Here is a 112,674-nt window from a genome sequence, read left to right as displayed (position 1 = left end):
CGCAGATGACGATCGTGATCCACCACGCCAGGTGACCGAGAACCGAGAGCCCGATCACGGACGAACCGATCAGGGCCTTGTCCGCGATCGGGTCCGCGAGCTTGCCGAAGTCGGTGACCAGGCCGTATTTGCGGGCCAATTGCCCGTCGAAACGATCGGTGATCGCGGCGATGCCGAACAGTGCCGCCGCGGCGATCCGCCAACGGGTCTGGTGGCCGCCGCCCGCGAACAGCGCGAGCACGAACAGCGGCACCAGCGCGATCCGGATCATGGTGAGCACGTTCGCGATATTCATCAACGGAACCACGGGCTCGACGTGTGCGGGCACGTAACCGGGATGAAGCGGCCCGCAATCGGCCCAACGGCGATCTATCTCGTCAGGTTGCACGCTCATCCCTCCGCCCGCTCCATCCGATCGCGCTGCCCGGCGCGAAGCGGTGAGCGAAGCGATCGGATGTGCGGCACACCCTCAGCCTATCGGTAACCGGGCCGACTACTGTGCACCCATGACCTCTCGGGGACCATTAGGTGGTTCGACCAGCGACGCGCATCCGGGCGCGGCACCCGCCACGCACAATTCCGTACCGGTCGTGCGCCGCGCTCGAACCTCCGACGTGCCCGAGATCAAGCGCCTCGTCGATGTCTACGCTGGTCGAATCCTGCTGGAAAAGAACCTGGTCACTTTGTACGAGGCGGTGCAGGAATTCTGGGTCACCGAGCTCGACGGCCGGGTGGTCGGCTGCGGCGCGCTGCACGTGCTGTGGGCGGACCTCGGTGAGATGCGCACCGTCGCGGTGCATCCCGACGTCAAGGGGCACGGTGTCGGCAGGCTCATCGTGCAGCGGCTGGTCACCGTGGCCAGGGAGCTGGAGTTGGGCCGGCTGTTCGTGCTGACCTTCGAGGTCGACTTCTTCGCAAGGCACGGCTTCGTCGAGATAGAGGGCACGCCGGTGACCGCCGAGGTGTACGCGGAAATGTGCCGGTCCTACGACACCGGTGTCGCCGAGTTCCTCGATCTGAGCTACGTGAAACCCAACACTCTCGGCAATACTCGAATGCTGCTGAATCTCTGACGAATCTCTGACAGGAAGCGATCCACCGTGCCGATCTTCGCCGTTCACTACACCTACTCCGAGGCCACCGTCCCCGGCCGTGACACCCACCGCCCGGAGCACCGGGACTGGCTGTCGAGCCAACTCGAAGCGGGCGCCCTGCTCAGCAGCGGCCCGTACCCGGACGGTTCGGGCGCGCTGCTGCTGTTTCTGGCCCCCGACGAGACCGCACTGAAGAGTCGGCTCGTCGAGGATCCGTTCGCGCGGGAGAACCTGATCGACGCCGTCCGCGCCGTCGAGTGGCTGCCGGTGCTCGGCGCATTCGCGTCCTGACCGGACACGCGAACCGGCGGCTATTCGCTCGCGCGACTGTCGACTAGCCGGTTCGCCGCGCCGCGGGTCTTGATCAGACCGGCGACCGTCGCCACGATCAGGATGCCCAGGATTACCCGAGCGACATCGGCGTGGAGATCTCCGGGACGCGCACCTGCTCGCCGTCGTCTCGAGTGCGGTTACATGGATGTTCCTCGCCGATCGGCGAGGAACATCATGGCAACAAGCATGCCTGCTTTGTCCGTTCCGTTCGGCTTGCGGGGTGGTTGCTGTCGACAATTTCACATGCGGTCATAACGCCCCCCGTGCAAGAGTCGCCAGCGTGACCGACGACTACCGCATCCTCAACAAGGCGAACTGGGACGAGCTCAGCTGCACCCTGCAGGCACGCAAACTCTGACGCGGCTAGCGGGATCCACCGCACGGCGCGTTCGCGGGCACACCGGCATCGTTGGCACCGAGGATGTTGTCCGCGATGAAGGTCCGCACCTCGCCACCGACGCGAGTGAAAATGGCTGCGTGGTCCGGGCGGGCGCTGCCACCGGCCCAGGAATACACGCCGACCAGGGTTGCTTTGTCGTTGCCGTCGCGGATGACCAGCGGACCGCCTTCGTCGCCGGGGCCGGGAGACTTGCCGCCGGCGTCGATGCCCGTGGCGATCATGTTGTCGGTCACCGCGGCGGCGCCGTACTGGCCGCGCCCCTTGGCCCGCGCCACGATCGGCAGATCGATGGCCATCAGCTGCGACGGTGTCGGTCCGGCTTCGTAGGTGGCGCCCCAACCCGACACTTGTGCGGTGGCGCCCTCGGCCGGGTCGTTGCCCTGCTCCGGGAGGCAGACCGGCCGTGCATTCGGTCCGAAGGTGATGTTCGAGGCGGTGTGCAGTACGGCGATGTCGCTGTCGCGCGTGGTGTCGTCGTACCGGGGATGCAGGACGATCTTCTCGACGCCGACCACGGTGCCGCCGAAACCCTGTGTGAGCGAGCCGTACCGGACCGCCAGCTGTCCGGGCGCCATCCCGCGCACGCACATCGCGCTGGTAATCACGGTGCGGCCGTTGTAGATCGACCCGCCGCAGGCGTGCGCGTCGTCCTTCTGCACACTGACCGTCCACGGAAACTGATCGGCGCCCGCCACATAGCCACCGATGACGGCCGACGCGGGGATGGGCAACCCGACGGCAAGCACGCTTGCCCCGAGGGCCGCGAGCGCCGGACGAACGGACATCTTTGTCATAGCGCCTCTTCCCAACGACTGTGCTGACGAGGTGAAGTGCGGAACTGCCGAAGACCAAGGTAGCGGGGTGGATGCGAGGGCAGTCGAATCTCGCTGGTGTGTCGCAAGATCGGCCCTACATACCGACCGACCATTCTGTTCCCGGCACCCAAAAGCCCACCGGATAAATAGGTTTCCAGCCCGGCCTCCAGGTGTTAGCGTCGAACACAACGTAGACGGGACCCACCGAAAGGCGTAGGCAGATGACCGGCCAGACCCAGCAGCAGCGGCAGCGCTTGCTCGACGGTGCCTGGCTCGGCAATGCCCGCCTATCGATGCAACTCGGCCGTTGGTCGATGCGCGTCCGGAGCGGCCCCTGAGGTCTCGATTCGAGCAAACCTGCAAGGGGTCACTCCGCGGCACACGCCAAGGAGAGACCCCTTTTTCGTGCTTGCGGATGTAGCTCAACCGGTAGAGCGACGATCTCCAAAGTCGTGGGCTGGGGGTTCGACTCCCTCCATCCGTGCACCTGTGTAGCTCAGTGGACTAGAGCGGCGCCGTCCGAAAGCGCTGGTCGGTGGTTCGATTCCACCCACGGGTACGAAAACCGATCCCTCGTAGCCCAATTGGAAGAGGCACCGTACTCAGGATGCGGTCAGTGCGAGTTCGAATCTCGCCGAGGGAACAAGTCCGCGCGCCCGCGCGGGTACGCGCTCGTAGCTCAATGGGATGGAGCACCGGAATACGAATCCGGCGGCTGGAGGTTCGAATCCTCTCGAGCGCACCGATGGAGTGTGGTGTAACGGCAGCACAGCGGGCTCTGAATCCGTCGGTCCAGGTTCGAATCCTGGCACTCCAGCCACCGTTTCGATGGAGTGTGGTGTAGCGGCAGCATCACGGATTTTGGTTCCGTTGGCTCAGGTTCGAATCCTGGCACTCCAGCTACGGCTCATGCAGGTTTGCCGCGGGGTTCTCATAAGGCCTGCCGCGCGTGGTTCGACTCCACGATGAGCTACTCGTCGTCCGATCCGCCGGGCTCCTCGTCACCGCCGCCGCGGATCGACCACAAGAGACCCTCGAGCTCGTCGGGCTTGATGAGCACGTCGCGGGCCTTGGAGCCTTCGCTGGGGCCGACGACACCGCGGGTTTCCATGAGGTCCATCAGGCGACCGGCCTTGGCGAAGCCGACGCGCAGTTTGCGCTGCAGCATCGAGGTCGAGCCGAATTGTGAAGTGACGACCAGTTCTACGGCTTGCAGCAGCACGTCGAGGTCGCCGCCGATGTCGGGGTCGACGTCCTTCTTTTCGCCCGCCTTGGCGGCGGTGACGCCATCCTGATAATCAGGTTCGGCCTGGTTCTTGGCGAATTCGACGATGGCATGGATTTCCTCGTCGCTGATGAACGCGCCCTGCAGGCGGGTCGGCTTGCCCGCGCCCATGGGCAGGAACAGGCCGTCGCCCATGCCGATCAGCTTCTCCGCGCCCGGCTGGTCGAGGATGACGCGGGAGTCGGTCAGCGAGGAGGTGGCGAAGGCCAGGCGGGAGGGCACATTGGTCTTGATCAAGCCGGTGACCACGTCCACCGAGGGCCGCTGCGTGGCCAGCACCAGGTGAATGCCTGCGGCACGGGCCTTTTGGGTGATTCGGACGATGGCGTCCTCGACGTCGCGCGGTGCGGTCATCATCAGGTCGGCGAGCTCGTCGACGATGGCGAGGATGTACGGGTAGGGCCGGTAGACCCGTTCGCTGCCCAGCGGCGCGGTGATCGCGCCTGACTTGACCTTCTTGTTGAAGTCGTCGATGTGGCGAACCTTGTTGACCTGCATGTCCTGATACCGCTGCTCCATCTCCTCCACCAGCCAGGCCAGCGCGGCCGCGGCCTTCTTCGGCTGGGTGATAATGGGCGTGATCAGGTGCGGAATGCCCTCGTAGGGCGTGAGTTCCACCATTTTCGGGTCGATCAGGATCATCCGGACCTCGTCCGGCGTGGCCCGTCCGAGCAGCGACACCAGCATCGAGTTCACGAAACTCGACTTACCCGAGCCGGTGGAGCCCGCCACCAGCAGATGCGGCATCTTCGCAAGGTTGGCCGCGAGGAAGTCGCCCTCGATGTTCTTGCCGAGTCCAATCACCAACGGATGGTGGTCGTTTCGGGTCGACGGCGCCCTGAGCACATCGGCAAGGCGCACCAACTCGCGGTCGGCGTTGGGCACCTCGATGCCGACGGCGGATTTGCCGGGGATCGGAGCGAGCAGCCGAACGTTCTCCGTCGCAACGGCATACGCGATATTCCGGGTCAGCGCAGTGATCTTCTCGACCTTGACGCCGGGGCCGAGCTCCACCTCGTACCGGGTGACCGTCGGGCCGCGCACGAAACCGGTGACCGCCGCATCGATCTTGAACTGCACCAGCACCTCGGTGATCGCGTCGATCATCGATTCGTTGGCGGCACTGCGCTTCTTGGGCGGATCGCCGTCGGTCAGCAGCGTCAGCGGCGGCAGCACATAGTCGCCCTCGATCTCCCGATCGGCGATCAGCTCCATCTGCTGCGGCGGTGGCGGGGGTGGGGTCTGGTCGGCCACCTTGACCGGACGCTTCTTCGGCTTCGGCTTTTCCTCGGGCAGCGGTTCGGCCGCAATGGGTTTGGCGTCGCGCAGCGGCGGCTCGCCGATGACCTCGGTGACCGCGTCGGGATCGCCGAACTCGTCGGGCGGGTAGTTCTCCGCGGGGCTGCGGCCGCGCCGTTTCGACCCGGCGGAGCGGTGCAGCGGGAACCCGTCGGCGTCATAGTTGGCCGGACCGTATTCGCCGTATTCGCTGTCGTAGTCACCATATTCGTCGCCGCCGGTGTCGGTGCCGAAGTACTGCCGCAACCGGTTCGGCACCTCGCGGACGGTGGTGCCGGTGAGCAGCAGCACACCGAAGACGATGGCCAGCAGCAGAATCGGCGCCGCCAGCCAGGCGGTGAGCCCATTGGCGAGCGGTCCGCCCACCACGAAACCGACGAAACCCGCGGCGCGCGAACGCCCGTGCGCGTCGGTAGGCGCCCCGGCCGCGATGTGCCACAGACCGAGGATCGGCAGGCCGACGAGCACTCCGCCGAGCACCAGCCGCGGCCGGATCTCGGGGCGTGCCTCGGTGCGCATCAACACGATGGCGATCCCGGTGGCCACGAACGGCAACCCGGCCGCCGCGGACCCGGCGACCGCCCGGATGGCTTCCTCCACCCAGTGCCCCACCGGTCCGCCCGCCGACAGCCAGACCGCGGCCGCGATGACCGCACTGAGCGCGATGAGGGCGAGGGCGATGCCGTCGCGACGGTGACCGTGTTCGATTTCGCCCGCCCGGCTGATGGTTCGGGTGGTGGCGCCGAGGCCGCGCGCGAGCATGGTCCAGCCGCTGCTGATGCCCCGGCTGATCACCGCAAGCGGCGCGGTATTCGACTTCCGGCGGGCCGAGCGGCGTACCGGAGCGGAGCGGCCGCGTGGCGTCGCGGCGCCGCGCGGGATCGCGCCACCACGCGGCGTGGCCGAACGAGACCGTGCCGTGGTGGCCCTCCCCCGGGCCGATCCCGCCCGCGCACGATTGGTCGTGGAGCTGCGGGACTTACCTGCCATGGACTCAGGCTAGCCGCAAACGCACCATCCGGACCATCCGCAACACTGGTATCGCTCGTCTCAACCGTGCCGAATCATGCGGAAGCCCAGGTCGCGCATGCCGCCGTAGATGCGCATTTTCGACCGCGCCACGCCGACGTTCCAGCACTACACCGAGCGATCGAGGCTCAAAACCGCCCGCACCGCGTCGGGTTCGCCCGCGGTTTCCATGCGCACTTCATCCCGCCCGAACGCGTGCAGCAGCAACTCCGACGGCTTGCCGGTCAACGTCACCTCGGCGCCGGGTTTCGTGTGCACCACTGCCCGGTCGCCGTCCGGCGTCGCGAGGACAACGGTGACCGGCGCCTTCCGGTAGGCCATCCGGCCCATCTTCCGCAGCAGCGACCACAGCCGAGCCTCGTCGGCGGCCGACAGCTCACGCGGCTCCCAGCCGGGCCTGCCGCGGCGCACATCCTCATGGTGCACAAACATTTCCGGCATATTGGCCACGGCATCGACCGGGCGCAGAGGCGACCACCACGGCGGTCCGGTGCGCACCCGCTCCAGCAGCTCAGGGAACGGCTTGCGGGCCGCTTTGGCCTGCACCCGTTCGAGATATCCGGCGAACGGCTTCAGCATGATGCCCGGCGCGGCGTCGGGGCGTCGCTCCCGAACCACCAAGTGCGCCACGAGCTCCCGCACCGTCCACGCTCCGCAGAGGGTCGGCGCGTCCGGCCCGACGGCGGACATTGTCTCGACCAGCGCCCGGCGCTCCCGTTGTGCCATGCTCACGTGCTCGAAGATAGTCGATCGGTCGCCAACTCGACCGTCTTGCGCCGCGGGTGTCGGTTGGGCCCGCGATAGCTTGTCGTGCAAGGACTTTCGCGGCAGCGGTGCGAAGACAGCGAAGAAACCGTGAGTTGCGCCGCCGCGCGCTCTGGGCCACACTATCCCCCGCACGCCCGGTGCGGGGAGCCGCGATTTCCCCCGGCATCGCCCGGTACCGAACGCATCTGGACCGCCGAGCCCCGAATTCTCGGGTAGCGCTGGCGACTTCAGCTCTGTAGCTTGTCACTCGGTTCATCGGGTCGTGGACCAGTGAATAATGAAGGGGATTTTCACCTGTGAAGAAGTTCATCACCGGTGCCGCCATCATGGCGGCGACGGTTGGATCTGTGCTGGCCACCTCGGCGCCCGCACAAGCCCAATACGGGTACTACGGCGCCATCGCCGTAGCGCGCAACGGGGACTACGCGATCTCCAACAACTACGGCAGCTACTCCTCCGCGGAGAGCAACGCCCTGTCCGCCTGCGGCTCCGGCTGCGAGGTGCTGATCTCGTGGACCAACGGCTGCGGCGTGCTGGCCAGCTCGTCAAGGCAGTGGAGCGGTGCCGCTCGCGCTAGCTACTCCGCGGCCCGCTCGGCCGCGTTGAGCCGCCTGCCCGGCGGCTACGTCGTGGACTGGCGCTGCACCCGCGGTTACTCGCTGTAACTCCGAGACCAACCACTGTCGCAGTCCGCGACACTCGATTCAGGGGAATTTCAGTGACACACCGATCAATTCGAGCGGCGGTCGCGGTAGCGCTCGCAACCGCAGCATTCGGTCTCGCCGCTTGCAGCTCCAACAACAACTCGTCATCGAGCGGCAGCGCGTCGACCACACAGGCCGCGGGCAAGTTCGAGGCAGGCAAGAACTCCGACAGCGCGATCGATGGCTCGGCGCCGGCCAGCACCACGCCGCCGAACCTGCCGAAGCCGGCCGTCCAGTTGCTCAACGACCGGATCACCAAGGCATTCGATCCGAGCGTCGACAATATGGAAAAGATCAGCTGGGTGCAGGACGCCGAGCGCGATCCCGAACTGGTGAACAAGCTCGTCGATGCCGCCAAGGCGCAGAACGTCAAGGTGGAGATCACCGGCGTGCAGGAGCCCAAGGACGGCAAGCTGAAGGCCGATGCCAAGGTCACCATCAATGGTGAGCCGGTGCAGAACGCGTTTGTCGAGTTCGTCGCCGAGGGTGACCAGTGGAAGGTCTCGCACCAATTCACCTGCAACATTGTGAAGTCGGCAAAGCTGGATTCGGCTGCCTGCCAAGCGAAGTGAGTTAGACCGAGCAATAAAGAAACCGCCGGATGATGGTGACATCATCCGGCGGTTTTCTGGTTGCTAGACCCCGATGACGGTAGGCACGATCATCGGGCGGCGACGGTAGACGTCGGCCACCCAACGTCCGACGACGCGGCGCACACTCTGGGCGATGCGGTGGATGTCGGTGACGCCCTCGCCCGCCAACCGCAGCAGTTCGGCCTCGACGAGTTCCGCGGCGTCGGTGAGCGCGGTCGGATCGTCGGAGAAGCCGCGACCACTCACCTCGGGGGTGCTGACCGCCTTGCCGGTGGACGAGTCGACCGCGACGGTGATCGAGATGAACCCGCCCTCGCCGAGCACCAGACGATCCGAGAGAGTCGATTCGCCGACATCGCCGACCGAGAGCCCATCGACGTACACGTGCCCGACCGGAACCCGCCCGACGATCGAGGCGATCCCGTCGACCAGGTCCACCACGACGCCGTCCTCGGCGAGCACGACCCGATCCTCCGGCACCCCGGTGGCCACGGCCAGCGCGGCATTGGCGCGCAGATGCCGCCATTCCCCGTGCACCGGCATGGCATTGGTGGGACGGACCGCATTGTACAGGTACAGCAGCTCACCCGCGGACGCGTGCCCGGAGACGTGCACCTTCGCGTTCTGCTGGGTGATCACCGCGGCACCGAGCCGGGCCAAGCCGTTGACCACCGTGAAAACCGAGTTCTCGTTGCCGGGGATGAGCGAGGAGGCCAGCACCACCAGATCGTCCTGACGGATATTGATCTGCCGGTGTTCGCCGCGCGCCATCCGCGACAGCGCCGAGAGCGGCTCGCCCTGCGAGCCGGTGGATATCAGCACCAGCTTGTCGCCGGGCAGGGTCGCGGCGACATCGAGATCCACGACCACCGAGTCAGGGACCGTCAAATAGCCGAGATCCTGGGCGATTTCCATATTGCGGACCATCGAGCGTCCGACGAAGCACACCCGCCGCCCGTACTTCTGCGCTACGTCGACGACCTGTTGGATGCGGTGCACGTGGCTGGCGAACGACGCGACGATCACGCGGTTACGCGCCTTGCCGATCACCGTGTCCAGCACGCCGCCGATTTCGCGTTCCGGCGTGACGAATCCCGGGACCTCGGCGTTGGTGGAATCGACAAGGAACAGGTCGACGCCCTCGTCACCGAGGCGAGAGAACCCGGCGAGGTCGGTGAGCCGACCGTCCAGTGGCAGCTGATCGAGCTTGATGTCACCGGTGTGCAGCGCGACGCCGGCTGGGGTGCGGATGGCGACGGCGATGGCGTCCGGGATGGAGTGGTTGACCGCGAAGTACTCGCACTCGAACGGGCCGTGCGTGCTGCGCTCGCCCTCGACCACCTCGATGAGCTTGGGCCGCTGCCGGTGCTCCTTGCACTTCGCCGCGACCAGCGCGAGCGTGAACCTCGAGCCGAAGACCGGGATGTCGGGGCGCAGGCGCAGCAGGAAGGGCACCGCGCCGATGTGGTCCTCGTGGCCGTGGGTAAGCACGACGGCGACGACATCGTCCATCCGGTCCTCGATGGGCCGGAAGTCGGGCAGGATCAGGTCGACGCCGGGCTGCTGATCCTCGGGGAACAGCACACCGCAGTCGACGATGAGCAGCTTGCCGCCGTACTCGAAAACGGTCATGTTGCGGCCGATTTCGCCGATGCCACCGAGGGCGAAGATGCGCAGACCGTTCTTGGGCAGCTTCGGCGGACTGCCGAGCCGGTCGGCCACCGGGCGATCGACGGGGCGCGGCGCGGCCTGCTCGGCGCGGCCACGGCCGGACTGCTGACGACCGCGTCCCGGCTTCTTCCCCGATTGCTGCTCGGCGGCGGGCGCCGACTTCTTGGCCGCGGCCTTCTTGGCAGGGACCTTCTCCTGAGCGGGCTGCCTGGTGCTCTTGGTGGCGGACTGTTCGGCGGTGGCGGACTGTACGGCGGTGGCGGACTGTACGGCGGTGGCGGACTGTACGGCGGTGGCGGACTGTACGGCGGTGGCGGACTGCCCGGCGGCTTCGACCCGCGCCGCTTCGGCGGCCTGCACGATGGTGTCCAGCTGTACGGGGCTGTCCTGCGGTGTCGGTTGCGCGGTCTGCACCGGCTTCGGTGCGGGCGGGGGGGCGCCCGCGGCGCGGGACGCGGTACGGCGAGGCCGACGTGCTGGGGAGTCGGTCATGCGAGCACTCCTGCCATGCGCAGATCGGCGGCCAACTCATCGAGCTGTTCGAGCGAGGGCATCAACTGCGGCAACCGTGGTTCACCCACCTCGATGCCTAGTAGATGTAAACTCGCCTTGGTCATCGCGACACCACCGAGCCTGGCCATCGCCCGGTACAACGGCAGCAGTCGCACATTGATCTCTTGGGCGCGCACCACCTCGCCCGCCGCGTAGGCGTCGAGCATCTCCCGCAGCCGCTCCGGCACCAGATGTCCGATCACACTGATGAATCCGGCCGCGCCGACCGACAGCCACGGCAGGTTCAGCACATCGTCACCGGAGTAGAAGGTGAGGCCGGTCCCGGCGATGAGGGCGGCACCCGCACCGAGATCGCCCTTGGCGTCCTTGACCGCGACGATCCGCGGGTGTTCGGCCAGTCGTCGGATGGTTTCCGGTGCGATGGGCACCACCGAGCGCGGCGGAATGTCGTAGAGGGTCACCGGCAGGTCGGTCGCGTCGGCCACCGCGGTGAAGTGCGCGATCAGGCCTTCCTGAGTGGGACGGGAGTAGTACGGGGTCACCACCAGCAGGCCGTGGGCACCGGCCCGCTGGGCGTTGCGGGCGAGTTCGATGGAATGCGCGGTGTCGTAGGTGCCTGCGCCCGCGATCACGGTCGCGCGATTGCCGACGGCGTCGACGACGGCACGCAGCAGATCGACCTTCTCGGACTCGGTGGTGGTGGGCGATTCCCCGGTCGTACCGGAAATCGCGAGCAGATCGACACCACGCCCGACCAAACGGTCTGCCAGTGCAACGCCGGCATCGACGTCGAGCTTGCCCCCGGCACTGAAGGGGGTCACCATCGCGACGCCCACTGTGCCGGACGCACGCAGCTCCGTTGGCGTCGATTCACCGTTCGTCATGGTCAGAAGGCTACCCGCTCTGTGCTACACCCTCGACACCATGACCGCCGATCGGCCTGCCCGTGCGAGTGATTCACCTCCCACCGCGCGGCGATGACGTCAAACTTTTCCTTGTGTGACATCACTAATGGCGTCATGCTGATGTCATGGACCTCAACAAATACACCACGCGACTGCGCGACGACCTGATCGCCGCCGCCGCGCTGGGTGACGAAAAGACCCAGGCCACGGCCGCGGCGCTGGCCGCGGCAGCGGAAAGCGCCACCCGATTGGCACTGCTCGCGGCACTGTCCGACATGGCCGCCGAGGTCAGCACCGCACTCGGTGACCGCACGGTGCACGTTTCCGTAGACGGCACCGACGCCAGCGTCGATGTGCGCAAAAACTCGGCCACCGATGCCGAGGACCACCCGAGCTTCGAAGAGATGACCGGCGATATCAGCCGCGTCACGCTGCGCCTGGTCGAGCAGATGAAGGCCCGCGCCGAGGAGGCGGCGGCGCAGAGCGGGATGTCGCTGAATTCGTGGTTGTCGGGGGTCGTCTCCGGTGCGCTGCGCGATCAGATGCGTGGTTACGGGCCCAAGCGCGACGTCTGAGTGACCGGGGAGGTTGACCACGACAGTCACAACACAGTCACAACAGTGGTGCGAGATCTCCTCGGTCGCCGATGACTACCTTGTCGAGTTCGAGCCAATCCGCCATTTCGCGGAGAGCGTCGGTGAGCGCCCGGGCGGTTTCCGGGGTGCAGTAGCCGGGCTCGGCGAATGCGCCGGGAACCAGCAGTCGTCCCACCGCGCGCTCGGCCCGGAGGTCGATGCGGCCGACGAGTTCACCGTTCAATAGGAACGGGAAGACGTAATAGCCATGTACCCGTTTGGGTTCCGGCGTGTAGATCTCGATCCGATAGTGGAAGTCGAAGACGCGCTCGGTGCGGGCGCGGAAGAAGATGAGCGGGTCGAACGGGCATAGTAGGGCGGCGCCCTCGATCCGGCGCGGGGTCGCCGCGCCGGTGCGCAGATAGGCGGTGACTGCGCCTTCGCTTCGCCAAGCGCGGGTCTGTCGACGGACTCCGTCCGGCCGCGCCTCACGGGCGGGTTTGTCCCAGCCCGCGACCTCGACCGGTTCCAGTTCCCCGGCGTCGACCAGGTCGGCGATCGCCGGTTGGGTCTGGGTCCGGCGGGTCCGGTAGTAGTCGCGCAGGTCGGTCTCGGTCGCTATCCCGAGTGCGGTCGCCGCGCGCAGCGTCAGTGCACGGATCGCCTCAGCCTCGGATACGTTGCGCGCCAAGATCTCCGGCGGAATGACCCGCTCGACCAGGTCGTAGTGCCGGGTGAACCCGACCCGTTTGTCGACCGACAGTGCACCGGAGGCGAAGAGCTGCTCGCAGATCATCTTGGTGTCGCTGAGATTCCACCAGGAGCCCTTGGGGCGCGGCTTGTCCAACTCCAGGTGGCGTTCCACCTCACCGGCGGTCGAGGCGCCGACCTCGGTGATCACATCGACGATGTCCTTGCCGAGGGTGGGATTGCGCTCCACCGCCCGGCGCATGCCCTGCCAGCGGCCGTGCTCGTACTCGGCCATCCGCCATCGCATCAGCGGCCAGTCCTCGACCGGAATCAGCGCGGCCTCGTGCGCCCAGTACTCGACGAGCCGCCGCGGCCGCCGCACCCCGTTGCTCCACGCGGCCTGGTCCAGCAGCGCGCGGTCGTAACCACCGATCCGGCTGAATACCGGCGCATAGTGTGCGCGCACCACGGCCGACACCGAATCCAGTTGCAGCAGTTGCGTTCTGGCCAGCACGTCGAGCACCGTGCGCCGATTGGGCTCGGCCGGTTTGCGCCTACCGAACCCCTGCGCGGCCAGCGCCGCCCGCCGCGCCACCGCCGCACTCATCTTCCGCATGCCTGGAACTTTGCCATGGTGGTACGACAAGCTCGGCCGGTACGTCATTCGGGCCCCGTCGCAGCGCTCCGCCCGGCGGCAATCAGGTCGATACGGATACATCTCCCGCAGTGTCGATCTCGGTGCGACGGTCACGATCGGGGGCGTTGGCGAGCACCGTGGCCAGGATCCGGCGGCCCATCGGCAGCACGCGGACGGTAACAGAGCCTGCGTTGGCCGCGTCCAATTCCCTTGTTGCCGAAGCGATTACCTGTTGACGCACCCATCTCGGCACCCCGGCGAAGCCGCCGTCGTCGAGCAGCACCACCTCGACTCCGCGCGAGCGGGCCCCGCGAGCCGCGCTGCTCAATTCGTCGGTGACCAGCTGCGGCGCCCGCAGCCCGTCGCGCAGTTCGGCCTCCAGCAGCCTGCACTGTTCGCGCTCGGCGGCGGTGAGTTCGGCCCCGCCCGCGATGCCTTCCAGGATCGGTCGGGCGACCTTGTCGAGGCGGGCCAGCTGTCGATCCCGCTCGCCATTCTCGGCGGCCATGGTCGCCTCGGCCGCGGCCCGCATGGTCGCTTCCTCCCGCAACAAGCGCAACGATCGCTGTGTCGGTCGCATGATCGCCGCACAGACCGAGATGCCCGCCACCGTCGCGACCGGGACCACCGACCCGACGACAACCCCCACCCGGACCCCGGCCACCACGCCGACGAGCCCGATCACCACCGCGATCCCGCCCACCCCGAGCCAGGCCGCGCCCAATCGGCCGCGCAGCACCAGTACCGCGAGGATGTAGGACGACGCGAACGGTGTCCACACCTGTTTGGTCAGGCCGTTTTCGATATCGATGGTGGTCAGCGCGGTCGCCACCGGTCCGGCCGCCGCGACGAACACGGCGGCGGGCCAGGGCAGCGGATCGACCGGTACCACCAGCACGAGCACGCCGGCCGCGACTATGATGAGCAGCGCGGAAACCGCTGGTATCAGCGGTGATTCGGCGAGATTGCGCACCATGTACAGCACGATCGTCAGCTCGAAGACGATCAGGAACAACCATGCCCACCGATCGCGCAGCCCGAGCAGGTCGCGTAGGCCGAATTCGGTATCTCGGTCAGCCATCGCCGCCCCAGACCAACGTCACCGTCGTGCCCTCCCCCGGTTGGGATTCCACGAATCCGGCTCCGCCTGCCAGTTGTCGCATCCGGCCGAGAATGCTCACCGAGATGCCGAGCCGATCGGCGGGCACGCGGTCGAGATCGAAACCGGCGCCGTCGTCACGGAACACCACACGAATACCGCCCGCGCTGACGGTGACGGTGACCGTCCGATGCACGACCCGCCCCGGCACGGTGGCGTGGCGCAGGCTGTTGCGCACCGCCTCTGCGAGCGCGGCGGCGATGGTGCCCGCGGCGTCCACCGGCAGCCGCAGATCATCGCGCCCGGCCCACCGGCGCGCGGTGAACCGGATCCCCGGATTCACCTCGTGCAGCGTCGAGCGCAGGAAGCCGACGGCCGATTGCGCGTCCAACCGGTCGGGTTCGGTGTTGTCGCCCCGGCATTCGTCGAGTTGTTCGAGGGTGTGTTCGGCCTGACGACGCAGCACCGGCGATTCGGTACCGGCCCGGGAGGCATCCAGCAGCGTCGAGAGCACCGCATCATGAATCAGCGCGGCGAATCTCGCGCGCTCGCGGTCCCTGGCCGCGGCGCCCGCCACCGCGGCCGCGCGCCGGCTCGCGATTACCGACTCGCGATCCACGCGCGCCCCCGCAGCGAGCGCATACGTGGTGCACCACAGGAACATCCCGCACAGTCCGGCCGCCCTGGCGAAGTCGCCGACCAGTGACCACGTCGTCGCGCCCGGCACCACAGACTGGTTCGCCAGCGCCGCCTCCACCACTGCGACCAGCAGGTAGATGATCGACAGCGGCGGCCGCCAAGCGAGACCGGCCACCAGGACGCCGAGCGCGAGCACCCGATACACCCACACCGAAGAGGCGTCCGGCACGGGCGCGGTGTAGGCGAACGGGATCATCGCCATCGCCGCGAGGAAACTCACCGCCGCCGCGCCCGCGACCGCCCGGATCACGCGTCTGCTGCACCGGACCGACACCACCGCGAGCACCGGGAACCAACCCAATGCCAGGCCGACAACCAGGGCCGTCCAGCCGCCTGCCACCGACCGGCTCTGATTGGCGATATCGGGAAACTCCACGACGGCGACGATCAATCCGGTGATGCCGACGGTCAGGCCCAGCCTGCGCAGAATGCGATCGGACGCGGGCTCGGCATCATTCTGCTGGGACATCGCCGCCAAACCACGGCACCAGCGACTCACCCGGAAACGGTCGAGCGTCGTCGTGGAATCCGCGGTAGGAGGGGTGTCCAGCGTGCTGGACGCGATCATCGGTGCGGATGCCGCTCGGGAACCGGTAGCCATCCGTCTTCCACCGCCCGCTTGTAGAGGTCGGTCTTGGTGGGAGCCGGACGACCGGCATCGGCGTACTTCTGTCGGATCCGGCCGAGGTAGTCGTTCACCGTCTGCTCGGAAAGACCGGTCAGCCTGGCCACGCGGGATGCCTTCTCACCCGAGGCGTACAGGGTGAGCACCTCTTCCTGACGTGGGCTCAGACCCACGTTGGACAGCTGCGGGTCGGCGTCGATGGCCGCGGCCCAGTCGGTGGTCACCACCTGCTCGCCGAACGCCGCGCGGCGCATCGCCGCGACCACGGTCGGCACATCCTCGGACTTGCGCACGACGCCGAGCACACCGGCCTTCGCCGCCGCACGCACCAGGAACGCGTTGTCCGCCCCGGTGAACACTAGGACCTCCATGCCGCGATTGCGGAGTGCACGCACGTTGTCCTCGGGCGAGGACCCGTCGGCCAGTCGCAGATCCAGTACCACCAGGTCCAGCGCGGGTTGCGTGTCTGTGGCGCGGCCGACCGCGGCGGCTAGCAGTTCCGGCACCGTGCCTGCCGTCAGCACCAAGTCGAGATCCGGTTCCGGCGCAAGCATTGCGGCGAGCCCGATCGCGACCGATTCGTGGTCTTCGACCAGTCCTATCCGGCGCGGCGGGTGCTCGCCTCCTTCGACCCAGGTCACCACGTACTCCCATCCCGAGTAACTCGTCCACAACCCCACCGGTACAACCTCACCGAGAAGTATGCCCGGCAAATGCTTCGAGACGTCAGCCACCAAAATCGGGGGCCACCCGAACGACACCCGTGCCACACGTTCGGCACCGGCGATACGGGAGCTTCAGGACATGAGTTGCGCGGCGATCGTCGCACCGAGTTCCCAGCACCGCTCGATATCTTCTTTACTCGGCGGCCCCGACACGATGACCGGCGCGGCAGCCTTCTCCCAACCGAGACCCGTAGTCACTCTCTCCACACCCCGTTCGGCACCCTCGGTCCCCTCATTGCCGTGCAGGTACAGGCTGTAGGGACGACCCCGAGTGGAATCGAGGCACGGGTAATAGAACGTGTCGAACGCGTGCTTGAGCGCACCGGACATGTACCCCAAATTCGCCGGACTGCCGAGAATGTAGCCGTCGGCGGCCAGTACATCGCTGGCAGTGACAGCCAACGCCGCGCGGCGCTCGACCTCCACACCCACGATCTCGGGATCCGTCGCACCGGACACGACCGCCTCGAACATCGCCTGCATGTGCGGTGAGGGGGTGTGATGGATGATCAACAACCGAGCCACGTCGCCGAGCGTAGCCGGTCACCGCGGGCCCGAGCCCCGGAAGCAGTGCGGGGGCCACGTCTGGAAGTGGTGGGCAGCCGTGGCTCTTTCGAGGCCTGACCGCGCCAGGCGGTCAGCCCTCGCCGTTTTCGGGGTCGGGCGGCTCCGTGGACACCGTACGGTCGCCCTGTTCGCGTTCGAATTTCTCCAGGGCCACCGCGCGGCGCATGGTTTCGCGGGCGCGGGTGCGGTCGCCGGCGTAGTCATAGGCGCGGGCCAGTCGGAAGGAGACGCGCCAGTTGTCCGGGTCGGCTTCCCATTCCTGCTTGACCTGGTCGAACAGCGCGTCGGCGGACTCGCGTTCGATGCGCCCGGAGGGGCGGCGCGGTAGGTCGGAGGTGTCGAGTTCCAGTCCCTCCTCGTGGATACGGCGGGCCAGGTGCTGATGGGACAGGGCCGCGCGCACGGTAGCGAAGACGATCCATACGCCGAGGAACGGCAGGATCAGCACGCCGATGCCGATGATGACGGCCGCAACGTTGCCGGATCCGATCAGGCTGAACGAGATTCGGCCGAGCAGCAGGAAATAGAAGCCAAGCACGAGCACCAGCGCCGCGAGTAGCGCGACAACCTTGCGGACCTCGGTGCTGCGGGCGGAATCCGCCGAGTCGACCGGTTCCTGTGCGTTCATGACCGAACCTCGGCTGAACCCATCGGGGCACCGATGGGTTCCGCGCTGAGCTCCTGCACCAATGCGCCCCGTCGGCGGTCGGCTCGGTCGTGCCTGCGCTCGATCAGGCTCACAGATCCAGCAACGGGTCGAGTCCGACGGTGAGGCCGGGGCGGTTGGCGATCTCGCGCACGCCGAGCAGTACGCCGGGGGCGAAGGAGTTGCGGTCGATCGAATCGTGCCGGATGGTCAGGGTTTCGCCCTGCGTACCGAACAGCACCTCCTGGTGTGCGACGAGTCCGGCCAGCCGCACCGAGTGCACCCGCACCCCGTCGACGTCGGCGCCACGCGCGCCCTCGAGCTCCGTGGTGGTGGCGTCCGGGCTCGGCCCGACCCCGGCGCGTTCGCGGGCGGCCGCGATCAGTCCGGCGGTGCGGTAGGCGGTGCCCGAGGGCGCATCGGCCTTGTTCGGGTGGTGCAGCTCGATGATCTCGACCGAGTCGAAGAATCGGGCCGCCTGCTCGGCGAACCGCATGGACAGCACCGCACCGATGGCGAAGTTCGGCGCGATCAGCACGCCGGTCTCCGGCCGCGCAGCCAGCCAGCCGCGTACCTCGTCGAGGCGGGCCGCATCGAAGCCGGTGGTGCCGACTACCGCGTGAATCCCGCGCTCCACCAGGAACTTCAGATTCCCCATCACCACATCGGGGTGCGTGAAATCGACAACGACCTGCGTATTCGTCTCGGTGAACACCTCGAGCGAATCGTCCTTGTCGACCGACGCGACCAACTCCAGATCGGCCGCTGCCTCCACCGCCGCACAGATCGCCTGCCCGACCTTCCCGTGTGCACCGAGCACTCCGACCCGAATGGTCACCGCACCTCCTTGTTCCGCTTCAGTACCGCAAGCCTATCGAGCGCGCCCGCACGGCAGTCCGCTGACCTCTGCGAATCACTTCGCGATGTGCACAGGCGCAGCGCAGACCCGCAGATTCATGTCGCCTGCCATATTTGCCGCCATCTTTTCGAGGATTCGCACCGTCTCGACGTACTGCTCGTCGGTGATGCCGTCGACCATCGCGCGCCGCCGCCGACCGATCCTGGCGAACGCCTCTTCGTGCGTCGCTCGGCCCGCATCGGTCAGCGCGAGCGTGCCCGCCTCATCGACCACCAGTCCGCGATCCACGAGTTGGGCAAGCTGAATCCCCCATTCCGCCGGATCGGTCCAGAACGGCGCGAGACCATCGCGGACTTCATCGGCTGGTCGCGTCCCATCGGCCAGCGAATGAAGCATCTGCCAGTGCCTACGACTGAGGCCGCCTGCCGCGAGATCCTCCGCGAACCGCTCGTCGACCAGGCGGTCGAGTTCCTTGAGCCAATAGCCGATCCGACGTTGCTGGGTCATCGTTCCTCCGGAAGCATGTAGAATGTACAACTACATGTAGTCTTACATGAAAGTTGAAGCCGTGGAAGAGCACGACCCGATCACCGAAGCCGTCGAAGCGGCAATGGTCCGAATCCGGCGCAGGCAGACCCGCGGCGCGCTGGCGGGCGAATCCCCCGCGCCCATTGCGGTATTCCGCGTCCTCGACGCCGTTGCCACCACCGACGCGGCCACCGTCGGAACCCTGGCGCCCGCACTGGGTGTCGACCAGCCGCGCGCGAGCCGCCTTGTCGCCCAAGCAGTTTCGTCCGGCCTGTTGGAGCGGTTAGCCGACCAGCACGACGGCCGCCGCGCCGTACTCCGTCTCACCCCCGACGGCCACGACCTGGTGGCCGCGGCCAGCGACGGTCGCCGCACTGCCATGGCCACCGCCATGTCGGACTGGACCGACCACGAACGTACCGAATTCGCCCGTCTACTGGTCCGTTTCGTCGACGCACTCGACAACCCTGCGTCGAGGAGCCGAACCAAGCCGGACGGTCGATGACGATCCGCGGAACCTATGCGGTCGCGGCCGGTTTCCTGAGCACTTCGAGCAGTGGCGCCTCCCTCAGTCGAAGACGATCACCTGGCGCAGCGCGTGGCCCGCGGCGAGTTCGTCCATCGCGTGGTTGATTTCGTCGAGGCCGATGTGCGCGGACACCAGCTTTTCGACGGGCAGCCGTCCGTCACGCCACATTCGGACGTACTCGGGGATATCACGGGACGGCACGGCAGAGCCCAGATAGCTGCCGACGATCGAGCGCCCCTGTGCGACAAGGGCTAGCGGTGAAATGCTCGCTCGCGCGTCGGGGGCGGGCAGGCCCACGGTGACCGTCGTGCCGCCGGGTGCCGTTGCGGCGACCGCGGTTTCGAAGGCGCGGATGTTCCCCGCGGCCTCGACCACCACTTCCGCCTGCATGCCCTGCTCGGCAACCTCGGCCGGGGTGTAGGCCGACGTTGCGCCGAGTTCCTTTGCGAGAGCGAGCTTTTCCGGGACCGTATCGACGGCGATCACCTCTGTGCCGCCCAGCGATACCGCCACCAACAACGCCGCCATACCGACGCCGCCCAACCCGACGACCATCACCCGATCCGCCGGACCGGGTTTCGCGGAGTTGAGCAGCGCACCGCCACCGGTCAGTACCGCGCAGCCGAGCACGGCCGCCACCTCCGGCGGCACGTCGCCATCGACCGGGACCACCGATCGTCGATCCACCACGGCGTAGGTGGCGAAGGCCGATACACCCAGGTGATGGTGTACTTCCGTGCCGTCACGGTGCAGTCGTCGGCCGCCGTTCAGCAGTTCCCCCGCATTGTTGGCGACGCTGCCGGGACCGCACGGCGTCCGTCCCTCGCTCGCGCAGCCCGCACATTCCCCGCAGCGCGGCAGGAACGTCATCACCACGCGCTGACCGACCGCGATATCGGCATCACCGGGCCCAACCGCCTCGACCCGGCCCGCCGCCTCGTGCCCGAGCAGCATCGGCACCGGCCGCACCCGATTCCCGTCGACCACCGACAGGTCCGAGTGACACAACCCGGCCGCCTCGATCCGCACCAGCAGCTCACCCGGACCGGGTTCGCCCAGCTCCAGCTCGCAGACGGTGATCGGCGCCGACTCGGCGAACGGCACGGGCGCTGCGATCCGCTCCAGGACCGCTCCACGAATCTTCATTCCGCCGACGCTACCGCCCGCGGTCCGCGCCGCCCAACGAATGTCCCCGAAGGCGGTCCGGAGGTGCAGTCGAGCAGCGCCGTCGGCGCCTGCGCGCGGTGCACCGTCGCGGGCGCGATCGCCCGATCGAGCGATACGGCTTGCATCACGAGAAGCTGGCGCATCAGCCGACATCGGTGTTAAAGTATTCGGCCGTGACGGTGCTCCTGTAGGCCGCCTTGTACCGAGCCCGGGGTCGGGACCGTCACGACAACAAGGAGAAATCCCCTGTCAGTACAGTTCAATCACACCATTGTCGGTTGCCGCGACAATCGGGTGTCCGCCGAATTCTGGGCGGACATTCTGGGCCTGGAACTCGGAAAAGGATGGGGCCCGTTCATCCCGCTTCCCACGGGTAATGGAGTCAGCTTCGACTTCGCGAACGTCCCGCCGCACATCACCGAAATCCAGCCCCAGCACTACGCCTTCCTGATCTCCGAGGCCGAGTTCGACACGGCCTACGCCAAAATCCAGCGCTACAAACTGGACCACTGGGCCGACCCCCGCCAACAGGGCGTCAACGAGATCAACCACAACGACGGCGGCCGGGGCGTCTACTTCCTCGACCCCAACGGTCACTTCATGGAACTGATCACCGTCCCTTACGGCGGCTGGCCGACGCAGTAGGACATGGGGCGGCCTCCACCCGGACGCCGCCCCGCTGTCATCCCACCGTGGGATCAGGCAACGGGTTGGTCGACGACAGAGTCACCTACTGGGCTGATCCGGTGCCGGGGGCCAGGGATTGGGTTTGACGCAGGTTGGTTTGCGGGTCGGGTTGTCGTCCCAGTCGAAGTGTGCGCCGACCCATGCCTTGGGGCGGTCGAAGCGGACTTCGTTGGCGGCGAATCGGGTGGTGCGGAATGAGATGTCGCCGAAGAAATCGGCTTCGGAGAAGTCGACGGTGCGGCCGCCCAGGGTGGTGCGGGCGAAGGTGACGGCTCCGTGGAATTCGGCTCGGGTGAAGTCTGTCTCGCGAGTTCCTTTGGTGCGCAACCGAGATGGGGCGCCGAACCGCACGTCGTCGAAGTCGATGGCGGTGGCGTAGAGCTGGGCGCCGGTGAAGGTGATTCGCGGGCTTATCAGGTCGGCGCCGGTGAAGGTGACTCGCTCGCCATCCAGCGTCACTCGTTCGAACGACGTGAGTTCGGCGCGAAACACCGCCTCCTGGAAGGAGGTTCGCGCGCCGAGGAAACGTGCGCCCTGGAAGGTCGTTCGCGAACCGCTGAAGGTGGCGCTCTCGAACGACGTCGGGCAATCGAACGTGACGTCGCAAAAGGTGGTGCCGAAGCCGGCGAGCTCGTTCTTCACGACGCGGGTCGATCCGAACTCGGCATGGTCGAACAGCGCCGAACCACCCCGGAACGTTGCTTCGCGGAAGGTGACGTGCGGACCGGCGAATGTCGCGTGCTCGAAAGTGGTAGTGCCGGTGAATATCGCGCGGGCGAACGAGGTATGCCGACCCGCGAACGCGGCGTGTCGGAAGTCTGCCTTCTCAAGGACCGCCCGGTTGAAGTCGAACTCGCAGTCCGACCAGGAGATGTCCGCCGGACGCCGCAGGTGATCGGCGATCACCTTGACGATGGTGCGGCGCACCTCGCCGTCGTTCTGCCGGAATTGGTAGAACCGTTCGACCTTGATCCCCGCTTCCTCGGTCGACTCGGCCCGCGAGACAAGATGATTCGACCCACCGTCGGGATCGTAGGGTAGTCGTAGGTAACCGCACAGCACCTCGATGCACTGCTGTCTTCGACTCGGTGCCGAGAACTCGTCGGCGACCCCCGCCATCGCATAGACCCCGGCGATCCGCACCGCCACATCCGCGTCACCCAACTGCCGCGCCGCCGCGCCGAACAACTCGGCGAACCGGCCGCGCTCCAGATCCCGCTGCCGCCGGTAGGCCACAACCAGAGCAACCGCACCGCCGACACCCGCCGCCACCGACAGCGCGATCTTGGTGAGGTCCAACTGATTCGGCGTTTCCGCCTTGGCCCCGAGCCCCAGCCACAGCAACCACCACGTGAGAGCCGCGATGACGAGTCCACCGACGACCGCGGTGAGCACCGCCAGCAACAACGCCGCGCGGTGCAGTCGGTCACCCAACCTCCCCCATCGCATCTCCGCATGGTAGCGGCATGATGCTTGTTCGTGGTGGATAAGCTGGCTCTACGGCTGGTTCCAGATGCGTTGTGGGACATCGCCGATCCTTTGATCCCACGGTTTGACCCGCGCCCGCAGGCGACAAGGGCTACGACTACTCGAGATCGCGGCGTTCCCCGTGCCCGGGAAGTCTGCGTTTGGGACGATGTCTCGTCTGGGTTTGGTTGTCAGTGGTCTGCTAGTTCAGTCCTGCGGAAGGTGCGGCGATAGGCGAGCGGAGATACGCCTACAGCTGTGTGCAGATGTTGGCGGAGTGAAATCGCCGTGCCGAAACCTGCTTGACTGGCAATCTCGTCGATCGAGAGATCGCTGGATTCGAGTAGGTGCCGGGCCCGGGCTATGCGTTGCTGGATCAACCAGCGGATGGGACTCATACCGACCTCGTCGTGGAAGTGACGGGCAAAGGTGCGCGAGCTCATGCGGGCATGCGCAGCAAGGTCAGCCAAAGTCAATGGCTCATGCAGATTCTCGATGGACCACCGTTGAGTAGCGGACGTTCCGCTTGCCGATGTTTCAGGCACAGGTTGCTCGATGTATTGGGCCTGACCACCGTCGCGCCATGGCGGAACCACGCACATGCGTGCCACATGGTTGGCGACCTCACTGCCATGGTCTGAGCGTATGATGTGCATACAAACATCCACCCCCGACGCCGCCCCCGCCGAACTCAGGATGTCGCCATCGTCGATGAACAAGACATCCGGATCCAACGCCACGTCAAGGAACCACTCGCCGAAAGTGGACGCCGCGCGCCAGTGGGTGGCTGCGGGTCGGCCGTTCAACAGCCCGGCGGCCGCGAGGACGAACGCGCCTGTACAGATCGACACGATGCGAGCACCCGGCCGTATGGATGCCAAGGCCAGTGCGGTAGTCGCAGGGAGTTCTTTCACGACAAATGACGGGTCGATCGACGGAATCACCGCAATGTCCGCCGTAGCGAGGACCTCTGGACCGTTCTCCACGGTGATCGAGAAGTCGGAATTGCTGCGCACCGGACCGCCGTCGACTGAACAGGTCAGCACTTCGTATCGACCATCCGCGGCACCGAAGACCCGGCTCGGGATGCCCAGCTCGAACGGATATACCCCGTCCAGGGCCAGCACAACAACACGGCGAGAAGACCCCATGGCCAGATCCTATCGGAAGTTGGCTATCTAGCCATCGTGCAGACAGGTCACCTTCCTCCAAGCTGAGTCACATGAGCAACCACGCAACCGATACAGCAGCGCCCACCATGCGCGCCATCAGCCAGGACGTACACGGCGGCCCCGAGGTGCTCCACCAAGTCCGCCTACCCCGGCCTGTCCCCGGGCTCAGTGAAATTCTCATCTCCGTTCGCGCAGCAGGTGTCAACCCCACAGACTGGAAGCACCGCGCCTTCGGTCTCTTCATCGATAGGCTCCCCCTGGTACTGGGTTGGGACGTTTCCGGAGTTGTCGAGGCCGTCGGGTTCGGCGTCACCCGATTCCAACCCGGCGACGAAGTCTTCGGCATGCTCCCCTACCCCAATGGGGTCGGGTCGCACGCCGAATACGTAACCGGACCGGCGCACGCGTTCACCCACAAGCCCGTTGGAATCGACCACATCCAGGCCGCAGCGCTGCCGCTCGCCGCGCTCACCGCCTACCAGGCGCTCGTCGACACCGCCAATATCCAGCCCGGACAACGCATCCTCATCCACGCGGCCGCCGGGGGCGTGGGTCACCTCGCCGTACAGATCGCCAAGGCCCACGGCGCGTATGTAATCGGCACCGCGAGCGCCGCCAAACACGATTTCCTGCGCGGCCTCGGCGCAGATGAGGTGATCGACTACCAGCGCGAGAATTTCACCGAGGTCGTCCAACCTGTCGACATCGTTCTGGACCCTCTTGCCGGCGAGGTCCGCACCCGATCGCTCGACGTACTACGCCGCGGCGGGATACTGATATCGCTCCTGCCCGGAGGTGAACCCGACGAGCAGGACAGGGCCGCGAAACTGGGCGTACGAGTAGCGACGCTACTTGTCGAGGCCGATCGAGCTGGGATGAAGGCAATCTCTGATCTAGCCGAGGCAGGGCAACTCCGCGCACACATCGAGGCCACCTTCCCGCTGGCCGAAGCTGCCAAGGGGCACGCGCTGGGGGAAACGAACCGCACCATGGGAAAGATCGTCCTGGTTGTCGAGGAACACGACACCGTGTAACCGATCAGTATAGGCGCGCATGGTGGCGAAATAGCCAGTGCTGCAATGGTTCTAGGACGAACAATACGGGGCGAACCATGGCGCAGAGAGGCTGATTGGGCCCCATCCATATGGATGGGGCCCAATGGAATCCAACTCGGCCACAACATGATCCAACACCACACATCACATCTACCAGCACCGACTCACACAGGTGCCGTTGCAGTACTAAGACACATTCAATGGCGGAGACTTGGGGAAGACCACTGGCAGCGCTGCCAGCGCCCGGTGGAACGGACCCGGCCGCCAAGTCAATTCCTCGGGCTGGACGGCCAGGCGCATCTCCGGCAGTGCATCGAGCAGCTGGTCGATAGCCTCCTGCGCAATCAGGGACGCCAACGGCTTGGCCGGGCACGCGTGCGGCCCGAGGCTCCACGCCAAATGCGAACGGTTACCTAGAAACTCTCCGTCGGAGAGCGCGGGGTCGTTATTACAAGCAGACAAGCTGATGACCACCGGCTGGTGCGCAGGCAGCCAGGTGTCGCCGATCAGGATCGGCTGCCGCGGATAGCTGGTGGCGTAGTTTGCCACCGGCGGATCGGTGAACAAGACCTCATCGAGCGCGTCGCGCGTCGACAGACTGCCACCCAGCACGTCACCTGCGAACCGGTCATCGGTAAGAATCAGCAGCAGCGTATTGACGATCAGATTATGCTGCGGCTCCAGCGCGGCACCGTACATGCTGATGACGTTCACCAGTATCTCCTCCTCGCTGAGATCGGCTGGGTGCTGCACGAATCGGGTGACCATGTCGTCGCCGGGTTCAGCGCGTTTCTGAGCGATCAGCTCCATCAGCGCTTCACTGAGCATCTTCATACCCAAATCGGCGTTGTCGTCGATGGCGTTGAAGAGGTGGGCCATGCCGGTCGCGACCCGCTGGCCCAACGCCGGTGAACAGCCCAGCATCTCGTTCAGGCCCGCGAAAACGAGGGGGAACGCGTATTGACTGAGCAAATCGGCTTCGCCGGCCTCGCAGAAGGTATTGATCAGCCCGGTGGCCGTCTTCTCCACTGCGGCGTGCCGGCCATACAGGTCGACGCCGTCGATCGCCGCGACGTTGGCTTGCCGGTATCGAGCGTGCAACGCGCCCGCATTGCGCGCCACGCCCGGATACCACCTCATCATAGGCTTGACCGGGCAGCTGTCGGGAATTGACTCTTCCCACACCCGCGGATCGGCCGGGAAATGCTCGGGATCGTGCAGGATCCGCACGGCCTCGCGGTACCCGATCACCAAGGTGGCGGGTACCTCCGGAGCCATCTCCACCGGCACGAAAGAGCCATAGCGGCTGCGCATCTCGCGATAGAGGCGGTGTGGGTCCGCAGCGTATTCCGGGGTGTACAGCGCAATGCGTGGGCCGTCGGCGCCCACCGACGATCGGAAGGGGGTGGTCAAATGCGTGACTCCTGACGCGAATGAACAAGGAACTCGACGAGGTTGATCGGGGATTGCACGCACGTGCGCCGATCACGTGCGTCCAGAGCGGTCAAAGGGGTACGCGGCGCGAGGTCGAGCGCGCGTCGCGGACTTCGTCGAACGTATAACGTTCCACGCCATCGAACTCACGAATACCGCACTCCACGCTCCTCGAGAAGGTGGAGCACCTCATCGGCTTGCTCGATCCGCCGGGCGTCGACCAGCATCAGCGCGCCGAGCGCCGAGCGCGACTGCTCAGCAACATCGCGGCCATATTGAGTTCAGCCAATTATCTTGTCGCACATCAACTTGCCTCCTTCGATCGCAGCCCGAGTAGAGACACATCGTGCAGCACAACCGATTACGACACACCGAAAGCGAATAACATCGACGTGAGACACCGCCTTAGTACTGCAACGGCACTCGGGTGATCGAGTGCTGGTAGATGTGGCGTGTAATGTTGGATCGTGTGGCCGAGCACCGGCCTGGCTGGCTGCCTCGAAAACCGTTGCAAAATACCGCCGGTCCCGAATCCGATGCACGTTTGGTCGGACCGAGGGCGTCGCACTCGAGTCCGCGGGTGAGGACCCTCTCATCAGCCCAGCGCGCGGTCGAGATTGAACGCGGCGCTGATTAATGCCAGGTGGGTGAATGCCTGTGGGAAATTGCCCTGCTGTTCCCCGGTGTGGCCGATCTCTTCGGCGTATAGGCCGAGGTGGTTGGCGTAGGTGAGCATCTTCTCGAAGGCCAGCCGGGCCTCGTCCAGGCATCCGGCACGGGTAAGCGCCTCGACGTACCAGAAGGAGCAGATGGAGAAGGTACCTTCCTCGCCATTCAGGCCGTCCGGGCTGGCCTGCAGATCGTAGCGCCAGACCAGGGAGTCGGATACCAGGTCCTCGGTGAGCGCGTCGAGAGTCGATAGCCACTTGGGGTCGGTGGGGGAGATGAACTTGGCCAACGGCATCATCAGCACCGCTGCGTCGAGGACTTGGTCGTCCTCGTGTTGGACGAACGCCTTACGGGCCTCGGACCAGCCCTTCTGCATGATCCGCCGATAGATCGTGTCTCGGGTTCGTCCCCAGCGGGTCAGCTCGCCGGGCAGGCCGCGGTGCCGTGCAATGCGCATGGCGCGTTCTATCGCCACCCAGCACATTAGCTGGGAGTACAGGAAGTGCTTACGTCCGCCGCGGGTCTCCCATATGCCTTCGTCGGCTTGGTCCCAGTGGTCGCAGACCCATTCGACCAGGACACATACCGCGTCCCAGTCGTCGCCGGAGATGGGCTGCCCCCATTTGTCGTAGAGGTAGATGGAGTCGATCAGGGCGCCGTAGATGTCGAGTTGGAGTTGGTCGGCGGCGGCATTGCCGATGCGCACCGGCGCTGATCCCTGGTAACCGTCCAGGTGTGGCAGCTCCTGTTCGGGCAGGTCAGTCCGGCCGTCGATGCCGTACATGACCTGCAGCGGTCCGGAAGGTCCGTCGCCGCGGACGTCGATTCGCTGGGTCAGGAAGGCCATGAACGCCTCGGCCTCCCCGGTGAAGCCGAGTCTGACCAGTGCGTAGACGCAGAACGCGGCGTCGCGAACCCACACGTAGCGGTAGTCCCAGTTGCGTTCCCCGCCGATCTGCTCGGGCAGGCTGGCCGTCGGCGCGGCGACGATCGCGCCGGTGGGGGCGTAGGTGAGCAACTTGAGGGTCAGCGCGGAGCGGTGCACCATCTCCCGCCACCGGCCGCGGTAACGCGAAGAGGACAACCAGCGCTTCCAGAACGCCACCGTGGCTGTGAACTCCCGCTCGGCTTCCTCGTACGGGCAGCGGCGCGGTGGCACCTCGCCGCTGATCCGGTCCAACGCGAACACTGTGGACTCGCCGCGGGCGAGTTTGAATTCCGCCAGCACGTCCGGGCCGTCGCGTTCGAGCGGAACGGTGGCGGTCAGTGCGAGCGACAGCGTCTCGGACTCGAAGAGTGCGGCTTGGTCGAGCATTCGCACGGTGTGGGGCTGGGTGCCGTAGCCGAAACGGGGAGCTACCCGGGCTCGGAACGGGATCGATCCGCGCACGCACACCACCCGTCTGATCAGCCGGTGCCGGTCGGCATCGCGGGAGTCCGAGACGGGCATGAAGTCCTGGATCTCGCCCAACCCGTCCTCTGTGAAGAACCGGGTTATCAGCACATTGGTGTCGGGGAAGTAGAACTGCTTGGTCTTGGCCGGTGCGTTGGCATACAACTGGAACGATCCGCCCCGCTTGGCGTCGAGTATCGACGCGAAGACGCTGGGTGCGTCGAACGACGGACAGCAATACCAGTCGATGGCACCGTCGGTGCCCACCAAGGCCACCGTGCGAAGATCACCGATCAGCCCGTGCTCGGCGATCGGCAAGTAATGAGCGGACCCGATCGGGCCTTGGTACGTCGATGCTTCGACCATCACAGCAGCCTCTCTACCTTCCATAGTGCGCCGGACAACGACGTCTCGGCCAGCGATTGCCTCGGCAGGGCACCCGACGCCGGGTATCAGGGCGTCGGCTGCGTTCTGGACGGCAAGCGGGGAACATCGGCCCGGCCGAGCGCAGCCTCTCCCAACCGAATCCGCGCCAACTGGGCGGCGTTTGCAATCATCGGTCTCCGAAGCTTGGCGTTGCCTCGATCGGAGCCGGAATCCCGAGCGCCACAGTCAGTTCGAGGATCGTCTGCGGATCGTCGAGTCGGTCGCCGAACAGCTGGCGTAGTTGCGTCATGCGGTATCGCACGGTTTGGGCATGCACAAACAGATCTGCCGCTACGGCGTCGCGTTGGCCCTGGTGCAGCAGCCATGAGCGCAGTGTTTCGACGAGCCGTTCGAAGGTGTTCGGGCGCAACTGCGACAGCGGCGCCAGTACCTGGCGACGCAGGTCGTCGGCGGCGTCGCGGTCGGCGCCGAGAACCAGGGCAGCAAGGTGCTTGTCGGTGTCGAACACGTCTGCGTCGCCGACGGATGCCAGATCACGCGCCCGCAACACACGATGGTAGGAGGACTGGGCCCGGATCCATTCGCGCGCCGGGCCAACCACGGCCTGCCTGCCCCGCAACAGCCGCAGCAGCTGGGGCCGATGGGGGCCCTCCATATCCGGCACGAGCAGCACGACGACCGACTCCGACGTGTCGATGCCCGGTAGGTCCTCACTCAGCCACAGCGTCGATTGGCCGAACCGGGATACCACGCCGCGCGTCGAGGCCAGGGGCAGCAGCACCGCGGTCAGGGTGGCCGGTGGAAGCCAGTGGGCACGCTCGGCGTTCACGAGCAGGTTTTCGGCCGGCTCCCCCGTGAGCAGGCTCGTGCCCAGTCGATCGAGATAGCGCTGCCGGACCCGGCCCGATGTCGCCAGTTCCTCGGCATGCCCGGAAAGGCTTGCGGCGGAGAGTTCGTCAATGAATGCAAACACCAACTCGGCGAACCTGGCCACGGTGGCGGCAGGCACGCCACCGTCGACCGCAATGGCTGACAGCTCACGCCAGGCCACCCGCGCGCCGACACGGTACGCCGACAATAGTGCGTCCATCGAGCGTCCGTCACGGGCCTCGCCGCGGCCCAACTCGTAGGCGCCGTCGAGCGCAGGCGCAAGCGGCGCGCTCGGATCGGAATGCTTCGAGCGCGTGACCCAGCGGAGGAAGGCAACCAACGCCAACCGGACGGCGTTCTCGATATTCTTGCCCATTCGCCCGATGAACGCGCCCGCATAACTGGGCACTTCGGCCGTGATCGCAGCAACCGCCTGTTCGGCGACTGCCGGCAGTCTGGCCCGGAGAGCCACGACGATGACGTCGTCCAAGTCCAGCTCGGTGACCACGTCAAGCTCAGGCGCTTGTTCTGCCAAGAAACTATTCCCTACGAACAATATTACTGGGATGTTTCACTCTCGATGGACAAGAGTTTACACACGCGCAGGGGTGAGTGTGGTCTTATGACAGCAACACTGCACAGGCCGTCGGCGGTCGGCGCGCTTCGCGATCGGGTCGTCAGGTTCGCGGAATCGGTCACTACACCGCTGGTTCCTGCGGACTATTTCGACATCGTCGACCCGTTGCACTCCGGCGCCGGCTTACGAGGTCGGATCGTTTCCATACATCCGGAGACTCTGGATGCGGTGACTGTCGTGATCAAGCCGGGACGCGGCTGGCAGACGCATGTGCCCGGCCAATATGTTCGTCTCGGCGTCGACGTCGACGGTGTCCGGCAGTGGCGGGCATATTCGCTGACCTCCAAGACCGACCGCCCCGATGGGTGTATCGCGATTACTGTCAAGGCGATTCCGGACGGCAAGGTCAGCAACTACCTGGTCCGGCGAGCCACCGCAGGGACCATCGTTCAACTCGATCACGCGGTAGGCGAATTCACGCTCGGCGTCGAACTGCCGCGGAAGATTCTCTTTCTCACCGCGGGCAGCGGTATTACACCGGTTATGGGGATGCTGCGAAATATGGTCAGTCAGCCGGCGGACATAGTCGTCGTGCACTCCGCTCCGACGTCGGACGATGTAATTTTCGCCGGTGAGTTGCGCCTCATGACACGGAATGGCCGAATCCGGTTGGTAGAGAAGCACACCGACACCGACGGGAGGCTAGACGTTGCCGAACTCGACGATCTGGTCGACGACTTCGCCGAGCGCGAGACGTGGGCTTGCGGGCCGACCGGCCTGCTGGACGCACTCGAGCAACACTGGATCGACGGTGGCATCGCCGATCGTCTGCACACGGAGCGGTTTCGGCCGACCGTGGTCACAGCCGGTGAAGGCGGCACCGTCCGCTTCGCCAAATCGGACACCATCCTCGAAACAGAGGGATCTCAAACATTGCTCGGCGCAGGCGAAGCCGCCGACGTCCTGATGCCATCGGGTTGCCGGATGGGCATCTGCTTCGGATGTGTCGCACCACTGCGAGAAGGCGCCGTACGTGATCTGCGCACCGGCGAAATCACCACTGCCGCACCAGGTGACGGTGTGCTGATTCAAACGTGTGTGTCCGCGGCTGCGGGCTCATGCCACATCGACCTGTAAGGACTGATAATGACTACTTTGCAACGCAAGGAACAAAACCCGATCGCTCATCTCAGCAACGAAGACGTCGAGAACCTCGGCAAGGAACTCGAGGTCATCCGGCAGCAGGTGATTTCGACGCGTGGCGAGCGTGATGCAGCCTACATTCGCACTGTCATCGACTTTCAGCGCAAGCTCGAGCTCGGCAGCCGGGGGGCCCTACTGTTCTCTCTATTCCCGCCCGCATGGCTCGCCGGCACCGTTGGGCTGTCGATCTCGAAGATCATCGAAAACATGGAGATCGGCCACAATGTGATGCACGGTCAGTGGGACTGGATGCGAGATCCGGCGATCCACTCAGCCACGTGGGAGTGGGACAACGCCTCACCGTCGGACATGTGGAAGCACTCGCACAACGAACTCCACCACACCTACACCAACGTTGTCGGCAAAGACAACGACCTCGGGTACGGCATCATGCGGGTGGACGAGGACCAGCGCTGGGTGCCGTTGTATCTCGCGCAGCCGTTGTGGAACTTCGTCAACGCCTGCTTGTTCGAGTACGGCATCGCCGGATACGACCTCGAGATCGGCAAGTATTTCCAGGGTCTAAAAGACAAGGACGAGTTCCGTCGTCAGGGTAAGAACGTGCTCGCGAAGATCCGTCGCCAGATGACGAAGGACTATCTTCTGCATCCATTGCTGTCGGGCCCATCGGCGCTCACCACGCTGACGGCAAACATGACGGCCAACTTGGTCCGTAACCTCTGGACGCATTCCGTCATCATGTGCGGACATTTCCCGGAGGGTGTGGAGACGTTCGAGAAGAAGTCGATCGACGGCGAAACGCGCGGCGAGTGGTACCTCCGGCAGATGCTTGGTTCCGCCAACATCACTGGCAGCCCGCTCATGCACTTCATGACCGGCAACCTCTCGTTCCAGATCGAACACCACCTGTTCCCGGACCTGCCGAGCAATCGGTACCAGGAGATCGCACCGAAGGTGCGTGAGCTCTTCGAGCGCTACGAACTGACCTACACCACCGGTTCGCTGGTCCAACAGGTCGGCTCTGCCTGGAAGAAGGTGTTCCGTCTCGCGCTGCCCAACGACTTCCTGCGCAAGGCAACCGCGGCCGCGAACCCGGCGACGTTGACACAGCTCATCTTCGGAGAGCCGACACCCCCGAATACTGAAGCAGCCTAACTGTCGCCAAGATCACGCATAAAAGATCCTCGACAATGACACTCTATCCTGCGCTATTTATTGCACTCTCATCGGCCGGATGGACAGCAATCATGTGGGCCAGCAGCCGCCAAACGTCGCTTACCACTGCTGCACCCGACGAGCGAACCCACGCCACACCGGAATCTCCCCCGACTGTGACCGAAGCCCACAAATTGATGCAGCAACATATGGAATGCGACATCGACTCTTGTGGTGCTAAGGCCGCCGCTTTCGACATGCTGGTAGACGTCTGCCACATCGTTCCAGACCGCTCCTACATCATGCACCGATGATGGAGGACAGCGGCCTGAGCCGCTGCCTTCCAGCGAATCCCACCGCAGGGCTGACCGGTAACGGCGCCCTGAAGGGAAGACGCGGGGCTCCACGGCGGGCCCCGCCGACCCCGTCACCAACGACGAACTCATCGCCAAGTACCGGGCGCTGGTCGGCCAGCTGCTGCCTGCCGAACGACGCGCTCCAGCAGCGGTACTGACCCTCGACGAACTCACCGGCGTCCGCGAACTAGCCGGCGCACCCCGAAACCTGGATGCCGCGACCGGAATACGCAATACCGACGGCCCAGGGTCGGGTGGCCCGCCGTGGGGTCGAGCTGTTTGGTATCGAGCTTCACCACCGACACCCCGCCCGGAACCAGGCTGATGCTGGGTGCGATCTCGGGGGTGACGGAACTCGGTGAGACGTACACATCCCCGCCGAGCGAGAGCCCCCCGCGCAGGTCGACCTGACATCCGACCAGATATCCGGTGACCAGCGTGCCCTTGGTGGTGTTGTCCACCGTGGCGAAGACGACCCCCGTCACACTCGCCGTGCGCGAGAGGCCGTTGGCGGCCAGCGACGGCGCGACGACCGCTTGTTCATTTGGTGAAAGGGGTTCGACACGCGCTGACTTCGCAAGATCAGTCCATTTCAATGTCCGAAATGCGCATTATGTGAAAGGGCTTGGAATCTGCTGTGCGCCCGGATTCTCGACCGAAAATCATTTAGTACAGCCCATGTCGGCGCAGCCGAATTGAATTACAACCATGCAAGACGCCGTCTAAATCGACTCATCCAATGGAAATATGCTTGTGGAATTACCGAACTTCATCATTCTACCGCGGGCGCTTATCGTGGGATAATGTCTGTTTCATGCGCGACGAACAGAATTCGCCCGGCTCATCGGGGAACGCCACGGGGTACGACACCCCCCCGGTCGACCCTGCGCTTCGGGGCTACCTGGACCTGGACAAGGTGTCGAAGCGCGCCGAATTCCCCGACGACCCGGATCTGACCGAATCGTGGCTGTCAGATGGCTGGGAACCGCTGCTGCGCAGCTGGATCGAGCAGGCCGCCCGCGCCGGGATCATCGAACCGACCGCCATGCTGTTGGCCACTGTGAAACGCACCGAACGCGGTCCGCGGCCGGCCTCGCGCACGGTGCTGTGCATGGGGCTCTCACTCGAGGGTATGACTTTTTACACCGATTGCGGGTCCCAGAAGGGTGAACAGTTGGCCGACGTGCCCTACGCCTCGATCACCTTCGTCTGGCCCGCACTGGGCCGGCAGGTGCATTTGAGCGGCCCGGTGCGGCAGATCCCACCGGAGATGACGGCTGTGCATTGGCATTCACGCCCGCGCAGCGTGCAACTGGGCGGCTTGACCTCGCAACAGTCCCAGCCAATCGCCTCGCGGGCCGAACTGGAGCGGGCGCACGCCGAGGTCACAAACCGTTTCGCGGATGTGGAACAGCTGCCCGCCCCGGCGAACTGGGGCGGCTACCAGGTGAGGCCCGAGCAGATCGAATTCTGGCAGAGACGGCGCGGCCGGCTACACAACCGGATCCGGGTCGAGCTGGACCCCGACGGCATCGACGTGGCAGCCATGAAGATCACGCGCCTGCAACCCTAAGCGGTAAATACCACTGGCCCTGGGCAGCCTGATCTCAACATCCGCTCGTCGGTGCGGGTTCAGGCGGTTATCGCTAGACTTCACGAGTTCTCGTCATCGCGCATCACAACCCCGTTCACCACGAGAAACACGGTGTTGCGCCGACCCATTAAGACCGCAACCTTGATCGGATTCTCCCGGCGCAGGTGATCGATGAACGCCTCACCCTCAGCTGACGTCCATTGCTACCGATACAACCCGGTGAACCGCACCAGCCGCTCGATCAACCCAATCCGCGGCCCGACCCTCTGCTCGCGTAGAAACCGCGCCGACTGCTGCCGTGTCCACTGCCAGCCCCTAATGCTCCGGTCGTACCACCAGGGATACGGTGGTTTCACCGACCTGAACATTGTTGCAACAGACGCAATTCCGCCTGTTAACCGGCACATTGCCGTCCTCCTGGCCGTGCCGAATCCGCACCGGCACAACGGTATCGGCAGGGCCAGAAACAGGCCTAGACGAAAACCCATGGGAATGAGGGGATGTCATGGCCGGTCACGTGAGTTCGGCTCAATTCAGCGCCATCTGCTTGCCGGCACCACACCATCCCCCACCGAGACGGACCACCACCTCGTCACCTTCGGCCTCACCGACCTCGGGCTTGCGGTACTAGCGCGTGTCTCCCAATTGATTTGGTGACCATGCGGCAGCATGGTCACCGTGGTTGCGGTTGGTGATCGGTACCGGGTGTTGACGGATGCGCAGTGGGAGTTGGTGAAGTTACGGCCCACGCGCCCTTCGGATTTCGGCAACACACCGTCTGCCACGGCCCGAACACCGGCGGCAGGGAGGCGGACCGGGAGCGGGAACGCAACGAGTGGGAGGGCAGGCCCCGGCCACCACGGGCCACCCGGGGAGGCTCCGCAAGCCGCTCGCGCTCCGCTACCGTCATCTGCGGCGCTACACCCTTGTTCACCGTCCCCACGGTTCTGATCGGTTCCGTGGACGGGACCGTTTCGGTGCGCACCGCGCCTGGGACGGACGCGACTACCAGTAACATCGGCCGCGAGGCTCCCGATCCTGAAGCTGTAGCTCGAGAGTCACCACTAAGGAGACTCAGTATGCCCGCCCGAGCCAGGGTGTTGTTCGTAACCGATCTCGCCTACCAAGCCAGCGGACGGCGGTACTGCGACGAGGACATCTTCCTGACTTCCCGGTTACGCAACCACTTCGACATCGCGCTGTGCCACCCACGCGACGCCGCGGCTCTGATGGATCCCTTCGACGTGGTCGTTGTCCGCAATACCGGCCCTGTGCTGTATTACCAGAAGGAATACGACGCCTTTCAAGTGCAGGCCACAGAGAACGCCACCCGGGTCTACAACCCGCTCACCGGCTGCGGCGACATGGCCGGCAAACAGTACCTGCTGGACCTCACCGCTGCCGACTATCCAGTCATCCCCACCATCGACCAGATCCAACACCTCGACAGTCTGCCCGAGGCAAGCCAATACGCGGTCAAGCCGAAGGTCGGCGCCGACTCCATCGGCCTGACCTTCGTGACGCACAGCGAATTGAGCAATCTCACCTACGGCTCCATCCTCGTCCAGCCGCGCATCAACTTCCGCTACGAGGTCTCCTTCTACTACATCGATGACACCTTCCAATACGCCCTCCACGCTCCCGACCCCGACCAGCGCTGGGGCCTGCAGCCCTACGAACCCACCGACGCCGACCTCCACTTCGCCCGCCGTTTTATCGACTGGAACTCCCTCGACCACGGCATTCAGCGGGTCGATGCCTGTCGCACCCAGGAAGGTGACCTCCTCCTGGTCGAACTGGAAGACCTCAACCCCTACCTTTCCCTGGACCGCCTCTCGCACCAGGCCCGCGACGCCTTCGTCACCAGCATGACGGCCTCCCTCCACCGGTTCCTGAACGCCACGCCGCACTCCTGACCCTCAGCGCGCGGAACGACCTGGCATTCTCATGCGGGCCACCGCTTGTTGCTCGAATTTGGCCCGGCACCACTAACCGACACGCGGGTCGAGTGGTGTCAAAATTCGTGTCCTGTGCCAGCGATGGTGGCCCATCGGCGGGGCCCTGACCAGTAGTGGGCCATCTTCAATGGCAGACCGTAATCCGTGTTCTGCCAATGAAGATGGCCCAAGTGTGTTTTCAGAGCCAGTGTCGGCGGCCATTCAGTTGTCGGTGCGAGATGGGATGCTTCGGGCATGATCCCTTGGAACCTGCTTGTCATCGAGAGGGCTCTGCGGGTGAGCTGGGCTGCTGACACCTGCTCTGCGGATGACCTTGCTCGTGCCGACTGGGAACCTGGTAACCCAGGGTGGGGTCACTGCGAGTGCGCCACGAGGCGCTGTCAGTTCCGGATGGAGGTGAAAGACCTTTCATTTGTTCCTCGTCGTAGCGGGGAATTAAAGCTGAGGCAGCCTGATCCAGGAGTCGCTGGGGAGGGCGGGAGCAGCCTCGACAAAGTCACGTCGGTTCAGTACTACCGGATGGGCCGGGCGTGGTGAGCGAGACGAGAAGGTATACGCAAGGAACCGGTGTTGTTACGCCTCTTAAGAGCCCGCCAGCTCTAACCCGGTGGATTTGGGCTGGAACGCGGTGCATACGATTCGGGATATATATTTCTTTCTTTCCGGGTCGTAACTCCTGGTCGGATCTTCGTAGTCTGGGCTGGGAGGCCATGGTGAATGTCTACGGCGTAGCCGTGGCGATGCCGCAGGGGTAGAGCCGGGTGCCTAACTCGTCGACCGGATGACAGTGAACGTGGGAACCGCCCGCGTCTGTTCCGCATACTCTGCCTTTGCCAGAAGTGGGGTAAGTGGATAGGTGCAACGTCAGCCGAAGGGTGCGGGTGGGGCGGAGCCGCCGTAGTACTGCGAGTGCGGGAAAGCCGTCCGCAGGGCGAAGTTGCGCCGTCTAACTCGGCGTTGGATCACTCTCGCAGAGAGTAGAGGTTCGGAAGGAGCAGACCCTTTGGGTCACCCGTCTTACCTGGACGCGAAAGCGCGAGGGGACAACAGCATGGCGGGAAAGCGTGGAGCATTGTGAAGGCGTTGATGGTGCTGCCGCGCAAGACCCGTGTGATATGGCGAAGACCAGACTGTTTGAAGCCCAGTTCCCGGTGATGGAAATGTGCATCCTCCGACATACAACGCCCGGAGCGGAGCCACCAGCATCAGGCGAATCCCCTTTGCTTCGCCCCAACCCTTCCGGCTGGTGGGCGGTGGGCAACGAGCTCACTCAAGGGAACGGACGGGCCGCCTACGTCGCACTCGATACGTCCAGCGCAAGAGGAATTCGGGATCACCTACCGGGCGCGAGCCCCACGGTGACGGAGTGCCAATAGTAGTCGTGGGAGTGACGCCCCACCAGGGAGAGCGGGAAAGCCGTTCACAGGGCCAAGTGGCACAGGTGTCGAGGTTATCCGGATAGATGAGGTATGCGTAATGCAGAGAGCCGAAGTCCTGAGGGAGATCATCCATGAACGCGGTAAGAGAGGATTGCCACTGGAGAGATTGTATCGGCACTTGTTCAACCCGGAGTTGTATCTGCGTGCCTACGGCAAGATCTACCGAAACGACGGTTCCATGACGCCCGGCTCTAATCAGGAGACCGTGGATGGCATGAGCCTGAAGAAGATTCAGGCGATCATCGAAGCGCTGCGGTATGAGCGCTATCGGTGGTCCCCGGTAAGGCGTGTATATATCGACAAGAAAGGATCGCCGAAGAAACGCCGACCCCTGGGTCTGCCGTCGTGGTCGGATAAGCTGTTGCAGGAAGTGATCCGTTCCCTGTTGGAAGCGTATTACGAGCCGCAGTTTTCCGAACGTTCTCACGGCTTCCGGCCGGGGAAGGGCTGTCACACCGCTCTGACGGAAATATCGCAGTCGTGGCGCAGTATGACGTGGTTCGTCGAGGGAGATATCTCCCAGTGTTTCGACCGGCTCGACCATGGGGTGCTGCACTCCATTCTGGTCGAAGACATTCACGACAACCGTTTCTTGCGGTTGATCGACGGACTGCTCCAGGCTGGATATCTAGAGGAATGGCGTTACCACGAAACATTGAGTGGCGCACCGCAAGGGGGTATTTTGAGTCCTTTGCTCTCCAACATCTATCTGGACCGGTTGGACAAGTACGTCGAGACAACACTTCTGCCCGCCTTCAACCGGGGAGCCCGGCGCAGGCCGTATCTGCCGTATATGCGGGTGCACAAGGCAGCATGGAAGCTGGAGAAACGTGGTCAACGGGAGGAAGCGCGGCAGTTGCGTCGTCAGCTGCAACAACTTCCCTCTCATGACCCGAATGATCCGGGTTTCCGCCGGCTGCACTATATCCGCTATGCCGACGATTGGTTGCTGGGATTCTCCGGAACACGGCGGGAAGCCGAATTGATCAAGGAACAGGTCGGTAGGTTCCTGCGGGATCGTTTGAAGCTGGAACTGTCCGAGCCGAAGACCCTGATCACCCACGGGCGGACACAGGCCGCTCGATTTCTCGGCTACGAAATCGTGGTCCACCACAACGACGCCAAGCGCGATCGGAACGGTCACCGCTCGATCAACGGGCAGATCGGCCTGAAAGTGCCGATGGATGTCGTGCGGGGAAAACGCAAACCCTATCTGCGCCGCGGTAAACCTGCTGCTCTGCTCGCGCGTGCGCACGATTCGGACTTCCGGATCGTCGCGCGCTATCAGGCGGGGTTCCGGGGCATCGCGGAGTATTACCAGCTGGCCTACAACCGGCACCGTCTCGGCCTGCTGAGATGGATTATGGAACGGTCTTTGACCAAGACGCTGGGACATAAGAACAAGATCAGCGTCACCAAGGTCTGGAACCGTTACCGGTCCACCTGGCAGACGCCTGCCGGTCCCCGAAGGGGACTTCAGGTCGAAGTCGAACGCGGGAGCGGAAAGAAAGCCCTGGTCGCTCGGTGGGGCGGAATATCGTTGGCCCGCAGGACCATGAGGGTAACCCTCAAAGACGAACTCCCGGCGGTATGGAGGAAGCGCTCCGCAGAACTCATCGACCGGCTCATGACCGGCCGCTGCGAACTCTGCAAGAAATACACGGACGTCGAAGCGCACCACATTCGGCGACTGAGCGACCTCCCCTCGGAGAATGAGGCTGAGCAGCCCGACTGGGCAAAGCAGATGGCATCACGCCGCCGCAAAGCCCTTATCGTCTGTCGCGACTGCCACAAAGACATCCACAACGGATGTTCCACCCGGCAGGATTCGAGGAAAACGGCACTGGAGAGCCGGGTGCGGTCATAAGTCGCACGCCCGGTTCGGAGGGGGGCCGTCGGAAAAGGAGCCGCGCACGCGGACACCTCGCCGACGGCCTACCCAGCGGCGGCAGCGTGTCAAGCAAGGAAGGACTGTAATGACCGAAGACGCGCTGGTGAATATCGGCGCTGTGGAGTGGCCGGATGCTGATTCGGCGTACTTCACGGTACGGAGGATGCAGACTAAATTGCATCGATGGGCGGGAGAAGATACCTCCCGTCGGTTCGGGGATTTGTACAACCTCGTTTACGATCCGGCTTTTCTCGTGCACGCGTGGGAACGCGTGTCCGGGAATGCTGGGGCGAAAACGCCGGGAATCGACAGGGTCACAGTGGCCTGGATCGAGTCGGTGATCGGGGTTCAGGCTTTCCTGGAGTATGTTCGGAACCTACTGAAGTCGAGTGAGTTCCGGCCGGTCGAGGTCCGGCGGGTGATGGTTCCGAAAGCGAACGGAAAACTCCGCAAGCTGGGGATTCCTACCGTCGCTGACCGCGTGGTCCAGGCGAGTCTCAAGTCGGTGCTCGAGCCTATTTTCGAGGCGGATTTTCTGCCGTGCTCGTACGGGTTCCGGCCGAACCGGCGTGCGCAGGACGCGATTGCCGAGATACACCACTCCAGTTCCGGTAGCATGGATTATCACTGGATTCTGGATGCGGATATCGAGGCGTGCTTCGACGAAATCTCGCATACGGCGTTGATGGAACGCCTGCGGGTGAGGATCGGAGATAAACGTGTGTACGGGCTGGTGAAGGCATTCCTGAAATCCGGTGTCATGATCGGTGCCGGGGAACGGGAAGACACACCGAGAGGGACACCACAGGGAGGAATTCTCTCTCCGTTGCTTGCTAATATTGCCCTGTCGAGGCTGGATGAGCACTTCGACCAGCAATGGCAGGAACAGATGGGCACGAAATGGCAGCGGTCCAAACGTAAAAGGCAAGGGCTGGGGAACTGGCGTTTCATCCGCTACGCGGACGATTTTATCGTCATGGTTTCCGGCACGAAGAAACATGCCGAAGCATTACGCTTGGAGGTGGCGGAGGTGCTCGCCCCATTGGGGTTGCGGCTGTCGCCGGAGAAAACCCGAGTGGTCCACATCGACGAGGGATTCGACTTCCTCTCATTCACGATTCGACGCCTACGGAAGAGGGGGACGAATCAGTATCGGGTTTACACCACACCGTCCAAGAAAGCGATCCAGGCGATCAAGGACAAGGTGAAGGTGAAAACCTACAGATCCACCCGTGTCCTGAGGCTGGATGAGCTGCTCACCAGCCTGAACAGGACCTTGACGGGATGGGCGAACCATTTTCGCTACGGTGTGTCGAAGGCTGTGTTCAACGCGGTGGACCGATTCACATGGCTCCGCCTGATGCGCTGGATACGTGCCAAATACAAAGGCAAACACCGGCTCATGATGAAGGAGCTCCGACGCCGCTTCTGCGACAAGGGATGGAGGTTCGCTCACAACGGGGTCGTGTTCACCGGCGCAGCCAGCGTCACCGTGACCCGCTACCGCGGCAGCACAATCCCGACCCCGTGGACACCGAAACCGGCAACCGCGAGTTGACCAGCGGGCAAGACACGTGGAGCGCCCGGTGCCTCGAGACAGGCACGCCGGGTGCGGCAGGGGGCCTCGGAAAACGGATCGGCGGCAACGCCGACACCGCGTCCGGGGCCTACCTAACCATCACGGCGTTGATCGTCAATGACGTCTTCGGTGGTGACCTGATGGTCGGCGAGGTGCAGCTTGAAGGGAAACAGTGTGGTTTTCACTGGTGGAACCGGTTGCCCAGCGGTGTCGAGCTCGATCTGACTCGTGATCAGTTCCAGCTTGGTCAGACGGTGACAGCGGCTCGCGTTGTCGAACGTCCGCCTGGTCCCTTGTCCCGCCGGTGGAGTGAGTATCTTCTGTTGCGCGAGCGTGTTATCCGTCGTCTCGGTCACCTGCCAGAACCTGCCATGTGACCGGGCGCCATTCGGGAACTCTGGCTTGGGGCAGAACTCCAGCACGAACTCGTCTGCGCCGCCGCGCCCAAATCCCGCTCCAGTCAACAGAATCCGATCACTTCGACCCGGAGACCCCGGTAGAGGAGACGATGGAGGCGCTGCACGACGTGGTCGAGGCCGGCAAGGCCCGCTACCTCGGCGCCTCCTCGATGTGGGCGTGGCGCTTCGCCAAGATGCAGCACGCCGCCGATGCGAACGGCTGGACCCGGTTCGTCTCCATGCAAGACCAGTACAGCCTGATCCACCGGGAGGAAGAGCGCGAGATGTTCGGGCTACTCGCCGACCAGGGCGTGGGATCAATCCCGTGGAGCCCGCTGGCCGGAGGCAAGGCCACCCGGCCGTGGGGCGAGGGCTCGACCCCCCGCGCCGAGGTCAACCCCGACACCGACCAGTACGGCCGCCCCCTGTTCCTGGACTCCGACCGGGCCATCGTCGACGCCGTGGCCAAGATCGCCGACACCCGCGGCGTGTCGATGGCGCAGATCGGCATGGCATGGGTGCTGAAGAACCCGGTCGTCTCCGCGCCGATCGTCGGCGCGACCAAACCTCATCACCTCGCCGACGCCGTCGCAGCCCTCGACATCGAGTTGACCGACGCGGAGATCGCTTCCCTCGCAGAACCCTACGTCCCGCGCATGCCCACCTACTTCTGACCCGGGGCAGGAAACCAGCCTGCCCACGGGCGCCGAGCGCCGAGCGGTGTTCGTGCCGGACGAGTTCGCTGATCGGCGACGCCGGCTCGGTGAACAGCGACGGGTTGCCACACATCAACGCGACTTCGTATGCGGACTCGTCGGAAATGTGCTCGGTCAACGCGGCAGCAAGGTCAAACGATGTGTCAGGACCCGTCCCTCGAGCAGGGTGTCCAATGCGATGTTGCGGCCGTCCGGCAGAATCCCCAACGCGGGGTGATCGAAGCTCTGGATCAGGTCCCACATGTCGTCGGGATCGTCTAATGGGAGTCGATCAGCGCGCCTACGACCGGTGGTGACCAGTGGGAGGCAGTCTGATCAACCGAGCCGCCGGCCGGTGAGCACTTCTGCCGCCTGGAGTGTTATCCGATTCCTAGGGTTAGATCGTGCCCCGGCCGGCCGGTGAGGCTACCTGTAGCGCTGATGGGGTGTCGTGCCGGTCGAGCACTGATCCATTAGGTCGCCGCCGGGTCACCTTGGGCTCGAACAGAATTCGCTGCTCGACACAAGGGAGGTGATCGATGATCTTCGTCGGTAATGACTGGGCCGAAGCAGGCTTTGATGACTCCCTCCACGATCCACTCATACGAGCGGGACGCGAAATGGTGCACCTCGGCCACCGCATCATGAGCCTCTCATCCCACACCTGCGATGCGCCGGATACGAGACCGCGGAGTACGCCGAAGCGGTGCTACGTCGGTACATCGACTTCTACCGTGTGCCAGACGATTTGGACCAAGGCGTATCAAAACGCCTTGAGCGGCAACAGCTCCTGTACAAGGGAAACCATCGGTTCCATATCCTGATTGCCGAGCAGGCGTTGTCGACCACGGCCGGTTACGCCGTCATGGCAGGGCAGTTGGACAGGCTCCTAGCGGTCATCGGCTTACCCCGCGTCCTACTGGGCATCGTCCCGGCTCAGGCCGAATTGCCCATGCAGGTAACCAACTTCGCCATGTTCGATACCCGCTTGGTCTTGGTGGAAGCGATCACGGCATAGCTGACGGTCACTCAGCCCCGAGAGATCGCCATCTACGGCCGGATTTTCGCGGATCTGGCCGAACTCGCGGTAACGGGCGATTCGGCGCGAGCGCTCATCAGTGCCGCACTGCACAGACGGCAAGGACAGCCCCCGACATGACGGTGGGTGAGCCAGGACAGTTCCCCGGTGTCGGTCACCGCCCAGGCCAGCAGCCCGCCCGGTTCGGGAAACAGGGGGTAGGGGTAGTCCTCCGGCCGGGCCGCGGTCGCCGAGACCGACGTCTACATCGACGCTGCCTCCGGCGCGAAAGCCTCCCGCCCGCAACTGGACCTGGTTCTTAAGACCGCCCGCACCGGCGACACCATCGCGATCACCCGCCTGGACCGGCTCGGCCGTTCGGTACTGCACCTAGCCGAACTTCTCGTACTCGGCGTTACGCGACCAGATCACCACCGGCCAGGATTCCGGCGGGCCCTGGGGCCGCCGCCAGGGTAGCTTCCGGTGAAAATCCAACGATTTGAATCAGATTCGAGTACGCCCGGTCGGTGAGTCCAGGTAGACGGTGGAGCGGGCGACGTTGAACAGTTCGGCGAGCTCGGTGGTGGTGTGCTGACCGGCACGGTCGGCGCGCGCATCCGGGTCGGCCTAGACATCGCCCCCTCGTGCGGAGGACCATGGGTTTGGTAACGCTCGTTGTGCCCCGAACCCTGGCGGCACACCGAACAGCCACTGCGCATACGGGATCTTCGGTCCTGGGTATTGGTCGTAGTGACGCCCGATGGGTGGCACACGGTTGACAGCGCCGCCCGGTCGGGCATCGCGAGGATGCAAAAGCATCCACCACAAGCGGAGACGACGGGTAGGAGGCTCGACATGCTTGGTGAACAGGTGGGCGAATCCACTGGACAGACGACCGGCACGAGGGTGTTGCCCGATGAGGGTCAGGGGCCGCGTCAGGAGGTGACCGATCAGTCCGCCGGCACTCTCTGTGGGGTCCACGTCACCTCGACGTTGACTTATACCGGCACGATCCGCCCCAACGGCACCATCGCGGGAAGCGGGAACGGGGTCGTGGTGACCGCCGAGGGCGAGACCGCGACCCTCCGCGCTACCGGGGTGGGCCGCTTCACCCGGCCCGGTGCCATCAGTTGGCGGGGCGCCCTGTACTACGAGACCACCTCCTCGGCACTGGAGCGGCTCAACGGGATCGCCATCGTGTTCGAGTGGCAGGTCGACGAGAGCGGCAAGTCCGAAGGCCGGTTCTTCGAATGGAAGTAGCGCGAGCGTGACCCCGGAGAGGGCGCCCGGCGGCCGTCGCGCAGCGATCCTCGATAGATGAGATAGGACATTCTGTGACTGGTCGGCCTCGACCGCGACCCGGGCGCGGGCGAGCGCGCGGCGGTGCTTGGCCGCGCTCTGACCGGCAGCTCGACGGTGTACCGCGTTACGCGGCCTAGCGCGAGGGCAACGAAAGCCGCTGCTCCGGATCACCACGGCGTCGTGATCTCGGGAATTCGCCGGGTGCCACGGACGAGGTCGTCGGCGAGATCTTGATACGCATCATCGAGCTCATCGAGCCGGACCGAGGCGTCGGAGCACAGGCTGTCGGGGGCCGCGGCCAGCGCGATATCGGTGTACACGGTCAGCTGCGCAAGCTGATCGACCACCTGCCCCATCGTGTGGGCGTGCAGCCGGGCCGCAGGGAACGGGACCGGGGCCACCAACGCCGATCACCTGCATCAAACACGTGCGCTGCCAGTCGATCTCGGCCAGCTCGCACGCGGGGGTTTGCTCCCGAGTCTGATGCAGCACAGCGAGCTCACCGGCCGCATCCAGCACTGGATGATCGGTCATATCGGGAAGCCGCGACAGGCGGCCAGCACTGCTTCCTTGCTCGGAAGTCCGGTAGTCATCAGTCGTGATCCCCCCCATCGGTAGACGCCGTGCGCGACGCATGACATCGGTGGTCAGGTCGATGTAGCTCTCGACCAGCTCCGCCAGCCGATACCAGGCCGCATGCACCAGCGGGTCGGCCGGGTTGATCGTCATCAGCAGATGCCACGCCCGCACCTGAGCTTCGGCCAGCCGGTCGACGACCGCCCCCAACGTCTCGGTGTGCACACCGGCCCGAGGGTGTGGCACCGGCAGCCGACCCACCACCCACCCGTCGATTTCGGGCATGAGTTCATCTCTGCGGCAACGACACTCACGTACCTGCCCGAACAGTCGCTGCTCAAATATCAGGCCGAACTCGCGGGCGAGCGGCAACAGCGGATGCTCGCCGGTCTCCGAAGGAAATTGGTGTCCAACAACATTCGAGCCAAGGTGTCGATGCCGGGGCAATGCTGGACCTGAAGACCGATCTGCACAGACTGTGGACGCGGGAAAGCGATCGGTTTCCGAAGCAGTCCCTCTGCGGCCCGGTCGAGTCCATGGAGTGAGGGGATCGAGCTCATTTCGAGATCGGCCATAGTGGCGCCTACACCTGACGCAGCAGCTCGGCCACATAGCGGGCCAACTCGTCCCCAGCGTGGTAAACGCCGACTGTTCACATTTGTGTCTGCCGTTGTTCGCTGTCTATTCGGATCGGTCCGTAACAGTTCCGCTCGTGATCGGGCGAACACCGAGGTTCCAACACCTTCTGCTCCCGGCACTCGTGGTTCTTGCGGGTGTGGTCTCGAATAAACCTCAAATTGGGGCCGCGACATGATCAAGGCTTCCCGCCAGCGCGGTCCGGTGACTGGTAGGGAATGGAGAGCTGGCAGGGCGTCGACGTCGATCTGGAGGTGCTGCCGATCCGCGATGCTGCGGGCACAGGCACAGGCACAGGCACGATTGTCGAGTTCTCGTTCAAGTCGACACCCTGTCCGAGGCGACATCGCTACGTAGGTCAAGCCATTGCCCTGCTCGACTCCCGTGGCTGGCTGAACAGGACCGATGTGCTCGAGACCGACCTGATCCTGCATCGGTACTGACATCAGGTTGCTGGCCACAAGCTCTCAGAAAGAACATTCCGATTCATCTATTCACCGGGCCGCGCGTATCTGCGGCGCTACGCATTCCGCTTTCTGCCGAGTACCGAACGGACCCGGTCCAGTGACCTCCTCGAGCGGGCCCGACCAGCTGGGTATCGGCATCGTCGTCGAGGATTTGTGCCGAACTTTCCCGGACGGCTCGGGTCTACTGCCGACCGATCTCGTTGTCGAGCCCGGCGAATTCGTCTCCGTGCTGGGTCCTTCGGGTTGTGGCAAGTCGACACTGCTGCGTTGTCTGGCGGGTTTGGACCGACCACAGCGCGGGAGTATCCGGTTCGGAGATCGGGTCGTCTTCGACGCGGGCCAGGGCGTCTTCGTGCCGCCGCACCGGCGAGAACCAGGAATGGTGTTCCAGGACTTGGCTCTGTGGCCGCATCTGAGCGTCGGCGCCAATGTCGCCTTCCCGCTGCGGGTCCGGGGGGTGGGGCGCGCCGAGATGGCGGCTCGGGTCGCCGACGCACTCGCCAAGGTCGATCTCGAGGCGAGCGCGGCGAAGATGCCGCATCAGCTCTCCGGTGGCCAGCAGCAGCGCGTCGCGATCGCCCGCGCGATCGTGGCCCGGCCGCGATTGTTGCTGATGGATGAGCCGCTGTCCGCGCTCGATGCCGCGCTGCGCGCGCAGTTGCGGACGGAGCTGCGCGCGTTGACCACCGAACTCGGTGTCACCACGGTTTATGTGACGCACGATCAGGCCGAGGCGATGAGCATGTCGGACCGGATCGTCGTCATGCGCGCCGGACGCGTACACCAGCACGGCAGCCCGGAAGAGTTGTACGACAAGCCCGCGAATTCGTTCGTCGCCGAGTTCGTCGGCTCCTTCAACCCTTTGCCCGACGGGATCAGCGGCATACGGGCCGGTCGTGTCAGAGTGCTGGCCGACGACGAGACTGCACCCTCCGATCAGCGAACCGTCGCCGCCACCGTGCGTACGGCGGTGTTCGCCGGCGGCGGTTACGAACTCGGTTGCGACGTTGCCGGTGTCGACCGCCTGTGGATCGTCACGCACCGCCACACCTACTCCCCGGGCGCCGAGGTCCACCTCGCATTCGCCTCCGAGGACGTCATCATCCTCGCTTCCTAGAGGCATCGAAAGGAAAACTCATGTCACTCAATCGTCGCGCGCTGCTCGCGCTGTCTGGGGCCGCGCTGCTGGTCTCCGCCAGCTGCGGATCCGCCGTAGAAGAACCCGCACCGGTCCAGGGCTCGAGCACCTGGACCGCTCCCGCGGGCCTATCCGGGACGATCACCTTCTACTCGGCCAATCCGCAGGAGCTGACCGACGATCTGGCAGCCGCCTTCACCAAGGCGTCCGGGGTCAAGGTCGCGGTCTTCGCCGGTGAGACCGGCAAGATCACCGCGAAGCTCGACGCGGAGAAGAACAACCCGCAGGCCGACGTGGTCTACGTGGCGTCCTGGTCGCCCGCCGCGAAGTACGCGAAAGCCGGTGCCGCGCTGCCCTATCGCCCACAGGGCGCCGACCAGGTCCAGACCGGCTGGCTGGGACCCGACAACAGCTTCACCGGCCGCGACGGCTCCGCATTGGCGCTCGTGGTCAACACCAGGGTGTCCCCCGGTAAGCCCTCCGACTGGTCGGATCTGGCGGCCCCGCAGTACAAGGGCAAGGTCATCATGCCCGACCCGCGCGAATCCGGGACCGCGTCCGACCTGATCGCCGCCATGGTCGCCGCCTGGGGTAAGGACCGGACCTGGGAACTGTTCGACAAGCTGTTCGCCAACGGTCTGGTGGTGCAAGGCGCCAACGGTCCCGCCCTCGACGACGTGACCGCCGGTTCGCACGCGGTAATTCTGGGCGGTGTGGACTACTCCGCCTACTCGGCGATCAAGAAGGGCGAACCGCTCGCGGTCGTGCTCCCGTCGTCGGGTACCACCATCACACCGCGCCCGCTGTTCATCCTGAAGGACACCAAGAACCCCGAGGCAGCGAAGGCGTTCGCCGACTTCCTGATGTCGCCGCAGGGCCAGGCGATCTCGGCCTCGCACTACATGATTCCGGCCCGCAAGGATGTCCCCGCCGCCGAAGGCACCCACACGTACGGTGACGTGAAGCAGCTCGACTTCACCTGGGACAAGATCAGCGCCACCGGTGCGGCCGTACTCGCCGAGTTCACCACGCGCTACCTGCGTTCGTGACGACCACCACCGAGACGCTTGCCCCGCGCGCCGCAACGGTGCGGCGGGCGGGGCGGGGCCCCATGTACGCGCTGCTACTCCTGCTGCTGGTAGCCGTGGCCGCGCCGCTGGTCGCAGTGCTGTTGCGCGCGGTGACCGGATATAACGGTCAACCATCGGCCCTTGGTGAACTCTGGCAACCGAGCCAACTGCGGGTCCTCGCCAACACCGTGCTGCTCGGCCTACTCGTGGTTGTCATCGCCACCGCCATGGCCGCGCCGTTGGCGTTCCTGATGTCGTGGACCGCACTGCGGCGGCATCGCTGGATCGACATCGCGGTGATGGTGCCGTTCATGACTCCGCCGTATGTGGCGGCGCTCGCGTGGGTGGATTTCACCCGTGTCAATGGGCTGGCCGATCGCTGGTTGGGTCCCGCAGGCGCGATGGTGCGTGCGGTGGTGGAGAGTCCGGTCGGGATGGCCGCGATCATGGCGTGCGAGATCTTCACGTTCATGTACCTGCTACTGCGTGTCCGGCTGGACGCGGTCCCCGCCTCGCTCGATGAGATGGCTGCGGTCGCCGGGGCGACCGGCGCCCAACGCCTTCGATTGGTGCTCGCGCCGTTGCTGACACCAACCTACGCGCTCGGTGCACTGATCGTGTTCATCCGCGCGGCAGGCGAATTCGGCACACCGATCACCCTGGGCAACCGCATCGGATTCCCAGTGCTGGTCTCGGAGATCTACGGCAACGTCGCCATCGACCCGTTGAATTTCCCCCGAGCGGCAGCGCTTTCCAGTGTGCTGCTGACCGTCGGCATGTCGGTGTGGGTGCTGCAGCAGTGGGTCGCGCGGCGGGAAGTGCCGTTCGGCGGGCGGGTCGCGCGCCGGGCGACGGTGCGGCTCGGGCGCTGGGCCGTGCTGGGCTGGGCATGGCTAGGACTGATCCTGCTCGTATCGGTTGTCATACCGTTCGTGGTGATCGTGCTGGGCGCGATGACGGTACTGCGCTCCCAGCCGCCCAGCCTGAACAACCTCACCTTCGACTACTTCGCCCGGGTGTTGCGCCCCGGCGATGGCCTGATGGCGCTGCAGAATAGCGCGGTGCTCGCACTCATCGCCGCGACGATCGCGACCCTCGTCGGCGTGGCCTGTGCCTTGGCGATCGCTCGCCGCGAGCGCACCGCCATGACCGCGCGACGTGTGGTCGATCTGCTCGGCGTCGCTCCCGACACCATTCCGACTATCGTCCTGGTGATCGGGTTCATTTTCCTGTGGAACGCGCGCTGGCTGCCGGTCACCCCGTACAACACCCGCGGGATGCTGATCCTCGCCTACGCCGTGATCGCCCTGCCCATGGTGTTGCAGAGCGTGAAGGCCGCCCGCTCCGGTGTCGACGACCGGTTGCTAGAAGCCGCCGCAGTAGCGGGCGCCACCTCGGTGCAAACCTTCTGGCGCATCATGATTCCACTGCTGGTCCCCGGAATCGTGTCCGGCTGGCTGCTCGCCTTCCTGCTCAGCCTGCGCGAGGTCGTCGCCTCCTCGATGATTCGCCCGCCGACCCTGGATCTGCTGTCCCCGTGGATTATCTCCGAATTCGACCAGGGCCACCGCGCCGAAGCGATGGCCATGACCGTGATCGGCGTGCTCGGCTCCACCGTCGTCCTGGTGGTCGTCGAACTCTGGCGCCGCCGCATCAACGCGGCACGGCTGGCATGATCCGGCTCGCGCACGTCGCCGACATCCATCTCGGTGCGCGTCTGCGGGGGTTGCCCGACTATCCGGGCTGCCCGGAAATCGACCCGGTCGAATCCGCCTACGACGCGTTCGCCGCCTTGCTGGACCGGATCCTGACCGGAGGCTACGACGGGATGTTGCTCGCGGGCGATCTCTTCGACCGGAATGAGGTCACCGCCCGCGCGCGAAGCGTCGCCGAAGCGGCGTTGGCCGATCTGCACGACGCGGGCATCCCGGTCGCGCTTATCTGGGGTAACCACGACGCGGAATCCCCGCTGCCCGCACAACTTCGGTTGCCACCGACCACCTGGCTGGCCGGACCGCAGACCCCGTCGACCCGATTCTGGGACCACGCTGGACTAGCGATCCACGCGCAATCCATCGCGGATCCGGACGAGGGCCGCGACCTCGCCGCAGGTTACCCCGACGCGGTGCCCGGACTGCGCAACATCGGAGTACTGCACACCAGTCTCACCGGTGTGCACAGCCGCCGCACGTGTGCGCCCACCACGGTAGAAACGCTGGCCGCCCGCCGCTACGACTACTGGGCGCTGGGCCATGTGCATCAGCGCAGGACAATCGCCACCGACCCACTCGCCGCCTACTCAGGCAGCGCCCACGCCGCCCGCAAACACGAGTTCGGGCCGCACGGTTACCTCGAGGTGTCCGGCACCTCCACCATGTCCATTGTGCCGGTCGATACCGCACCCGTAATCCGCGAACCCCTGGTCGCCGCAACACAAGCCGACATCCAGAACTGCTTCGCGAGCTATCCGGACACCGACGCTATCGTTGTCTGGACGCTACGCGGGCCCCGCTCCTTGCTCGATCCCGCCCGCGAAGCCGCCCGCTGCCATCCGGGTTTCGCCGTCATCGGTGGCTGAAGGCGGGACACCTCGTCCCCGCTGGATACAGCCGGATCAGGCGCCTACTCGGGCGGACCTCGGTTACATTGACCGCATCCGCCAGCGACAAGGGGGCTCGGCATGTGGGATCTGCCGCGGAGCGACTTCGACTGCTTCTGCGAGGCCGCGTTGCTGGCGTGCGCCGTCATCGGCGGTCACCCGAGGTATATCGACGCGAATCTGCAGCTGCTGGAACACTATTCGCAGTCTGCCGAGCGGGATCTCGCGGCCGTCGCCGAGGATCCCGAGCGGGGCGTCGTGGACATGTCGGCGCACCTGCGCCACGTCGAGCGCGACGGACCGGTGCGCGAGGGCTGGGCGCAGGTGCGGCCCGACCTGTCCGGGCGGCTGCACCACACGGCCCCACCTGAGTCCGGGGCTTGGCGCACCCTCGACGTGGATCTGGCACGAACTCCCGCTCGTGACCGGCTCGCCGCGCTGGCGCCCCGCGCCTGCCGGATCGCCAACGATCGGATCGCCCACCTGCAGAGGTTCATCCAGAACGCGGCCGCGATCACGGCCCCGGGCGCGCGGCCACCGATCCGACGTGGACTGCTCTCGCTCATCAAGGAACTGGGGTTGGGCGATATCGCGCGCCCCGGGATGGCGCCATCCGACGTCGTCCACGCGCAGGAACAGCGACTCATCAGCGCGGTGTGGGAGCAGCGGGAGCTCGGCCTCGTCGATGGTGCGACCGCCGCCGACGCTCTGACCGCGGTCATGCTCGCCAGCGCCGTCGCCCAGTCCGCGGACGGCACGCAGGGCCTCGCGCTCTGGGCGCGGTATCTTGCCTACGCGGATGCGAAGATCACTGCCGCGCAATCGATGACGCCCCTCGCCCAGCTTGCCGTTCAGGATGGATATCAGGATATCGTCGGACAGCTGGCGGCGGGATTCCTCGATTGCGGGGAGCAGATGCGTGACGCGGCCGTCCATCAGCCGACCTACGATCGCGGCGGGTTCGCCAAGGCGCTCTACGACAGCTACCCCTATCTGCACGCGGCACGAACGATCGCCGCAGCGCTGCCCGTAACCGCCGAGCCGGGCACCGACGAGTCGCCCGCGGCGCGAATCCATCGGGTCGCCGACGAATGGGCCGTTCGGGTCGTGGACGGACTGTTCTACCAATGGTTCGACCTGGACAACCAGTGGCTGGACCTGGACCGGCAATTGATCGCGCAGGCGCTCGCCGTCGGTGACAACCGTCTCGTGCGACGTATCCTGCTCGACGGCGAGACGGCGCTGCTCCGCCCCAAATCGGCGCGCGCCCACCTGCTTCCAACCACGAAAGGCGACACATGAGCGACCTCGAGACCGCGGCCGCAGCGATCGCGGACGAGCTGGCCGCGGACCTTCCTCATCTGCAACCCCCGGGCGAGGTGCGGTTCGATCCGGCCACCCTCGCGGCCGTGGTGGGGCTGTGGCTGTTGAAGAACGTCGCGGACGGCATGGCCGAAGCGATCAAGGAGGGGTCCAAGTCCGGCACGCAGACCCTGCTGCAGCGGATCGGCGCCGCCGTCCGGCGTCGGGTCCGCCGGGATCTCCCCGAGGCCATGGGTTCCCGCAGCGATGACGCCGCGATGGACGCCGCCGTCGCCGCGGCCGAATCCGCGTGGACAGACACGCGTTCCCTGCGTCCGCCGACGTCCGAGGTACTCACCGCCGACCTCGTCGAGACGGCCACGAGCAACGTCACCGCCGCACTGATCGAGGCCGGACTGCCGCCCGTCCCCGCCGACCGAGTGGCCACCGCACTGCGAGCAGAGATTCGACGGCTGCTCGACGAAGCGTGAGCGCGCCTACCGTGACATCCGCTCGCCGGTGTCACGACGGGCCGCGCGACGAACCACCCGGCCGCTGACCGCGCTGGTGGAGCTCGGCGGGACCTGAGCGAGGAATCCGCCTCGGTGGATCCGGGCTCAGCGGTCGGACCGCCTACTGCTTGGCATCGTTCCAGCATCGCGCTCATCCTGGGGGCTTCGGCGTAGTGGGTCCGGGTGACGGTGGCCTTGGCGGCGACGCGAATAACGGTGTGGTGGCGGTAGCCGAGGGCGTCGGCGACCACCGGTCGGGCGCGCACCACTCGCCCAAAAGAGGGGTATTGAACGCGAACAGTGCCTGTGCGACACTTCGCTGCGATCTCTCATCTGGGGGAAATCCATTGCTAGAAAAGGTAATTCATCGTGCTCAATTCGCACAGGACAGCCGCCACCGTGGCGACGCTCGGTGTGCTGGCCGCAGCGGTCGCGCTCGCTGCGCCTCAGGCCGGGGCCACCGTCACGAGCATCGGTGTCGAGCACGGGCAGAGCTTCGGTAGCTCGGAACCCCCGCTCGGCACTGGCTGCTCCTACACGGTCGTCGCGAAGACGGAACCGGGCATGGAGGTGATCTTCCTCGACGAGGTCGGCGCAGACGTGTCCCACACGACATTCCAGCCAGCTGTTTTGACCGCAGATGCGTCTGGAACGGTGCGCACCACATGGACCCCCGACAAGAAGGGGCAGCACCAGATCGTGGTGGTCGAGCGGGTGTCGGATGAGGATTTCGACCCCTACTCCCACCTCACTCCACTGACCATCGGAACCGGTATCAATGTCGGCCCCGCGTGCGTCGTACTGCCATAATCACTTCCCGTCCGAGGGACCCTCACCGGTGCAGATCAGCGTGTGAAGTTTGTTCTCCACCTGGACTTTCGGATTGTTGACGCCCGCCTTTCGCCGACGGGATTCCGTACTGCTGGGCTCGCGCAATCAACTGTCACGTTGATGGCTGGTAGGAAATGGTGAATCCAGCGCAATCGCCGGAGACCGGTGTGTTGTCCTTGGCTCGGACGCCGGGCAGCACCCGGTCTGTCCCGCAGTCGGAGCAGCTGCCGGACTGTGAATTCCCGATCGTAGCAGGTGCGGCCCTCGAAACACCGAAACATACCCCCAGAAGACGGGGCTACATCCGTCCCGGAACTGGAAGCGAACCCGTTAAGCGTGAGGTTGGTTCAAATGAAAACAGGTCAGGCCAACCAAACCGGTCCGGCTCGTCTGGACGGTGCCGGGACAGTTCGGTTTCTGCCTCGACCAACATTTGCATGCAGAGGTCGGCTTCGCTCATTCGCGCGTGCGCCCGGGCCGCCATCGTCGCTACGAACGCGGTCAGGCGCCGATTCCCGCTGCGGCGCGCCCACGACAGCGACCCATAGACGCACTCGGCGCCATGGGTGGATCACCACTCCAGGTGCTCATGAATCCTGCGTTCGGACCGCCGGCGAACGCGACCAAATCCAACGCGCCAGCTCGTTCCGCGGTCCGGCGGGCGCTGGTGAACGATCGCTCGGCCAGAGCGACGCTGCCCCGGTCGAACAGCATCTGCGCGAGCACTTCAACGACCCGTCCGACGGCTGACTCCGACCGCTGGGTGCGGGCACGATCGGATGGGCCCGCACCCAGCCCCGCAAGGAATCCTCGCCACCTCCGATGAATTGGCGCGACGACGCCGGTATGTACTCGCGACAACCCTTCGGAGGAGGACTTCGGACATGAATATGACCGTCGGTCAGCGCTGGGTGCTGGCGCTGACCTCACTTGCCGGATTGATGATCGTGCTCGACGCACTGTTCGTCACTACGGCGATGCATGCCATCCAGCTCGATCTACAAGCATCGATCGCCGAGTTGGAATGGACAATCAACGCCTACAACTTGAGTTTCGCGGTGCTCTTGATGGCGGGCGCAGCGCTAGGTGACCGCTACGGCCGCAGGCGGGTGCTGGCCGGCGGGTTGACCCTGTTCGGTGCGGCGTCGGCCGGGTGCGCGCTGGCGCCGAGCCTCGGCTGGCTGATTGCCGCGCGGGCGGCTCAAGGGATCGGTGCCGCCGCAATCATGCCGGTAGCTGTGGCCCTGCTGTCGGCGGCATTTCAGCCGGAACAGCGGACTCGAGCGCTCGGACTATTCGCCGCGGCAACCGGATTGGCCACTCTCGGCGGACCGCTCGTCGGCGGCGCGGTCGTGCAGGGCTTGGCCTGGCAGTGGATCTTCTGGCTGAACGTGCCGATCGGCGCGGTGCTGATCCCCTTGGTACGCACGCAGCTCACCGAAAGTTTCGGCCAGGCACGCAGATTGGACTACGCCGGGATCGCGCTTGTGAGCATCGCCGCACTCGGCTTGGTCTTGGGTCTGATCCGGGGGAACGAATCCGGTTGGACCAGTGCCGAAGTCGTGCTGACCTTCGCCGCGGGGGCGGCGGCCCTGATCGGATTCGTCCGCTGGGAGCTGCACACCGCCGCGCCGCTGATTCCGATGCAGTTCTTCGCGTCCCGTGCCTTTTCCGCGGGCAACGCGGTGGGATTCCTGCTGGCCGCCTCGATCTTCAGTGGCGCATTCTTCTTCGCCCAGTTCCTGCAGGTGGTGCAGCAGCACGGTCCGCTGGGCGCCGGACTGCGATTGGCACCATGGACAGTAACGCTATTCCTGGTGGCGCCCATCGCAAGCAAGCAGGTCAACAGGTTCGGTGAACGTCCGCTTGTCATCACCGGTCTGCTGATGCAGGCCATCGGCTACGGCTGGATCGCGCTCGCCACTCGCCCCGACCTGCCGTACGCTGCGATGATCGCACCATTCGTGATCTCCGGCATCGGCGTATCGATGGCCATCCCCGCGGCGCAGAGCGCGGTGCTGCGCGCGGTGCCGATGTCTGCGGTCGGGGCCGCGTCGGGCACCTACAACACACTGCGCCAGCTCGGCGGCGCCTTCGGGATCGCGTTGCCCGCAGCTGTTTTCGCGGCGGTGGGCGGCTTCGCCTCCGCACAAGCATTCAATGACGGGTTCGCCGCCGCGATCGGGACGGCCGCCATTCTCGCTCTGGCGGGTGCCGCGATCGGCCTGCTGGTTCCTGCCGGCGCACCAGTTCCGGCGGACGCGACCGTTCCCGAGGATGCTCCGGGCGTGCCCGGTCCCGCCGAACCACCGGTCGCCACCGAGCCACCGGTTGCCACAGGCTCGACGGCATCCACGGATCGCAGGGGAACGACAGCATGACCAGCACCGACACGCGTCACACCAATTCCACGGTAGGTTATGCACCCATAACGGTCAGTGCGGATTTCGCGGCCCAGACGGCGCCCCACCGGCCCGAACTGCTGGCGCATTGCTATCGGATGCTCGGCTCAATCCACGACGCCGAGGATCTGGTCCAAGAGACGATGTTGCGCGCCTGGCGCACCGCCGACCGGTTTGACGAGCAGCGGGCCTCGATGCGCACCTGGCTGTACCGGATAGCGACCAACGCCTGCCTGACCGCGCTCGAGCAGCGCGGCAGGCGGGCTCTGCCCACCGGGCTCGGCGGTCCGAGCGAGGTCATAGTCACCCACCCGGAACGCCATCCGGAGATCCCGTGGATCGAGCCGATTCCCGATGCGCTGCTGGGCAATTCGGCCGACGACCCGGCAACAGTGGTGGCAGCGCGCAGTGGCATTCGGCTCGCGTTCATCGCGGCACTGCAGCACCTACCCGCCCGCCAGCTGGCCGTGCTGATCCTGCGCGACGTGCTCGCCTGGTCCGCGGCCGAGGTCGCCGATCTACTCGAAACCTCCCCCGCCGCAATCAACAGCGCATTGCAGCGCGCCCACGCCCAACTCGAAAAGGCCGCCCCGATGCTCGACCAGATGTCGGAATCCCTGAGCCCGGACGAACGGGCGACCATCGACCGCTACGTCCATACCTTCGGCAACGCCGACATGCAGGAGCTCGCCAAGCTGCTCCGCGACGACGTGGTGCTGGAGATGCCGCCCGCCCTGCTCTGGTTCGCCGGCCGCGCCCACGTCCTCGAATTCTTCGCCGACAAGGCGTTCCTGCCCTGCCAGGCCGATTCGGACCCGGACAAGTGGCGCGGCGTGCGAACAGCCGCCAACACCCAACCCGCCGTCGCCTACTACCTGCGCGACGAAAACGGCATCCACCGAGCACATTCCATTCACGTTCTCACCGTCACCGACTCGGCCATCGATCGGATCACCGTCTTCCTCGAACCAAAGCTGTTCCAGCGCTTCGGCTTGCCTTCGACCCACTGATCAGGTCCGTTGCACCCTCAAGTCGCTCGCAACCCGGCCAGCATGATGTCGACGGCTTCGGTGCAGGACTCGCCTGGGCGGGTTCAGATCTGGAGCGTCATCAGCCGGACTGTGCCCGGCCAGCCGATTCTGGAACTGAAATCACTGATGCAGACCGGTTCCATTCCAGGTCGCGGTCAACGAGCACGCCCACAACGCCCGCGCCCTTCGCCGAGCACGGCGCGGCAATCGCCCTGCTCGGCGAGGTATCGTCGCAGACCCTGCGCGAGGCGCTCGACCCACTGCTCGCCGAGCCCGACCGGCTCCAGGCCGTCGCGCAGCAGGCCCACCGACACGGGGCGTCGAGAGCCGCACTGCAGTGCACTACGCGATCGTCACATGCGTTCGGGTGCAGCGATTCCCAGCAGTCCGTTGCTGGAACCGCACCAGCTGACCAGGGGTTCTACAGTTTCGAATTGTGGTGCGAGGCAGCGGGTTCGGGTGCGGATCTGTTATGGCGTGTCGGCAACACCGTGGCGCTGCCGGTCGTGACCGGCCGCGGTGACGGCTCGTATCTGACCGCGTCCGGACACGCTTTGGTCGGCGATGCGGCGCCGGTAGCGGCTGTGAACACGATCGGAGTACACACCGCAGACTGGGCATGCGGCCTTCTCGGTACAGGTCGTGGCCTCAATCCGCACCCGTCGAGCAGTGGTGTCGACGGCCTCGATCCGGATGCCCATCCAATGGGGAAACAGCAACTGCACCAACGAATCTGCTGAACCGATCGCAACCACGATGAAGCATCTGTAGCGTATCTGGTTGCAACACAGCGTGATCGACACAAGCGGATCAGCGAATGTGTGCCAGAGCCACCTACAAATGGCCATTGACAGACGGGAACTGCTTCGATAACACTGATCACGCCGAGCTGGTGGGCATCGGTTCTCTGTTCAGCTTCCGAGGGGTGTGGTTTGCAAGTCAAACGAATCAATTTGCGACGAGTCAATACCTTGGCCGTAACCACGCTGGCGGCATTGACCGGGCTAGCGCTGGTTCCAGCGCAAGCCTCCGCCGATGCCAGAGGGTGCAACGGCGACATCTGTATCGAGATCTGGGGTTCGGTCGCCGCTGGCGCACGGGTACAGATCTCTTACACCGGCAATTCGAATCTTTCGCGGCAGTACGGTTTGATCACAAAGGTTTCGGGCGCGTTGTGGTCGCCGAAATACATGAGTGACCGCTCCTACACTTGGGACAATCTGTATCTTCCGGCACAGCAGCTGTGCGCGACCATTACGTGGGGCGATAGTGGCCCGCCGGGCTATCCGTGCCTGGATCTCAGATGATCTTGCCCGCGATCATGGCCTCTAGCCTCGATCTTTCGCCCGGCCTGCGGCCTGGCGTGATCGGGTTCGGATTGGGTTTTGCTGCGCTGCTGGCAGCTTATGGGCAAACGGGGGTTGGACCGGTCAGCGGGTGTCTGCCGGGTTCCACGGGCCCGGTGGGGTTCCTTTCGGTGATCAGAGGGGCGGATTCTGGCTGGTCAGTCGGGTTGTAGTCGGGCGATCGCGGTGGTGAGTAGTGCGGTGGTGGGTGCGTGCCGGGGTAGGTGTAGTCGTGTTCGGCGGGCGTGGCGGGCGATGCGTCCGGGGAGTGAAAACAGCCATAGCCGAAGGGTTTTCGGTTCCCCAGCGGCGGGCGGGATGATCGTGTAGGGTGTCGCCTGCCAGCGTGAAGGGACCACTGGTTTGCCATGAGTATGGGACCGGGTTGTGTCCGGTCGCGGGCCGTGTCCTGATGGTGGCTGACGACCGGGCCGTTGGTCAATCCGAGTGTGTCGGGTCGGCAGGTTTGCCGCGGCGTGGCTTCTGGCGTTGCCGGTAGGACTCGCCCTCGACGACGAGCTCGTAGGCGGCAGATTGCAGCCGGTCCATCGCGGACTGCGCCAGTAGCGGGTCGGCCATCATGGTCAGGATCTCTGGGGGTTCGCGGTTGCTGGTGATGATCGTGGAGGCTTTGCGGTGGCGTTCGACGATCAGTTCGTAGAAGTCGTTGGTCTCGGGTGCCTCCAATCGGTGGAGTGCCAGGTCATCGATGATCAGCAGGTCGACGCGGTGCAGCTTGCGCATCTCGTCTTCGTAGCTGCCGTCCAGGCGTGCGCCGCGCAGCCGTTTGAACAGCTTGTCGGCGCGTTCGGTGTGAACGCTGTAATTGCGGCGGACGGCAATGTGCCCTAATGCGTTGGCCAGGAACGTCTTTCCAACCCCAACCGGTCCCATAATCAACACGTTGTAGGCGTCGGCGAGGAACCGCAGCGAGCACAGTTCGGCCCAGAGTTCCCGGTCGAAGGTGACCGCGGTCGAGTCGTCCCATGCCTGCAGCTGCATCTGCGGGTCCAGATGCGCGGTCTTGGCGCGGCGTTGCGCGGAAGCACGATCGCGGCGGGCGACCTCGTCGGCGAACAACATCTCCAGAAAGTCGTGATGCGGCAACCGATTCGACCTGGCCAGGGCCAGCCGTTCTGGGAGGGTGTCGAGCAGTTGGCCGAGCTCGAGCCGCCGCATCAGCGACTTCAGCTCCGGGGTGATCTCGATGGGTTTGACCGCCGGAGACGCGGCGGGACGGCGGGTGGTGCTCATGACGGCCTCCTGACCGCGAAATCGGTGGCGGAACGGACGAACCGGGACGGCGCCGGCCGAGCAGAATATGGATCTTGGTCAAGGTCAGGCCCTGATCCAGCCACTCTTTTATCTGATCCCGTTGCGCGGCAACGGTTTCCCATGCATCGCTCTTGCCATTGGTGCGCTTGCGCCGCACCCCGGCGATCACCATCGTCAGCAACTCATCGCTCAGCTGCTCGACACCACCAGTGCGGTCCAGCCCGCACGACTGCGCCATCTCCACATACCGGCGCGCAGTCTTGCGGTCGGTGCCCGATAACCGGGCCACCTCCCGCAACCCTCGACCCTGCAGCCACAGCAGCAGCATCTCCCTGATCTCGATCACCGAAACCTCCCGGTAGCTCATTTGGCCAATACAGCGGCCGAGCGACCGGAAGCCCCGAAGCCACGCCGGGTGGTCCCATAACTGGCAAAACCGCTAGTCAGGTGGTCCCATCAGTGGCAAACAGGGTGGTCCCATGCTCATGGCAAAAACGGCTCCGAGGTGGTCCCTTTCTCCTGGCAGTCGACATAGGGCGATGGTTTGCAGCCAGGCGGTGAGATCCATCGCGAGTTGCACGATGGCGATCCAAATCTGGTTGGCATCAAAGGATTTGAAGGGAAGGTTACGCAGCCCGGTGTCTTTGGCGTGGCGGATGCGGTCCTCGTTATCCCGAAATCGGGATAACGAGGATTATCCCGATCCCCGGATTATCCCGATATTTTTGGGTTGTTGCTGGTAGGGGCTGTTTTGGTGGAGTGGATGTCGGGATAATCCAGGTCGGTCGATGCTTGATCTTTCCGTAGCCGGAGAGGAGAGCGTCATGGTCAAAGCGTTGCGTTCGATCGTGGTTGGTCCGCTGGAGCGGTTTGCTGAGGGGTTCGCCGCTGAGCTGGCCCGTCAGGGCTATTGCGAGGAGTCGGCGGTGCATCAACTGGTTTTGATTGCGCACCTGAGCCGTTGGATGGTCGAACAGGGCGTGGACGTCCCGGATTTGTCGCCGTCGGTGGTGGGCAGATACGTGTCTGCCCGCAATGAGCGCGGATATCGGGATCATCGTTCGGCGAAAGCCCTGGCTCCGTTGCTCGGCTATCTTCGTGGGCTCGGAGTGCTCACATGGGACCGGCCGACGGCGGATAGCGCGGATGCGGTACTGCTGCGACAGTTTCGGGACTACCTGGTCAGTGAGCGCGGGCTGAGCGCCAGCACGGCTGAGGGTTATGTTCGCGAGGTTGCCGGGTTCGTCGACTGGTGTGCGCGAGACGGTGGCGATCTGCGGAACTTGCAGGTTGGCGCGGTGACCGGGTTTATAGTCACCCAGTCACGGCGAGTGTCACCGAAATCGGTGCAGCGCTCGGCTACCGCGTTGCGGGCGCTGTTGCGGTACTGGCATGTGCAGGGCATGACGGCGGTGTCGTTGGTCGCAGCGGTTCCGGCGGTGGCCAATCGCCGTCGAGGACTGGCCCGAGGGCTGCCGCCAGGGCAGGTCGAGGTGCTGTTGGGGGCATGCGATCGGGGCTGTCCAAGCGGGTTGCGCGACTACGCGATGCTCACGCTGCTAACGCGTGTCGGTTTGCGCAGTTGCGAGGTCGCCAGGCTCGAACTCGACGACATCCATTGGCGCAACGGCGAGATCGTGATCAGGGGGAAAGGCCACCGCGTTGACCTGATTCCGCTTCCCGTCGACGTGGGTATGGCGATTGTCGAGTACGTGCAGCGGGGCCGTCCTCCCGATGCGTTGGATCGCCGGTTGTTTATTCGGATCCAGGCGCCGCATCGGGGTCTCACCAGCACCGGGGTCACCCAGCGGGTCGGCGATATCGCCCGTCGGGCCGGGTTGGGCGTGGTGCATGCGCATCGATTGCGGTATACCGTCGCCACGTCGATGCTGGCGGCGGGTGCGTCGCTGACCGAGATCGGGCAGGTGCTTCGCCACCACAGCCAACAAAGCACCGCAATCTACGCGAAGGTCGACATCGTCGCGCTGCGGGGGTTGGCGCGGCCCTGGCCGACAGCCGGACTGTCATGACCGCGAATCTGGCTGAGGCACTGATCGATTACCTGACACTGCGACGTTCCATGGGTTTCAGCCTCACCCGGGTCGGACAACGACTGTCCGGCTACGTCGCCTGGCTCGACCAACAGGGCATACCCGCCGTCACCGTGAATGCCACAGTCGCGTGGGCCCGGTTGTCTGCCGCCCCGGTCGCTTCGGGCGACCGCGTGAGCGCGGTGCGAGGCTTCGCTGCCTACCTACACACAATCGACCCGGTCCACGAGTTGATACCGCCCGGGTTGATGCCCAGTCACCGGCAACGCGCTGTCCCGTACCTGTATTCGGATACCGATGTGATCGCGGTCATGGCACGCGCCCAGTATCTGAAGACGCCGTTGCGGCGGGCCACGATAGCCACCGCGATCGGGTTGCTCGCGGTGACCGGGATGCGGATAGGGGAACTCGTCGGTCTCGATGACTCGGATTTCGACCCCGCAGACGCACTGCTCACGGTGCGCCGCGCCAAGCTCGGCAAGCAACGTCTGCTGCCGCTGCATACCAGCACCGTCGCAGCCATCGAGGACTACCGTCGGCAGCGCGATCAGGAATTCCCGAACCCGGTCAGCGCCGCACTGCTGGTGACGGGAGCGGGAACACCGTTGACCAGACACCTGATCGAGGCAACTTTCCGGGTCTTGACACGCGAAGCGGGACTGCTACCGCGCTCACCCCGATGCCGTCCCCGCGTCCACGATTATGCCGACCTGCGTGTTGTGCCGATCTCTGCTGAAAGGTGTTGTCGGGTGGCGTGATCGCCGCATCGAGGTCGGCATAACGGTCAGAGGCTTTCGAGGAAGGCGAGCAGTCCGTCGGGTGGTTGGTAGCGGCCTTGTTTGGTGGTGAGCGGTTTGACGCGGTCTATGGCTTGCTGTTTGTGGGTCATGTCGGCGTGGAGGTAGGCGTTGGTGGTGGCGACCTGTTGGTGTCCGAGCCAGAGGGCGATGACGGTGATGTCGTTGCCTGCCAGTAGTAGTCGCATGGCCGCGGTATGGCGCAGGGTGTGCATTGTGACGTGTTTTTCGTGCAGGGACGGACAGTCCGCGGCGGCGAGGGTGAGGTGGTGGGCGAGTCGGTGCTCGATGGCGTCGCGGCTGAGCCGCCCGCCGGTGATGGTGGGGAACAGAGGATCGGTCGGGTTGGCGGGCCTTTCTGCGAGCCATGCTTTGAGCACGGCTTTCGTGCTCCGCGTCAGGGGTGTTCGTCGTTCTTTTCTGCCTTTGCCGATGGTGTGGAGGTGGGAGCCGGTGGTGAGGGTGATGTCGGCGCGGGTGAGTGCGGTGACTTCGGAAATCCGCTCATCCGGTCTGGATGGTGAGGGTGAACATGGCGTGGTCGCGTCGACCGGTCCAGGTCTGTTGGTCGCAAGCGGCCAGCAGCGCGTCGACCTCGGTGTCGGTGAGGTAGGACAGCAGGCGACGCTCGCCGCGTTTGGGTGGTATCGCCAGCACGCGTGCGATGGTCGCGGCGTGTTCGCCGGTGGCGCAGCGCGAGGTAGCCGAACAGGGAGTGGATCGCGGCGAGCCGGTTGTTGCGGGTGGTGGTCCGGTTGTGCCGCTGGTGTTCGAGGTGATGCAGGAAGTCGGCGATCAGGGGCGCGTCGAGGTCGGCGATGTCCAGCTCGCTGGGCTTTTTGCCGGTCTGCTGGGCGGCGAAGCCGAGCAGCAGACCGAAGGTGAGCTTGTAGGCGGCGATGGTGTTGGGGCCGGCGGCGCGTTGGCGGATGAGCCGTTCGGTGAACCATGCCTGCAGTGCAGGCGCGAGGGCGCTCATCGGGCTGCACCCGACGATGTGTCCAACCGGTCCGCGGCCAGCGCCATGAGCTGCGGTGACGCCTCGAGATACCAGTAGGTGTCGGCCGGGGCGATGTGCCCGAGGTAGGTCGACAAGACAGCGATGCGTTCGTCGACGGCTGCCCCGGACCGCTGCCAGCCGAGCAGTGTCCGCATGGCAAAGCTATGCCTGAGATCATGTATGCGCGGGTGGATTTCGGTGGTGGCGATGCCGGCCGAGGTCGTGATCGTCCGGAATGTTTTGCCGACACTGCTGTGGTCGAGGGCGGTGCCGGCGGTGGAGACGAAGAACGTGTCCGCCTGCGGTGCCGGACACAGGTTGTCGCGTTGGGTGGCGTAGTCGCGCAACGCGACAATCGTGCTGGGGTGCAGCGGCACCAGACGCGTGCGGTCGAGTTTGGCGTGCCGGATCGTGATGACGCCGGCGTCGAGGTCGACGTCATTACGGCGCATCGCGACGGCCTCACCGATGCGCATGCCCGTGGCAGCAAGCAGCCCGAACAAGGTTGCGTGGGTGGCAGCACGCAACGGCGCAGCGAGCGCTCGCGCCCCCGTGATCAGCCGAGCGATCTCTTCGGGTGACCACAGATAGGGGGCCGGTCGGTGCCGGTGGGCAGGGAACACCCCCGGTGGGGGTATCTCGGTGGCGGGGTCGAGGGTGACCAGCCAGGCACAGAACCGGCGAGCCACCCCCAACCGCTTGGCCCACTGGTTAGGGCCCGCGTCGGTGGATTGCTGTGCCCAGGCGATGACCGAATCGCTGGTCACCGTCCGGGTGTCGGACCGATCCAGCCAGTCCGCGAGCTGGGTCAGCCATCGGCCTTCGCGTTCGAGCTTGAACCCCAACGCCCGACGCAACCGCAGATAGTCCTGAACACGGGCATGCAATGTGCTCATCGCCGCACCTGCTCCGGCCACGGGGCGGCCAACTGCCGCAACTGCTCAACGTCCACGCGGGCGTAGATCGCCGTGGTTTGCAGACTTTGGTGCCGCAGGACCTGCGCGATCTGCGTCAACGGGACCTGCGCGGCGACCATCTCGCACGCCGCGGTGTGACGCAATCGATGCGCGCCGACCTCGGCTAGTCCCGCGCGGCGGCACGCGCGGCGCACCGTCGAGGAGACCGTGCCGGCCGCGATCGGGGCATACGGTGCCCTGGCACGCAGGAACACTTCCCTGCGATCGGTAGGTGGACGGCCCCGCCGCAGGTAGCCGGCGATCGCCTCACCCACCTCCCACGGCAGCGGCAGCCGATCGACCCGACCACCCTTCCCGCGCACCACAATCTCCTCTGCCCGCCAATCGATGTCCTCGAGCGCCAGGCCCGCCAACTCGGCGCGGCGCAGACCCAACCGAAGCAGCGTGACGATCATCGCGTAATCACCCCGCCCCACCGCGGTGCGACGATCACAACAGCGCAGCAACGCTTTCGCGTTGTCCCTCCCGATCCCCCGAGGCAGCGGTGAGCTGCGCCGTCGTCGTAGCGGCAAGCACGGCCTTCGACAGGTCGGTCTCCATCAAGCCGGTGGTGAAACAGAACCGCAGAAACGACCCCAAGCCCCGCCACGAAGTACTGGGTCGCGCTCACCGACACCGCCGCGGACTCGCGCAACACCGCCACGGTCACCTCGGCGGCCCGCACCCCGGCCAGGTCCGCTCCGCCGGGCAACCCACCCACGAACCGACGCGCGTGGCCGCAGTACCCCCGGATCGTGCCCGCCGCCAAGCCCCGCTCGGCAACCAGATAACCCTCGAACGCGGCGATCAGCGCATCCACCGGCGACATCGCCGCCTGCTGCCCAACGGCGGTCACACCCAGTTCCCGCAGCACATCCAACACGCACAACAGACCCGGACGCGACCACTGCGCACGGTGCCGCCCACCGTCGCGCTGAGCGGCGAGGAAATCCTCGACGAGCTCAACGTTCAACTCGGCCACCCCGAACCCGTTGTCCCTGAGCCAGCCGCTCAACCGCGCCAGCTGACGCAATTGGGGCACCACCGTCAGCGGCGTATAGCTGCGTCGTCTCAGCTCCCGCTCATACGCACCCGCGAACGGGGCCAACGGACCCGCGATCGAAACCCTGCTCACCCTGCTTCTCGCCCTGGCCATGACCGTCTCCTCTCTCGATAAACCGGAAGAAGACGATCCTCACGCCAACATCGTTATGCCGACCTCGATGCGGCGATCACGCCACCCGACAACACCTTTCAGCGGAGATCGGCACAACACGCAGGTCGGCATAATCGTGCGGCATACGTTCGCGGTGCGCACACTGCTGGACTGGTATCGCGACGGCGGCGACATCGACGCCAGAATGCCGCTGCTGTCAACCTATCTCGGTCACGTCTGTCCAGCGAACACCTACTGGTATCTCACCGCCACCCCGGAACTGCTCGCCGAGGCCGCCCAACGACTCGAAACCCACTTCGCCGACAGCGGTGATCCATCATGACAACCATCGCTGCGACCGTGCAGGCATTCTTCACCGAACGGCTGATCGCGCAACGCCGATCCAGTCCAGCCACCATCCGCGCCTACCGCGACACGGTGCGGATGCTGCTGACATACGCCGCCGAACTCACCCGAACTCCGTGCCATCGGCTGGAGTTCGGCGATCTGAACGCAACGACGGTGTCGGCGTTCCTCGACCACCTGGAGCGCGATCGGGGAAACAGCGTCCGCACCCGTAATGCGAGGCTCGCCGCGATCCACTCGTTGTTCGCGTTCGCCGCGCTCCATCACCCCGAGCACGCCGCCGACATCCAACGAGTCCTGGCCATCCCCGCCAAACGCGGCGACCGCACCATCATCACCCACCTGACCGACATCGAAACCCGCGCCCTGCTGGGCGCGCCCAACCGCGACACCCGCACCGGACGCCGCGACCACGCCATCCTCCACCTCGCCATCCAAACCGGGCTACGCGCATCGGAGCTGACCTCGCTGACCCGCCGAGACGTCCACCTCGGCACCGGAGCCCACATCAGCTGCCACGGCAAAGGCCGCAAGGACCGCATCACCCCCCTGAACGCCACCACCGTCACCGTCCTGCGCGACTGGATGAACGAACAACCCGACGACCCCTACAGCCCACTGTTCACCACCAACCGCAGCGGCCCGCTCAGCCCCCACGCCCTGGCCCAACGAGTCGCCATCCACGCCGCCGCCGCGTCCACGACCTGCCCCACCCTCGCTGCCAAGAACGTCACACCCCACGTCCTGCGACACCGCCGCCATGCGCCTACTCCACGCCGGGGTCGACACCGCGGTCATCGCGCTATGGCTCGGCCACGAAAAGGTCGACACCACCAGCATTTACCTCCACGCCGACCTCGAACTCAAACAGAAAGCCCTGGACAGAACCATGCCGACCCCGACCGCGCCTGGACGATACCAACCACCGGATCGCTCATCGCGTTCCTCGAAGCCCTCTGACCTACCTGGATTATCCCGACATCCACTCCACCAAAACAGCCCCTACCAGCAACAACCCAAAAATGGGATAATCCGGGGATCGGGATAATCCTCGCAGCGGGCGCGGCGGCGGTGGCGTAGTTCCAGATCGGGGAGCTGGCCGCGGCGGGTGTTGGTGACGAACGCGGTCGAGCCCGTCGACGTCGGTGAACCGTAGTTGCGCACCGGGGTGCGGGCGTTCCTTCCGGATGATCAGCCGCATCCCCGGCGGCCAGCCCGACAGGTCGGCCAGGTGGGTGATCTCGGCGACCCACGCGCCCTCGCGGACTTGCCCGTCGGCGTCATAGGCCGGTGTCCACACCTTCTTCGGAACCTTGTCGACCGCCTCGACGAGGGCGTCGGTGAGGGTGAACCCGAGCGAGTACTGCAGGTGCCGGGCCTGGCAGTAGCCCACGAACTCGTGCGTGCCGCCACCACCGTCGGTGCGCACCAACACTTTTCGGCCCACCCGGTAACCGGGCTGCCACGGCAACTGCCCGAGTGCTTTCGCGAGCACCTGCTTATGGTCGGCAGCGGTATTGGCGCCGGCGTTGCCCGCACGTAGCAGCATCGCCGCTGGTTCGCCGGTGCCGGCGCCGCCGTGGTCGATGAACCCGAGCAACGGATGGAAACCGAACCCCTTTTTGAAGGTCGCAGCCGCGTTCTGTTTCTCCGAATGCGCGTCCAGCAGGCTGGCGTCTAGGTCGATGACCAGCGGATGATCGGCATCGATCCCGTGATCGGGAGCTTGCCGGCCAGCGGAGCGCCACGCCGCGGCACGGGCGGTGCCGCGCGCGGCCTCGATCGCGGCCAGCACCTTCGGTGCATCAGCAGCTTGCCGGTCGTGTCCGGCTGCGGGGACGGCTCGTATCTGACCGTGTTGTTCGCGCCCGGTGTCGGCAAACCCGAACGGGCGCGGCTGCTTGAACGTGCTCGTGCCGGGGATGACCTCGCCGACGCATCCGAGCGGGCGCGGTTGGCGCGGGCGGTTGAATACGAGGTGCCCGATCGAGGCTCCGGGGACCTGATCTGCCTGCTCACCAGCATTCTCGACCCGATGAAGGCCCCGGCCCCGATGCTCGCCGAGGCCTACCATCAGCGGTGGCAACACGAGGCGGCGAATAATGAGATCAAAACCCAGATGCGCGGTCCTGCAAGGGTTTTGCGGTCGAAGAGTCCCGAGATGGTGCGTCAGGAGATCTACGGCTACCTGCTCGCCCACTACGCGGTCTGCGCGTCCATCTGCCAAGCCGCCGAGGAAACCGGTATCGACCCCGACCGGGTCGAATTCACGAACACCTTCCGCATCATCGGCGACAGGCTCGCCGATCCGGAAGCCTTTTCCCCCTGACCACCAGCAACAGGCGCGCGCCGAACTCGGTGCCCAGACCACCGGCCGACGCAACCTCAACCCGATCCGCCACCGCGACTACCCCCGCGTCGTCAAACGCGCCCGACACAACAGCTACCCGGTGAAACGCCTGGGCCACAAAGGAACCCGACACAACGGCCCCGCCACCGTCCGTCTCGCCAACCACAGCTTCATCACCACAACAACAGGGAAACCGCAGGTCAAAGCACTGTCAGGCACAAGCTAAGTGGCATTGGTCGTCCGTGTCCTTGTACAGCTTCCGCACCTGCGCGGCGGCGGAGAGTTGATCGAGCGCTTCCTCGGTGAGTTCGAATCGCAACCTGAGCGGCCGTTCGACGGTGATCCGCCGATACCCGAAGTCCTCGTTCCGGAAGACCTTCACCTTGCCGTGCAGCGGGTGATCAGGGTCACCCGCGACTTCGAGGGCGTTGCCGTAGAGCCGGGTGATCTCCTCGATCTGCTGAGGCGAGACCAGTTTCCGCTTGTCCCCCAGCGACTTCCGCATGTTCTGCCAGTAGTCACGAGCATACAGCAGCACCACCTTGCCACGATGCTCGGCCGACTTGCGGTTGGTGAGAATCCAGAAGTAGGTCGAGATACCCGTGTTATAGAACAGCTGATCCGGCAGCGCCACAACGGCTTCCAGCCAGTCGTTCTCGATAATCCAGCGGCGGATATTGGATCCACCGGATTCGGCGGCACCGGTGAACAATGGGGATCCGTTGAAGACGATCGCGACCCGGCTGCCGCCCTCACCATGAGCGTCGACCGGCTTCATCTTCGACAGCATGTGCTGTAGGAACAGCAGTGAGCCGTCGTTGATGCGGGGCAGTCCCGCGCCGAACCGCCCGGAGTCGCCGAGGTTCTTGTACTCCCATTCGACGGCGTCCTTGACCTTCTTCCACTCCACGCCGAACGGCGGATTGGCGAGCAGGTAGTCGGCCTTCAAGCGCTGGTGGCCGTCGTCGCTGAAGGAGTTGCCGAAGGCGATATTGTCCGGGGTTCTGGCCCTTGATCATGAGGTCCGATCGGCAGATCGCCCACGATTCCGGGTTGAGTTCTTGACCGTAAACTTCCACGCGCGCTTGCGGATTCATCGCCCGGATGTGTTCATCAGCGGAGCTGAGCATGCCGCCGGTGCCGCAGGCGGGGTCCAGCACTCGGCGGGTGACACCCGGCACGCCGAGCAGTTCCGCATCGGGCGCGATCAGGAGGTTCACCATCAACTCGATGACCTCACGCGGTGTGAAGTGCTCGCCGGCAGTCTCATTGGACTGTTCGGCGAATCGCCGGATCAGTTCCTCGAATACATAGCCCATATTGTGGTTCGACACCGACTCGGGCCACAGGTCGAGGTCGGCGAACTTGCCGATCACCTGGTAGATCAGGCCCGCGCCATCGAGTCGTTTGATCTGCTGGGCGAATTCGTACTTTTCCAGCACCTCGCGGGCGTTCTCGGAGAATCCGCCGAGATAGTTCAGCAGGTTCTTGGCCACGTGGGAGGGGTCGCCGAGGACCTTCTTGAGCGTCAGGTCGGTGATGTTGTAGAAGACGGTGCCGGATGCCTTGCGCAGGAACGGGTCCAGATCGATGTCCAGCCCCTCCTTCTGCCTACTTGCTCGAGCACCCGATCCCGGGTCGGCTCCAGCACACATTCCAGCCGCCGCAGCACTGTGAACGGCAGGATCACCTTGCCGTAATCGGACTGCTTGTAGTCACCCCGCAGCAGATCCGCCACCGACCAGGCGTGATTGGCCAGCTCCGTGTGCTTGTTCGTGTTCACTTCCTACCTCTCCGAAGTTTCGGCTCCGCCGGTTCTGGAGAACTCGCGGTGTTCGTATTGTGCGGCTCGAGTGCCCCGGCGGTGAGCCCCCCGGCGACCAGACCCGCCACCCGCGCCGCCGAATCGCCGGCGCGGCGGGCAGCGATCCGCAAGTCGTGCAGGCGGCGGAAGGCGTCGCCGTACCGCCGCTGTTCCGCCAACGGCAACAACGGTATTCGTATACGCTGCGGAGCGAAGCGGATCATGGTTGTTCCCAGCATCGCGCTGGCGTTTTCCGCACTGCCCGCGAAACCTGCCAGGAACCAGGGGTCGAGCCGTTCCGGATCGGGGCGGAACAGGAAGACGTGTTCGCCGAGCCAGGCTCCGTCGTCCTCGGCACTGGCAACCCGAGCCGCGCCCCGGCCGTCGCGGTCGCTGCGGATTCGCGGCATCAGCACATCGCCCTCGAAGATGACCGCGGACAGCGGTGGTGCATCCGTGCCGACCGCACCCGAGGGCCGACCACCGGTCACGATATCGCGAGCGGTAAGTACCGGCCGGGCCGCGTCATCCGCGCTCAGCTCGAAATGATCGGCGTCCTGCACCGGCGCAGCGGTGATGAGTTGTAACGCTCCGCCCGCGGCCAGATCAGCGATGGTGGCTGTGCGCCAGGGTTTTCCGCTCGCCGCCGACCAGGAACCCACACTTTCGACGGCCCGCACGAGACCGGACATCTCGTCGGCGAGGTCCCGGATCGATTCATTCACCTCACCTGGGACCCGCTCGAGGTCCACCGGCGCCCGAACGTAGCGGGCGGGAGTGAGATCGACGTCTTCGTCGAGCACCTCCATTACGCGCACCGCCGCCGCCACATCGGGCACCGTTGCCGAGTCGGGGGGACCGTGATCGAAAGCTCGCCACGCGTCGATGATGGTCTTGCTGACCGCATCCCACTCCGGCCGGTTGCCCTGCGCTTTCGGAAGACGTGCGGCATCAATGAACAGCACCTGGTCTGGTATCGGACCGGTGGTTTCCGGACGGCGCAGCACCCATAACTGCAGGCCGATATGCCGTGGCGTCGCCACCCCCGTAGGGAGTGCGATCACCGCGCGGAGCGCACCCGCACGCAGCAGGGCCGCCCGAATCCGGCGGCCGGAGTTTCGCACTGCGACTGCGGGCGGCAGCAGCAATACCGCGATGCCGCCGGGTCGCAGATGTCCGAGCGCGTGCTGCACCCACGCCATTTCGGATTCGCCGCGGGGTGGCACTCCGTACTCCCAGCGCGGATCGAGCGCGAGTTCTTCGGCCCCCCAATCCCGTTGCGAGTAGGGCGGATTGCACAACACCGCGTCGACCTCGAGGCCGGGGAAGGCGTCTGCGGACAGGCTGTCCCCGGTGCGCACATCGAAGCTGTGGCCTGCCACCCGCAACAACATGGCGGTGCGTCGCGCCTGCACCGAAAGCACGTCCTGCCCATAGAATTCGCGCGCACCCGTTCGAGCCGCTTCGGCCAGCAGCGTCCCGCTGCCACAGGCAGGGTCGAGCACATCTCGCGGGCTGATCCCGGCGGCCGCTGCCACCAAATCGACCATCAACGCCGCCACCGCATGCGGCGTCTGGTAGGCGCCGGTGGTGGGGCTCTCCTCCAACCCGCGCTCGGCCAGCACCTGGAGTGTTGCCACCGGCCCGGAATCGTCGACCGCGGCCCGGACCGCGTCCGCGAGTTTTCCGCCCGCGTTCCCCGAAGCTGTGGCCACGCCCCGCGTCTCAGCGAATTTCGGTAGCAACTCCATCAGCTCGGGGATGTCCTGCGGCGGCACCTCGGATCGCAGCACCGTGCGCAAGTGCTGCAACGGCGATTCCGCCGCCGCGACACCGTGTTCGCTCAACCACCGCTGCACCTGATGCAGGTCGAACAGTGGCCGCGACTCGCTGCCGCCGGCTGGACCGGGAAAGCCCGGGTGCCTGCGGCGCCAGTTGCTGACGGTCGCGCGGGTGACACCGGCCAGCCGGGAAATCTCCGCGGCGGTGACCAGTGGGGCGGTATCCGACATACCCCTCCTCTCGTGTGCAGCTAGCTTCCCGGAACGCAATGCCGAAGTCAACCATCAGATTTATGATTGACAATGTTTTCAGACACGCTTAGTGTTCATTGCACCGGCCGATCCGGCCCGGGTCACTCAAAATCTTTCCTAATCACATTGCGGTACAGGGGGTTTCGCCATGAGCAAGCATCGACACGGCCCAGGCGACAGTCGCCGATGCCGCAACCGCGGACGGCTCGCCGCCCGCGGCCACCGACCGCTCGCCCTCCGCGACGGCAACGACCTACAGCGCCTGCCACCGCTACCACAGCGCTCCCGCTGCTCGAGCGGGAAGATCCGCTACCCCGCCGACGCCGACGCCGAACTCGTCCTCGCCGGTCTCGACAGCAGCAACCCGCGCCGTCGGGAACGGCGCACCTACGAATGCCCGATCTGCGCGGGCTGGCACCTGACCAGCCAGCCGCAAAACCACACCACCGCTCGCTGACCAAGCGCCGCGCATCGACACGAGCTACTGGTGCACCGCTGTCCGATCAGCGTCGGCTTCCACCTCGCCAACCAGCAAATGCAGTGCGGCAACTGCGATCGCGCCACTGACATCCCATAAAGCGATCTCGAAACCCGAAATACAACCAGGTTTCGTCGCACCAGCCGCCGAGCGGGCAAGCACCCCATCAGCTCGGACGCTCGACCGTCGCGCCGCCAGGCGATCCGGTCGGCGGGCGACGCACGGCCATGTGAAGCCGTGCGACTTTCAGCATCAACACGATCGAGGAACCATGCATACACCCGGAGCAACCAATGCGAGCGAGTCGAAAACCGCTCCCCCAGAACATTTCTCGCCGCTGGTCGTACTCGACCACTCCGACGATGGCCTCGCCGTCTGGCATGTCGGCGTCGGTCCGGACCGCGCCCTGTCCCGATTGATCGGCGCCTGGATGGTGGACACCGACCAGGTCGAGACCATTCGGAACCTGGCGCACAACCGCCCCGCCGTCCACTGCTCCGTCGACGTGGTTCTCCCCCAAGGGATCACGAGTTCGATGGTGGTCGACGTGGACGCCACCGTGCGCTCGGTACACGCCCACATCGACCGGGCGGACAAGAAGTTCAGCGAGCACCAAGCCACGGTGCGGAGCCTGTTGGTCCGGCCAGACTGGCCGGTCGTTCACCATCCGGCCGCGGCACCGAGCACTGCCAGGTCATCCGACGAACTCATCGAACGGGTCCTGACGCTGGCGCGGGGCCTCGCGGAGCTGGCTGACGCCTGGGCCACGTTCGAAGCGCTGCGGCTTACGCGTGCATACCTGGTCGACCTCGGCGGGCCGAACCCCCGCCCGCTGCCCCTGGCGGAGATCCGATGACCACGAACCTGTCGTTTGCCGCCTTCGACGTCGAGACCGCGAACCCTCAATACGGCAGCATCTGCTCGATCGGTGTCGCGATCGTGCGCGACGGAGTGCGGGTGGCGACGCATTCGTGGCTGTGCCGCCCGCCGGCGGACGTCGGCACCTTCGCCCCCTTCAACGTGCGCATCCACAAGATCACCGCCGCGATGGTCGCCGACCAGCCGACCTTCGCGCAGCGGTGGCCGGAGGTACTCGACGCGATCACCGGTCTTCCGGTGGTGGCGCACAACGCGGCCTTCGACATGAACGCAGTCGGCCAGGCGTGCGCGCACAGCGGTGTGACCGTGCCGACGTGGCACTACGGATGCACGCTCGTTTGGGCGAAAAGGCAACTGCCACTGCCCAAACACGGGTTGAAACCTGTTGCTGAGGCACTCGGCATCGCGCTGGACAACCATCACGACGCCGGTTCGGACGCCGCCGCGGCCGCGGACATCGCCGTCGGTCTCGCGACACGCACGGGTGTGAGCAACCTGGCCGAGCTCGCGCGGGTTACCGGCACTCGACTCGGACACATCAGCCCCGCGGGCAACCGGGGATGCCGATGAGCACGTTTCACGCACCCAGCCGCCCCACACACCACCACCCGGTGACCAGGCGCCGCGCATCCGCGACCGACCAACACGAAAGAGCCCACCCAGATGACCAACCCGCTCGACAACCCGCCTCGTGAGGAGTCCCGATGAAAAGAATCCTTGTCACCGCAGTAGCGTCCACCGCCCTGATCCTGGGTGGTGCGCAGTTCGCCGAGGCCGCGCCGCTCAACTCCGGCTCGGCGGGGAGCAGTTCCGGCAGTTCCGGCAGCGCGGGACCGCAGCGCAGCTACACCGATCAGCTCTTCCTGCGGTTGAGCTACTACGACGAAAAGAGCTGGGACGTGCAGAACTCCGCCATCGGGCTCGCCCACGCCCAGTGCCAGTGGCTCGACACTTACGGCAGTTCGGCCGCCAATCACATCAAGCTCGCGGAGCGCTCGCGCGGCACGGTCGACTACCCGTACATCTTCCTGGATGCCGCGATCGACGCCTACTGCCCGCACAACGCCCTGTAGCCACGACCCCGCCGACCCACCGACCGGCTCCCCCAAGCTGGACCCTGAAGGAGTGAAATCCGTTGATACGCAAACTTTTCGCCACAATTCTCGGCATCGGCCTCGCCGTGATCATCGCCGCGGGCAACGCGCACGCCGAACCTCGAACCCGACTCCAGCAAGGAACGCAAGTCGTCGGGACGGATGTTCTGCCCGGCCTGTACAGCACCCCCGGCCCGAGGCCGAGCGACTACGGCGCCTGCTACATCGAGTGGCTGCCCTACAAGGGGGCGCGGTCGTCCGAGCTGATCGACATCCAGGCATATGAGGGCCAGTCCTTCGTGCAGCTCCATGCGGGTGACGTCATCACGGTGAGCGGCTGCGATTGGGTTCACGAGCCGTAACCGTGACGCCCTACCTTCGGTCCGCACATCATCGCCGGGACCGTCGTGTGGTCGGGGGCGACCGGCGAATACCTGCTCACACATCGACGCGGGCGACGTCATCAACGTCACCGGCTGCGAGTGGGTGCGCGAATAGCACCGGGTCCGCGACGCAGACCCCATCGGAATTCCGAATCCGCCGCGGCCCGGCAGCACCGGGCCGCGACCGGGCCGACCGATCAACCCATCCCGAACCATTCCGAACACGGAGACGCCGTGAATTACCCCGAGCCCCCGCCTTATCCGCACAACCCCATCCCACCGCAGAACCCCGTCCCACCGCGCAACCCCATCCCACCGCAGAGCCCCATCCCACCGCAGAGCCCCATCCCACCGCAGAGCTCTGTCGCGCCGCACAACCCTGTCGCGCCGCATCAGCTCGGCGTCCCGCCGCAGTACTCCGGCATGCCGCCGCATCCTGTACCACCAGGGCACGGAACGACGCGTAAGAAGCTGGGCGCAGGCCTGATCATCCTGATCGTCATCGGTGCAATCATCCTGATCTGCGGCGGAGTCGGCATGCTCGCCGGGCAGGGTGACAAGAGCGCCAACCGGACCTCATCCACCGCAGCTCCCGGCGACCGCAGAGAACCCGTCGCGCCGGCACCTGCACCGGCGCCTGCTCCCGCACCACCAACTCCCGGACTGAACACCCCTGTCCGCGACGGCAAGTTCGAGTTCGTGGTCACCGAGGTCCAGTCCGGTCTGCAGCAGATCGGCACCAACCCGTATCTGCGGAAGACCGCCCAGGGCTCCTACACCATCGTGTCGATCACCGTGCGCAACACCTCGGGCGTGCCGTACGGGTTCTCCCCCGGCGACCAGTACGTCTTCGACTCCCGGAACCGCAAGTTCAGCAACGACTCCGCGGCCGCGATCAATCTGCAGGCCGACACCAGCCTCTACGCGGAAATCAATCCGGGCAACACGATTACCGCACAGATGGTCTTCGATCTGCCGCCCGATGCCGAGCCGCAGCGGATCGTGCTGCACGATTCACTCTTCTCCGGCGGGGTCACGGTGTCGCTGCGTCAGTAGACCTCGACCCGCACCCACCGGCTTCCCGACTCGCCTCGCCATCGGTGCCGCGCACCGGCCGAACACCGTGACATGTCCGCACATCATCGCCGGGACCGTCGTGTGGTCGGGGGCGACCGGCGAATACCAGCTCTCGAAGTCGACAGCGACGGTCGCCGCCAGCCACCGCCGGCAGACACCCCTGACACCGAACCATTCCACCAACTTTTCGAGGTAACGATGCACAAGTCCACCCGCGCCGCGGTCTACGCCGCCGCGCTCCTCGCCACCGGTGCGATCGCCACCGCGAACGCCGGATCGGCCGCCGCGGAGACCCGCATCCGCCACTACTCCGGGTACGGCGCCGAATACGCCTGCAACGCCGACAAAGCCGCCATCGGCAGCGTGCCGAACTCGGTAGTGCTGTGCGATCGGCTGAACAACGGCGTGTATCGGCTGTCGATCGTGCCGTACCCGGAGATCCCGCTGCACTTGCTCGTCCTCATGGCGACCGGCAGCTTCGACGGGCTGTCCTAGCTCCCGTCCCGCCGGGTCAGCCCCGAGGCCGCCGGTGATCCCGTCGGCGGCCCAGCTGGCCGCTCCACACGACCGCAGGAGTCGAACAGACATGACTGGACCACTCGACAAACAACCCGCACCCGGACAGCCGGGCATCGGCGAGCCGGCGCCGCCGGATATCCGGACGCCGCCCTATATGCCGGTCGAGCCCACGCAGGGCCAGCCCCCGGCGCCACGGGACGTGGCCTACCCGCCCCGGCCCATCCCCCAGCAGGCACCGCAGCCACATCCGCAGGCGCCCACGTATCCTGCTGCGCCGCAACACATGCCGCCGGGATACCCGCAGCAGGCGTCCTATCCGGTGTACACGATGCCGATGCAGATGCCGATCGTCATCACCCAGAACAACTCGGTCGGCGGCACGATACAGGTGCGCCGCGGAGTCAACCACGGGCTGCATCTGATGCTCACACTGCTCACCTGCGGGATGTGGGCACCGGTGTGGTTGATCGTCTGGATCTTCAGCCGCAAGTAGACATCAGACGACCTCTCGCTCAACCGGTTTCGAACGCGGAAGGCCCCGTGCTCGAGATCATCTTCGTTGGTATCTCCTTCGCCGCCCTGAACTCGGCGACGCACACACCGCGGTCACCGCCCCGGCCTCGGGTTCGGCAGGCGGCAGTTACACCGACGCCGTTTGTCGCGCCCTTGCCAGCGCTGGTGCCGAGCTGATGACAGCGGCCGGCTGGGTGCATCCCGATGCTGGACTGCCTGACGACGCGCGCCGCTACTACGCCCCTGCCGCCGCCGGCACGGGAGCTGCAGCACATCCACCGCCACCACCGGCCCGACGATTGTCTGGTGCATCTCCAGGCAGCGGTGTTGCTGGTGGAAGAAGGGTGAGAACATCTCCCTGAAATCGGTGTAGCCGGACACGTGGTGCCGGTGCCACCCAGGAATGCTCGCAAGCTATTGGAGTTCTGTCTGCGCACTAAGGTCACGACGTCGCACCGCGGGCAGGAAGTAGTCGCTGAGATTGTCGGGGCTCGGGCCATCGCCTCCGAATAATGCCAGGGGTAGCATGACAGAAAAATACAAATTCATGAACCAGACCTTTGTCAGTCTGCCATATGACGGAAACGAGCCGTCGCCAGGCTGTATCACGCACAGACCGAACAGCGCCTTCCCGATGGTCGTGTGAAATGCCCCTTGCAGTATGACTCGATCGGCAAAGGAGGTCGTCAACCAGACGCCGAGCGCAACGCCTCCGGCAAGTGGGATAATACCTTTACCCAATATGACTACCGCAGCGGCGATTCCGAAGTGCAATGACCAGTCGATGACGAATGCGAAGACTCGTCGTAACGCACGCGCCGATGGGTAGCGGCTATCATCTTTACCGCCGTGTCGTGACAGGTGGGCTTCTCTATTATCGATACGCGGGGGTTCTTCTGGTGCATTGCCTCTATAATAAGCGTATCGTGGGTTTGCTCCACCTGGTGTCGAGATGACCCCACGTTTGCGCGGATCGCCTGCGAACCACGCTATCGAAGAGCTGTCATCGACAACCTCCCCTATTTGATGAACCCAACTGCTGACGATCAATTGTGAGATTCGGGTATTGTTTGCATCTTTCAGCTCAACCCACTCGTAACGGCCGTTGGTGACATGGCCGACTCGATACTCCAACCAGGGGTGCCGCAGCAATATCCGCCTCGTACGTCTCCTGATCCATACCGTGCATCCGCCGATAATTCCTGTGCAGAACAGGATTACCGACAAAATGCACCCGGGAGCGGACAGACGGTGGACCCAAGGACTGTGGCCAGGATCGCCCATATTGATGAAGATCACCGATGCTGGGATGCTGACAATCCCGGCGGCCAGTGCCATCCACGGCAACAACGCGCCCTTTCGCAACGCGGCGCGTGTCGCTGGCCAGGATGCGGCCGTTGATGATGTTTCCACGATGAGAACCCTCACAAGTCCAGCGAAGAGGAACGGGGCGTCGACCGACTGTTTGCCCGGAATTCGATCGACTGCGCCATATCGACCATCATCTTTCGAAATTCCGGACCATAGTCGACTGCTGCGGTCGATAACTCGATAGCGGCAAGGGCTGACCGGTCGCCTGACGGCACTACCGCTTCCAGTTGGTACGTGGCCGTCGTGCTACTCATGTACGGCCTCTCGGGAAGTTCCGGCGTTGGGAGCTCTGTGATGCGCTCAGCGAACATCATTGGCCGACTGCCCACGTCTGCCATTTCGATAGCATATGTTTCGCCGGATTCGGCTCTGGACTCGACTAGATTCGTCAAGGCCAATCGTGGATTGATCTTATCTCCGCCGGTTTCATAAACGCAAACCGTGATGCATGACGTGATCAGGTTTCCGTCTGATGACAGGTGTCTACCTATTCCACAGTATCTCGCATCCCTGTGTGCTAGTTCGGCAAAGAGCGTTGCTGCAGTGGGTAGGATTGCCTGAGCCATGGACTTCATCGTCGACGGCTGCATTTCTCCAACGATCTCTTGGACAACACCCATCCGGCTCTCGACATCCGTCAGAGGCATCTCCATGAAGCCGTGTGGAATCCAGATATCTACCGTTGTCTCAGCCATTTCCGCTGTTCCCAATATTGAAGAGCCCGAGGCCAGCCTTTCCGGCACGTGAGAACAGTTCAATGCCGGCTGCCGACGTTCCCGGCTCAAACTTGCTGGCCTGACCGAAGTCCTCGAAGAAGCTACTGAAGTCGCCCATGGATCTAGTTACGGCCGACGGCATCAGCGGAATCTTGGTGACAACATTTGGAACACCATCAATAAGTTTAGTTGCTGCCCCCGGCGCTTGCGCGCCCTCAGTGAATGCCCTTATGGCCGGTGCGAATTCTCCGAGTTCAGTGAATGCTTTCACGCCCTTTATCGCACCTCCAACGCCAGGTATGACACCTAGGCTGTCAATGCCGACTGTCATCCCTATCTTCTCGAGTGCAGCACCTTTGGAATCCCCAGAAAAGACATCCTTGAACGCATCACGGACTTCAGGATCGAGAAAATCAATTGCGAGTACACCTGCACCGGCGACGAGCGCGATACCTGCGAATATCGCGTCGGCTGGCGGGGGTGTCACCAGCGCGAGAAGGCCGGTAACCGCGGTTATTCCTGCCAACACATCGTGGATCTGCTGTCGGTGATCGCTGATCCACTGGCCGACACCTTTTATCGCATCGGTGATGCGATCCCAGATGCTCTTGTCCGGTGGGCTCGGCGCGAAATCCTTTGCGGCTGCATCTAGTTCGCTGGCGATCCGGCGGGCCGAGCTGTCGTGTGTGCTTTCGAGATCTCGCGCGCGACGGATGATCGAATCGATGTTGCCTTGCCAGGTGTCGACTGCGGTGACGGCCGTGTTGACTTGGGCGTTCGCGGCGTTGAGGCGTGTTTGCGCGGCTTGCAGCTCGACCGGATCGGTGAAGGTCATACTGCCCAGACCGAGGTCTGGGTTCGACCGGGCTTGTTGCAGTGTCTGGAGTGCGCTGTTGTACTGCCCTTTGGCCTCGGCGGCTTCGGTTTCCAGGCCGTTGGCGGTGTCCTTGAAGCCCACTAGGTCCGTGTGCCATTCGGCGAGCAGGCCGACGGCCTTTTCAAGCGAGTTCTGTGCGTAGCCGAGGTCTTGGGCGAGCGAGGCGTCGAAGTTGGCGCGGAAAGCGTCGCCGCCCTCGCCCTTCCAGACGCTATCGTTGCTGTTGCGCAGGCTGTTCAACAGCTGGTTGGTCTCCTTGACTGCGTCCGCGGCTGTGCTGATCTGCCCGCGCAGCCCTGCGACGCCGTCAGGGGCGCCTGGAACCGGGTTGAAACCGAGGTAGGGGTACGGGTTCTGGCTCATGCTGTGACCGAGGTGGTCGGCTGTCCGTCAACGACGCTTGTGGCTTGCTCGACCACCTTGGCGAATGCCTGGTCGGTCTGTTGATACGCATCGCGGCACTGCGCGACACCGTCCGCGGTTGCCTTGGCGGACTCGCCGATCCGCTCGATGCCGAATTTCCATCGTCGTTGGAAGCTGTCGGCGGCATCGTTGAGAGTCTTGGTCCCGATGTCGCCGTGGCCCCCGTCTGTCATCGCCTTCATCGCATCATTGAGAACCTGCTCGGCACCGCGAAGAGACTGAACCGTCTTGCCCAACACATCGATGTCCACCTGCAGAAACCCGGCCATGTCAACACTCTCCTTCACACAAAGTCATGTACATGCCGGCCCGAGATCTCGGTCCCCGGTCCGTGCGGGCGTTCCGCAGGGTGGGACCTGAGTTTCGGTCGGGTTAAGGCACTTGTATCAGTAATGGACGCACCGTCTTTCGAAACGGTTCCATTGAGTGAACATTTTGTGTGCCAGCGCCTCAATCCGGTTTGTCACCTGGGGCTCGGTAGCGCCGTCGATCGCCGGGTCGGTACACCCGCACGCCGCCGTTAGGGCTCTTGTGTTGGGTTGTGCCGCCAAAGATTTCGATGCGCGTCGTCGAGGCGGTCAAGGTGTGCAGGGCGAGTTTGATCTCTTCGAGTTCGTCGTGGGTGTGGCGCTCGCACATGGTAACCCGATGGGCCTCGAAGTCGTCGCGGTAGGAGAAGCGGCTGGTGAAGCGGAGTGGATTGGGGAAGCGGTCGTTCGCGAGGCTGGACCACAGCGTAGCGAAATCGTCTGGCTTCCAGGTCTATTCAGCCAACACACGGCCCACGACCGGACCCAACCCGGTCCCAAGCTCATGGCAAACCGGTGGTCCCTTCAGTATGGGACCACCCGTTTGCCACTGATGGGACTGTCGCGGGTTCTCGACGGTGTCCAACCTTCGGGTGATTGGAACCGGGGTGCGGTGAGGTAGCGGCTCCAGGTGGCTGCGGCCTCGGCGGCGCTTCGTGGTGGTGACGGGGTGATAGCCGAGGGCATCGGCGACGACCGGGCGGGCATCGGCTGGACATGCTGGCGCATGGCCGATGTCCGGCCCGGAACGTTCGAGACGCCAAGAGCTTTCAGCAGGCCGCCCATAGTCTCGGGGTGCATCGGTTGTCCGGCTCGCCGGCCAGGGAACAGCCAACGAGAATCGCGGTTGGTGGCGGTGTTCATGTTGGTGCGGTTGTCGATCCAGGCCAGCAGGATTTCCGCGACCGGTTCCGGGACCGGTGACGGAACGTGGATTCCCTTGCGGCGCTGAAGGAACGGGGCCCGGCGAAAGCCGGAGACCGGTGACGTAGAACACTGGTGACGTAGCGATGTTTGGAGCCTGCAGTATTCGTCATACTTCTTCTGACTTCTGCTGAGCTCGTGCGGCCAGGTAGTCGGTCCAGTCCCGTCTTGTCCGGTTGGCCCACGGCGCAGCTTCCCGGCTCCCGTACGGAACCTGGGGTACATCGTTCGCGTCTTGGCCGATGACTCCGGTTTGCGCCTAAGATTCGTCCGATGACGACTTCCAGCCATCGATCGGGCCGGGCTCCGCACGGTTCACCGATCGATATCGACGGTCCGCGAATTCCGTTGTACGCAAAGGAGTTTGCGAAGGACCCGCACAGCGCCTATCGAGCGATGCGTGAACAGTACGGGTCTCTGGTTCCGGTGGAGTTGGTGCCCAGCGTGCCTGCCACGCTGGTGATCGGCTACTACACTGCGGTGCAGATCTTCAGCGATCCGGAGCGGTTTCCGGCCGATCCGCGTACCTGGCAGCAGAACGTCGCTGCGGATTGCCCCGTGCTTCCGCTTATGCAGTGGCGGCCGAACGCACGGCGTAATGACGGCGTCGCACACGCCCGGTATCGGCAGGCCATCGTTGCGGGTCTCGCGGATGTCAATCCGTACAGCGTGCAAGGCACCGTGGAGCGGGTCGCTGTTCAGCTGATCAACTCGTTCTGCGAGGACGGATCCGCGGACCTGATCCGGCAGTACGTTTTTCCGCTCACGTTCGCCGTGCTGAATGCTCTGATGGGGTGCCCGACCGAGATCGCGCAGCGCGCCGCTGCCGGGATGGCGGCGATGTTCGAGGGCGTCGATGCGGAGCGCGGAGGCAAGGTTCTCATTGAGTCGTTGCTGGAGTTGATCGATCTCAAGCGCACCGAGCCCGGCGATGACGTGACGACCCGAATGATGCGGCACCCGACCGATCTGAACGAGTCCGAGATCGTGAATCAGGTGGCCACGCTCTACGGGGCAGGCATCGAACCGCTGCAGAACTTGATCGTCAATGCGCTGCGCGTCATCCTCACCGACGAACAGTTCGGGGACAGCGTCGTGGGCGGAAGCCTGTCGACCCGTGACGCTCTCGACGCAGTCTTGTTCAATGATCCGCCGATGGCCAACTTCTGTTTCACTTTCCCGAAGCAGCCGATCCTCATCGATGACTTCTGGTTGCCTGCCAACCAACCCGTCGTCATCAGTTTGGGGGGCTGCAGCACAGATCCGGTGATCGGCACGGACCAGCACACCGGCAATCGTTCTCACCTGGCCTTCGGCGGTGGGCCGCATTTGTGTCCGGCCAGTTCGCTGGCCTACCTGATCGCTCAGGACGCCATCGACCAGTTGCTCGACGGCTTGCCCGAGCTACGTCTGGGAGTGCCGGCCGCCGAGCTGACTTGGAGGACGGGCGCATTCCATCGTGCACTGACTGCCCTGCCCGTCGTCTTCCCGGCGTCGCCTCCGCTTACGTCGGCGTAGCCGTTATCCTCTGCGCAGCCGGGCGACGTTGGTGAGCCAGTCGTCGATGACCTGGTCGGCCAGGGTTTGATCGGTTCGCATGAGGCGGGTCAGTTCGAGCCCGAGAATAAGGGCCATCAGCGACTCGAATGCCGTACGCGCTGCTCCGGCATCGGGGATGCCCGCATGGCGGTGGAAAAGCGTCCGGAGTGCGGAGCCTAGTCTCTTCTCCGCCGGCAGCAGCGCGGCGCGCAGCTGCGGGTCGGTGCGGGAGGCGGCCCGCAGTTCGATGGCGGCCTGAAAGGGGGGCTGCCATCGCCGATCGGATCGCGTGCACCATCTGGTCCAGGGCCTCGGGTCCGTCGCCGAGGTCGGTAACGAGTTCACCGACATGGCGCAGGCGTATATCGGCGATGTGGTGGATCGCAGCGACGAGCAACTCCGATTTCGAGCCGAAATGGTGCAGCAGCGCACCCCGCGAGACCCCGGCCTCGTCCTGGATCCGTTGTGTTGTCGTGCCTGCGTAACCATGGTCGACCAGACATCTGATCGTGGCGTCCAGAAGGGCCTCATGCGTTCTCGCGTGTTGCTCTCTACGCGTCAGTCCTCTTGGTTCCAGGTTCACAACGGCCTGAGCTCGCCGTTGGCGATCTGATCGCGAAGCCGGAATTTCTGGACCTTGCCCAGGGCAGTCATCGGCCAGTTGTCGCCGACGAACCAGGACTTGGGGGTCTTATGCGGCGCGAGGCGTTCCCGCAGGTAGTCGTGCAGTTCGTCCGAGGCGGGGGGCTGCTGCGCCGGGTCGAGCCGGACGACGGCCGCCACACTTTCGCCCCACGCAGAGTCGGGCAGACCGAGCACGATCGCGTCGGTGATCGCGGGGTGCGCGGCCAAGATCTCCTCGATCTCGCGCGGATAGATGTTCTGCCCGCCACGAATGATCATGTCCTTCAGCCGTCCCGTGACGCGCACATACCCGCGTGCGTCCATGGTCCCGAGGTCGCCGGTGTGGAGCCGGCCGTCGGCATCGATCGTCTGCGCGGTCTCGGTCGGCATATCGAGATAGCCGATCATCTGCTGGTATCCGCGCGCGCAGATTTCGCCCTCGACCCCGATGGGCTGTACCGCGCCGGTACTGGGATCGCGGATGGATACTTCGACCTGGGGAAGCGGTTGACCCGCCGTGAACAGATTGTCGTCGCGGCTGTCCGTCGGGCGCGTCTGGCAGACGATCGGACCGAGTTCGGTCTGGCCGTAGACCGCGCTGGTCACGGCACCGCAGGCCTTCGCCCACCCATCGACCAAGGCGGGCGGGACCGCATCGCCTCCGGACATCACGACCTTCAGCGAACCGAGATCGAAACCGGCCAGCCCGGGATGCGCGAGCAGGGCGTGCAGCATGGCGGGCACGCCACCGAAGATCTCAGCGCGGTAATTCTGTATCGCCGCCAGCATCGTCGTCGGATCGAAGATCTCGGCGATGACCAGCGTGGCCCGCTGATGCACCGATCCCATCCCGGCCAGACCACAACCGGCGGTGTGGAACAGGGGCAGGGCGGTGGCGAACGTCGCCGCCCGCGCCTCAGTGCAGTGGTCGCGGACGAAAGCAGCATTGGTGACCATCGCCCGGTGCGAGAGCACCGCTGGTTTCGCGCGACCGGTGGTGCCCGAGGTGAACTGGATCTGGGTGGCGGACCAGGGATCGACAACCGGCAACTCGGCCCGCTTAGCGGTACAGCGCACCTCTTCGAGCCAACCCCCCAGGGCGGTGGCCTCGCGCACCACGGGCACCGCGGGAAGTACGGTTCGGACCAGCGCAGCCATATCGGAACCACGAAAGCTGTCGACGAAGAAGATGCCGACCGCGTGTGACCTGTCGAGGGCGTACTCGAGTTCGGGTCCGCGCAGTGCGGGATTGGTGGTCACGAGCACCAGTCCGCTGAGTGCGGCCGCGTACTGGAGCACGATCCATTCGGGGACATTCGGCGCCCATACCGCGACGTGTTCGCCCGGCCGGAAACGGTCGAGCAGCCAGGCGGCCGCACGCTCGGCATCGTCGCACAACTCTGCGTAGGTCCAGGTGCGGGCTTGGCGTTCCGGAGCAACCGATACTAGAGCGAGCCTGTTCGGGACCTCGGCGGCGGCCTGCTGCAAGAGTTCGCCCACGGGGATATCGAGGACAGGCCGGCTGGTATCCGCTGGCCACGAGGATTTGGTGAGCACCGTTATCGGCTCGCATCCGCCGCGGCCGCCTTCTCGTCGAGTTCTCGTTTCATTCGGCCGATTTCGTCCTCGGTGGGGATGTCGCCTCCGCCGTCGGGAATGAAACGGCCGCTGTCGCGCCACTGGACCGCGGTGCCGAAGCCGTGTTTCTGTGCGAAGTCGACGAACCAGCGACCTTCCGGGGAATGCCGGGTTATGCCGTCGAACAACACGGCGAGATTCTGGGTTGTCTGTAGGCCCATGTTGTCGTAGGCCTGATTGATCATCATCTTCTGCATGACCAGCTGGTTGATCGGGATGCCTGCCATACGATCGACGAGTTTTTCGACCGCGGCGTCAAGTTCGGCTGCGGGAACGGCGTCGATGACCAGCCCCCACTCCCGGGCCCGGACACCGTTGATGGTGTCGCCGGTGAGCAGCATGCGTTTGGCACGTTCGGCGCCGAGACGATAGACCCACATCGCGGTTGTCGGACACCCCCACACACGTGCGGGCATGTATCCGATCTCGGCGTCCTCGGCCATCACAACCAGATCGCAGGAAAGAGCGATATCGCTGCCACCCGCAACGGCGTACCCGTGAACCTTGGCGACAGTCGGCTTCGCCGATCGCCAGAGTGAGAAGAAGTGGTCGGTGTTGGCCTTCATCATCCGGAAGTCCTTGATCGGATCCCACACCGTGCCTTGGTGTTCCGCGCCGCCTTCGGCATAGAGCTTCAGGTCGTAGCCCGCGCAGAACGCACGCCCTGCTCCCTGGATCACAATGACGCGCACCGAATCGTCGGTATTCGCCTCGGCAACCGCGTCCTCGATCTCTCGGGCCATGTCGGCGGTGATCGCGTTCAGCCTGTCCGGGCGGTTCAAAGTGAGGTAAGCACGATACTCACGCACTTCGTAGTCGACGGTGTCTCCGATGAAAGTCATGTCGGCGTCCTAACCTCGGCAGCGATGGTGCCGAAACGTTTTCACAGTACATTTGGACTGTCAATGGATCTATCCCTGTAGCAACTGGGTTTGTGCGGTTTGCTCGGCATCGGTTCGTGCTCCCGTTCGTCCTGTGGATAAGGAAGGCTGGGAGCGCTTTTTGAAGATTCGGCCGGACAGCGTCGAGGGCGATGCGGAGGATCACGGCGAACTCATCCGGGCTGTACTGAATCCCCCCGGGTTCCGTGCACACCCGGTTATCTGTCACCAGCCGGTTGCTCGGCGTGGTGTGCCCCGGTCACCACCAGATCGGACGTTCGGCATCACTCGGCCGGTGGCATCCAGGCCAGCTGAATCAGGCCCTCGCAATTGCGCGTGACGTAGGTGCCACGACCAGGCGGTTTGATACCGGGTCGGGTGGTGCCGAAGAGCACGCCTTCGTCCTTATTGCAGCTCATGACTAGAGCGGCTGAACCGAGATCCTTCATGCGCGCCACCGTCGCTTCGTACATGGCCCGGCTGGCACCACCGGAGCGGCGCGCGATGATCACATGGAAACCGAGGTCACGCGCTAACGGCAGGTGGTCGACCAGCGCCGACATCGGGTTGCCGCTGGAGGATGCCACCAGGTCGTAGTCATCGACGATGACGTACAGTTCCGGGCCACGCCACCACGAGCGGTCACGCAACTGCTGCGGCGTGACGTCGGGTCCCGGCGTCCGCTGCGCGACATAGGCGGCGAGATCGGCCATGTACTGGGTGAATTGCGGTGCGGTGGAACCATATCCGGCGAGGTACCCGTCGGGCACGTGTCCCAGCATGGTCCGTCGGTAGTCGCCGAGGATGAAACGCGCCTGATCCGGTGTATTCGAGGCCGCGATGCTCTCGATGATCGACCGGAGCAATGTCGTCTTACCGCTCTCGGTATCACCGAGGACGATGAAGTGCGGGCTCTCGTTGAAGTCGAGGTAGACCGGCGCCAGCTCGGATTCATTGACACCGAGCGGAATTCGCATGCACTTGACTTCCGGGTCGACCTGCGCGGGCCAGTTCCCCGCGAGCTGCAGCAACTGCTCGCGCGGAAGCATTTCCGGAAGCATGCGGACCGCCGGTGCAGGCCGTCCCGGTGTCAAGCGGGCGATCGTCGCGACCGCATCGGAGACAGACTGCCCCGGGGTGGCCTGATCGGCACCCCCGTCGATCCGTGGCAGGCCGGTCAGCATATGCAGGCATTCGGGTGTCATACCGCGTCCCGGCCGCCCCAGCGGAACCAGCTGAGCGAACTTGCGGCCCAGCTCCGAATCCATCGGGTCACCGAGCCTGAGCTCGATAGAGGTGCCGATCTGGTCTTTGAGAGCGGGTCGAGCCTCCGCCCAGCGGGCGAGGGCGATGACCACGTGGACGCCGTAGGACAGGCCCTGGACCGCGAGGTTCATGATGGGCTGCTCGAGTGCATCGAAGTCATGGCGGATCGAGCCGAAGCCGTCGATGACCAGGAAGACATCGCCGAACGGATCCTCATGGGCCCCAGCGGCTCCGGGGCTGCTGGCCGGGTCCAAGGCGCGCAGGCGGCGGAATTCGGTCATCGATTCGATGCCGAGTTGCCGGAACCGCGCCTCACGCTGGCGGACGATGGTGGTCATTTCGGCAATGGTGCGGCGCACCTTGTCCTCATCCAAGCGGCTGGCCACCGAACCCACGTGCGGCAGACCCTCGAGACTGGCCAGGGTGCCACCACCGAAGTCGAGGCAGTAGAACTGCACCTGTTCGGCGGTGTGGGTGAGGGACAGTGCCATGATCATGGTGCGCAGGGCCGTGGACTTACCCGACCGCGGGCCGCCGACGACCGCGACATTGCCTCGTGAACCCGACAGGTCAACGACGAAGGGATCACGGCGCTGGTCGTAGGGGCGGTCGACGATGCCCATGGGGGCACGCAGGGTAGCGACGGCGGAGTATTCGCCGGTCAGCACGCTGCGCGGGATGAGCTGGTCGAGGGTCGGGGCCTCGTCCAGGGGCGGCAGCCATACCGCACGTGCCGGTGGCGCGCCCCCCTGCAGTTGTGCGACCAACGCCTCTTGGAGAGTCCGCTGGACGGTCGCGCCGGTGTCCTTTCCGAATTCGCCACGCTCTGGTCGCGACACGTGCGCGGCTCGAAGGCGAACCAACTCGGATTGGTCACATCTCAGGTACGCATGTCCCGGCGTGCTCGGCAGATGATGCGCATCCGGCACGCCCAATACCGCGCGCGATTCATTGGCCGAATAGGTCCGCAAGGCGATCCGATAAGAGAGGTACGACTCGAGCCCACCAAGCCGATATCCGTCGACTCGTTGCGTTGCCAGCATCATATGCACCCCGACCGAACGACCGAGTCGTCCGATCATGACTAGCACTTCCGTGAATCCTGGTCGCTGTGTAATGAGTTCGGTGAACTCATCCACCATGACGAGCAACAGTGGCAGGGGATCGAGCTCGGCACCCGCCGCACGCGCCGCCTCGTAGTCGACGGTGTTCGCGAAGTTCCCCGTCGAACGCAGCAACTCCTGCCGTCGCCCGACTTCACCCTCGATCGTCTCGACAAGACGATCGATCAGCGGAAGATCGACCTCCAGATTCGGGACAATCGCCGAAACATGTGGCAGCGCGGCAAACCCGTCGAACGCATCGCCACCTTTCGCGGAAATCAGTAGGAAGTTGAGCGCATCGGGCGGGTGGTTGAGCGCCAGACCAGTGACAATATTCTTCAACAACGTCGACTTACCCGATCCTGTGGCACCCACCACCAGACCGTGTCGCCCCATACCTCCCTCTGCGGGCTTCAGATCCAGCTCGACGGTTTCGCCCGTAGGTGTCACACCGATCGCGACGCGCAGCCGCTCCCGCCCCACCTTCGGCCGCCATGCCACATCGAGATCGACCCGGTCGTTCACATCCAGCCCGAACAGGTCGGCGAAGTCGACCTCACCCTCGAACGGCGAACGCCGCACCTCCGGACCGCCGACTGCGGTTCGGGCGCCGACAACCCGGCCCACCAGTTCGCCCGCGCCATCGGTCATCTCCATGCCCACCGAATCCGGTTGCAGCTCACGCAGATCCGGCATGGCTATGCGGAATGGCCGCTGCCCGTATAGCGCCCAGCCAGGCCCCTCGGGTAGACGCGCGGCACGCTCGGGATTGAGCCGCGATTCCACCGGTCGATGCAGCCGGAGTTCGATATGCGCGGGCAGCAGATCGGCCAACCAGTCCGGTATTTCGGTCCAGTCGCGAGCCGTCGCGACCAGATGCACGCCATATTCCGGCCCCGCACTCGCCACCTGTTTGATCCTGCTGTCGAGTTCGGCGATGTGCTCACGAAAGTCACCCCACCGATCGATCAGCAGGAATACATCGGCGACGGGTCCGTCGGTTAGCAGCGGCCGGGCCGCACGCAAGCTGGCAGGTGAATCGATATTGTTGTCGCGGTAGAGCTTTTTGCGAGTGCGGATCTCGGCGGCGACCTTCTCCAGCAGCATCAGCACCTGCTCGGGTTCGTCATCGCTTGCCACATCGGCGAAATGCGGCAGTGCGCTCATCGACCCCAGGCGGTTACTGGACTCCAGCACATAGATCTGCACTTCGTCCGGGGTATGCGTGAGCGCGAGTGATCCGGCGAGTGTGCGCAGCATTGTACTCTTCCCAGCCCCGGCACGGCCGATGACCAGCAGGTTCCCATCGGCACCCGCCAGATCCAGCCAGACCGTCTCCCCCTCTGCGCCGTCCGCGCGCCGCTCCAGACCGATCGGCACCTTCAGTCCGCCGGTCCCCCACCAGTTCCCGGCACGCAGACCCGCCACCGGATCTCGTTCGAGCCGGCCGAGCAATTCGCCGAGTTGGACTCGATCGCCCGCCTCGAGGATGCTGGAGTACTTCCGCCGGACCCGTGCGATGTACACCTCGTCCTTGAACACCCCGTAATGATTCGGTGTCTGCCTGCTCGTGCGGGCCCGCACATCGGCGCTGACATAGGTCCACAGATCGTGCGCTCCGATGAGTCCGCTGCCGTTATCGGCCAGGCCGGTGCCGATCCCCTTCACCAGCGCCGAAGTGAAGACCGACAGCGGGGCGGACTGATCCGCACTCGCCCGTCCGTCCTCGGCGGTCTCGATCGCACTGGACGCGGTCAGCACGCAAATGCCGTCTCCCGCAGAGAGTTCGCGGCCGATATCGTCGATATTCGGCGCGGACTTGACCACATCCGGGCCGAGGAACGCGCCACTGTAGCAGCAGTCCAGCAGAATGATCTTCGCCGCCGCGGCCGATTCCCTGATCAATTCCCGAATGAACGTCGAGGACACCGCCGTACTGCTGACCAACTGCGGATCGGTATTGCTGGTCGCCAGATACAGATTCTGCCTGGTTCGCAAGCCATGACCGGAGAAGTAGAAGAGGATGACATCCTCCGGCTCGGCCCCGCGGAACAACCGCTCGATGCTGCGTTCGATCTCGGCCTTGGACTCGTTGATCAAGAGCTCGGTCGGCCGGAAACCTCCGATCTCCGGGTCGCGCAGCAACTCTCGTAATTGATCGGCATCGGTGACCGGCGCGTAGAGCCGAGGCAGGCCCGTGAAGTGGTAGGTGTCGTTGGCGACGAACAGCGCCAACCGGCGTCCGGTCGGACTACTCATTGTCGAGCAGATCGCGAAGCTGATCGACGATCTTGTCGACCTGCCCGTCGCTCGCCCGGGCGATGGTGACCTCCCGGTCGCCATTTCTTACCGTGACAGAACCGGCCCTGGTGCGGTCGAGAAACCTAATCACGATGTCCCGTATCGCCCATGCCGCGGTGCCGATCGCACCGCCGGAGGCCACCAGCTGGCCGACCTGCTCAAGCGTCCCGGATTTCACACCATCGCCCGCGGCCGCCGTCGCACGACGTACGACCAGACCCCTGATCTCGCGCAGATCGGCCTGTAGCTCATCGGCCAGTTCGTCGAGCCACTCGGCATCTCGTCGACCGCCGGAATTGATAACCAGCACAACATCGGCCATGGCCCGCCGCCCCTCCTGTCGACTCACGCGCACGGTGGTCCAACAACTCTAGCCAGATATCCGACCGGAAAGGCGAAAAGGGGCGGCCTCATCTGGAGACCGCCCCTGTTCGGACAGCGACTACAGCATGCAGGAGACGCAGCCTTCGACTTCGGTTCCCTCCAATGCCATTTGGCGCAGGCGGATGTAATAGAGAGTCTTGATGCCCTTGCGCCAGGCGTAGATTTGGGCGCGGTTGAGGTCGCGGGTGGTGGCGGTGTCTTTGAAGAAGAGGGTCAACGACAAGCCCTGGTCCACGTGTTGGGTGGCGGCGGCGTAGGTGTCGATGATCTTCTCGTAGCCGATTTCGTAGGCGTCGTCGTAGTACTCGAGGTTGTCGTTGTCGAGGTAGGGCGCCGGGTAGTAGACGCGGCCGATCTTGCCTTCCTTGCGGATCTCGATCTTCGACGCCACCGGGTGTATGGAGCTGGTGGAGTGGTTGATGTAGGAGATCGAGCCGGTCGGCGGCACCGCCTGCAGGTTCTGGTTGTAGATGCCGTGCTCCATGACCGAGGACTTCAGCTCACGCCAGTCGTCCTGGGTCGGGATGTGTACTCCGGCGTCGGCGAAAAGCTGCGCCACCCGTTCGGTCTTCGGCTCCCACACCTGCTCGGTGTACTTGTCGAAGTACTCCCCCGACGCGTACTTCGATTCAGGGAACCCGCCGAAGTAGCTGCCGCGCTCCTTCGCGATCAGGTTCGAAGCCCGAATCGCGTGGTACACAACGGTATAGAAGTAGATGTTGGTGAAGTCGATGCCCTCGTCGGAGCCGTAGTGCACCCGCTCACGCGCGAGGTATCCGTGCAGGTTCATCTGCCCGAGGCCGATGGCGTGCGAGGAGTTGTTGCCCTGCTCGATCGACGGCACCGAGTAGATGTGCGTCTGATCCGACACTGCGGTCAGCGCTCGGATCGAGGTCTCGATGGTCTGCGCGAAGTCGGGTGAATCCATCGTCTTGGCGATGTTCAGCGAACCGAGGTTGCACGAAATGTCCTTGCCCACCTCGGCGTAGGACAGATCGTCGTTGAACAGCGACGGCGTGGAGACCTGCAGGATCTCCGAGCACAGGTTCGAGTGGGTGATCTTGCCTGCGATCGGGTTGGCCCGGTTCACCGTGTCCTCGAACATGATGTACGGGTAACCGGATTCGAACTGCAGCTCGGCGATGGTCTGGAAGAACTCGCGCGCCTTGATCTTCGAGTTGCGGATGCGCTTGTCGTCGACCATCTCGTAGTACTTCTCGGTGACATCGATATCGGCGAAAGGCTTGCCGTAGATGCGTTCCACGTCATACGGCGAGAACAGGTACATGTCCTCGTTCTTCTTCGCCAGCTCGAAGGTGATGTTGCGACTTCGCTCCACGCCCAAGACGGGGTTCCGGTAGCAACGGCGGAAAATCCAACGGATTTGCCCGGTTTGCCACGGGTAACGGCCTGTTACCCGGTCGCGACGCCAGAACCGACCTGCGGCAACACCTCTGGCCTAGCCCGAGTTTCCGGGTTATGGACTAGAGCAGACTCAATACCGTTGTAGTGCTTCACTATTGGGTCAATATTGCGTATTACCCAGTTGTCGTCGGCCCCCTTGTGTCAATCGGAGCGGAACAGGTACCGTTCCTGGGTCGCCACCTGGGCAAATAGGAAGTCGCGACAGTTGGAGGCTGACCTGCGCCAACGCCGGTCTGGGTAATACAGCCGCCATCGACTGAAAGGGGTGCTGACCAGCACGAACAGCACTGGTCAGCGACCTAACCCGGAAACTCCCGCTAGTGCGCGAGACCCTGCTATCTGCGGCACGCCCGGGCCCTGACCAGGGGATACGTCCATATCCGTTGTTTTTTGCGCCGAAGCTACCGGGACCCCCACTCACGCCGACATGAAATCACCGGCCGGACAAGCTGATTCCGCTGGTCGGCTTAGCGCCACTTTCCTCGCGGATGCTAACCCCCGAGGTGGACTGGTTGCGTCGGTGCGCGGACTGGCTGGCCCAACTGGATGCGGCGGGTATCCGCCCGCGGTCAACCTGCGCCCGGCCGCAGACTGGCCCGTCACGGCCCACGTCGCTGTCTATCTCGCGCGTGTGCGGGCGGTGTTGGAGCGCATCGCCGCCGACGTGGATGAACTGGCCCGTGCCCGCCGGGTCCGCTGACCTGGACACCGCGGCGGTGCTGCCCGATGGGCGCGCAGAGCACCGCCGTCGCTTGGCCGAGTTGGATCTGGGCTTCCGCGACTTCTGCACCCGCCAACGCCTGCCCGCCTCGTCCACGCTGCAGCTGGAACGGGCTTGGGACGCCTGGCAGACCGAGCGGCACCAGCGTGGCGAGATCAACCAGCGGCCTGGCTACACCGACAACCCATTCCGCCCACGCTGACCACCGGTGCGACAGACCGTCGAAAGCGTGGAGCCGGACTTCTTGCGGTCATTGCCGGCGGCGATGTCGAGGGCGAAGGTGCGGGCGCCGGAGTCGTAGCGGGGTGATCGAATGGCGTGCTGGCACACTGGCTATGCAGATATTTCGCGCCGTTTCTACCGGAACCCCCACCTCACCGAAGCGCAACCTGACGCCATGTCGGCTGCCAGGTAGAAGGGCTGGCAGCCGACAGCTGTTGCATTCCATTGATACACAAGGTAATTCAGTACCTTGACCACGTCGGACGGGCGGGCTGGCCGACTCCCGTACCGGGCGAATGGACCGTCGGTCTCCAGCAGAACTCGCTCAGCCGGAAGATGCGGGAGCAGCGCGATCGTCTTCTTCGATCTGATCATGGCAGGGCCACCACCACATCCGCATCGAGTAGTTTGCGGGGGTGGTTGCTCGCGGCCACCCACGACAGCGTCGCCGAACTCAACCTGACGCCGCGTCGATCACCGCCCGCGACCAGTCGATCAAACCTTCACCGCCCAGCTTCTTCGTCCAGCACGGTGTGGTGTAGCCGCCGCCACACACCGGCCTCGGTCCACACCGAGAACCGGCGATGCGCTGCTCTCGGACTTGCGGACCGGCCTGTTACCGCGACGGTGCGGCGGAGCTGTGCTCATCGATGTCGAAGAGTTCGCCAATCAGTCCGCCGAGGAAGCGCCGGTGTTGTGAGGAGATTTCGGCTGCGGCATCGCTGTCGCCTGCCGCACACAACCTGATCAGGTTGTTGTGGTGCTCGAGAGCGTCCTGCCAGCCGCGCAGGCTGGAGAACTTGCGATAGTAGATCCGGTGGATCTGCGGGTGAACCTGCTGGATGAGCCGCTTGAGCAGGGGATTACCGGCGGCATCGACGATCACGCCGTGCAGGATGTCGTCGGCGGCGAGCGCTGCACCGATATTGTCGGCCTTGATCGCCTGCGCGAGATCGTCATTGGCGGTGCGCATGAGAGCGATCATGTCGGCAGTGAGGTTGGGGACCCCGGTCCTGACGGCCAGCTGGTCCAATACCTCCAGGACAGCCAACGTCGATTCGACGTCCGCGCGGTCCAGCGGAGTGATTCGGGTAAATGCGGCGGGTTTGGCCTCGACCAGTCCAGTGTCGATCAGCCGAGCCAGGGCCTCACGAACCGGGGTCCGGCTCAGGCCCAACTGGTCGGCCAGATCACTGTCACGAACCTTCGATCCAGGGGCGAGCTCACCGGTGACAATCGCGTCGCAGATCCGATCGAACGCGACATCGCTCATGCGTCGCCGCTCCACCCGGTCACCCAACATATTGGATACTGTACGTCCGGCAAACCCTCGAGGTACGCAGGGGATCGAGTGACGCACATCCAATATATTGGATGTGGTGTACTGTTCGACGCGCGTACCGAATCGAATACGCGCAGCGGGACAGCTGAGCGAGATTCGGATCCGGTCATCCGGTACAGCACCGGCATTCCGGATCCAGCACTGCCGAGAGGAAAGAAGACCGAATGACCCGTACGTCCTCGCCACAGACCGTCGCAGTCCCGGCGATCCACGCTCGCTCCTGGCTTCTGGTCCCGGGTTCGCGCCCGGATCGGTTCGACGACGCCATGAATTCGGCAGCCGACGCCGTAATTTTCGATCTCGAGGACGGTGTGATCCCGTCCGCGAAAGGTGCAGCCCGCGAGCATGTCACCGAATTCCTCGAGGCCGGCGGCGCCGGGTGGGTGCGCATCAACAACGTCACCACCGCGGACTGGAGCATCGATCTCGCGGCGCTTGGCAACATTGCCGGTCTGAGCGGCGTGATGCTCGCCAAGACCGAGTCCGCGGAGCAGGTCGATCGCACAGCCGCCGAACTCCCCGGCATCCCGGTTCTCGCCCTGGTCGAGTCGGCACGGGGCATCGAATTCGCCTTCGATATCGCTTCGGCCGATGCCACGATCCGATTGGCCTTCGGCACAGGCGATTTCCGCCGCGATACCCACGTCAGCGCGGACGCCCTGGCCTATGCGCGCAGCCGTCTCGTCGTCGCCAGCCGAGCTGCCGACATCGCGGGGCCGATCGATGGACCATGCGTCACCGGCCCGACGGAACTGCCGTCGGAGCTGGCGGTGACGAAGTCGATGGGGATGAGCGGGAAGCTCTGCATGCACGCCCGCGATACCGCGGTCGTCAACCGTGCGCTGAGCCCGCAACCCGATGAGGTCGCCTGGGCGGCGGAAATCATCGAACGACTCGGGGCCGCGGGCGAGAACGTCGCCGACGGTAGCGATCTGCCCAAGCTCGCCCGCGCCCACCGAATCAACCATATGGCCGGCGTCTTCTCCAGAACTTGATCAGCGCGGAGTTGGCGTGCCCGTCCCGGCTGGGGTCGGTTGAGCGGCGTGGGTACCGCGCTGCCGAGTCGGAATCCGGTCGCCACCTCCAACAGCTCGGCGGTGAGTTCTTTCGAGCACCAGCGGGATGGCCAGACTGAAGGTCGGGGCCGCGTCGTTCCAGGGCATGCTCTCCGCCCGCAACCTGATGGCGATCTAGGAGACGATAGCTTCGAACAGTCGCGAAGACTCGGCTAGACGCGACACCCTCAATCCCACGAGCCATTCGATCCAGACAAACCTTCGGTTACCCTGCCGCCGCACTGTCCCAACGAGCGGGCTGCTTGATTGCGGTCGGTTCATAGCTGGTAATCGGCTTCTATCACCAAATGCCCGACGGAAAACCGCAGGTCAGCCCCGTTCCCATGTTCACAGTGCCCCGCCGAGGGCGCGGACCTGGGACGGGCACACACCAGCGCATCGAGCGGGTGCGACGGTCAGCACCCCGCTCGATATCCGAGAGGTTGACCCCGAGTGCGGTTTTCGTTCGGCGATGGTGTCACTCGATTCCCTCGCAGCGTCCGAACTTCGCCGACTACCGAGGACCTCCATCGGCGATCAGTCGCACAGCACCCTTGCTGGCGAGGAGATCTCGCGCGGCGCGGCGGCCAGTAGCGAGCAGCAACAGCGCGGCGACGGGTCCTTCGATGGCGAGCCCGTCGCCAGCAGTCCATCCCACATCAGTTGCCGCGAGGCGATACCCGGTCAACTTCTTGCGGGCATCGAACGGAGCACCCATAGTCCAGACTCGTTCGAGAGCCAATCGTGCAGCGTCGATAGGCATTTCGCGGGCGATGCCGAGTGGAACCGCGATGTCTCGGCCGTGCACGAGCAAATCCATCAGCCGGTCGGCAGGGGTGGTGCCGACCACAGTCGGCCGATCCCAAACTCCGGGTAACTCCCGCGAATTGAGCCGAATCCCAAGTGCGTCTCTGCAGTTGGAACACTGCCGTTGCCAAGATCTCCTTACCGATGATTTCCTGATTTCCTTAGCTTGTCTTTAACCTCTGGCGGCGCGCCGATGGTGCGCTCAACCGGGGTCATTGTGGGCTTCTGATGCCGAAAATGTTGGTGTTGTGGATGTTTCGTTCGCATCAACAGCGCGTCGGCGTGACATGAGGCGGCCACCGCCGCCCTCCGAAAGGCGATCGCCGATTTGTCACTGGAGCTGCATCAGGCACACGAGGAACTCGCCGAGATGGGCAACGTGACCCGACTCCCGACAGTTCACTCCCACGATTCATAGACCCCCCTCTGCTATCCGCCGTTTGTGTCGGACCAACTGTTTACTGTTGCGAGCGCAGCCGAGCCGTCCAAGGAGCGCAGATGAGCACAAGACCGCAAACAACACCGATCCTTTTTCTCAGCGGTGCCGGGCTTCCAGCCTGGATCTGGGACGACGTTCGAGCGTCCCTGCCCGTCGAATCGGTAGTCGCTGTCTACCCGAAGCGGGGCGACGCGACCCTCCACGACTACGCCGACACCGCTCTGGCACAGGCACCCGACGGGCCATTCACGATCGTGGCTCACTCGATCGGCGGCGTCGTGGCCAGCGAGATCACGGCGATCGCACCTGAGCGCGTCGACGGCCTGCTCGGCGTCGCCGCTTCGGTGCCCGCCGCCGGAACGTCATTCCTCGGCGCACTGCCTGCGCCACAACGCTTTGTCGTCGGCCTGATCATGCGGCTCGCCGGAACCCGACCTCCCGAGAAGATGATTCGCTCCGGGTTATGCGCGGGGCTCGGCGACGCCGATATCGCGCGCATCGTTTCGGACTTTGAACCGGAATCGCAGCGCCTCTATCGAGACGGCGTGTCGCCGCGCACACTTCCGGCCCGCAGCGGATACGTAATGACCACGATCGACCGGGGGTTCCCCATCGCGTCGCAACGAAAGTATGCCGCCGAGCTCAACCCAAAATTCCGCCGAGAGGTGCCGACCGGGCACCTGCCGATGCTGCAGGATTCAGCGTCACTGACGCAAATCCTCCAAGAGTTCGCGGCCGGGGCCTGAACCCTGCCGCAAACTTCTGTCGCTGGATTCGAGCAGCATACCCATCCGACAGATCCAATTCCGACACTCGGCTTGCCTAGTGAAGGATCTGTACGCCGCGATCCGCCGTGATTCGCGGGCCGGGATGTCGGGTCGTGAGGGACTGGTCGGCGCTCGCCGAGTGGGCGACTCCGTGGGTGCTGTTGTCGGACACGTCCCCGCGTCCCAACGCCACTCCAGCAGGCGATCCGCGAGTACGGGAGCATCCGCAACGTGCCCTGGGACGTGTACGCGAAACTGTGCGGGATCGAAGACGACGCACTCGTGATGACGATCGACCGTACAGGCCGCGACACCGACGAGGCGCGTGAACGTAACTCTGGCTCGATGGGAGTCACTCCCACCGAGCCAGGGGCCTTACTACTTGCACGCGCTACGAAGCTTGGTCGGCTAGAACAGCGCGAGTAGCAGCTACCCAACCAGCCTAACACCTACCGGCGTTTCTCACGCATGATGTCTTCCGACCTGGCCGCGCGACCGTACTTCGGCCAGTCCGATCCGCAATCAGGAGATGGTCGACCTCGGCGCCGATGTGTGTGTCGGGTTCCCGATCGGTGAGGAATGGCACAATCAGCCCGCACAAACCACCCGACTTGCCGCCAAGCCCAACCGCTCAACTGCGCGGCATTGGGGTTAACCCCGAGTGCGGTTTTCGCTGCTGAGCAACCATGCCTGCTTTTCGAGCACATTGATGACGGCGTGCAGTAGGTCCGCCGTGGACGGATCTTCGGCATCGGTGTCGTCGTGCACCGGGCGCAGGGTCGCCACGGCCGCGCGAATCTGAGCGGTGACCAGGTCCGCGACGACGGTGGTGTCTTGTTCACCGGCCGGAAGGACCGGCAGCGCAGTGGTCGATGCGACCGTCTGTGGCCGACCGTCGGGAACGGCGTCCAGGCGCACATGCGATCGGCGATGGTGTCACTCGATTCCCTCGCAGCGTCCGAACTTCGCCGACTACCGAGGACCTCCATCGGCGATCAGTCGCACAGCACCCTTGCTGGCGAGGAGATCTCGCGCGGCGCGGCGGCCAGTAGCGAGCAGCAACAGCGCGGCGACGGGTCCTTCGATGGCGAGCCCGTCGCCAGCAGTCCATCCCACATCAGTTGCCGCGAGGCGATACCCGGTCAACTTCTTGCGGGCATCGAACGGAGCACCCATAGTCCAGACTCGTTCGAGAGCCAATCGTGCAGCGTCGATAGGCATTTCGCGGGCGATGCCGAGTGGAACCGCGATGTCTCGGCCGTGCACGAGCAAATCCATCAGCCGGTCGGCAGGGGTGGTGCCGACCACAGTCGAGCGAAGGCCGATGCTGTCGCGTAGCTCGCTGAGCAGCTGCGCTGTCGTCGTGTTCTCGGCGTGGCGGATAGCGGTGTCTCGGATTGCTCGGTCCAGGTTCCCGCGAGCGCGAATCAGGTTGACGAGAATCCAGCCCACGCTGGGGCGTGCGGACACAGCGCCCACGACTCGCTCGTGGGGTTCTGGCGACACATGCTCACCCCCATACCGCCGGAAATGTTCGACGGGTTCATCGCGATGAACGTGCCGGACCTGCCGCACGATCCGGCACCACACCAAGTCGTGGCCTACGCCGAACTCGCCACACTCATCACCGATCCCGCGCTTCGCGCCGTGATCTCACGCCAGCTGTGGCGATCCAACCAGACACGGATCCGCCACAAGCAAGCGCTCCTCACCGGAGTCGCCCAAGCATACGAGTCCGCCAGCCACCTCCTCCTCGCCCATGAGCAGCCTCGGCCCGGCCCCGAACTCGACCAATTCGTCGACGCCCACGCCACCGCCCGAGGCGAACGCGACACGCCACAGTTCCGACAGCAACTCCTGGTCGGCGCCGCCGACACCGACTACCGCATCCGCTAATACTGGAGCCTCACTGGCGAGTTCACCGGCACCCCCACAGTCGGTGCTGCTGCCGACTGGCTGTACGAGGCGCTCAAACGATCCGCCACCCCGGCATCCGCGCTCACATCATGACCGCACCGTCGGGTCTTCGCCGCGCGCAGGTACGCGTCGCGCGTCGCGCGGGACGGGGTGGTCTGGATACAGAGTCATCACAGTGTTGAGCGAGACGACCGCGCCGAACCAGAACATCGCGACGGCCGCGCCAAGGGTGTAACCGCGCGCGGCCACCAGCGCGGGCAAGCAGCACCGGGGTACCGCCGGATCGCGCGTAGCGGCGCTCCCACCACCAGAACACCACCAGCATGGCCAGCGATCCCGCGACAAAGACCACCGTCCGGCCGCTCCCAGCCGACGACACCATCGGCAGCAGCAACAGCAGAGTCGCCGCCGCGAGAACTACGAGGCCTACGACGTCGAACCTGACAGCGGCGCGCACCGATTGGTCTCGCCGCAGCAGCACCGCGCCGCCGACAAGGGTGAGCAGTGCGAACGGCACGTTCAGCAGCAGCACCAGCCGCCAGCCCAGGTCCGGTTCGGCGGCCCCCTGGATCGTGCCCGCCGCGATCGGCCCGACCACCCCGGCGAGCCCGCCCGCGACACCGTAAGCCGCGAATGCCTTCGCCCGGCCGACACCGGTATATCGGTCGGAGATGATGCCGAGCCGGTCGTCGAAGGTGTGCATGCAGCCTTCAATTCCCCTCGCCCACAGGGTATTTCCCATGGCTCGAGCTGATCCCAACCGTTGACACCACCCGCGCCGAGCGGGAATCGTGCCGTGCGGGAGCCACCGGATACCGCGTGGCCACGCGGTATCCGGCTTCGGGACGATCATGCCGGGCGGCCAGGCCGTCGTATGGCGAAGCCTCCGAATCACGGGCAGCGCAACCGTCGAGTGGTTCCCGCGTTGAAGGACACAACATTCGCGCATGCACAGAAACGGGAGACGATGGTACCGAACCGACTGCATCTCGGCGTTGCGCTCGACGGAGCGGGCTGGCATCCAGCCGCGTGGCGGGAGCCGAACTCCCGGCCCGCACCGAGACCGTCGTCACCGCGCTCGTGCCAGTGAGCGAGCGTACCCGCAGCGCAGGCCCGCTCGAGCTCAGCGCCGTAGCCGGCAGCCGGACGGCGGGGGTCCGGCTCGACGACGTGTTCGTCCCCGACGAGCACGTGCTCGCTGCCCAATCGCTGGCGGAGGCACGATTCATCGACATCGGCACGGCCAGCGATGCTCGCGGTCATCACTTCGGTCTCGTGGAGACCGTCCTGGGTGAATTGGAGCAGACAGGGCGCGCTCCGCCCTCTTCGTCCTGGTCCAGGGACAGACCACCGACATTCGCCGAGCGCAACTCGCCCAGCTCGCCCGCTGATCACTACCACCGAACAGGAATCACCTCGATGAGTCTCGAATTCCTCTGGTACATCCCCAACGAGGTCACGCCCGGACACCGTGGCGACGCCGTCACAGCCGACCACAACCGCCTGGAAACCCTGACCACCCAGGCGAAGGCTCTCGAGGAGCACGGCTGGAAGGGCGCGTTGCTCGGCACCGGTTGGGGTCGCCCGGACACACTCACCGTCGCCACGGCGCTCGCCGCAAGGACGACGACCTTCGAGCCGCTCATCGCGATCCGGCCCGGCTACTGGCGGCCGGCTCATTTCGCGTCCGCCGCGGCGACCCTCGATCATCTGACGGGTGGCCGGGTCCGGGTCAACATCGTGTCCGGGAAGGACAACCTAGGAGCGTTCGGAGACAGCGAGGGCGACCCGGCTCATCGTTACGCCCGCACCAAGGAATTCATCCAGCTCGTCCGAAAGCTGTGGACCGAGGAGAAAGTCACCTACCGGGGTGAGCACTTCCAGGTCACCGATTCCACGGTCGTGCCCCGGATCGCGCCACGCGGGGACCGGCTGCACCCGAAGCTCTACTTCGGCGGCGCGTCCGAAGCCGCCGAGCGGGTCGCGGCGACTGAGGCCGACGTGCAGCTCTTCTGGGGTGAACCGCTCGACGGTGTGCGGGAACGGATCGAGCGCCTGCGGTCACTGAGCGCGGAACTCGGGCGCGAGCACGCGCCGCTGGAGTTCGGCCTGCGGATCACCACGTTCGTCCGCGACACTACCGAACAGGCCTGGGCAGAGGCAGAGGCGAAGGTGGAGGAGATGGCGAACAACCGCGGGGTGCCTCCGCAGAACCCGCACCGCCAGACCGCTGTGGGACAGCGGCGGCTCCTCGACCTGGCCGCCCGTGGCGACGTGCTCGACGACAATCTGTACACCGCACCCGGGAAGTTCGGTGGCGGCGGCGCAGGCACCACCTGGCTCGTCGGCTCCCCCGAGGACGTCGCCAAGTCGCTGCGCAAGTACCGCGACCTCGGCATCACCCACTTCGTGCTCTCCGACACCCCGTACCTGCCGGAGATCGAGCGTCAGGGCAACCAACTGCTGCCGTTGCTGCGGGAATGAGCGCGGGGAGGACCACGTGCCCGCTACGCGGGGACGCTGTCCGCTGCGCGCTCGGAAGTCAGAGCCGCAGTCCTGTCCCGTGCACACCGTGCTCCTCGATGAGCTCGAGTTCTTCGTCGGTGAGCGCCGGGAAGTCCAGCGCCGCGATGTTGTGGTCGAGCTGCTCGGTCGAACTCGCACCGATCAGCGCCGAGGTGACCTCCGGTCGCCGCAGCACCCACTGCAGCGCTAGCTGGGCGAGTGACTGGCCTCGGGCCTCGGCGATCTTGTTGAGCTCGGCGGTGCGTCGCCGGTAGGTCTCATCAATCACATCCGGCGACAGGAAGGTGCTGTTCTGCGCTCGTGCGCCCTCGGGAATCGCCTCCAGGTACTTGTCGGTCAGCAGGCCCTGTGCGAGGGGCGAGTAGACGATCAGGCCGAAGCCGTCCTGGGCTGCGGCATCCAGCAGGCCGTTCTGTTCGGGGCGCCGGTCGTAGATCGAGTAGCGGGCCTGGTGGATGAGCAGCGGGACGCCCGCCTGCCGGAGCAGCTCGGCAGCCTCGTGGGTGCGATCAGGCAGGTAGTTGGAGATGCCGACGTAAAGCGCCTTGCCCTGCTGCACCGCGCTGACCAGTGCGCCGACGGACTCCTCCAACGGCGTGCTGAGATCGGGCCTGTGGTGGTAGAAGATGTCGACGTAGTCGGTGCCGAGGTCGCGCAGACTGTGGTCGAGCGACGTGAGAATCGACTTGCGTGATCCTCCCCTGAGGTAAGGGCTCGGACCGATCGGGTTGCCTGCCTTGGTCGACAGGATGAGCTCGTCACGGTAAGGGGCGAGGTCCTTGGCGAGCACCCTGCCGAAGTTCTGCTGGGCGGCGCGGTGCGGTGGACCGTAGCGGTCGGCGTTGTCGAAGTGGGTGATGCCCAGGTCGAATGCGTGCAGGATTATCTCCCGCTGCGTCGCGAACGGGTAGTCGGTACCGAACTTCTGCCACAGGCCGAACGAGAAGGCAGGTAGATCGAGGCCGGAGTTACCGGTGCGGCGGTACGGGACCTTCTCGTAGCGGTCCTCGGCAGCGGCGTAGGTCAGATCGAAGGGGCCCTGGGTCATCGGTGTTGTCTCTTCCGTTCAGGTCAGTGGTTGCAGTGGGTCAGTGGTTAGAAGAGGCCGGTAGTCGGTGGTTCCTCGCCCGTCAGGTGGTACGCCCCTGCGACCGCCTGCTTCCACTGCCGCGGGGTGTGATTGGCGGCGGTGCGCGCCTTTGCGCCAGTGCCAGTCGAATCCTAGGTCTCGGTTGGTGATGGAGCCACCGCCCACGTCGAAGACCAGCTCGACCGCGGACTCGATGGCGATCGCACCCGCTTGCGCGACGTGAACCGCGGCAGCAGCAGCACCGCCGCTGCGTGCAACGGGCCCGGTGAGACCCCGGACGTCCTCGAGTGTCTGAGCCGCCAACAACACGACGGCCCGCGCTGCCTGCGCGCGCGTGGCGATCTCACCGACCGTCTGCCGCACGTACGGATCCTCGCGCTCTTGTCCGTAGAACTGTGCTTGATCGGCCGGGCCTTCTCCCGGATACAGCTGCGCGAAGGAGCCGAGCCACGGTTGTCCGGCGGGCTCTCGCTGGGAATGGTCACCTCGTCGGCGCGCGTAGTCGCGCGCCTCCTCCCGTGCCCTGGCCGTGTCGCCCAGTCGCTGGAGAACCGGTCGGATCGCGGCGCGAATGCCCGCCACGGTAAGACCGGAGGCCGACGTGCCGTTGTGACCGCGGTGGTGAAGAACCTGCCCTGGTTGGCTCAGCTCGGTGCACCCGGACACAGAGCTTGGCGTCCTTCTTCGAAACGTCCAGGCCAGCGCACCGGACGTGAACGATCTCCATCGCTGCCACCTCTATTCCCGTCGACGGACCACTCGGCGCCCGCCGCGGGGAGGGCAGGGAGATAACAGGAGTCCGACGCTCGGGCTCGAAGGCACTGACCGGTCCCCGATGACGGAACCACCCGGTTTTAGAGCCAGGTTGTTTTCGATCCGTATTCAGTTGATGCCGCAGGCCACCGGGTGGTGGCTGTGGCTGCAGCGGGCAGCGTACTCGGCCGGGGTCAGATAGCCCAGCGCCGAATGTCGATGTCGTCGGTTGTGGTCTACCTTGTAGTCGCCGATGACGACGCGGGCTTCGAGCAGGCTTGTCCAGTGGTTCCGGTCGAGGCATTCTTTGCGCAGCCGACGGTTGAACGATTCGACGAATCCGTTATTCCACGGCGTGCCCGGTGGGATGTAGATGATCCCGACCCGGTTTGCGCAAAACTGTTGCAGCGCATGGGAAATCATTTCCGGCCCGTTGTCCATCCGCAACACCGTCGGCGACCCACCATGAGTGGTGAAGACCTTCTCGAGCTCGGTGACGAGCCGCTCGGCGGTGATCGAGCGTTCAACCAGATGCAATAGTGATTCACGGGTGTGTTCATCGACCATCGACGCGATCTTCACCGCTCTGCCGTCGATGGTGGAATCGAACTGAAAATCCAACGCCCACACCACCTTCGGTGCATCCGCATCGACCGGCGGCATCGACGAAACGCCGGCCCGTTTACGCGGCTGGTGCTCACGCACCTGCAGCCCTTCCTCCCGCCAGAGCCGATGCACCTTCTTCTTGTTCACCGAGCTGCCCTCGTCGAACCGCAACCGCGCCCACGCCCGCCGGAACCCGTGACACGGGTTCTTCGTAGCATACGAGCGCAGCCAGGCCCGCAAACCGGCGTCCGGATCATCCGGGGTCTGCGCGAGGGGCAGCCGCCGATACGTCGAACGAGCAAGCCCAACGACCTTGCACGCGAACCGTTCCGACACGCCCTTCACTGCTGTGAGCATGTCGACGGCACGGCGCTTGGACGCTGGGCTCAGAATTTTCCCCGGCTGATCTCCCGCAGGGCGTCCTTTTCCAGCTCCGCCTCGGCCAGCAGCCGCTTGAGCCGGGAATTCTGCTCCCGCAGCTCCTTGAGCTCCTTCGCCGCATCGGTATCCATACCGCCGTAAGAGCGGCGCCAGTTGTACAACGTCGCCGCCGACACTTCCAGCTCTGCGGCGATCTCCTCGCCCGACTTACCGGCCGCGGCCAGCTCATCGGCACGGCGCAGCTTCCGCACGATCTCCTCCGCGGAATGCCGCTTCCGTCCTCCAGCCATGATCCCAATCGTCCCTTCTGGCCCCTACCAGGGCCAACAGGACTCTAATACCGAGCGGTCTCATTCATTGGGGACGGGCCAGCACCAATCCACGGTTTCCGTGGAAGCCCTCCACCACCATGCTGACCTACAGGCTCACCGGCACTACAGAGGATTCGGGGTCGACCGCGACGAACACTCCCCAGTGTCACCCACCACCCGACCCGGTGACCAGAGCAGGAAATCAACTACCGGCGCCGTCGCCTCGCACTCGAAACTGGCTCATCCCAATCGAGCACTGGCACGCAATCACCGATTCCGCACCCGAACAGCTCGACGAAAACATCCGACAGCTCGCATCCGCCATCATCTGGTGCCAGATCTCATCCGGCGAACTCCGTTACGCCCCAACCTCACACCGCCCCAATCGACCACAACCACGGTGGCATTCCATCCCCCGATGGACCACGCACCGCTCCATAGCATCACCGCTGCCACCGCTCGCCGAAACAATCACCGCACTCGCTGACCGACTGGCCATACACATCAACACCGGCTACGCAACAGGGTGGTTGGCCACTCAGAGCATCGAGCAGTTCGATGCGCGGCAGGAGATTGAGAGACGATCACGGGATGAACGACGGATGGTCTGATCACCTGATAGTGCGTCCCTTGACCGTCATCGACGCCCGCCAGGTGGCTAGCTGGCAATACGGCGGCCCATGGCAAATCTACAACCTGACCGCTGACGACGAATTGCCCAGTGCAGCTGACGGATACATGGCAGTGGCCGACGCCGACACCGGCCGCATTGTCGGGTTCTTCTGCACCGGACCAGAAGCACGAGTACCAGGCCTTGAAGAAGACCCCGACGTAATCGACCTTGGTGTCGGCATGGATCCACGATGGGTCGGCAGAGGTCACGGCATGCACTTCGGCACTGCCGTAATCGCTCACCTCCGCCAGGACCATCCGACGACTCCAGTTCGTGCAGTCATCCAAACGTGGAACACCCGGAGCCGACAGCTAGTCCGCCGGCTCGGATTCGCCGAGTGCGATGAGCATCGGTGCATCCAGAATGGTCGGCCTGTCGACTACACCGTTGCAATACTGCCCGCTTCCGGCCAAGCGATGCCCCTATCGGTGACAGGTGACGCTACTGCGGCAGGCCATCGAACGACTCATGGATGCGCACAGGATCCCAGACACCAAGCCTAACGGGAGGGACCCTATCAAGACGAGCTATCGCAGCCTGCACGAACGTCTCGAAGACTTCGAGGCCAGCCATCCCGATGCCGCCGAACTGCTGGAGGCTGCCAAGTGGGAAGGCAACGAGGGCGCCCATCATGGTGAGCTCAAGGCATCAGACTTCGTCGATGTCAGCCGAGATGGTCGAGGTTGCTCTCGGCCTTCTCTACGCGAAGGACACCACGGCAGTGCGCGCGCGAGCCCAACGCATTAAAGAAGCTAAGGGGCTTGTGCCGTAGATGGCCCAGTAGATCAGGCCGGTTGCTGTGTCGAGAATCGTTCATTTTATCGACACCGGGCCGCCGAGACCGGAACTGTCGATATTCGAAGGCCGGTGCAGTGCTGACGGGGGTATTCCGACGCGAATGCCTAGGACTTCGAACATCGGTCAGTCTCGAACTCCTGTGCACTACAGGTGGTTTCGGTTCGCACTCGTGTTCACGACGCTGCGGCGCTGCGCAGGTAGCTGTACATGGTTTCGCGGCTGATGCCGAACTCGGAAGCCAGCACCGACTGCTCGATCGCCAGATCAACGCGCCAGATGATCATCCGGTTGGCAAGTCGACACGTCGACCGCGCCTGGCAACTTCACCACCAAGGTATTCAGCAACCGCCTATTATTAGTCGGTAAACAAGATCATTTCGTTCGGGGAGGGCCCGATGAACGCACGTCGCCTGGTCTCGTCTCTGTTGGCGACTACCGCCACCGTCGGCGGGTTGATCATCGGCACAACCGCACCGGCGAATGCGGACCCACGCCCCGACCCGTGGGTACAGGGGCAGATCGACTCGCAGACCGAGGACGTACCCGGATTCCTGAATGCCATCAACACATCCGGCGTCGACCGAGGCGGCATCAACGATCAAGACCTCGTCATCAAAGGCCACCAGATCTGCGACCAGATCTACAGCAACCGCGGCGACATCAGCGGCGCAGCCCTCCCCTACACACGCCCCGACGACTTCCGTAGCATGGAAATCATCTCCGGCGCCAGCGTGAAATACCTATGCCCACCAGCAGCAAAATACGTCGGCCCGAACATTCTCGACGCAGTCCCATAAGACGGTCGAATCGGCGCCGGAGATACGATGTGCGCCAGCCGAGTTCGATGCGGCGTACCTCAATCGAGTTGAGCGAGCTTATGAGGTTGCGCCGTGGCCGCCGGCCAAGCTGCATCCCAGCGCACTTCAGTTGGCACAGCTGATAGGGATTTGACTCGGACTCGTGACCAGTGTAGTCAGCTGCCGATCCCGGCGGCGGTGAGATGGCGGTAGATGGTCGGTGGGGTGACGCCGAACTCGGCGCCGATCTGCGCCACGGTGTAGCGCCGCTTGCCGGTGTCATCGAGCTCGTCATACATCTGCCGCGCCAACTGCACCTGCCGTGGGCCGAGCTCGGGCTTCTGGCCGCCGGTGCGGCCGCGGGCACGGGCAGCAGCGAGGCCGTCGCGGGTGCGTTCGGACATCAGGGCGTGCTCGAATTCAGCGATGGCGCTGAGGATCTGGAAGAACATGCGGCCAACCGCAGTCGAGGTGTCGATACCCTGGTCGAGCACCACCAAGTCCACGCCCCGGGTCTGCAGGTCCTTGGACAGTTCGATCAGGTGGGAGGGTGCGGCCGAGCCGGTCGAGCTTTTTGACCACCAGCGGGTCGCCAGGCCGGTTCGCGACCAGTAGCGCCTTGTCGAGTTCGGGGCGGGTAGCGAGTTTGCCGGAGGCCTTGTCGATGAAGATCTGTTCGCAGCCGGTTGCGGCGAGCGCGTCGTGCTGGGCGCCGGGGTTTTGGTCGGTGGTGGATACACGCCCGTAGCCGATTCGCATGCGCCGCAGCGTATCGGGTAACCCCGACAGGTTGACGTTGCCGCGTACAGGGCAAGCATTACAGATTCGGCCTGCGGAAACCTCCTGTCGCGCTATGTGTCTCGCGACGCCACCCCGCTCTTGCTGCCCAAACGGACACACTTGTCCGGCCCTGAGCCCGCCGCATCGGCCGAAGACGTCCGGGCCGCATGACTCACCGCAACGCCCCGCTCCCCCTGGAAGGGCGCCGCAGGCTCATCGAGCGCCGTCGCGCCCGCCCGGTCGCGCATGTTGCCACTGAGATGGGGATATCGCGAGCGACGGCGTCGAAGTGGGTGAATCGTTACCGCCGCTACGGCAAGTGACGGTGGCTGGTGCTGGCGCCGGCGCACCGCCGCCCGCCGCGGCACTTGCGTGCCGAGCCGCGGCCAGCCGTGCGAGCGCGGCCTCGGTGAAGATCGACAACCCGAGGTCGGGGTTGTATCCGTGAATTTCCTTGACGTCGAGCTCGGCCAGGAAATACAGGATCTCCGTCGAGATCACCTGGCCCGGGACCAGCACTGGGAAGCCGGGCGGGTAGGGGACGACGAAGGTGGTGGACACCAGGGTCTTCCCCTTGGCGAGCCGTCGCCCGGCGTCGCCGAGCAGGACGTGTTCGCGGTCGGACTCCTCATACCCGGCGTAGAAGGCCGATCGCATGTCGCCGAACGAGCTGGCGCCGTCAGGACGAAACGTGCTGTCGAACTCACTGAAGTCGGGCAGCGCTGGCAGATACTTGGTGATCTCGTCAACCCGGCGCTGTTGCAGGGCGCGATCGGCCTTACCGGCCGCGTTCTGGCTGCGCTCGAAGTCGGTAGCCACCCGACGTAGCACGTCGAGCAGGTAGTGCACGCTCGACCAGGTGACGCCGATCGTGAAGATCAACAGCACACTGTTGATCGAGGTCTTGTTGATCTGGATGCCGAACCGGTCCATGAGGATCTTCTCGCGGAACTCGTACCCGTTCATGCCGGTCTTGCCGATGAACAGGGTGACCCGTGTCGGGTCGAGCACGAACTGATCGGACCGCCACGCCTCGTTCCACTCTGCCAAGCCACCCTGCCTGACCTGCCGGTACGAGCTGACTTCAGAGGACCGGAACTCGTCGGGTACCAGGTCGGCCTCGTCGAGGATGCGGAACCACTTGCCGATCAGCCGGTCTTTGCGGACGCGGTGACGGAAGACCAGCGCCATGTCGTAGACCTGCCGGACCAGCTGGAAGCCCTCGATGTCGACCTGCCGACGCGCCAAGTCCAACGACGCCAGGAGTTGCTGGTTCGGCGACGTCGAGGTGTGGGTCAAAAACGCCTCATCGAATGCCTCGCGGACGAGAGCTTTGAAATCCTGGTCGCGGACATGGATCATCGACGCCTGCCGAAGCGCCGACAGCGACTTGTGGGTGGAATGCGTCGCGTACACGCGTACCCGCGCACGCTCGGGGTCGGGAAGCAGCCGGTGGTTGCTCCACTCGGCACGGTCGACTCCCTGCATCGACGCACGCCACGTGCGGTACTCCTCGGCATACCCGGGCGATGACAACGTCGATTCGAGTTGCTCGGCGGCAACCATCGCGGTCCGCTGCCGTGCCCACGGCACCGCGGTTGCGAACGCGTACCACGCCTCGTCCCACAGGAAGCAAATGTCCGGCTTGATCGCCAGGACCTCCTCCATCACGCGCCGGGGGTTGTAGACGATGCCGTCGAAAGTGCAGTTGGTGAGCAGCAGCATGCGCACTCGGTCCAGTTGTCCGGCCGCCTCGAGGTCCAGCAGCGCCTTCTTGATGGTGTGCAGCGACACGGCTCCGTAGATCGCGAACGGCTCGAGCGGGTAGGCGTCCAGGTACATCGGGTACGCCCCGGCCAGCACCAGGCCGTAGTGGTGCGACTGATGGCAATTGCGGTCGATCAGAACGATGTCGCCCGGCCGGGTCACGGCCTGCACAACAATCTTGTTCGCGGTGGATGTTCCGTTGGTGACGAAGTACGTCTGATCGGCACACCACGTCACGGCGGCTTTGTCCATCGCCGCCCTGATCGTGCCGTGTGGGTCCAGCAGTGAGTCCAGCCCGCCGGAGGTGGACGACGTCTCGGCCATGAAGATGTTGCGGCCGTAGAATTCGCCCATGTCCTGCAGCGACTTGGAGTTGAAGATGCTGGCGCCACGCGCGACGGGAAGGGCGTGGAATTGGCCGACCGGCGCGGCCGCATAGGCACGCAGGGCGTCGAAAAACGGTGTGGCGAACCGGCTCCGGACGCCGGCGAGCACCGTGCTGTACAGGTCGGTGACATCGTTGAGCCGATAGAACGTGCGATCGTAGACGTCCGGCTCGTCCTCGGTCTCCGTGGCGATCGACTCGTCGGTGAGCAGATACAGGTCGATATGAGGCCGCAGCTGCCTGATCCACTCGCCACATTCAACCCAGTCGTGGGTGCAGTCGGTCACGACCACGTTGTCGTTGGCGCCGAGCAACGTGGTCATCAACGGCACCCGGTCGCGTGAACGAAGCGGCAGGTCATGCCGGATGATCGCCGCTTGAATCTCGCCGTTCAACGCGACGGCGGTGATGGCGTCCTCGATGCTCGCCACGACAAGCAGCTCGAACTGCACATCGTCCGACGGGTCGCGAAGCGCCCGCAGGCTCTCCGCCAGGTTCTCGGGAGCCCCGGGCGGGGAATCGTCGCCGAGCAGGACGGTGTAGAACTGCTGCTGTTTAGCCCGCGCCACCAGTTCCTGATCGGCCAACGGCGCGGATGTGTCGAACACAGCTGTGCGGTCGCCGTACTCGGAGAGCAGGCGCACGGCCAGCGACACCTCCTCGGTGAGGCGCACCGTGGCAAGATCGGCGACATATCCGCGAAACATCGCCAGTCTCGCCGCGCCTGGATACAGCCAGTACCGCTCGTAGGCGCCGAGACGATCGAGGAGGCGCCGCACCCGGGCGGTGTCGTGGGTGGTGTCCAGCCCGGCACGATTGACATCGGCGAGCTGCCGGCACGCGTCGTCGAGCAGATTCCACGTATCGATTCGCGAGTACGACGGGTTCGCTACCGCCGCCAGCGCGGAAACACAAAGCCCTCTCGGGCGCTCTCCGTCTCGATACATGTCGTCAGTTCCGCCTCCAATCAGTGCAGGCGAGGTGATCTGTCGAACACGACAGATCACCCTGGAACATTCATCCCTCCATATTGTGTCCCGCCATCGAGCAAATTCCTAGCTGCCGAGTGCGGTCGACCGCGACGAACTGATCGACTCCGCG

Annotated in this window: 104 protein-coding genes, 6 tRNA genes and 10 pseudogenes (1 of these 120 running past the window's edge); 62 read left to right on the top strand and 58 right to left on the bottom strand. The window is 64.9% G+C overall.

The features are described 5' to 3' along the window. Positions 1-394, bottom strand: the 5' portion of a protein-coding gene (gene pgsA, locus ACV7NQ_RS29090; protein WP_463362516.1) for a CDP-diacylglycerol--glycerol-3-phosphate 3-phosphatidyltransferase. The gene continues 266 nt to the left of window position 1, outside the view; only the first 394 of its 660 coding nucleotides appear in the window; the start codon lies at positions 392-394; its stop codon lies off the left edge, out of view. A 112-nt stretch (positions 395-506) separates the two neighbouring features. Between pgsA and ACV7NQ_RS29085 the strand changes: the two genes are divergently transcribed. Beyond that, a complete protein-coding gene (locus ACV7NQ_RS29085; RefSeq protein ID WP_463362515.1) occupies positions 507-1,073 on the top strand; it encodes an amino-acid N-acetyltransferase in 567 nt (188 codons plus the stop codon). A 27-nt stretch (positions 1,074-1,100) separates the two neighbouring features. Continuing rightward, positions 1,101-1,385 carry a YciI family protein gene (locus tag ACV7NQ_RS29080; protein WP_463362514.1) on the top strand — a complete coding sequence of 95 codons (285 nt, stop codon included), beginning with the start codon at positions 1,101-1,103 and terminating at the stop codon, positions 1,383-1,385. 405 nt (positions 1,386-1,790) lie between these two features. Here the strand turns inward: ACV7NQ_RS29080 and ACV7NQ_RS29075 are convergent, their stop codons facing one another. Further along, a complete protein-coding gene (locus ACV7NQ_RS29075; RefSeq protein WP_463362513.1) occupies positions 1,791-2,621 on the bottom strand; it encodes a serine protease in 831 nt (276 codons plus the stop codon). Between the two features lie 432 nt (positions 2,622-3,053). Between ACV7NQ_RS29075 and ACV7NQ_RS29070 the strand changes: the two genes are divergently transcribed. The 6 genes from ACV7NQ_RS29070 to ACV7NQ_RS29045 all read left to right on the top strand — a co-directional run bounded on the left by ACV7NQ_RS29070 (position 3,054) and on the right by ACV7NQ_RS29045 (position 3,542). Continuing rightward, a tRNA-Trp gene (locus ACV7NQ_RS29070) sits at positions 3,054-3,126 on the top strand. Position 3,127: 1 nt separating this feature from the next. Next, a tRNA-Arg gene (locus ACV7NQ_RS29065) sits at positions 3,128-3,201 on the top strand. 10 nt (positions 3,202-3,211) lie between these two features. Next, positions 3,212-3,285, top strand: a tRNA-Leu gene (locus tag ACV7NQ_RS29060). 25 nt (positions 3,286-3,310) lie between these two features. Further along, positions 3,311-3,384, top strand: a tRNA-Arg gene (locus ACV7NQ_RS29055). Between the two features lie 4 nt (positions 3,385-3,388). After that, positions 3,389-3,462: transfer RNA gene (locus tag ACV7NQ_RS29050), tRNA-Gln, on the top strand. Positions 3,463-3,471: 9 nt separating this feature from the next. Continuing rightward, positions 3,472-3,542, top strand: a tRNA-Gln gene (locus tag ACV7NQ_RS29045). A gap of 70 nt (positions 3,543-3,612) precedes the next feature. Here the strand turns inward: ACV7NQ_RS29045 and ACV7NQ_RS29040 are convergent. Next, positions 3,613-6,216, bottom strand: coding sequence for an FtsK/SpoIIIE family DNA translocase (locus tag ACV7NQ_RS29040; RefSeq protein ID WP_463362512.1), 2,604 nt, complete (start codon positions 6,214-6,216; stop codon positions 3,613-3,615). Between the two features lie 147 nt (positions 6,217-6,363). After that, positions 6,364-6,987, bottom strand: a complete 624-nt coding sequence (locus ACV7NQ_RS29035; RefSeq protein ID WP_463362511.1) for a TIGR03085 family metal-binding protein — start codon at positions 6,985-6,987, stop codon at positions 6,364-6,366. Positions 6,988-7,319: 332 nt separating this feature from the next. Here ACV7NQ_RS29035 and ACV7NQ_RS29030 point away from each other — a divergent pair, with 332 nt between their 5' ends. Both ACV7NQ_RS29030 and ACV7NQ_RS29025 read left to right on the top strand, forming a co-directional pair. Next, the gene (locus ACV7NQ_RS29030) at positions 7,320-7,688 is read left to right on the top strand and encodes a DUF4189 domain-containing protein (protein WP_463362510.1); all 369 of its coding nucleotides are present in this window, start codon (positions 7,320-7,322) and stop codon (positions 7,686-7,688) included. 53 nt (positions 7,689-7,741) lie between these two features. Further along, positions 7,742-8,299: a WKL family lipoprotein gene (locus tag ACV7NQ_RS29025; RefSeq protein WP_463362509.1), complete on the top strand. Its 558-nt coding sequence runs from the start codon at positions 7,742-7,744 to the stop codon at positions 8,297-8,299. Between the two features lie 63 nt (positions 8,300-8,362). On the opposite strand, the gene ACV7NQ_RS29020 is transcribed toward ACV7NQ_RS29025, so the two are convergent. Further along, positions 8,363-10,483 (bottom strand): ribonuclease J, encoded by a 2,121-nt coding sequence (locus tag ACV7NQ_RS29020; RefSeq protein ID WP_463362508.1) that lies wholly within the window; start codon positions 10,481-10,483, stop codon positions 8,363-8,365. After that, on the bottom strand, positions 10,480-11,388 hold the full coding sequence (gene dapA / locus ACV7NQ_RS29015) for a 4-hydroxy-tetrahydrodipicolinate synthase (RefSeq protein WP_463362507.1): 909 nt from the start codon (positions 11,386-11,388) through the stop codon (positions 10,480-10,482). The genes ACV7NQ_RS29020 and dapA overlap by 4 nt, the downstream gene beginning before the upstream one ends. A gap of 146 nt (positions 11,389-11,534) precedes the next feature. On the opposite strand from dapA, the gene ACV7NQ_RS29010 reads away from it, so the two are divergent. After that, positions 11,535-11,984 carry a hypothetical protein gene (locus ACV7NQ_RS29010; protein WP_463362506.1) on the top strand — a complete coding sequence of 150 codons (450 nt, stop codon included), beginning with the start codon at positions 11,535-11,537 and terminating at the stop codon, positions 11,982-11,984. Positions 11,985-12,021: 37 nt separating this feature from the next. Here ACV7NQ_RS29010 and ACV7NQ_RS29005 read toward each other — a convergent pair whose 3' ends face one another. From ACV7NQ_RS29005 to ACV7NQ_RS28970, 8 genes are all read right to left on the bottom strand, one after another. Beyond that, entirely contained in the window at positions 12,022-13,290 is a 1,269-nt protein-coding gene (locus ACV7NQ_RS29005; protein WP_463362505.1) for a winged helix-turn-helix domain-containing protein, read from the bottom strand. 82 nt (positions 13,291-13,372) lie between these two features. Beyond that, the gene (locus tag ACV7NQ_RS29000) at positions 13,373-14,392 is read right to left on the bottom strand and encodes a hypothetical protein (RefSeq protein WP_463362504.1); all 1,020 of its coding nucleotides are present in this window, start codon (positions 14,390-14,392) and stop codon (positions 13,373-13,375) included. Continuing rightward, positions 14,385-15,710, bottom strand: a complete 1,326-nt coding sequence (locus ACV7NQ_RS28995; RefSeq protein ID WP_463362503.1) for an ATP-binding protein — start codon at positions 15,708-15,710, stop codon at positions 14,385-14,387. The genes ACV7NQ_RS29000 and ACV7NQ_RS28995 overlap by 8 nt, the downstream gene beginning before the upstream one ends. Then, the gene (locus ACV7NQ_RS28990; protein WP_463365860.1) at positions 15,674-16,375 is read right to left on the bottom strand and encodes a LuxR C-terminal-related transcriptional regulator; all 702 of its coding nucleotides are present in this window, start codon (positions 16,373-16,375) and stop codon (positions 15,674-15,676) included. The genes ACV7NQ_RS28995 and ACV7NQ_RS28990 overlap by 37 nt, the downstream gene beginning before the upstream one ends. 156 nt (positions 16,376-16,531) lie before the next feature. Beyond that, positions 16,532-16,984, bottom strand: coding sequence for a flavodoxin family protein (locus tag ACV7NQ_RS28985; protein ID WP_463362502.1), 453 nt, complete (start codon positions 16,982-16,984; stop codon positions 16,532-16,534). A 112-nt stretch (positions 16,985-17,096) separates the two neighbouring features. Beyond that, positions 17,097-17,654 carry a tetratricopeptide repeat protein gene (locus tag ACV7NQ_RS28980; RefSeq protein WP_463362501.1) on the bottom strand — a complete coding sequence of 186 codons (558 nt, stop codon included), beginning with the start codon at positions 17,652-17,654 and terminating at the stop codon, positions 17,097-17,099. A 109-nt stretch (positions 17,655-17,763) separates the two neighbouring features. Further along, positions 17,764-18,510, bottom strand: coding sequence for a 4-hydroxy-tetrahydrodipicolinate reductase (gene dapB, locus ACV7NQ_RS28975; protein ID WP_463362500.1), 747 nt, complete (start codon positions 18,508-18,510; stop codon positions 17,764-17,766). Positions 18,511-18,585: 75 nt separating this feature from the next. Continuing rightward, entirely contained in the window at positions 18,586-19,038 is a 453-nt protein-coding gene (locus ACV7NQ_RS28970; RefSeq protein ID WP_463362499.1) for a MarR family winged helix-turn-helix transcriptional regulator, read from the bottom strand. A 46-nt stretch (positions 19,039-19,084) separates the two neighbouring features. Here ACV7NQ_RS28970 and ACV7NQ_RS28965 point away from each other — a divergent pair, with 46 nt between their 5' ends. Continuing rightward, the gene (locus ACV7NQ_RS28965) at positions 19,085-19,564 is read left to right on the top strand and encodes a MarR family winged helix-turn-helix transcriptional regulator (protein ID WP_463362498.1); all 480 of its coding nucleotides are present in this window, start codon (positions 19,085-19,087) and stop codon (positions 19,562-19,564) included. A gap of 63 nt (positions 19,565-19,627) precedes the next feature. On the opposite strand, the gene ACV7NQ_RS28960 is transcribed toward ACV7NQ_RS28965, so the two are convergent. Next, positions 19,628-20,734 (bottom strand): alcohol dehydrogenase catalytic domain-containing protein, encoded by a 1,107-nt coding sequence (locus ACV7NQ_RS28960; RefSeq protein WP_463362497.1) that lies wholly within the window; start codon positions 20,732-20,734, stop codon positions 19,628-19,630. A gap of 267 nt (positions 20,735-21,001) precedes the next feature. Between ACV7NQ_RS28960 and ACV7NQ_RS28955 the strand changes: the two genes are divergently transcribed. Further along, on the top strand, positions 21,002-21,400 hold the full coding sequence (locus ACV7NQ_RS28955) for a VOC family protein (protein WP_463365859.1): 399 nt from the start codon (positions 21,002-21,004) through the stop codon (positions 21,398-21,400). A gap of 81 nt (positions 21,401-21,481) precedes the next feature. Here the strand turns inward: ACV7NQ_RS28955 and ACV7NQ_RS28950 are convergent, their stop codons facing one another. Both ACV7NQ_RS28950 and ACV7NQ_RS28945 read right to left on the bottom strand, forming a co-directional pair. Further along, positions 21,482-22,876 carry a pentapeptide repeat-containing protein gene (locus tag ACV7NQ_RS28950; protein WP_463362496.1) on the bottom strand — a complete coding sequence of 465 codons (1,395 nt, stop codon included), beginning with the start codon at positions 22,874-22,876 and terminating at the stop codon, positions 21,482-21,484. Positions 22,877-23,100: 224 nt separating this feature from the next. Continuing rightward, positions 23,101-24,060, bottom strand: a complete 960-nt coding sequence (locus ACV7NQ_RS28945; protein WP_463362495.1) for a GlxA family transcriptional regulator — start codon at positions 24,058-24,060, stop codon at positions 23,101-23,103. Between the two features lie 71 nt (positions 24,061-24,131). Between ACV7NQ_RS28945 and ACV7NQ_RS28940 the strand changes: the two genes are divergently transcribed. Next, positions 24,132-25,115 carry an NADP-dependent oxidoreductase gene (locus tag ACV7NQ_RS28940; RefSeq protein WP_463362494.1) on the top strand — a complete coding sequence of 328 codons (984 nt, stop codon included), beginning with the start codon at positions 24,132-24,134 and terminating at the stop codon, positions 25,113-25,115. A 207-nt stretch (positions 25,116-25,322) separates the two neighbouring features. On the opposite strand, the gene ACV7NQ_RS28935 is transcribed toward ACV7NQ_RS28940, so the two are convergent. The 3 genes from ACV7NQ_RS28935 to ACV7NQ_RS28925 all read right to left on the bottom strand — a co-directional run bounded on the left by ACV7NQ_RS28935 (position 25,323) and on the right by ACV7NQ_RS28925 (position 30,424). Continuing rightward, a complete protein-coding gene (locus tag ACV7NQ_RS28935) occupies positions 25,323-26,549 on the bottom strand; it encodes a cytochrome P450 family protein (RefSeq protein WP_463362493.1) in 1,227 nt (408 codons plus the stop codon). Between the two features lie 616 nt (positions 26,550-27,165). Beyond that, positions 27,166-28,998, bottom strand: coding sequence for a glycoside hydrolase family 15 protein (locus ACV7NQ_RS28930; RefSeq protein WP_463362492.1), 1,833 nt, complete (start codon positions 28,996-28,998; stop codon positions 27,166-27,168). A gap of 187 nt (positions 28,999-29,185) precedes the next feature. Beyond that, positions 29,186-30,424 (bottom strand): PucR family transcriptional regulator, encoded by a 1,239-nt coding sequence (locus ACV7NQ_RS28925; RefSeq protein WP_463362491.1) that lies wholly within the window; start codon positions 30,422-30,424, stop codon positions 29,186-29,188. A gap of 87 nt (positions 30,425-30,511) precedes the next feature. Here ACV7NQ_RS28925 and ACV7NQ_RS28920 point away from each other — a divergent pair, with 87 nt between their 5' ends. Then, the gene (locus ACV7NQ_RS28920) at positions 30,512-31,603 is read left to right on the top strand and encodes a ferredoxin reductase (RefSeq protein ID WP_463362490.1); all 1,092 of its coding nucleotides are present in this window, start codon (positions 30,512-30,514) and stop codon (positions 31,601-31,603) included. 9 nt (positions 31,604-31,612) lie between these two features. After that, on the top strand, positions 31,613-32,785 hold the full coding sequence (locus ACV7NQ_RS28915) for a fatty acid desaturase family protein (protein WP_463362489.1): 1,173 nt from the start codon (positions 31,613-31,615) through the stop codon (positions 32,783-32,785). A 526-nt stretch (positions 32,786-33,311) separates the two neighbouring features. Here ACV7NQ_RS28915 and ACV7NQ_RS28910 read toward each other — a convergent pair. Continuing rightward, positions 33,312-33,737 carry an MspA family porin gene (locus tag ACV7NQ_RS28910; RefSeq protein WP_463362488.1) on the bottom strand — a complete coding sequence of 142 codons (426 nt, stop codon included), beginning with the start codon at positions 33,735-33,737 and terminating at the stop codon, positions 33,312-33,314. 218 nt (positions 33,738-33,955) lie between these two features. Here ACV7NQ_RS28910 and pdxH point away from each other — a divergent pair, with 218 nt between their 5' ends. From pdxH to ACV7NQ_RS28875, 7 genes are all read left to right on the top strand, one after another. Beyond that, a complete protein-coding gene (gene pdxH, locus ACV7NQ_RS28905) occupies positions 33,956-34,714 on the top strand; it encodes a pyridoxamine 5'-phosphate oxidase (RefSeq protein ID WP_463362487.1) in 759 nt (252 codons plus the stop codon). A gap of 1,100 nt (positions 34,715-35,814) precedes the next feature. After that, a complete protein-coding gene (locus tag ACV7NQ_RS28900; protein ID WP_463362486.1) occupies positions 35,815-36,651 on the top strand; it encodes an ATP-grasp domain-containing protein in 837 nt (278 codons plus the stop codon). A gap of 276 nt (positions 36,652-36,927) precedes the next feature. Continuing rightward, positions 36,928-37,230 (top strand): YunG family protein, encoded by a 303-nt coding sequence (locus ACV7NQ_RS28895; protein ID WP_463362485.1) that lies wholly within the window; start codon positions 36,928-36,930, stop codon positions 37,228-37,230. A gap of 939 nt (positions 37,231-38,169) precedes the next feature. Beyond that, the gene (locus ACV7NQ_RS28890; protein WP_463362484.1) at positions 38,170-39,999 is read left to right on the top strand and encodes a reverse transcriptase domain-containing protein; all 1,830 of its coding nucleotides are present in this window, start codon (positions 38,170-38,172) and stop codon (positions 39,997-39,999) included. A 109-nt stretch (positions 40,000-40,108) separates the two neighbouring features. After that, complete coding sequence (ltrA, locus tag ACV7NQ_RS28885; protein WP_463362483.1) at positions 40,109-41,581, top strand: group II intron reverse transcriptase/maturase; 1,473 nt, start codon at positions 40,109-40,111, stop codon at positions 41,579-41,581. Continuing rightward, positions 41,551-41,979 carry a YunG family protein gene (locus tag ACV7NQ_RS28880; protein ID WP_463362482.1) on the top strand — a complete coding sequence of 143 codons (429 nt, stop codon included), beginning with the start codon at positions 41,551-41,553 and terminating at the stop codon, positions 41,977-41,979. Before ltrA ends, ACV7NQ_RS28880 begins: the two co-directional genes overlap by 31 nt. Then, positions 41,976-42,674 (top strand): aldo/keto reductase, encoded by a 699-nt coding sequence (locus ACV7NQ_RS28875; protein WP_463362481.1) that lies wholly within the window; start codon positions 41,976-41,978, stop codon positions 42,672-42,674. Before ACV7NQ_RS28880 ends, ACV7NQ_RS28875 begins: the two co-directional genes overlap by 4 nt. Positions 42,675-42,830: 156 nt before the next feature. On the opposite strand, the gene ACV7NQ_RS28870 is transcribed toward ACV7NQ_RS28875, so the two are convergent. Then, a complete protein-coding gene (locus ACV7NQ_RS28870) occupies positions 42,831-42,959 on the bottom strand; it encodes a hypothetical protein (protein ID WP_463362480.1) in 129 nt (42 codons plus the stop codon). Positions 42,960-43,350: 391 nt separating this feature from the next. On the opposite strand from ACV7NQ_RS28870, the gene ACV7NQ_RS28865 reads away from it, so the two are divergent. The 3 genes and pseudogenes from ACV7NQ_RS28865 to ACV7NQ_RS28855 all read left to right on the top strand — a co-directional run bounded on the left by ACV7NQ_RS28865 (position 43,351) and on the right by ACV7NQ_RS28855 (position 44,973). Beyond that, on the top strand, positions 43,351-43,713 hold the full coding sequence (locus tag ACV7NQ_RS28865) for a Scr1 family TA system antitoxin-like transcriptional regulator (RefSeq protein WP_463365858.1): 363 nt from the start codon (positions 43,351-43,353) through the stop codon (positions 43,711-43,713). 264 nt (positions 43,714-43,977) lie between these two features. Next, a pseudogene (locus ACV7NQ_RS28860) lies at positions 43,978-44,190 on the top strand (recombinase family protein); the annotation flags it as partial. A gap of 393 nt (positions 44,191-44,583) precedes the next feature. After that, on the top strand, positions 44,584-44,973 hold the full coding sequence (locus ACV7NQ_RS28855; RefSeq protein ID WP_463362479.1) for a hypothetical protein: 390 nt from the start codon (positions 44,584-44,586) through the stop codon (positions 44,971-44,973). 291 nt (positions 44,974-45,264) lie between these two features. Here ACV7NQ_RS28855 and ACV7NQ_RS28850 read toward each other — a convergent pair whose 3' ends face one another. Then, positions 45,265-45,837: a hypothetical protein gene (locus ACV7NQ_RS28850; protein ID WP_463365857.1), complete on the bottom strand. Its 573-nt coding sequence runs from the start codon at positions 45,835-45,837 to the stop codon at positions 45,265-45,267. Here ACV7NQ_RS28850 and ACV7NQ_RS28845 point away from each other — a divergent pair. The 11 genes from ACV7NQ_RS28845 to ACV7NQ_RS28795 all read left to right on the top strand — a co-directional run bounded on the left by ACV7NQ_RS28845 (position 45,751) and on the right by ACV7NQ_RS28795 (position 57,558). Then, a complete protein-coding gene (locus ACV7NQ_RS28845; protein WP_463366121.1) occupies positions 45,751-46,050 on the top strand; it encodes a hypothetical protein in 300 nt (99 codons plus the stop codon). The two genes, ACV7NQ_RS28850 and ACV7NQ_RS28845, sit on opposite strands and share 87 nt — an antisense overlap. A 395-nt stretch (positions 46,051-46,445) precedes the next feature. Further along, positions 46,446-46,670: a hypothetical protein gene (locus ACV7NQ_RS28840; protein ID WP_463362478.1), complete on the top strand. Its 225-nt coding sequence runs from the start codon at positions 46,446-46,448 to the stop codon at positions 46,668-46,670. 121 nt (positions 46,671-46,791) lie between these two features. Continuing rightward, on the top strand, positions 46,792-47,811 hold the full coding sequence (locus ACV7NQ_RS28835) for an ABC transporter ATP-binding protein (RefSeq protein ID WP_463362477.1): 1,020 nt from the start codon (positions 46,792-46,794) through the stop codon (positions 47,809-47,811). Between the two features lie 20 nt (positions 47,812-47,831). Then, on the top strand, positions 47,832-48,881 hold the full coding sequence (locus tag ACV7NQ_RS28830) for an extracellular solute-binding protein (RefSeq protein WP_463362476.1): 1,050 nt from the start codon (positions 47,832-47,834) through the stop codon (positions 48,879-48,881). Beyond that, entirely contained in the window at positions 48,878-50,578 is a 1,701-nt protein-coding gene (locus tag ACV7NQ_RS28825) for an ABC transporter permease (protein ID WP_463362475.1), read from the top strand. Before ACV7NQ_RS28830 ends, ACV7NQ_RS28825 begins: the two co-directional genes overlap by 4 nt. Next, positions 50,575-51,480, top strand: coding sequence for a metallophosphoesterase family protein (locus ACV7NQ_RS28820; protein WP_463362474.1), 906 nt, complete (start codon positions 50,575-50,577; stop codon positions 51,478-51,480). The genes ACV7NQ_RS28825 and ACV7NQ_RS28820 overlap by 4 nt, the downstream gene beginning before the upstream one ends. Before the next feature lie 102 nt (positions 51,481-51,582). Next, entirely contained in the window at positions 51,583-52,803 is a 1,221-nt protein-coding gene (locus ACV7NQ_RS28815) for a hypothetical protein (RefSeq protein WP_463362473.1), read from the top strand. Next, entirely contained in the window at positions 52,800-53,294 is a 495-nt protein-coding gene (locus ACV7NQ_RS28810) for a hypothetical protein (protein WP_463362472.1), read from the top strand. Before ACV7NQ_RS28815 ends, ACV7NQ_RS28810 begins: the two co-directional genes overlap by 4 nt. Positions 53,295-53,684: 390 nt before the next feature. Continuing rightward, on the top strand, positions 53,685-54,125 hold the full coding sequence (locus tag ACV7NQ_RS28805; protein ID WP_463362471.1) for a hypothetical protein: 441 nt from the start codon (positions 53,685-53,687) through the stop codon (positions 54,123-54,125). Positions 54,126-55,030: 905 nt separating this feature from the next. Further along, a complete protein-coding gene (locus ACV7NQ_RS28800; RefSeq protein ID WP_463362470.1) occupies positions 55,031-56,527 on the top strand; it encodes a DHA2 family efflux MFS transporter permease subunit in 1,497 nt (498 codons plus the stop codon). After that, the gene (locus ACV7NQ_RS28795; protein ID WP_463362469.1) at positions 56,524-57,558 is read left to right on the top strand and encodes a sigma-70 family RNA polymerase sigma factor; all 1,035 of its coding nucleotides are present in this window, start codon (positions 56,524-56,526) and stop codon (positions 57,556-57,558) included. Before ACV7NQ_RS28800 ends, ACV7NQ_RS28795 begins: the two co-directional genes overlap by 4 nt. 491 nt (positions 57,559-58,049) lie before the next feature. Here ACV7NQ_RS28795 and ACV7NQ_RS28790 read toward each other — a convergent pair whose 3' ends face one another. Beyond that, complete coding sequence (locus ACV7NQ_RS28790) at positions 58,050-58,382, bottom strand: hypothetical protein (protein WP_463362468.1); 333 nt, start codon at positions 58,380-58,382, stop codon at positions 58,050-58,052. A 150-nt stretch (positions 58,383-58,532) separates the two neighbouring features. On the opposite strand from ACV7NQ_RS28790, the gene ACV7NQ_RS28785 reads away from it, so the two are divergent. Continuing rightward, complete coding sequence (locus ACV7NQ_RS28785; RefSeq protein WP_463362467.1) at positions 58,533-58,886, top strand: hypothetical protein; 354 nt, start codon at positions 58,533-58,535, stop codon at positions 58,884-58,886. 197 nt (positions 58,887-59,083) lie between these two features. On the opposite strand, the pseudogene ACV7NQ_RS28780 reads toward ACV7NQ_RS28785, so the two are convergent. From ACV7NQ_RS28780 to ACV7NQ_RS28770, 3 genes and pseudogenes are all read right to left on the bottom strand, one after another. Further along, positions 59,084-59,258, bottom strand: a pseudogene (locus ACV7NQ_RS28780) (transposase); the annotation flags it as partial. Positions 59,259-59,363: 105 nt separating this feature from the next. Next, on the bottom strand, positions 59,364-60,179 hold the full coding sequence (gene istB, locus ACV7NQ_RS28775; protein WP_463362466.1) for an IS21-like element helper ATPase IstB: 816 nt from the start codon (positions 60,177-60,179) through the stop codon (positions 59,364-59,366). A 541-nt stretch (positions 60,180-60,720) separates the two neighbouring features. Then, positions 60,721-60,867 (bottom strand): annotated as a pseudogene (locus ACV7NQ_RS28770) (IS1380 family transposase); the annotation flags it as partial. 121 nt (positions 60,868-60,988) lie between these two features. Here ACV7NQ_RS28770 and ACV7NQ_RS28765 point away from each other — a divergent pair. Both ACV7NQ_RS28765 and ACV7NQ_RS28760 read left to right on the top strand, forming a co-directional pair. Further along, positions 60,989-62,230, top strand: a complete 1,242-nt coding sequence (locus ACV7NQ_RS28765) for a tyrosine-type recombinase/integrase (protein WP_463362465.1) — start codon at positions 60,989-60,991, stop codon at positions 62,228-62,230. Further along, positions 62,227-63,009: a tyrosine-type recombinase/integrase gene (locus ACV7NQ_RS28760; protein ID WP_463362464.1), complete on the top strand. Its 783-nt coding sequence runs from the start codon at positions 62,227-62,229 to the stop codon at positions 63,007-63,009. Before ACV7NQ_RS28765 ends, ACV7NQ_RS28760 begins: the two co-directional genes overlap by 4 nt. A 26-nt stretch (positions 63,010-63,035) precedes the next feature. On the opposite strand, the gene ACV7NQ_RS28755 is transcribed toward ACV7NQ_RS28760, so the two are convergent. Genes ACV7NQ_RS28755 through ACV7NQ_RS28735 form a run of 5 tightly spaced genes read right to left on the bottom strand, consistent with a single transcriptional unit; the run spans position 63,036 to position 66,139 of the window. Next, the gene (locus ACV7NQ_RS28755) at positions 63,036-63,515 is read right to left on the bottom strand and encodes a tyrosine-type recombinase/integrase (protein ID WP_463365856.1); all 480 of its coding nucleotides are present in this window, start codon (positions 63,513-63,515) and stop codon (positions 63,036-63,038) included. Next, on the bottom strand, positions 63,446-64,027 hold the full coding sequence (locus ACV7NQ_RS28750; protein ID WP_463361360.1) for a site-specific integrase: 582 nt from the start codon (positions 64,025-64,027) through the stop codon (positions 63,446-63,448). The genes ACV7NQ_RS28755 and ACV7NQ_RS28750 overlap by 70 nt, the downstream gene beginning before the upstream one ends. Then, the gene (locus ACV7NQ_RS28745; RefSeq protein WP_463361359.1) at positions 64,024-64,944 is read right to left on the bottom strand and encodes a tyrosine-type recombinase/integrase; all 921 of its coding nucleotides are present in this window, start codon (positions 64,942-64,944) and stop codon (positions 64,024-64,026) included. The genes ACV7NQ_RS28750 and ACV7NQ_RS28745 overlap by 4 nt, the downstream gene beginning before the upstream one ends. After that, entirely contained in the window at positions 64,941-65,441 is a 501-nt protein-coding gene (locus tag ACV7NQ_RS28740; RefSeq protein WP_463361358.1) for a tyrosine-type recombinase/integrase, read from the bottom strand. The genes ACV7NQ_RS28745 and ACV7NQ_RS28740 overlap by 4 nt, the downstream gene beginning before the upstream one ends. Then, positions 65,417-66,139 carry a hypothetical protein gene (locus tag ACV7NQ_RS28735; RefSeq protein ID WP_463361357.1) on the bottom strand — a complete coding sequence of 241 codons (723 nt, stop codon included), beginning with the start codon at positions 66,137-66,139 and terminating at the stop codon, positions 65,417-65,419. The genes ACV7NQ_RS28740 and ACV7NQ_RS28735 overlap by 25 nt, the downstream gene beginning before the upstream one ends. Before the next feature lie 157 nt (positions 66,140-66,296). On the opposite strand from ACV7NQ_RS28735, the gene ACV7NQ_RS28730 reads away from it, so the two are divergent. Further along, positions 66,297-66,503, top strand: coding sequence for a hypothetical protein (locus tag ACV7NQ_RS28730; protein WP_463362463.1), 207 nt, complete (start codon positions 66,297-66,299; stop codon positions 66,501-66,503). Then, entirely contained in the window at positions 66,500-67,486 is a 987-nt protein-coding gene (locus tag ACV7NQ_RS28725) for a tyrosine-type recombinase/integrase (protein WP_463362462.1), read from the top strand. The genes ACV7NQ_RS28730 and ACV7NQ_RS28725 overlap by 4 nt, the downstream gene beginning before the upstream one ends. A gap of 87 nt (positions 67,487-67,573) precedes the next feature. Here the strand turns inward: ACV7NQ_RS28725 and ACV7NQ_RS28720 are convergent. Continuing rightward, a pseudogene (locus ACV7NQ_RS28720) lies at positions 67,574-68,348 on the bottom strand (transposase); the annotation flags it as partial. Here ACV7NQ_RS28720 and ACV7NQ_RS28715 point away from each other — a divergent pair. Then, entirely contained in the window at positions 68,349-68,855 is a 507-nt protein-coding gene (locus ACV7NQ_RS28715) for a hypothetical protein (RefSeq protein WP_463366120.1), read from the top strand. 232 nt (positions 68,856-69,087) lie between these two features. Here ACV7NQ_RS28715 and ACV7NQ_RS28710 read toward each other — a convergent pair whose 3' ends face one another. From ACV7NQ_RS28710 to ACV7NQ_RS28695, 4 genes and pseudogenes are all read right to left on the bottom strand, one after another. Then, complete coding sequence (locus ACV7NQ_RS28710) at positions 69,088-69,825, bottom strand: HsdM family class I SAM-dependent methyltransferase (RefSeq protein WP_463362461.1); 738 nt, start codon at positions 69,823-69,825, stop codon at positions 69,088-69,090. A gap of 112 nt (positions 69,826-69,937) precedes the next feature. Then, positions 69,938-70,195: pseudogene (locus tag ACV7NQ_RS28705) on the bottom strand (HsdM family class I SAM-dependent methyltransferase); the annotation flags it as partial. 209 nt (positions 70,196-70,404) lie between these two features. After that, a complete protein-coding gene (locus ACV7NQ_RS28700) occupies positions 70,405-70,614 on the bottom strand; it encodes a type I restriction-modification system subunit M N-terminal domain-containing protein (protein ID WP_463365855.1) in 210 nt (69 codons plus the stop codon). A 41-nt stretch (positions 70,615-70,655) separates the two neighbouring features. Next, positions 70,656-72,692 (bottom strand): N-6 DNA methylase, encoded by a 2,037-nt coding sequence (locus tag ACV7NQ_RS28695; RefSeq protein ID WP_463362460.1) that lies wholly within the window; start codon positions 72,690-72,692, stop codon positions 70,656-70,658. Positions 72,693-72,861: 169 nt separating this feature from the next. Here ACV7NQ_RS28695 and ACV7NQ_RS28690 point away from each other — a divergent pair, with 169 nt between their 5' ends. The 8 genes from ACV7NQ_RS28690 to ACV7NQ_RS28655 all read left to right on the top strand — a co-directional run bounded on the left by ACV7NQ_RS28690 (position 72,862) and on the right by ACV7NQ_RS28655 (position 77,636). After that, positions 72,862-73,170 carry a hypothetical protein gene (locus ACV7NQ_RS28690; protein ID WP_463362459.1) on the top strand — a complete coding sequence of 103 codons (309 nt, stop codon included), beginning with the start codon at positions 72,862-72,864 and terminating at the stop codon, positions 73,168-73,170. 292 nt (positions 73,171-73,462) lie between these two features. Next, positions 73,463-74,047 (top strand): hypothetical protein, encoded by a 585-nt coding sequence (locus ACV7NQ_RS28685; protein WP_463362458.1) that lies wholly within the window; start codon positions 73,463-73,465, stop codon positions 74,045-74,047. After that, positions 74,044-74,640 (top strand): 3'-5' exonuclease, encoded by a 597-nt coding sequence (locus ACV7NQ_RS28680; RefSeq protein WP_463362457.1) that lies wholly within the window; start codon positions 74,044-74,046, stop codon positions 74,638-74,640. The genes ACV7NQ_RS28685 and ACV7NQ_RS28680 overlap by 4 nt, the downstream gene beginning before the upstream one ends. A 134-nt stretch (positions 74,641-74,774) precedes the next feature. Beyond that, entirely contained in the window at positions 74,775-75,143 is a 369-nt protein-coding gene (locus ACV7NQ_RS28675; RefSeq protein ID WP_463362456.1) for a DUF732 domain-containing protein, read from the top strand. A 62-nt stretch (positions 75,144-75,205) separates the two neighbouring features. Continuing rightward, complete coding sequence (locus ACV7NQ_RS28670; protein WP_463362455.1) at positions 75,206-75,526, top strand: hypothetical protein; 321 nt, start codon at positions 75,206-75,208, stop codon at positions 75,524-75,526. Between the two features lie 255 nt (positions 75,527-75,781). Beyond that, entirely contained in the window at positions 75,782-76,603 is an 822-nt protein-coding gene (locus ACV7NQ_RS28665) for a DUF4352 domain-containing protein (protein WP_463362454.1), read from the top strand. 219 nt (positions 76,604-76,822) lie between these two features. Further along, positions 76,823-77,119 carry a hypothetical protein gene (locus ACV7NQ_RS28660; RefSeq protein ID WP_463362453.1) on the top strand — a complete coding sequence of 99 codons (297 nt, stop codon included), beginning with the start codon at positions 76,823-76,825 and terminating at the stop codon, positions 77,117-77,119. 91 nt (positions 77,120-77,210) lie between these two features. Continuing rightward, positions 77,211-77,636, top strand: a complete 426-nt coding sequence (locus ACV7NQ_RS28655) for a hypothetical protein (RefSeq protein WP_463362452.1) — start codon at positions 77,211-77,213, stop codon at positions 77,634-77,636. 434 nt (positions 77,637-78,070) lie between these two features. Here ACV7NQ_RS28655 and ACV7NQ_RS28650 read toward each other — a convergent pair whose 3' ends face one another. The 5 genes from ACV7NQ_RS28650 to ACV7NQ_RS28630 all read right to left on the bottom strand — a co-directional run bounded on the left by ACV7NQ_RS28650 (position 78,071) and on the right by ACV7NQ_RS28630 (position 81,682). Beyond that, positions 78,071-79,069, bottom strand: coding sequence for an RDD family protein (locus ACV7NQ_RS28650; protein ID WP_463362451.1), 999 nt, complete (start codon positions 79,067-79,069; stop codon positions 78,071-78,073). 11 nt (positions 79,070-79,080) lie between these two features. Beyond that, positions 79,081-79,722, bottom strand: coding sequence for a hypothetical protein (locus ACV7NQ_RS28645; protein WP_463362450.1), 642 nt, complete (start codon positions 79,720-79,722; stop codon positions 79,081-79,083). After that, positions 79,715-80,983, bottom strand: coding sequence for a hypothetical protein (locus ACV7NQ_RS28640; protein ID WP_463362449.1), 1,269 nt, complete (start codon positions 80,981-80,983; stop codon positions 79,715-79,717). Before ACV7NQ_RS28640 ends, ACV7NQ_RS28645 begins: the two co-directional genes overlap by 8 nt. Beyond that, positions 80,980-81,312 carry a hypothetical protein gene (locus ACV7NQ_RS28635; RefSeq protein ID WP_463362448.1) on the bottom strand — a complete coding sequence of 111 codons (333 nt, stop codon included), beginning with the start codon at positions 81,310-81,312 and terminating at the stop codon, positions 80,980-80,982. Before ACV7NQ_RS28635 ends, ACV7NQ_RS28640 begins: the two co-directional genes overlap by 4 nt. 181 nt (positions 81,313-81,493) lie before the next feature. Then, positions 81,494-81,682 (bottom strand): hypothetical protein, encoded by a 189-nt coding sequence (locus ACV7NQ_RS28630; RefSeq protein ID WP_463362447.1) that lies wholly within the window; start codon positions 81,680-81,682, stop codon positions 81,494-81,496. Between the two features lie 866 nt (positions 81,683-82,548). Here ACV7NQ_RS28630 and ACV7NQ_RS28625 point away from each other — a divergent pair. Then, complete coding sequence (locus ACV7NQ_RS28625) at positions 82,549-83,793, top strand: cytochrome P450 family protein (protein WP_463362446.1); 1,245 nt, start codon at positions 82,549-82,551, stop codon at positions 83,791-83,793. A 463-nt stretch (positions 83,794-84,256) separates the two neighbouring features. Here the strand turns inward: ACV7NQ_RS28625 and ACV7NQ_RS28620 are convergent. The 6 genes and pseudogenes from ACV7NQ_RS28620 to ACV7NQ_RS28595 form a co-directional block, all read right to left on the bottom strand. Beyond that, positions 84,257-84,397: pseudogene (locus tag ACV7NQ_RS28620) on the bottom strand (TetR family transcriptional regulator); the annotation flags it as partial. After that, the gene (locus tag ACV7NQ_RS28615; RefSeq protein ID WP_463362445.1) at positions 84,394-85,938 is read right to left on the bottom strand and encodes an AMP-binding protein; all 1,545 of its coding nucleotides are present in this window, start codon (positions 85,936-85,938) and stop codon (positions 84,394-84,396) included. The gene ACV7NQ_RS28615 and the pseudogene ACV7NQ_RS28620, both read right to left, overlap by 4 nt. A 59-nt stretch (positions 85,939-85,997) precedes the next feature. Continuing rightward, the gene (locus tag ACV7NQ_RS28610) at positions 85,998-86,918 is read right to left on the bottom strand and encodes a crotonase/enoyl-CoA hydratase family protein (protein ID WP_463362444.1); all 921 of its coding nucleotides are present in this window, start codon (positions 86,916-86,918) and stop codon (positions 85,998-86,000) included. A 323-nt stretch (positions 86,919-87,241) separates the two neighbouring features. Continuing rightward, complete coding sequence (eccCb, locus tag ACV7NQ_RS28605) at positions 87,242-91,585, bottom strand: type VII secretion protein EccCb (RefSeq protein ID WP_463362443.1); 4,344 nt, start codon at positions 91,583-91,585, stop codon at positions 87,242-87,244. After that, entirely contained in the window at positions 91,578-91,949 is a 372-nt protein-coding gene (locus ACV7NQ_RS28600) for a hypothetical protein (RefSeq protein WP_463362442.1), read from the bottom strand. Before ACV7NQ_RS28600 ends, eccCb begins: the two co-directional genes overlap by 8 nt. Positions 91,950-92,069: 120 nt before the next feature. Beyond that, a pseudogene (locus ACV7NQ_RS28595) lies at positions 92,070-93,335 on the bottom strand (class 1b ribonucleoside-diphosphate reductase subunit alpha); the annotation flags it as partial. A 621-nt stretch (positions 93,336-93,956) separates the two neighbouring features. Between ACV7NQ_RS28595 and ACV7NQ_RS28590 the strand changes: the two are divergent. Both ACV7NQ_RS28590 and ACV7NQ_RS28585 read left to right on the top strand, forming a co-directional pair. Further along, positions 93,957-94,136 (top strand): hypothetical protein, encoded by a 180-nt coding sequence (locus ACV7NQ_RS28590; RefSeq protein WP_463362441.1) that lies wholly within the window; start codon positions 93,957-93,959, stop codon positions 94,134-94,136. Next, a complete protein-coding gene (locus ACV7NQ_RS28585; RefSeq protein ID WP_463362440.1) occupies positions 94,117-94,359 on the top strand; it encodes a hypothetical protein in 243 nt (80 codons plus the stop codon). The genes ACV7NQ_RS28590 and ACV7NQ_RS28585 overlap by 20 nt, the downstream gene beginning before the upstream one ends. 636 nt (positions 94,360-94,995) lie before the next feature. Here the strand turns inward: ACV7NQ_RS28585 and ACV7NQ_RS28580 are convergent. After that, complete coding sequence (locus ACV7NQ_RS28580) at positions 94,996-95,652, bottom strand: GntR family transcriptional regulator (protein ID WP_463362439.1); 657 nt, start codon at positions 95,650-95,652, stop codon at positions 94,996-94,998. A gap of 233 nt (positions 95,653-95,885) precedes the next feature. On the opposite strand from ACV7NQ_RS28580, the gene ACV7NQ_RS28575 reads away from it, so the two are divergent. Next, a complete protein-coding gene (locus ACV7NQ_RS28575; RefSeq protein ID WP_463362438.1) occupies positions 95,886-96,716 on the top strand; it encodes an HpcH/HpaI aldolase/citrate lyase family protein in 831 nt (276 codons plus the stop codon). 574 nt (positions 96,717-97,290) lie between these two features. Here ACV7NQ_RS28575 and ACV7NQ_RS28570 read toward each other — a convergent pair. Continuing rightward, on the bottom strand, positions 97,291-97,674 hold the full coding sequence (locus ACV7NQ_RS28570; RefSeq protein WP_463365854.1) for a maleylpyruvate isomerase mycothiol-dependent enzyme family protein: 384 nt from the start codon (positions 97,672-97,674) through the stop codon (positions 97,291-97,293). A gap of 407 nt (positions 97,675-98,081) precedes the next feature. Here ACV7NQ_RS28570 and ACV7NQ_RS28565 point away from each other — a divergent pair, with 407 nt between their 5' ends. Further along, entirely contained in the window at positions 98,082-98,768 is a 687-nt protein-coding gene (locus ACV7NQ_RS28565) for an alpha/beta fold hydrolase (protein WP_463362437.1), read from the top strand. Positions 98,769-99,440: 672 nt separating this feature from the next. Here ACV7NQ_RS28565 and ACV7NQ_RS28560 read toward each other — a convergent pair. Next, positions 99,441-99,748 (bottom strand): annotated as a pseudogene (locus ACV7NQ_RS28560) (Dps family protein); the annotation flags it as partial. A 13-nt stretch (positions 99,749-99,761) separates the two neighbouring features. After that, positions 99,762-100,259 (bottom strand): maleylpyruvate isomerase mycothiol-dependent enzyme family protein, encoded by a 498-nt coding sequence (locus ACV7NQ_RS28555; RefSeq protein WP_463362436.1) that lies wholly within the window; start codon positions 100,257-100,259, stop codon positions 99,762-99,764. 36 nt (positions 100,260-100,295) lie between these two features. Here ACV7NQ_RS28555 and ACV7NQ_RS28550 point away from each other — a divergent pair, with 36 nt between their 5' ends. Further along, entirely contained in the window at positions 100,296-100,685 is a 390-nt protein-coding gene (locus ACV7NQ_RS28550; protein ID WP_463362435.1) for a hypothetical protein, read from the top strand. A gap of 103 nt (positions 100,686-100,788) precedes the next feature. Here ACV7NQ_RS28550 and ACV7NQ_RS28545 read toward each other — a convergent pair whose 3' ends face one another. Next, positions 100,789-101,409 carry a hypothetical protein gene (locus ACV7NQ_RS28545; protein WP_463362434.1) on the bottom strand — a complete coding sequence of 207 codons (621 nt, stop codon included), beginning with the start codon at positions 101,407-101,409 and terminating at the stop codon, positions 100,789-100,791. Positions 101,410-102,125: 716 nt separating this feature from the next. On the opposite strand from ACV7NQ_RS28545, the gene ACV7NQ_RS28540 reads away from it, so the two are divergent. After that, positions 102,126-103,190 (top strand): LLM class flavin-dependent oxidoreductase, encoded by a 1,065-nt coding sequence (locus ACV7NQ_RS28540; RefSeq protein WP_463365853.1) that lies wholly within the window; start codon positions 102,126-102,128, stop codon positions 103,188-103,190. Between the two features lie 58 nt (positions 103,191-103,248). On the opposite strand, the gene ACV7NQ_RS28535 is transcribed toward ACV7NQ_RS28540, so the two are convergent. The 3 genes from ACV7NQ_RS28535 to ACV7NQ_RS28525 form a co-directional block, all read right to left on the bottom strand. After that, positions 103,249-104,280: an aldo/keto reductase gene (locus ACV7NQ_RS28535; RefSeq protein ID WP_463362433.1), complete on the bottom strand. Its 1,032-nt coding sequence runs from the start codon at positions 104,278-104,280 to the stop codon at positions 103,249-103,251. A gap of 18 nt (positions 104,281-104,298) precedes the next feature. Continuing rightward, positions 104,299-104,988 (bottom strand): hypothetical protein, encoded by a 690-nt coding sequence (locus ACV7NQ_RS28530; RefSeq protein ID WP_463362432.1) that lies wholly within the window; start codon positions 104,986-104,988, stop codon positions 104,299-104,301. Positions 104,989-105,204: 216 nt separating this feature from the next. Then, a protein-coding gene (locus tag ACV7NQ_RS28525; RefSeq protein WP_463358517.1) for an IS3 family transposase occupies positions 105,205-106,352 on the bottom strand; the annotation gives its coding sequence in 2 pieces (ribosomal slippage) (positions 105,205-106,082 and positions 106,082-106,352; 1,149 coding nt in all). Between the two features lie 579 nt (positions 106,353-106,931). Between ACV7NQ_RS28525 and ACV7NQ_RS28520 the strand changes: the two genes are divergently transcribed. The 3 genes from ACV7NQ_RS28520 to ACV7NQ_RS28510 all read left to right on the top strand — a co-directional run bounded on the left by ACV7NQ_RS28520 (position 106,932) and on the right by ACV7NQ_RS28510 (position 108,641). Further along, complete coding sequence (locus ACV7NQ_RS28520) at positions 106,932-107,549, top strand: GNAT family N-acetyltransferase (protein WP_463362431.1); 618 nt, start codon at positions 106,932-106,934, stop codon at positions 107,547-107,549. Next, the gene (locus ACV7NQ_RS28515) at positions 107,482-107,793 is read left to right on the top strand and encodes a DUF4145 domain-containing protein (RefSeq protein WP_463362430.1); all 312 of its coding nucleotides are present in this window, start codon (positions 107,482-107,484) and stop codon (positions 107,791-107,793) included. The genes ACV7NQ_RS28520 and ACV7NQ_RS28515 overlap by 68 nt, the downstream gene beginning before the upstream one ends. A 446-nt stretch (positions 107,794-108,239) precedes the next feature. Continuing rightward, positions 108,240-108,641, top strand: coding sequence for a DUF732 domain-containing protein (locus ACV7NQ_RS28510; protein ID WP_463362429.1), 402 nt, complete (start codon positions 108,240-108,242; stop codon positions 108,639-108,641). Positions 108,642-108,817: 176 nt separating this feature from the next. Here ACV7NQ_RS28510 and ACV7NQ_RS28505 read toward each other — a convergent pair. Continuing rightward, positions 108,818-109,400 (bottom strand): annotated as a pseudogene (locus ACV7NQ_RS28505) (recombinase family protein). Between the two features lie 188 nt (positions 109,401-109,588). Here ACV7NQ_RS28505 and ACV7NQ_RS28500 point away from each other — a divergent pair. After that, positions 109,589-109,744 (top strand): helix-turn-helix domain-containing protein, encoded by a 156-nt coding sequence (locus ACV7NQ_RS28500; protein WP_463362428.1) that lies wholly within the window; start codon positions 109,589-109,591, stop codon positions 109,742-109,744. Positions 109,745-109,760: 16 nt separating this feature from the next. Here ACV7NQ_RS28500 and ACV7NQ_RS28495 read toward each other — a convergent pair. Next, positions 109,761-112,520, bottom strand: a pseudogene (locus ACV7NQ_RS28495) (aminotransferase class I/II-fold pyridoxal phosphate-dependent enzyme); the annotation flags it as partial. Positions 112,521-112,674 lie beyond the last annotated feature (154 nt).

This window comes from Nocardia sp. Tas62D01, from assembly GCF_055232035.1.
The sequence above is the reverse complement of the archived record's forward strand: the minus strand, read 5'-3'. Positions and strand labels throughout refer to the sequence as shown.

Coding starts and splice junctions, on each gene's coding strand:
- ACV7NQ_RS28980 (WP_463362501.1), bottom strand. CDS start 17,654: ATGAACGCACAGGAACCGGTCGACTCGGCGGATTCCGCCCGCAGCACC.
- eccCb (WP_463362443.1), bottom strand. CDS start 91,585: ATGAGTAGTCCGACCGGACGCCGGTTGGCGCTGTTCGTCGCCAACGAC.
- ACV7NQ_RS28640 (WP_463362449.1), bottom strand. CDS start 80,983: ATGAGCCAGAACCCGTACCCCTACCTCGGTTTCAACCCGGTTCCAGGC.
- dapA (WP_463362507.1), bottom strand. CDS start 11,388: ATGACGAACGGTGAATCGACGCCAACGGAGCTGCGTGCGTCCGGCACA.
- ACV7NQ_RS28545 (WP_463362434.1), bottom strand. CDS start 101,409: ATGCACACCTTCGACGACCGGCTCGGCATCATCTCCGACCGATATACC.
- ACV7NQ_RS28765 (WP_463362465.1), top strand. CDS start 60,989: ATGCTTGATCTTTCCGTAGCCGGAGAGGAGAGCGTCATGGTCAAAGCG.
- ACV7NQ_RS28500 (WP_463362428.1), top strand. CDS start 109,589: ATGACTCACCGCAACGCCCCGCTCCCCCTGGAAGGGCGCCGCAGGCTC.
- ACV7NQ_RS28920 (WP_463362490.1), top strand. CDS start 30,512: ATGACAGCAACACTGCACAGGCCGTCGGCGGTCGGCGCGCTTCGCGAT.
- ACV7NQ_RS28600 (WP_463362442.1), bottom strand. CDS start 91,949: ATGGCCGATGTTGTGCTGGTTATCAATTCCGGCGGTCGACGAGATGCC.
- ACV7NQ_RS28575 (WP_463362438.1), top strand. CDS start 95,886: ATGACCCGTACGTCCTCGCCACAGACCGTCGCAGTCCCGGCGATCCAC.
- ACV7NQ_RS28510 (WP_463362429.1), top strand. CDS start 108,240: ATGAACGCACGTCGCCTGGTCTCGTCTCTGTTGGCGACTACCGCCACC.
- ACV7NQ_RS29005 (WP_463362505.1), bottom strand. CDS start 13,290: ATGCGGAAGATGAGTGCGGCGGTGGCGCGGCGGGCGGCGCTGGCCGCG.
- ACV7NQ_RS28870 (WP_463362480.1), bottom strand. CDS start 42,959: ATGTGGGACCTGATCCAGAGCTTCGATCACCCCGCGTTGGGGATTCTG.
- ltrA (WP_463362483.1), top strand. CDS start 40,109: ATGACCGAAGACGCGCTGGTGAATATCGGCGCTGTGGAGTGGCCGGAT.
- ACV7NQ_RS28535 (WP_463362433.1), bottom strand. CDS start 104,280: ATGACCCAGGGCCCCTTCGATCTGACCTACGCCGCTGCCGAGGACCGC.
- ACV7NQ_RS28565 (WP_463362437.1), top strand. CDS start 98,082: ATGAGCACAAGACCGCAAACAACACCGATCCTTTTTCTCAGCGGTGCC.
- ACV7NQ_RS28550 (WP_463362435.1), top strand. CDS start 100,296: ATGCTCACCCCCATACCGCCGGAAATGTTCGACGGGTTCATCGCGATG.
- ACV7NQ_RS29075 (WP_463362513.1), bottom strand. CDS start 2,621: ATGACAAAGATGTCCGTTCGTCCGGCGCTCGCGGCCCTCGGGGCAAGC.
- ACV7NQ_RS28795 (WP_463362469.1), top strand. CDS start 56,524: ATGACCAGCACCGACACGCGTCACACCAATTCCACGGTAGGTTATGCA.
- ACV7NQ_RS28760 (WP_463362464.1), top strand. CDS start 62,227: ATGACCGCGAATCTGGCTGAGGCACTGATCGATTACCTGACACTGCGA.
- ACV7NQ_RS28940 (WP_463362494.1), top strand. CDS start 24,132: ATGAGCAACCACGCAACCGATACAGCAGCGCCCACCATGCGCGCCATC.
- ACV7NQ_RS28660 (WP_463362453.1), top strand. CDS start 76,823: ATGCACAAGTCCACCCGCGCCGCGGTCTACGCCGCCGCGCTCCTCGCC.
- istB (WP_463362466.1), bottom strand. CDS start 60,179: ATGAGCACCACCCGCCGTCCCGCCGCGTCTCCGGCGGTCAAACCCATC.
- ACV7NQ_RS29040 (WP_463362512.1), bottom strand. CDS start 6,216: ATGGCAGGTAAGTCCCGCAGCTCCACGACCAATCGTGCGCGGGCGGGA.
- ACV7NQ_RS28810 (WP_463362472.1), top strand. CDS start 52,800: ATGAGCGACCTCGAGACCGCGGCCGCAGCGATCGCGGACGAGCTGGCC.
- ACV7NQ_RS28655 (WP_463362452.1), top strand. CDS start 77,211: ATGACTGGACCACTCGACAAACAACCCGCACCCGGACAGCCGGGCATC.
- ACV7NQ_RS28845 (WP_463366121.1), top strand. CDS start 45,751: ATGCCACGCCCGCACCTGAGCTTCGGCCAGCCGGTCGACGACCGCCCC.
- ACV7NQ_RS28840 (WP_463362478.1), top strand. CDS start 46,446: ATGGAGAGCTGGCAGGGCGTCGACGTCGATCTGGAGGTGCTGCCGATC.
- ACV7NQ_RS29085 (WP_463362515.1), top strand. CDS start 507: ATGACCTCTCGGGGACCATTAGGTGGTTCGACCAGCGACGCGCATCCG.
- ACV7NQ_RS28890 (WP_463362484.1), top strand. CDS start 38,170: ATGCAGAGAGCCGAAGTCCTGAGGGAGATCATCCATGAACGCGGTAAG.
- ACV7NQ_RS28690 (WP_463362459.1), top strand. CDS start 72,862: ATGAGCAAGCATCGACACGGCCCAGGCGACAGTCGCCGATGCCGCAAC.
- ACV7NQ_RS28680 (WP_463362457.1), top strand. CDS start 74,044: ATGACCACGAACCTGTCGTTTGCCGCCTTCGACGTCGAGACCGCGAAC.
- ACV7NQ_RS28815 (WP_463362473.1), top strand. CDS start 51,583: ATGTGGGATCTGCCGCGGAGCGACTTCGACTGCTTCTGCGAGGCCGCG.
- pdxH (WP_463362487.1), top strand. CDS start 33,956: ATGCGCGACGAACAGAATTCGCCCGGCTCATCGGGGAACGCCACGGGG.
- ACV7NQ_RS28830 (WP_463362476.1), top strand. CDS start 47,832: ATGTCACTCAATCGTCGCGCGCTGCTCGCGCTGTCTGGGGCCGCGCTG.
- ACV7NQ_RS28540 (WP_463365853.1), top strand. CDS start 102,126: ATGAGTCTCGAATTCCTCTGGTACATCCCCAACGAGGTCACGCCCGGA.
- ACV7NQ_RS28930 (WP_463362492.1), bottom strand. CDS start 28,998: ATGGTCGAAGCATCGACGTACCAAGGCCCGATCGGGTCCGCTCATTAC.
- ACV7NQ_RS28900 (WP_463362486.1), top strand. CDS start 35,815: ATGCCCGCCCGAGCCAGGGTGTTGTTCGTAACCGATCTCGCCTACCAA.
- ACV7NQ_RS28725 (WP_463362462.1), top strand. CDS start 66,500: ATGACAACCATCGCTGCGACCGTGCAGGCATTCTTCACCGAACGGCTG.
- ACV7NQ_RS28995 (WP_463362503.1), bottom strand. CDS start 15,710: ATGGCTACCGGTTCCCGAGCGGCATCCGCACCGATGATCGCGTCCAGC.
- ACV7NQ_RS28610 (WP_463362444.1), bottom strand. CDS start 86,918: ATGACTTTCATCGGAGACACCGTCGACTACGAAGTGCGTGAGTATCGT.
- ACV7NQ_RS28645 (WP_463362450.1), bottom strand. CDS start 79,722: ATGGCTGAGACAACGGTAGATATCTGGATTCCACACGGCTTCATGGAG.
- ACV7NQ_RS28960 (WP_463362497.1), bottom strand. CDS start 20,734: ATGAAGATTCGTGGAGCGGTCCTGGAGCGGATCGCAGCGCCCGTGCCG.
- ACV7NQ_RS28695 (WP_463362460.1), bottom strand. CDS start 72,692: ATGTCGGATACCGCCCCACTGGTCACCGCCGCGGAGATTTCCCGGCTG.
- ACV7NQ_RS28625 (WP_463362446.1), top strand. CDS start 82,549: ATGACGACTTCCAGCCATCGATCGGGCCGGGCTCCGCACGGTTCACCG.
- ACV7NQ_RS28630 (WP_463362447.1), bottom strand. CDS start 81,682: ATGTGCGAGCGCCACACCCACGACGAACTCGAAGAGATCAAACTCGCC.
- ACV7NQ_RS29000 (WP_463362504.1), bottom strand. CDS start 14,392: ATGGCTGACCGAGATACCGAATTCGGCCTACGCGACCTGCTCGGGCTG.
- ACV7NQ_RS29020 (WP_463362508.1), bottom strand. CDS start 10,483: ATGACCGACTCCCCAGCACGTCGGCCTCGCCGTACCGCGTCCCGCGCC.
- ACV7NQ_RS29010 (WP_463362506.1), top strand. CDS start 11,535: ATGGACCTCAACAAATACACCACGCGACTGCGCGACGACCTGATCGCC.
- ACV7NQ_RS28820 (WP_463362474.1), top strand. CDS start 50,575: ATGATCCGGCTCGCGCACGTCGCCGACATCCATCTCGGTGCGCGTCTG.
- ACV7NQ_RS28750 (WP_463361360.1), bottom strand. CDS start 64,027: ATGAGCGCCCTCGCGCCTGCACTGCAGGCATGGTTCACCGAACGGCTC.
- ACV7NQ_RS28945 (WP_463362495.1), bottom strand. CDS start 24,060: ATGGGGTCTTCTCGCCGTGTTGTTGTGCTGGCCCTGGACGGGGTATAT.
- ACV7NQ_RS28895 (WP_463362485.1), top strand. CDS start 36,928: ATGATCCCTTGGAACCTGCTTGTCATCGAGAGGGCTCTGCGGGTGAGC.
- ACV7NQ_RS28635 (WP_463362448.1), bottom strand. CDS start 81,312: ATGGCCGGGTTTCTGCAGGTGGACATCGATGTGTTGGGCAAGACGGTT.
- ACV7NQ_RS28965 (WP_463362498.1), top strand. CDS start 19,085: ATGAAAGTTGAAGCCGTGGAAGAGCACGACCCGATCACCGAAGCCGTC.
- ACV7NQ_RS28745 (WP_463361359.1), bottom strand. CDS start 64,944: ATGAGCACATTGCATGCCCGTGTTCAGGACTATCTGCGGTTGCGTCGG.
- ACV7NQ_RS28685 (WP_463362458.1), top strand. CDS start 73,463: ATGCATACACCCGGAGCAACCAATGCGAGCGAGTCGAAAACCGCTCCC.
- ACV7NQ_RS28800 (WP_463362470.1), top strand. CDS start 55,031: ATGAATATGACCGTCGGTCAGCGCTGGGTGCTGGCGCTGACCTCACTT.
- ACV7NQ_RS28915 (WP_463362489.1), top strand. CDS start 31,613: ATGACTACTTTGCAACGCAAGGAACAAAACCCGATCGCTCATCTCAGC.
- ACV7NQ_RS28970 (WP_463362499.1), bottom strand. CDS start 19,038: ATGACCCAGCAACGTCGGATCGGCTATTGGCTCAAGGAACTCGACCGC.
- ACV7NQ_RS28675 (WP_463362456.1), top strand. CDS start 74,775: ATGAAAAGAATCCTTGTCACCGCAGTAGCGTCCACCGCCCTGATCCTG.
- ACV7NQ_RS28580 (WP_463362439.1), bottom strand. CDS start 95,652: ATGAGCGATGTCGCGTTCGATCGGATCTGCGACGCGATTGTCACCGGT.
- ACV7NQ_RS28520 (WP_463362431.1), top strand. CDS start 106,932: ATGCGCGGCAGGAGATTGAGAGACGATCACGGGATGAACGACGGATGG.